The organism is Pseudomonas sp. GOM7 (genome assembly GCF_026723825.1).
Taxonomy (GTDB): domain Bacteria; phylum Pseudomonadota; class Gammaproteobacteria; order Pseudomonadales; family Pseudomonadaceae; genus Aquipseudomonas.
Map to the genome: position 1 here is coordinate 3181940 of NZ_CP113519.1, position 115343 is coordinate 3297282.

Below are 115343 nucleotides of genomic sequence, written 5' to 3' on the forward strand. Positions count from 1 at the left end.
CCGGGTTTCGATGACTTCGCGCCCCAGCTTGCCGCGCAGACGATTGACATGAACCTCGATCACGTTGGAATCACGCTCGGTTTCGCCATCGTAGAGGTGGTCGGCCAGGTGGCTCTTGGACAGGATCTGCCCAGGGTGCAGCATGAAATAGCGCAGCAGCCGGAATTCGGCGGCCGTCAGATCGATGCGCTGCCCGCCAGCGGTCACGCACTGGCGGCTTTCGTCCAGTTGCAGGCCGGCCGCCTCCAGTTGCGGCTGGTTAGCCAGGCCATGGGCACGGCGCAGCAGGGCCTGAATGCGCAAGGCCAGTTCTTCCGGGTGGAAGGGCTTGGTCAGGTAATCGTCGGCCCCTGCTTTCAGGCCCTCGATGCGCTCGGCCCAGGAACCGCGCGCGGTGAGCACCAGTACAGGGGTGGTTAGGCCGCCGGCACGCCACTCCTGCAACACCTCGAGCCCAGGTTTGCCCGGCAGACCGAGATCCAGAATGATCAGGTCATAGGGCTCGCTTGCGCCCTGGTATGCGGCATCGCGGCCGTCTGCCAGCCAATCCACGGCATACCCCTGGCGGGTCAGGCTCGCACTCAACTCATCGGCCAGGGGCACATGATCCTCAACCAGTAACAGGCGCATCAGTCATCTTCCTCGTCCTTCAGTACGCGTCCGTCACGCGCGTCCAGTTCCAGCTCGCGTACCACACCCTGCGGCGTGAGAATCTCCACTTCGTAGACCAGTACGCCGTCCTCCTCCTCGAGTTCGGCCTCCAGCAGCGTGGAGCCAGGATAATGCTGATCCACCCGTTTCATCATCTGCTCGAAGGGCAGGATGACCCCCTCCCGGCGCAGGCGCAGGGCCTCGTCCTGGTCGAGATCACGCGCCAGGCTCACGCCACTGAGCAGCACGCCACTCAGCAGCATGAGGATGGCAAAGGTACGCATGTTCATCAGTCATCCTGGTGATTTTTGAGAATGGCGCCGCTGCTGGCGTCGAGTTCCAGATCCCATTGCACGCCATTGGCATCGTGCAACTCGACCTGGTAGATGTAGCGACCATATTCGTCCTCGAGTTCGCTTTCCCTGATGCTGCCACCCGGGTGCTGGGCCAGCGCCAGTTCATTGAGCTGCTCGAAGGATTTGATGGTACCGGCATCCTGCAGTCGCTGCGCCTCATCCGGCGCCAGATCGCGCGCCTGGGCAATGGTAGCGGCGCCAGCAAGCGTGGCAAAGGCCAGAACACTGAGCAATCGATTCATGAGTAGACTCCAGTAAAGAAAACTGTACGGCCACCACTGTAAGTAATGGCACTTAATTCAAGCTGAATGCTGTCTCGCACAGGTGCGTCATTCAGCCACTGAAGTCGCTTGGCCGTGCTTCACAGGGCTCTATAATCGCCAGCTTGCATCGATGGAGATGATGATGAGCGCAATCCATATCAAAGCCCCCGCCCTGACCATCAAGGCCGGCAGCAAGGCCCTGGCCCGCATCCGCGAGCAAGGCCTGAGCCCAGCGGATGTCGGCATTCTGCCGGGCGCCGCAGGCGGGCCCAAAGGGCTGGGCATTCAGGGGCTGGATCTGGCGCTGTTCGGCGACTGGCTGGCCCGGGCGCCGCGTGAACGGGCGCTGATCGGCGCCTCCATCGGCTCCTGGCGTTTCGCCAGCGCCTGTCTGCCCGACCCAGCCGAGGGCATTCGCCGACTCGGTGAACTCTACACCTCGCAACGCTTCGCCAAGGGCGTGAGCATGGCCGAAGTGTCAAGCACTTGTCGGCGCATGCTGGATGAGCTACTGGCCGATCAGGATGCCGACATCATCGGCAATGCCCACTACCGCCTGCATGTCGTCGTGGTGAGAAGTCAGGGCCTCTTGCAACACGATCATCGTGGCAAGCTCAGCCTCGGGCTGTCCTCGGTGATAGGTAACAACCTGCTGGCCCGACAACGCTTGGCGCGCCATTTCGAGCGGGTGATTCTGCATGACGCCCGCCAGCTACCGCCCCTGGCACGACTTCAGGACTTTACCTCGCACTTTCACGTGTTGACGGCCGACAACCTGCGCCACGCCCTTATGGCTTCCGGGTCGATCCCCATGGTCATGGAAGCCATCCGTGAGATTCCCGGTCTGCAGCCGGGCGCCTACCGCGATGGCGGCCTGCTCGACTATCATCTCGACCTGCCCTACAGCGGTGACGACATCGTGCTCTACCCGCACTTCACCGACCGGGTGATTCCGGGCTGGTTCGACAAGGGCATTCCCTGGCGACGCAGCACGCCTGGGCATCTGCAGAACGTGGTGCTGCTTGCCCCCTCTGCGCAATACCTGGCGCGCCTGCCCCATGGCAAGCTGCCGGATCGTCGCGACTTCAAGCGCTATCTCGGTGACGATGCAGGTCGCGAACGTTACTGGCGGCAGGCCATGGCCGAAAGTGAACGCCTGGGTGACGAATTTCTCGAACTGGTGGAAAGCGGCCAGCTCGCGACTCGCTTGCAACCACTATGAGCTGAGGCGACTGTGTGCCTTCCTGAAGCTCACAGGCTGCCCGGCCGATGGGCAAGAACTGTTAAACTGCGCGCCCTAACGATCATGGCAAGCCGAGCGCAACACAGTGGAACTGTTCAAGGAATTCATCTTCGAGGCGGCCCATCGCCTCCCCCATGTCCCCGCAGGCCACAAATGCGGTCGCCTGCATGGCCACTCGTTCCGGGTGGCCCTGCATATCGAAGGCGAGATGGATCCCCATACCGGCTGGATACGCGACTTCTCCGAGATCAAGGCGATCTTCAAGCCCATCTACGAGCAACTTGATCACAACTACCTCAACGACATCCCTGGCCTGGAAAACCCCACCAGCGAGGTGCTGGCCAAGTGGATCTGGCAACAGGTCAAACCCCTGCTGCCCGAACTGTCACGCGTGCGAATCCACGAGACCTGCACCAGCGGCTGCGAATATCGCGGCGATTGATCAGCGCCCCAGCCACACCAAGGCCACCTTCTAGGTGGCCTTTTCATTGCGAAGTCAGCGTAGGGTGCGCTGCGCGCACCATGGCCATGAACCCGGAGCCTCGGTACGCACAGCGCATCTACAGGCTGCTCGGATCCCGTATGTATCGAGCCACCTTGAATCTGCGTAGGGTGCGCCGCGCGCACCATGGCCATAAACCCGGAGCATCGGTGCGCACAGCGCCCCCTACGCCAGGCTTCGACTTTTCCCGGCGCAAAGAAGAAACCCCAGACCGCGTTGGCGATCTGGGGTTTCGTATAGGAGCTTGACGATGATCTGGCCGGCACTCCGGGACTCTCACCGCCACCTGCCATTTTTCGCGCACATAGAAGAACGCCCTGACCAGTTACCTGATCAGGGCGTTCGTATAGGAGCTTGACGATGACCTACTCTCACATGGTGAAGCACCACACTACCATCGGCGATGCGTCGTTTCACTACTGAGTTCGGGATGGGATCAGGTGGTTCCAACGCTCTATGGTCGTCAAGCAATTCGGTTGGGATCTCGTCGTTAGACGCTATCCCCTGGATACGTGATAGAAGCTTTGTAGTTCTTGCAAATTTTCGGCTTTCTGTCGACTTCACCATCGACACCCTCTGCACGAGGGCAGATTGTTTGGGTGTTATATGGTCAAGCCTCACGGGCAATTAGTATTGGTTAGCTCAACGCCTCACAGCGCTTACACACCCAACCTATCAACGTCGTAGTCTCCGACGGCCCTTTAGGGAGCTCGAGGCTCCAGTGAGATCTCATCTTGAGGCAAGTTTCCCGCTTAGATGCTTTCAGCGGTTATCTCTTCCGAACATAGCTACCCGGCAGTGCCACTGGCGTGACAACCGGAACACCAGAGGTTCGTCCAACCCGGTCCTCTCGTACTAAGGTCAGCCCCTCTCAAATCTCAAACGTCCACGGCAGATAGGGACCGAACTGTCTCACGACGTTCTAAACCCAGCTCGCGTACCACTTTAAATGGCGAACAGCCATACCCTTGGGACCGGCTTCAGCCCCAGGATGTGATGAGCCGACATCGAGGTGCCAAACACCGCCGTCGATATGAACTCTTGGGCGGTATCAGCCTGTTATCCCCGGAGTACCTTTTATCCGTTGAGCGATGGCCCTTCCATACAGAACCACCGGATCACTAAGACCTACTTTCGTACCTGCTCGACGTGTCTGTCTCGCAGTCAAGCGCGCTTTTGCCTTTATACTCTACGACCGATTTCCGACCGGTCTGAGCGCACCTTCGTACTCCTCCGTTACTCTTTGGGAGGAGACCGCCCCAGTCAAACTACCCACCATACACTGTCCTCGACCCGGATGACGGGCCAGAGTTAGAACCTCAAGGTTGCCAGGGTGGTATTTCAAGGATGGCTCCATGAGAACTGGCGTCCCCACTTCAAAGCCTCCCACCTATCCTACACAAGCAAGCTCAAAGTCCAGTGCAAAGCTATAGTAAAGGTTCACGGGGTCTTTCCGTCTAGCCGCGGATACACTGCATCTTCACAGCGATTTCAATTTCACTGAGTCTCGGGTGGAGACAGCGCCGCCATCGTTACGCCATTCGTGCAGGTCGGAACTTACCCGACAAGGAATTTCGCTACCTTAGGACCGTTATAGTTACGGCCGCCGTTTACCGGGGCTTCGATCAAGAGCTTCGCTTGCGCTAACCCCATCAATTAACCTTCCGGCACCGGGCAGGCGTCACACCCTATACGTCCACTTTCGTGTTTGCAGAGTGCTGTGTTTTTAATAAACAGTCGCAGCGGCCTGGTATCTTCGACCGGCATGGGCTTACGCAGTAAATGCTTCACCCTCACCGGCGCACCTTCTCCCGAAGTTACGGTGCCATTTTGCCTAGTTCCTTCACCCGAGTTCTCTCAAGCGCCTTGGTATTCTCTACCTAACCACCTGTGTCGGTTTGGGGTACGGTTCCTAGTTACCTGAAGCTTAGAAGCTTTTCCTGGAAGCATGGCATCAACCACTTCGCATTCTAAAAGAACGCTCGTCATCAGCTCTCGGCCTTGATCTCCCGGATTTACCTAAGAAACCAGCCTACCGCCTTAAACACGGACAACCAACGCCGTGCTGGCCTAGCCTTCTCCGTCCCTCCATCGCAGTAACTAGAAGTACGGGAATATTAACCCGTTTCCCATCGACTACGCATTTCTGCCTCGCCTTAGGGGCCGACTCACCCTGCGTCGATTAACGTTGCGCAGGAAACCTTGGTCTTTCGGCGTGCGAGTTTTTCACTCGCATTGTCGTTACTCATGTCAGCATTCGCACTTCTGATACCTCCAGCAAGCTTCTCAACTCACCTTCACAGGCTTACAGAACGCTCCTCTACCGCTCATCCAAAGGATGAACCCGTAGCTTCGGTGTATGGTTTGAGCCCCGTTACATCTTCCGCGCAGGCCGACTCGACTAGTGAGCTATTACGCTTTCTTTAAAGGATGGCTGCTTCTAAGCCAACCTCCTAGCTGTCTAAGCCTTCCCACATCGTTTCCCACTTAACCATAACTTTGGGACCTTAGCTGACGGTCTGGGTTGTTTCCCTTTTCACGACGGACGTTAGCACCCGCCGTGTGTCTCCCGTGCTGACACTTGCTGGTATTCGGAGTTTGCATCGGTTTGGTAAGTCGGGATGACCCCCTAGCCGAAACAGTGCTCTACCCCCAGCAGTGATACACGAGGCGCTACCTAAATAGCTTTCGAGGAGAACCAGCTATCTCCGAGCTTGATTAGCCTTTCACTCCGATCCACAGGTCATCCGCTAACTTTTCAACGGTAGTCGGTTCGGTCCTCCAGTCAGTGTTACCTAACCTTCAACCTGCCCATGGATAGATCGCCCGGTTTCGGGTCTATACCCAGCGACTAAAGCGCCCTATTAAGACTCGCTTTCGCTACGCCTCCCCTATTCGGTTAAGCTCGCCACTGAATATAAGTCGCTGACCCATTATACAAAAGGTACGCAGTCACCCAACAAAGTAGGCTCCCACTGCTTGTACGCATACGGTTTCAGGTTCTATTTCACTCCCCTCTCCGGGGTTCTTTTCGCCTTTCCCTCACGGTACTGGTTCACTATCGGTCAGTCAGTAGTATTTAGCCTTGGAGGATGGTCCCCCCATGTTCAGACAAGGTTTCTCGTGCCCCGTCCTACTCGATTTCATTGATAAGAGCGTTTCGTGTACGGGGCTATCACCCACTACGGCGGCACTTTCCAGAGCCTTCCACTACACTCAAATCAACTTAAGGGCTAGTCCCCGTTCGCTCGCCACTACTTAGGGAATCTCGGTTGATTTCTTTTCCTCAGGGTACTTAGATGTTTCAGTTCCCCTGGTTCGCCTCTTGCACCTATGGATTCAGTACAAGATACCTAGGTTATCCTAGGTGGGTTCCCCCATTCAGACATCTCTGGATCACAGTCTGTTTGCCGACTCCCCAAAGCTTTTCGCAGGCTACCACGTCTTTCATCGCCTCTGACTGCCAAGGCATCCACCGTATGCGCTTCTTCACTTGACCATATAACCCCAAGCAATCTGGTTACTGTCTCAATCGTGAAGACGACATTCGCCGAAAATTTGCGTCTTGAGAACTACAAATTTTACCTTGACCAGATCAATTGCCAGTGAAAGCAATCAATCAGTCACTTCTATCACATATCCAAATTTTTAAAGAACGATGTTTCTACCGGTCAAAAGACCAGAAATCAGCACTCACCAGGTCTACCCTGAAGCGCTCATTTCTGAACTCTTTCCTTCTACCGCAACGCGCGAGAGTGGTGGAGCCAAGCGGGATCGAACCGCTGACCTCCTGCGTGCAAAGCAGGCGCTCTCCCAGCTGAGCTATGGCCCCGTAATCTTCTGCACCAAGCAATTGGTAGGTCTGGGCAGATTTGAACTGCCGACCTCACCCTTATCAGGGGTGCGCTCTAACCAACTGAGCTACAGACCTATAACAGGGTCGCGTTACAGCATCGTCTTCGACTATGAATCAAGCAATTCGTGTGGGAACTTATGAAGAAGCTGATGTCTTCGATTAAGGAGGTGATCCAGCCGCAGGTTCCCCTACGGCTACCTTGTTACGACTTCACCCCAGTCATGAATCACTCCGTGGTAACCGTCCCCCCGAAGGTTAGACTAGCTACTTCTGGAGCAACCCACTCCCATGGTGTGACGGGCGGTGTGTACAAGGCCCGGGAACGTATTCACCGTGACATTCTGATTCACGATTACTAGCGATTCCGACTTCACGCAGTCGAGTTGCAGACTGCGATCCGGACTACGATCGGTTTTATGGGATTAGCTCCACCTCGCGGCTTGGCAACCCTTTGTACCGACCATTGTAGCACGTGTGTAGCCCTGGCCGTAAGGGCCATGATGACTTGACGTCATCCCCACCTTCCTCCGGTTTGTCACCGGCAGTCTCCTTAGAGTGCCCACCATAACGTGCTGGTAACTAAGGACAAGGGTTGCGCTCGTTACGGGACTTAACCCAACATCTCACGACACGAGCTGACGACAGCCATGCAGCACCTGTGTCTGAGTTCCCGAAGGCACCAATCCATCTCTGGAAAGTTCTCAGCATGTCAAGGCCAGGTAAGGTTCTTCGCGTTGCTTCGAATTAAACCACATGCTCCACCGCTTGTGCGGGCCCCCGTCAATTCATTTGAGTTTTAACCTTGCGGCCGTACTCCCCAGGCGGTCAACTTAATGCGTTAGCTGCGCCACTAAAATCTCAAGGATTCCAACGGCTAGTTGACATCGTTTACGGCGTGGACTACCAGGGTATCTAATCCTGTTTGCTCCCCACGCTTTCGCACCTCAGTGTCAGTATCAGTCCAGGTGGTCGCCTTCGCCACTGGTGTTCCTTCCTATATCTACGCATTTCACCGCTACACAGGAAATTCCACCACCCTCTACCGTACTCTAGCTCGCCAGTTTTGGATGCAGTTCCCAGGTTGAGCCCGGGGCTTTCACATCCAACTTAACGAACCACCTACGCGCGCTTTACGCCCAGTAATTCCGATTAACGCTTGCACCCTTCGTATTACCGCGGCTGCTGGCACGAAGTTAGCCGGTGCTTATTCTGTCGGTAACGTCAAAATTGCACGGTATTAACGTACAACCCTTCCTCCCAACTTAAAGTGCTTTACAATCCGAAGACCTTCTTCACACACGCGGCATGGCTGGATCAGGCTTTCGCCCATTGTCCAATATTCCCCACTGCTGCCTCCCGTAGGAGTCTGGACCGTGTCTCAGTTCCAGTGTGACTGATCATCCTCTCAGACCAGTTACGGATCGTCGCCTTGGTGAGCCATTACCTCACCAACTAGCTAATCCGACCTAGGCTCATCTGATAGCGCAAGGCCCGAAGGTCCCCTGCTTTCTCCCGTAGGACGTATGCGGTATTAGCGTTCCTTTCGGAACGTTATCCCCCACTACCAGGCAGATTCCTAGGCATTACTCACCCGTCCGCCGCTAAATCAAGGAGCAAGCTCCTCTCATCCGCTCGACTTGCATGTGTTAGGCCTGCCGCCAGCGTTCAATCTGAGCCATGATCAAACTCTTCAGTTCAATACTGCTTGGGTTTTGAGAAAACCCTAAACTTGGCTCAGCAATCGCAAATCTCTTACTTAAAAGAGTAACTCTCGAATTCACGAGTGTTGCTTTGTGATGCTGATAATCTGTCGACTATCAGGCTTACCTCACAAGCACCCACACGAATTGCTTGATTCAGTTGTTAAAGAACAGTTGGTTAAGCCTCTCGCCTCAACCAGGCCGCGCATTCTACAGCAGCCTTTCTTTCTGTCAAGTCGTTTTCAAAAGAATTTTTTCTTTCTACTCAACCACTTGCGCCTTCGATCAGAACTTCTTCTCTCCAGCGGGAGGCGCATTCTACAGCGTTCAAAACCGCTGTCAACCACCTCTTTCAAACCGCTTTCGATCCATTCGATCGAACCACCAACAAGACTCAAACACCGCCCTGTCGACCGGCGCGCATTCTACACGCCAGATCCAGCTTTGCAAGCCCTTCATTTAACTTAACTTATTGATTAACAAGCAGTTTTTGAAGCGCTTCATCGCTGAAGTGGCGCGCATTCTACCGCCAGCAGAATGCGCGTCAAGCTTATTTTGCAGTTTTGTTACCTGGGTGACTCGAGCGCCTCGCGCAGACCGCTACGGCGCTCGACGCGACGCTGCAGCGCCTGCTCGAAGATGCCGGCACGGCTTTCGATCAGGCTGAACCAGTTTCTGGCGCGAGTGATACCGGTATAAAGCAGTTCCTTGGTCAACACAGGGTTGAGCGTGTCGGGCACCAGCAGTGCGCAATGCTCGAACTCCGAGCCCTGGGACTTGTGCACGGTCATGGCGAATACGGTTTCCACCGCGCTCAACCGGCTGGGCAGGATATGCCGCAGCTCGCCACTGCCATCGTTGCGCGGAAAGACCACACGCAGCACCAGGCGCCTTTGGCCGCCCTCCTCGTCCGGCAGCTTCAGCGCGATGCCGATATCCCCGTTCATCAGACCTAAGCTGTAGTCGTTGCGCGTCACCAGAACGGGGCGGCCTTCGTACCAACCCTGATCGGCGTCCAGCAAACCGGCAACGTGCAGCGCCTGGGCGATGCGCTGGTTCATCGCCTCGACGCCCCAGCGCCCCTTACGCACGGCGCAGAGCAACTGAAAGCGGTCGAAGGCCGCCAGCACCGCTGCCGCCCAGGTATCCCATTGCAGATTCGCTGCCTCGAGTGCCGGCCGCCGCGCATGCAGTACCTGCAGATAGTGTCGATAGCCCTGCGCCTGCTGGCCGATGCCGTCGAGCAGCAGAGACTCAAGCGCTCCATCCTGCTCGCCAGTCAGAAGCAGCCGGTGCAGATCGCCATAGTCCCCCGTCAGCACCGCTTTGCTCTGATCAGCCTCACCGGCATTGACTGCCAAGGCCAACTGGCCGATGCCCGAGCGACTGTCGAAGCGCCGGGAGTGGCGCAGCATGACGATATGCTGCGCCAATGGCTGCTCGCCTTGCCTCAGACTGCCTTCAGGCAAGGGCTCCTGCGTGCGCGACTCGAGCCAGGCCAACGTCTGCGCACTGTAGCCACCCTGCTCGGCATCCCGGCAGAGATCACCCAGCACAGCGCCGGCTTCCACCGAGGCGAGCTGATCCTTGTCCCCCAGCAGAATCAGGCGCGCATGCACCGGCAGTGCGTCGAGCAGATTGGCCATCATCTCCAGATCGATCATCGAGGCTTCGTCCACCACCAGCACGTCCAACGGCAGCGGGTTGCTGGCATCGTGACGGAAGTGGCGGCTGTCCGGCAGGCTGCCGAGCAGGCGGTGCAAGGTGGTCACTGCGGTGGGAATCTGCAGCTTGATCGCCTCGTCCAACGGCAAGGACGCCACCTGAGCGCCAATCGATTCGGTCAGGCGCGCCGCTGCCTTGCCGGTGGGCGCGGCCAGGCTCAGGCGCAGCGCAGCCCCCTCGGCCATGGCCGCTTCCTGTAACAGCGCCAGCAAGCGCACCACAGTGGTGGTCTTGCCGGTGCCCGGCCCGCCGGTTATCAGGGTGAAACACCCGCGTGCCGCCAGGGCGCAGGCCAGTTTCTGCCAGTCGGTCAGGCGCTCGCCCGCCACCATCAGGGGCTCGGGGAACAGCCGGGCCAGGCGCGCGGCCAGTTGCGCCGGCTCCTGCGCTGGCCTTTGCAGGCGCTCGCGAATCTGCCCGGCGACGCGCTGCTCATAATCCCAGTAACGCCGCAGGTACAGGCAACTGCCACGCAATACCAGCGGCGCCGCCGGTGCCAGCAGGGTGCTGGAGCGGCAGGCTTCGAGCCAGTGCTCTAGCGTCAGCCCCTGCAGCACCTGCGAGGGCAACAGCAACTGCTCGGCCTCTTCGCCCTCCGGTGGCAGCGAGAGCGCGAAGTCCGGGTCGTTCAAGGTGGCCGCCAGGTCCAGGCAGACGTGACCCTGCCCCAACTGATGACTGGCCAGAGCCGCAGCCAGCAGCAACAGCGGAGATGCGGACTCATCCAGTTCGGCCAGGAAGTGCGCCAGCGAGCGATCCAGCTCGCGCAGCCAGCCGCGTTCGCTCCAGCTCGCCAGCAAGGTGAAGAGCGCTTCGCGCGAATCCAGCGCCTTGTTCATCCGCGCACCTCCTCGGCAGCCCCGAGAAACAGCGCATCGAGTTGCTCGATCAACTCGCGTGCCGGGCGGGCCAGGTACTGCCCGCTGGCAGGAGCACGCAGAAACAGATAAAGCGCCCCCCCCAGATGCAGGTCATAGTCGTAATCCGGCAGGCGCAGGCGCAACTGCCGGTGCAGGGCCAGCACGTAGAGGACGTATTGCAGGTCGTAGCGATGCTCAAGCACGGAGCCGGTCATGGCCGCCTGGGTATAGGCCTGCTCGTCACCGCCCAGCCAGTTGGATTTGTAATCGAGCACGTAATAGCGCCCCCCGTACTCGAAAGCCAGATCGATGAAGCCCTTGAACATGCCATTGAGGCGATCTGCACGTAGTGGCTGCCGAGCCAGCCCTGGTAGCTCGAAGTGCTGCACCAGGGCATCCAGGCGCTGCACGTCGACCTGACGCGCCTCGAACCAGAATTCCAGCTCAGCCTGGTAGTCGTCCAGCCGTGCCAGGCTGGCCGCATCACCGCCGGCCAGCTTCAACGGCTGTTGCAGCAGGGTCAGCAGCCAGTCCTGCAGCGGTTCGATCCAGGCCTCGAGACCACGACGCTGGCAGCGCCGGGCCAGCAGGTCACGCAGCACCTCGGGCTTGCCGAGCAGATGCGCGAAGCCCTCGCTGGCCGCCAGTTCCAGCAAGCCGTGCAGGAAGGTTCCGGGATTCGGCCCACGCGGGAAACGATGCAGCCCATGCGCCGCCAGCGGCAGGGGCAGCGCTACCGGAGTGGCCGGTTCGTCATCGCTGGCATTCTGCATGGCGGCGCTATCAGGTGCGGCATCTTCATGCCGTTGCACGCCCGACGACTCCCCCTCCTCCAGGCGCAGCGCACTGTAGGAGGCGATCCACCAATGCTCGGCAGCGCGCCGCGATGGCGTGCGCCAGTGGGCCTGGAACGCCGATGCCGCCAGCGGCCGATAACGCTCGTCGCTCGCTTCGGGCAACGGTAGCAGCGCGCAGCCAGGAGCCTGCTCGAAGCGCTCCAGCCAGCGCCCGAGATCGGCGCTCTGCGCCAACGCCTCGCCGCCGCCTAGCAGATAACCGAGCGCGGATTGATGCAGCCGCGACTTCCTGGCGTTGCCGATTTTCAGATCCGCCACGCCGAGCCAGCAGGCATGTCGCGCACGGGTCAGCGCCACGTAGAGCAGGCGCAGATCCTCGCCGAGGCGCTCACGCTCGGCACGTTCGAGCGCCACTTCGTCGGCCTTGAGCAGCAGGCGTCGGCGCTCGCCGTCCTGCACCAGCAGGGGTTTCTTCTCATCCAGCGGGCGGAAGCCACAGATAAAGGGCAGGAATACCAGCGGGTACTCCAGGCCCTTGGACTTGTGGATGGTCACCACCCGCACCAGAGACTCGTCGCTTTCCAGGCGCAGCACCTGCTCATCGGCGCCCTGCCCTTCGCCTGCCAGCAGCTCGCCGAGATGGCGGATCAGCGCCTGTTCGCCATCCAGCTCGCTGGCGGCCTGTTGCAGCAGCTCGGCCAGGTGCAGCAGGTTGGTCAACACCCGCTCGCCATCGTCACGCCCCATCAGCCGTTGCGGCAGCTCGAAGTCCTGCAGCAACTGGCGCAGCATCGGCAGCACACCCTGGCGCTGCCAGCACTGGCGATAGGCGCGAAACTGCATGACACGCCGTTCCCAGGTGCGCTCGTCGAGGTTGAGCCCTTCCAGCTCCTGTAACTGCAGACCCAGGGTGGCGCTGGCAAGGGCGGCGCGCAGCGGACGATCCTGGTCCGGCTCGGCGCAGGCACGCAGCCACAGCAGCAGGTCACGTGCCTCCTGGGCGGCGAATACCGAGTCCTTGTCCGACAGATAGACGCTGCGCACACCGCGCGCCGCCAGCTCGCCACGGATCGCCAGGGCCTCACTGAAGTCGCGTACCAGCACGGCGATATCGCTGGGTTGCAGGGCTTTCAACTCAGCGCCGCGGAGGAAACCGGCCTGGTCACGTTGCCCCTGATTGAGCAACGCAGTGATTTCGCTGGCTGCGGAGGCCGCCATGGCCTCCACGTAGGCCTTCTTCGACAGCGGCTCGTCGCTGTGCAGGTGCCAGACCGTCAGTGCCGGTTGGCACTGGCCCTGCACCGTCCAGCTCTCCGGGCGGCCTTGCGCACCTACCTCGATAAATGGCAGATCGTCACGCAGCAGGAAGGCCCCCGCGCCACTCTCACGCCGCTCGGCCGCCAGGAACAGAGCATTGACCGCCTCCACCATGGCCTGGCTGGAGCGGAAGTTGGTTTCCAGGTTGTAGTGGCGCCCCTGGGTGGCGCGGCGCGCACGCAGATAGGTGTGGATGTCGGCGCCACGGAAGGCATAGATGGCCTGCTTGGGGTCGCCGATCATGAACAGGCCACAGTCGGCGCGGTTGGCTTCGACCTGATAGAGGGTATCGAAGATGCGGTACTGCAGCGGGTCGGTGTCCTGGAATTCGTCGATCATCGCCACTGGGAACTGGCGGCGGATCACCTCGGCCAGGCGCGGGCCGTTCTCCCCTTGCAGCGCGGCATCGAGACGGATGAGCATGTCGTCGAAGCCCATCTCGGCGCGCTGGCGTTTTTCCCAGTCGAAACGCGCCCGCACCCAGGCGGCCGCGTGTCGCAGCGCCGGTTCGGCAGGGTCACTGAGCGCCGCCAGGCGTGCTTCCAGCTCAGCCATCGCGGCCAGGGCCGGATGCTGTGGCGCCTCGCCCTTCCAGGCTTCGGCCAGACCATCTGGGGTCAGGCGCTTGAAGCCGCTGCCCAGATCGAGCGCAGCCTCGTCGCTGCCCGCCCATTCGCGCAGCTTGTGCAGCCAGGGGTTGTAGTAGCGCGCCTGGATCTTGCGCGCGTCCACCTGTTTGTCGGCAACGGCCTTGTCCAGCAGCAGTTGCAGTTCATCGGCCCACTTCGTCCAGGGCGCCTTGAGCGCAGCCAGTTCGGTTTCGCGCTCGGCAAGTGCCTGTTCGAGCAACTCACCCAGCGCTTGCCCCTGAGCCTGATCCGCCTCGCCCAGCAGCGGCCGTAGCCGCTCACCGAGCGCATCCGGCGTGCCCCACTGCTGCGCCACCCAGCTCAACGCGGCGCCCTGCAAGGGATAGCAATGCTGCCGCCAGTAATCGCGCACCACCTCGGCGAGCAGCTCGCTGTGGTCGGTTTCCAGGGTCTGGCTGAACAGGCTGCCGCTGTCGAAGGCATGTTCGCGCAGCATGCGCTGGCACCAGCCGTGGATGGTAGACACTGCCGCCTCGTCCATCCATTGCGCGGCCAGCTCGAGGCGCCGCGCGCAATCGGGCCACTGCGCCTCGGGGAAGTCATCGCGCAGCGTCGCCAGCAAGGCATCACCTTCGCGATCGCAGCGAAACACCGCTGCCGCCTCCACCAGACGGGCACGGATGCGATCACGCAGCTCGCGGGTGGCGGCATCGGTGAAGGTCACCACCAGTATCTGCGGCGGCAGCAGCGGCTCGGCGAAGGCCGCCTCGCCACCGTGGCGCAGGATCAGACGCAGATACAGCGCGGAAATGGTGTAGGTCTTGCCCGTGCCGGCGCTGGCCTCGATCAGGCGGCTGCCATGCAGGGGAAAACGCAGGGCCAGAGGGCGTTGCGCGGCACTCATGGCGTCACCTCCCCGAGCGAGCGCGGCACGCTGTCGAGCAAGGGTCTATACAGGCGCTCGCTCCATTCAGCAAAGCCGCCGTCAGCGGTCAAGGCGGCATAATCCGGGAACTGGCGGGCCAGGCAGGCATTGGCCTGAACCTCTCCAGTCTGTTTGAAGGCGCCCTCGTAGGCGCTGCGCGCCTTGTCCTCGTTGCCGTCGAGCAACCAGACCAGAGAAGTTTTCAGGGCCACCGGCAGCGGCGCGCACATGCCCTCGACCCAACCCTGCAGCCAGGTGCCGAGCACCTCACGGGCACGTTCGAGCGGCACCGGGTCGAAGGCCAGCGCCTGATCCTCGCCCACCAGCAGGGTGGTCAGCGGATGTTCGCAGGCCGAGGCGATCAGGTGCAGCACATAGGGTCGCAGCAGGCGGTGCCACTTCCAGGCGCCGTCCTTGGCCAGCGCCCCAGGCAGCATCTGCAAGCTGGCCAGCGTGCCATCGCGGCCTCGGCGCAGGCCACTGAGCCAGCCCTCGAGCAGCACTTCGCCCTGCACGTAATGCAACGCCAAGGGTGAGTCAATCACCTCTGGCCAAGCGTTACGCAGCATCCGGTAACGCTGAACCTGTGCTGGCAAGGGGGCCAGCAAGGCCTGGCGGTACTGTTCACCGAAGCCGGCCAGGGGCAGCACGCCGCTACGCCGCAGACGTTCGGCGGCACTGGTCAGTACCTGCTCGGGCGCTTCGTCATCCGCCAACAAGGCCGCCTTGAGCAGACGCTCTTGCAACTGGTAACGCGCCAGGCCGTCCAGGGCGAAGGGTTCGCTATCCAAGCGAAGCTGCGCCTGTTCATCCAGGTACACCTTGAGGCGGCGACTGAACAGGCAGCGGACGGGATCGCGCAGAAAGCTCTGCAGCAGCTCCGGGGTCAGGGTGCGCCCCTCCTCCCACACCGGTAACGCACTCTCGAGCAGTGCCGGCGATGCCTGGCCATGCAGGGCAGCCCACTCATGGGCATAGCTGAAGAGCTGCGGATCGGCGCCGAAGTAGCGCCGACTGAACGGCTGCAAGGGATGCTCGCAGGTCAACGCGTGCAGCAGGTCACCACCACCGACCAGGCGCCAGGCATTGGCCAGGTGATCGCGTAGTTGGCCGATCAGTACCGAGGGCGGCCGCTCGCTGTTGTCGCGCACACTGCGCCCGACCCAGCTTATGTAGAGATGATCGCGGGCGGCGAGCAGCGCCTCCAGTAGCAGGTAACGGTCGTCCTCACGCCGCGAGCGATCGCCTGGGCGGTAATCGCCGGCCATCAGGTCGAAGTCCAGCGGCGCCTGGCTGCGCGGGTAATCACCGTCGTTCATGCCCAGCAAGCAGACCTGGCGGAAGGGGATCGCGCGCATGGGCATCAGGGTGCAGAAGTTCACCGCACCAGCGAGAAAACGCTGGCTGAGGCGGCCCTGATCGAGACCGCCGAGCCAGGCTTCGCGCACCACCGCCAGCGGCAGAGCCTCCTCCAGCCCAGCGCCGTCGCAGAGTTCCAGCCAGGTATCGAGGGCTTCCAACAACTGGTTGCGCAGCACCTCGTCGCGCTCGTCCTGCGCGAGGAAGAAATCATCCAGCAAATCACGCAGACGCTGCCCCCAGAGCATCGGGGCAGCCGGTTCATGCAAGGCTTGCAGCAGACGCTCGAGGGCGTCGAGCAAGCGGTCGAGCGGGCCGATCAAGGCGGCATCGAGCCCGCCGATCTCGTCGAAGGGCTCGATATCCGCATAGGCTTCGCCGCGCCCCACCGCATAGCCCAGCAACATGCGGCGCAGACCGAAACGCCAAGTGTTCTGTTCCAGCCCCTGGCCGACACCAAGTGCCTCGCGCTGGTGGGCATCGAGCCCCCAGCGGATGCCGGCGCCCTCCAGCCAGCGGCGCAGGGTCGGCAGTTGTTCCTCGCTGATGGCGAAACAGGCGCGCAGCGCGGCGACATCCAGCAGGTCGAGAATCTCGCTGACGCTGAAACGGCTCTCCGGCAGGCGCAGCAGGTGCTCCAGGGCAATCACCAGCGGCTCCTTGCCGCGCAACCCCTGGTCGGCCAGGGTGAAGGGAATGAAGCGCGGATCATCGCTGGCGAACTGGCCGAACACCGCCTGGATGTGCGGCGCGTAGGCATTGACGTCCGGCACCATGACGATCACGTCACGCGGGCGCAGGCTCGAATCGGCACTGAAACGGGCCAGTAGCTGATCGTGCAGCACTTCCACCTCGCGTTGCGCGCTGTGCGCCACATGAAAACGCAGCGACTGATCCTGCTCTGGCTGTACCGGCGGCCAGGTGCTGCGGCTTTCCGCCAGCGTGCGCAGATCGAGGATGTCGTGCTGCAACTGGCCCAGCAGGCAGTCGTCCGCAGGCGGGCTGAACAGGTCGATGCGCTCGAACTGCTCACGGTAACGCTGCGGCTCGTCGTACTGATCCAGCAGATTGATGTAGTCGCGCCCCTGCTTGCCCCAGGCGGCCAGCAACGGCTGGGCATGCTGGTGCATTTCCACTTCGTCGAACAGGCCTATCTGCCCGCCAGGGTCGCCCTTGCGCCGCTGGCGGCGGTACTGGTGGCGCAGCAGATCCTTGTCTTCGACGATATCGCCCCAGTGGTGCTGACAGGGGTTGTGCACGAAGAGCATCACCTGGCTGAAGCGCGCCATGGCTGCCAGCGCCTCGAGCATCTGCGCTGGCAGCGAGGAAATACCGAACACCGTGATCCGCCGGGGCAGGCCGGCGGGCCGGCTATCCAGCGTGTCAAGGTGGGCGACGAAGCGCGGATGCACGCCGGCGCGGCTCTCAGCCAGGTGCTGCGGCCCGACATCGGCCAGCAGCGCCCGCCACAAGGCAGGCTGCCAGAGCGAGGCCTGATCCAGTGGGCGCTCACCGCCGCGCGAGGTGCGCAGGCGATCCTGCCCGTTGGCCCAATCCTCCAGCCAATCGGCGCGGTAGACCTGATACTGGTCGAACAGATCGGCCAGGCGCTCGGCCAACTGATAGCGCTTGCGCAAGTCCTGATCGTCGGCCAGGAAGCGACGCAACGGCGCGAAGGCCTCCTCGGCCAGCAGCCCCGGCAGCAGGCGCATCAGGCGCCAGGTCAGCGGTGCCTTGTCCAGCGGCGACTGCGCAGGAATCGCCTCCTTGCCCAGTACGCTGCGATAGGCCTGCCAGAGAAAACGCGCCGGCAGCTCCACCTGCTGTGCAGCGGCGATGCCACAGCCGTCGTTCTCGGCCAGGGCCAGCTTGAGCCACTGCGCGATGCCGTTGCTCTGCACCAGCAGCACCTCGTTCTCCAGCGGCCGCAAGGGATAGCGGCGCATCCAGGCCACCGAGAGCGCACGCAGCTCCTCCAGATGGTTGCCGTGGATGACGATGAGGCCGGGGGACAATTCCGGGCTGGCAGGCATCGACTGTCTGACTCCTGAGAAAACGAACCGCAAGTTTGCCAGCATTGCCCGCGTGATGCGCCATCGCGCGCAAAGGAACGCAGGGCGGCAGAAATGAAAAAGGGCGACCCGAGGGTCGCCCTTTTCTGCGATGAATCAGCCGAACTTAGTTCTGGCTTTCCATCTGAGCACGGATCAGATCACCAATGGTGGTCGGGCCGGTGCTTTCAACGTCCTGCTTGTTACGCAGTTCCTTCATCGCGTCCTTCTCGTCCTCGACGTCTTTCGACTTGATGGATAGGCTGATGACACGGGACTTGCGGTCGACGCTGATGATCTTGGCTTCTACTTCGTCGCCTTCTTTCAGCACGTTACGCGCGTCTTCGACGCGGTCACGGCTGATTTCGGAGGCTTTCAGAGTGGCTTCGATCTCGTTGCCCAGGTCGATGATGGCGCCCTTGGCGTCGACTTCCTTGACGGTGCCGCGCACGATGCTGCCTTTATCGTTCAGAGAAACGTAGTTACTGAACGGATCGTCTTCCAGTTGCTTGATACCCAGGGAGATACGCTCACGCTCCGGGTCAACCGACAGGATGACGGTTTCCAGCTCGTCGCCCTTCTTGAAACGACGCACGGCTTCTTCGCCAGGCTCGTTCCAGGAGATGTCGGACAGGTGAACCAGACCGTCGATGCCACCGTCCAGGCCGATGAAGATACCGAAATCGGTGATCGACTTGATGGTGCCGGAGATCTTGTCACCCTTGTTGAACTGACCGGAGAAGTCTTCCCACGGGTTGGTCTTGCACTGCTTGATACCCAGGGAGATACGACGACGCTCTTCGTCGATGTCCAGAACCATGACTTCCACTTCGTCGCCGACGTTGACGACTTTCGACGGGTGGATGTTCTTGTTGGTCCAGTCCATTTCGGACACGTGCACCAGACCTTCAACGCCTTCTTCCAGCTCAGCGAAGCAGCCGTAGTCGGTGAGGTTGGTGACGCGCGCCATGACGCGGGTGTTTTCCGGATAACGAGCCTTGATGGCAACCCACGGATCTTCGCCCAGTTGCTTCAGACCCAGGGAAACGCGGTTACGCTCGCGATCGTACTTCAGAACCTTGACGTCGATCTCGTCGCCAACGTTGACGATCTCGGACGGGTGCTTGATGCGCTTCCAAGCCATGTCGGTGATGTGCAGCAGGCCGTCTACGCCGCCCAGGTCAACGAACGCACCGTAGTCGGTGAGGTTCTTGACGATACCTTTGACCTGCTGGCCTTCCTGCAGGGATTCCAGCAGAGCTTCGCGCTCGGCGCTGTTCTCGGCTTCCAGGACGCTACGACGGGAAACGACAACGTTGTTGCGCTTCTGGTCCAGCTTGATGACCTTGAATTCCAGCTCTTTGCCTTCCAGGTGAGTGGTATCACGCACCGGACGGACATCGACCAGGGAACCCGGCAGGAACGCGCGGATGCCGTTGACGTCAACGGTGAAGCCGCCTTTGACCTTACCGTTGATGACACCCTTGACCACTTCTTCAGCGTTGAACGCAGCTTCCAGAACCAGCCAGGATTCAGCGCGCTTGGCTTTCTCGCGGGACAGCTTGGTTTCACCGAAGCCATCTTCAACCGCGTCCAGCGCGACGTGGACTTCGTCACCGACCTTGATGGTCAGCTCGCCTTGTTCGTTGAAGAACTGGTCGAGCGGGATGACGCCCTCGGACTTCAGGCCGGCGTGTACGGTAACCCAGTCACCGTCGATGTCGACCACGATGCCGGTGATGATGGCGCCCGGCTGCATGTCGAGGGATTTCAGGCTTTCTTCAAAAAGTTCTGCAAAGCTTTCGCTCATGTTGATTCCTGTTGATCAAGGGCGGGGATTCGCCCAAACCACACTCCAGACAATGTGGGTTCGTTCATGTAAAAAGAGGCCTGCGGGACTAGGACTGGTCTCCCGCATGCCTCCTTGCGAACCTGTCGGTTTAAGGCAACCGTGGCTCTGGTGAACCCCAGAGGGTTCTTTTACCCGGCGAGGTCGCGCGCGGCGACCTCGCTCAGAATTCGTTCCAGCACCTGCTCGATGGAAAGTTCGGTGGAATCCAGCACCAGCGCATCGGTTGCCGGCTTGAGCGGTGCCACCGCGCGCTGGGTATCACGCTCGTCGCGCGCCCGTATCTCATCAAGAAGACTCGCGAGATTAACATCATCGCCCTTACCCTTCAACTGCAGGTAGCGGCGACGGGCACGCTCCTCGGCGCTGGCGGTGAGGAAAACCTTGAGTGGCGCGTCGCTGAACACCACGGTACCCATATCCCGCCCATCGGCCACCAGACCCGGCATTTCCCGGAAAGCGCGCTGACGTTGCAGCAGCGCTTCGCGCACGGCCGGCAGGGAAGCGACCATGGAAGCCCCCGCCCCCACCTGCTCGTTGCGGATGGCGTCGGTCACCTCTTCGCCTTCGAGGACGATGCGCTTGTCGGTGAACTGCACGTCCAGGTGCGCCGCCAGTTGCTTGAGCGCCTCTTCGTTGGTCAGGTCGATGCCGTGGTTGCCGGCGGCGAAGGCCAGCAGGCGATAGAGCGCGCCGGAGTCCAGCAGATTCCAGCCCAGTTGCTTGGCCAGCAGGGCGCAGACCGTGCCCTTGCCAGATCCGCTCGGCCCGTCGACGGTGATTACCGGAGCGTTCATGACTTGCCCTCTACTGCCACATTGATGCCGACCTCGGCCGCCAGGGCGAGGAAGTTGGGGAAGGACGTGGCGACGTTGGCGCAATCGTGAATGCGGATCGGCGCACTGGCGCGCAGCGAGGCAACGCTGAAGGACATGGCGATACGGTGGTCGCCATGGGCCCAGACTTCGCCACCGCCAATGGCGCCGCCTTCGATGACGATGCCGTCCGGGGTTGGCTCGGCCTTGACGCCCAGGGCGACCAGGCCGTCGGCCATCACCTGGATGCGATCGGACTCCTTGACCCGCAGCTCTTCGGCGCCGCGCAGCACGGTACGGCCTTCGGCACAGGCGGCGGCAACGAACAGCACCGGGAACTCATCGATGGCCAGCGGCACCAAGTCCTCGGGAATGTCGATGCCCTTGAGCTTGGCGGCGCGCACACGGATGTCGGCCACCGGCTCACCGCCCACTTCGCGCTGATTTTCCAGGCTGATATCGCCACCCATCAGCTTGAGAATGTCGATCACACCGGTACGGGTCGGGTTGATGCCAACGTGCTCCAGCACCAGTTCGGAGCCTTCGGCAATACTGGCGGCAACCATAAAGAAGGCGGCGGAGGAGATATCGGCCGGCACTTCGATGCGCGTGGCGGTCAGCTTGTGGCCGGACTCGACGCTGGCCGTGCTGCCCTCGACGCTGACCGGGTAGCCGAAGCCACGCAGCATGCGCTCGGTGTGGTCACGGGTCGGCGCCGGCTCGGTCACCGAGGTGCGGCCAGCGGCATACAGCCCCGCCAGCAGCAGGCAGGATTTGACCTGAGCGCTGGCCATGGGCATTTCATAGGCCATGCCGGTCAGGCGCTGACCACCCTTGATGTTCAGCGGCGGGCGGCCTTCGGCGCCGGTCTCGATCACCGCGCCCATTTCCCGCAGCGGCTTGGCCACGCGGTTCATCGGGCGCTTGGACAGCGAGGCGTCGCCGGTCAGGGTGGTGTCGAACGGTTGCGCGGCCAGCAGGCCGGAGAGCAGACGCATGGACGTGCCGGAGTTGCCCATGTACAGCGGGCCGGCCGGGGCTTTCAGACCATGCAGACCGACGCCATGGATGGTCACACGGCCATGATGCGGGCCTTCGATGACCACGCCCATGTCACGAAACGCCTGCAGGGTAGCCAGGGCATCTTCGCCCTCGAGGAAGCCTTCGACCTCGGTGGTGCCCTCTGCCAGCGAACCCAGCATGATCGAGCGGTGCGAGATGGATTTGTCACCCGGTACGCGGATACGTCCAGCCAGCGAGCTACCAGGTTTTGCCAGGAAAATCAGATCGGTCGAATGCATAGCGTCCACATAGGCCCTGCGGGCCAGAATTTTGCTGAAATGTTCGCGGGCCACGCGAGCGCGGGTGAACACGCCCAGGAGTTGATGCCCGTCCCCGGCGTCGACCGCGTCGCGCAGGGCGTCGAGGTCGTCGCGAAAAGTGTCCAGGGTGCGCAGCACGGCCTCGCGGTTGGCGAGGAAGATATCGTGCCACATCACCGGGTCACTGCCGGCGATCCGCGTGAAGTCGCGAAAGCCGCCAGCGGCATAACGGAAGATTTCCAGATTCTCGCTGCGCTTGGCCAGCGAGTCGACCAGGGTGAAGGCCAGCAGGTGCGGCAGATGGCTGGTAGCCGCGAGTACCTGGTCGTGATGCTCCACGTCCATCTGCTCGACATCCGCGCCCAGCGCTTGCCACAGGCTCTGTACCAGCTCCAGCGCCGCATCGTCGCTGTGCTCGCTGGGGGTGAGGATGACCTTGTGCCGGCGGAACAGCTCGCCGTTGGAGGCCTCCACCCCGCTCTGTTCGGAGCCCGCAATGGGGTGCCCCGGCACGAAGCGCACCGCCCGCCCGAAGAAGGCCGTGCGCGCGGCGCGCACCACGTTGCCCTTGGCGCTACCGACATCGGTGAGAATCGCCTGGCCCAGCTCCAACTTGGCCAATTCGGCCAGCACCTTCTCCATGGCCAGGATCGGCACCGCAAGCTGGATCACCTCGGCGCCCTGACAGGCCTGAGCCAAATCGCTCTCGCAGCGATCGACCACACCCAACTCGACGGCCAGATGACGCGACTGCGGATCCAGATCGACACCCACCACCTCCCGACACAACCCGCGCTCACGTAGCCCCTTGGCGAACGAACCGCCGATCAGACCCAGACCGATCACCACCAGGCGGCCGATCTTAGGGGGGCTCGGTTGCACTGCCGTTACAGTCTCGGTCACGCCGACAGCACCTTGCCCAGGGCATCGAGGAAGCGCGCATTCTCCCGTGGCAAGCCAATCGACACGCGCAAGAAGCTCGGCATGCGATAACCCGCCATTGGTCGCACGATCACCCCTTCGCGCAGCAGCGCGAGATTGATCGAGGCGGCATCGCGGCCGAAGTCGACGGCGATGAAATTGCCCTTCGAGGGAATCCAGCCAAGGCCCAACGCGCGCAGGCCCTCTTCCAGTTGCCGCATGCCGGCATCGTTGAGACGACGACTCTCGGCCAGATAGTCGCTATCGGCCAGCGCGGCGCAGGCGGCCGCCAGGGCCAGGCTGTTGACGTTGAACGGCTGACGTACGCGGTTGAGCACGTCGGCGATGGCCGGTGAGCTGATGGCGTAACCGACGCGCAGCGCCGCCAGGCCATAGGCTTTGGAGAAGGTGCGCGAAACCAGCAGGTTGGGATAGCGCGCCAGGTAATCCAGGCCATCGGGCAGTTCATCGCCTTCGGCGTACTCGATATAGGCCTCGTCCAGCACCACCAGCACTGTCTCCGGCACCTTGGCCAGGAAGGCCTCCAAGGCCTGCGGACCGAACCAGGTACCGGTCGGGTTGTTGGGGTTGGCGATGAACACCACGCGAGTCTTGTCGTCGATGGCAGCCAGCATGGCGCCCAGATCGTGGCCGTAGTCCCTGGCCGGCACGATCTTGCCCTGGGCACCAACGGCCTGGGTGGCGATGGGATACACCGCGAAGGCGTAGTCGCTGAACACGGCATTGAGGCCAGGCGCCAGATAGGCCCGGGCAACCAGTTCGAGGATATCGTTGGAGCCATTGCCCAGCGTCACCTGCGCGGCATCGACGCCATAGCGGGTCGCCAGCGCGGTTTTCAGATTGAAACCGTTGCCGTCCGGATAACGGGTCAGCTCGTCCAGCTCGGCACGGATCGCCGCCAGCACCTTGTCACTGGGGCCGAGCGGGTTCTCGTTGCTGGCCAGTTTGACGATACCGGCCGGATCGAGATCCAGCTCGCGCGCCAACTCATCGACCGGCTTGCCGGGCACGTAAGGGGACAGTTTTTGCACGCCCGGCTGAGCCAAGGCAAGGAAATCACAGGGCATAGCTACAAGCCTCAAGCTACAAGCTTCAAGAAAAAGCGACTCACGGCAGCACCTCCGGCATCAGGCGACAAACTGCTTCCCTCTTGCAGCTTGCGGCTTGACGCTTGCGGCTCAAAGTACCGCCTTCGGATAGGAGCCCAGCACCTTCAGCGCCACAGCGTCTTGGGCAAGCTTCTCCAGCACGTCCTTGATCAACGGATCGCGATGGTGACCGACGAAGTCGATGAAGAACACGTAGGTCCACTTGCCGCTGCGCGACGGCCGAGTCTCGATGCGGGTCAGGTCGATACCGTTGTTGTGGAACGGTACCAGCAGCTCGTGCAGCGCGCCGGGCTTGTTGCGCATGGAGACGATGATCGAGGTCTTGTCGTCGCCGGTCGGCGGCACTTCCTGATTGCCGATGATGAGAAAGCGCGTGGAGTTGTCCGGACGATCTTCGATCTTCTCCGCCAGCTTGCTCAGGCCATACAGGTTGGCCGCCATGTCGCCGGCGATGGCCGCGCTGTTCCACTCGCTCTTGACCCGCTTGGCCGCGTCGGCGTTGCTGGACACCGCCACGCGCTCGACGTTCGGGTAATGCGCGTCCAGCCACTTGCGGCACTGCGCCAGGGACTGGGCATGGGAATAGATGCGAGTGATCTTGTCGGTCTTGGTGGTTTCGCCCACCAGCAAGTGATGGTGGATGCGCAGTTCGACTTCGCCGCAGATCACCAGGTCGTGTTCGAGGAAGCTGTCGAGTGTGTGGTTGATGGCACCCTCGGTGGAGTTCTCCACCGGCACCACACCGAAGTTCACCGCGCCGGCGGCCACTTCGCGGAACACTTCGTCGATGGCCGCCATCGGCACGCTGATCACGGCGTGACCGAAATGCTTCATCGCCGCGGCCTGGCTGAAGGTGCCTTCCGGGCCGAGGTAGGCCACCTTGAGCGGATTCTCCAGGGCCAGACAGGAGGACATGATCTCGCGGAACAGCCGCGCCATTTCCTCGTTACCCAGCGGCCCCTGGTTACGCTCCATCACGCGCTTGAGCACCTGGGCTTCGCGCTCGGGACGATAGAACACCGGGGACTCGCCTTCCTTGAGTTCCTTCATCTTCACCCGCGCGACTTCTTCGGCGCAGCGGGCGCGATCACTGATCAGTTCGAGGATGCGCTCGTCGAGGTTGTCGATGCGCACGCGCAGCGCCTGCAGCTCCTGCTCGGACATATCAACCGTGCTCCTTCTCGAACTCGGCCATGTAGGCCACCAGCGCCTCGACGGCATCCAGGCCGACGGCGTTGTAGATGGAAGCGCGCATGCCGCCGACCGAACGGTGTCCCTTGAGGTTGAGCAGGCCGCGCTCATCGGCACCGGCGAGGAAGACCTTGTCCAGCTTCTCGTCGGCCAGGCGGAACGGTACGTTCATCCAGGAGCGGGCGTTGTGGGCGATGGGATTACTGTAGAAATCGCTGCTGTCGATGGCTTTGTACAGCAGCTCCTTCTTGGCGCGGTTGACGCGCTCCATGGCCTCGACGCCACCCTGCTCCTTGAGCCACTGGAACACCAGGCCGGACAGGTACCAGGAATAGGTGGCCGGGGTGTTGTACATCGAGCCGTTGTCGGCCGAAACCTTGTAGTCGAGCATGGTCGGACAGGCGCTGCGGGCACGGCCGAGCAGGTCTTCTCGGACGATCACCACCACCAGGCCGCTGGGGCCGATGTTCTTCTGCGCACCGGCGTAGATCAGGCCGAACTGCGACACGTCGATGGGGCGCGAGAGGATGTCCGAGGACATGTCCACCACCAGCGGGGTATCGCCGGTCTGCGGTACCCAGTCGAACTGCAGGCCGCCGATGGTTTCGTTACTGCAGTAATGCACGTAGGCGGCATCTTTCGACAGTTGCCAGTCGTTCTGTCCGGGAATGGCGAAGTAGTCGTGCGCCTTGGCACTGGCGGCCACATTGATGGCGCCATAGCGACGCGCCTCTTCGATGGCCTTCTTCGACCAGATGCCGGTGTCGACGTAATCCGCCACGCCGTCTTCCGGCAGCAGGTTGAGCGGGATTTCGGCGAACTGCTGGCTGGCACCGCCCTGCAGGAACAACACCTTGTAGTCGTTGGGCACGGCGAGCAGGTCGCGCAGATCCTGCTCGGCCTGGCTGGCGATGGCCACGTACTCGTCGCTGCGATGACTCATCTCCATCACCGACAGGCCCTTGCCCTGCCAGTCGAGCATCTCGGCCTGGGCGCGTTGCAGTACAGCGGTCGGCAGCGCGGCCGGGCCGGCGCAGAAGTTAAAAGCTCGCTTGCTCACGTCTGTCTCTCTCAGATTCACAGAACGCCACCACCAGGCAGTGGCATGTCCAAACTGTCTGCCGCACCCGTGGGAGGCGCTTTAGCGGCGACAGTCGCGGCTAAAGCCCCTCCCACGGAGCTCGACCCTACTCCTCGCCGGCTTCCTCGGCGTCGGTGATCGGCGTCTCGGCACCCTCATTGGCAACCTCGACACTCTCTTCACCCTCGACCAGTTCGTCCTCTTCTACCGGCGTCGGCTCCTGCACGCGCTCCAGGCCCACCAGGGTCTCGTCCTTGGCCAGCTTGATCAGGGTCACGCCCTGGGTGTTACGGCCGGAACTGGACACCTCGTCGACACGGGTACGCACCAGGGTGCCCTGGTCGGAAATCAGCATGATTTCCTCGCCGTCCTGCACCTGGATGGCACCGACCAGCTTGCCATTACGCTCGCTGGTGACCATGGCGATCACACCCTGGCCGCCGCGACCGCGACGGGGGAACTTGCCCAGACTGGTACGCTTGCCGAAACCGCGCTCGGAGGCGGTCAGAATCTGTGCGCCGGACTCGGGAATCAGCATGGAGATCAGACGCTGATCCTTGCCCAGACGCATGCCACGCACGCCGCGGGCGGTACGACCCATGGTGCGCACCTTGCTCTCGGCGAAACGCAGCACCTTGCCGGCATCGGAGAACAGCATGACTTCCTTGGCGCCGTCGGTGATGGCAGCGGCGATCAGGGTGTCGCCCTCTTCCAGCTTCAGGGCGATCAGGCCGGCGCTGCGCGGACGGCTGAACTGCACCAGCGGGGTCTTTTTCACGGTACCGAAGGCAGTGGCCATGAAGATGTAGGCACCGGTCGGCTCGGCCACCAGCTCGGGAGTTTCGCCCTCGACCTCCTCGACCTCTTCAGCCTCGACCACCTCGGTGGCCTCACCTTCGATCACCAGGCCTTCGTCGTCCAGATCCTCGTCGGCACCCGCACTCTGCTGCAGGGCTTCAAGATCGATCTGCAGCATGGCAGTGATACGCTCGCCCTCGTCCAGCGGCAGCAGGTTGACCAGCGGGCGACCACGGGCGGTACGCGAGGCCTCGGGAATCTCGAAGGTACGCAGCCAGTACACCTTGCCCTTGCTGGAGAACAGCAGCAGGGTCGCGTGACTGTTGGCCACCAGCAGGTGTTCGACGTAGTCCTCGTCCTTCACCCCGGTGGCGGACTTGCCACGGCCACCGCGACGCTGCGCCTCATAGGCGGCCAGCGGCTGGCTCTTGGCATAGCCACCGTGGGAGATGGTGACGACGCGCTCTTCCTCGGTGATCAGATCGGCGATGGTCAGATCCTGACGCGAAGCGATGATCTCGGTACGGCGGGCATCGCCGAACTCGGCCTTGACCTTCTCCAGCTCCTCGCGAATGACTTCCATCAGCCGCTCGGGGCTGGTGAGAATGCGGATCAGCTCGCCGATCAGGTTGAGGATTTCCTGATACTCGGCCAGCAGCTTCTCGTGCTCCAGGCCGGTCAGGCGGTGCAGGCGCAGCTCGAGGATAGCCTGGGCCTGCTCCGGCGACAGGTAGTACTTGCCGTCACGCAGACCGTATTGTTCATCCAGCCCTTCCGGGCGGCAGGAATCAGCACCGGCGCGCTCGACCATGGCTTCCACCGCACTGGACTCCCAGGCGGTGGCGATCAAGCGTTCCTTGGCCTCGGCCGGGGTCGGCGAGCTCTTGATCAGCTCGATCACCGGGTCGATGTTGGACAGCGCGACGGCCTGGCCTTCGAGGATATGGCCACGCTCGCGCGCCTTGCGCAGTTCGTAGACGGTACGCCGGGTCACCACTTCGCGGCGGTGACGGACGAACACCTCGAGCATGTCCTTGAGGTTCATGGTCTTCGGCTGACCGTCGACCAGCGCCACCACGTTGATGCCGAACACGCTCTGCATCTGGGTCTGGGCGTACAGGTTGTTCAGCACCACGTCCGGCACTTCGCCGCGACGCAGTTCGATCACCACGCGCATGCCGTCCTTGTCGGACTCGTCACGCAGCTCGGTGATGCCTTCGATCTTCTTCTCTTTGACCAGCTCGGCGATCTTCTCGATCAGACGCGCCTTGTTGAGCTGGTACGGCAGCTCGGTCACCACCAGTTGCTGGCGACCGCCTACCTTGTCGATGTCCTCCACCTCGACCCGGGCGCGCACGTAGATGCGCCCACGGCCGGTGCGGTAGGCCTCGATGATGCCGGCGCGGCCGTTGATGATGCCGGCGGTGGGGAAATCCGGGCCGGGGATGTACTGCATCAGCTCATCGACGGTCAGCTCGGCGTTGTCCATCAGCGCCAGGCAGCCATCGATCACTTCGGAGAGGTTGTGCGGCGGGATGTTGGTGGCCATGCCCACGGCGATACCACTGGAGCCGTTGACCAGCAGGTTCGGTACCTTGGTCGGCATCACCGCCGGAATCTGCTCAGTGCCGTCGTAGTTGGGCACCCAATCGACGGTTTCCTTGTCCAGGTCGGCCAGCAGCTCATGAGCCAGCTTGGTCATGCGCACTTCGGTGTATCGCATGGCCGCGGCGTTGTCGCCGTCCACCGAACCGAAGTTGCCCTGGCCATCGACCAGCAGGTAGCGCAGAGAGAAATCCTGGGCCATGCGCACGATGGTGTCGTACACCGCGGTATCGCCGTGCGGGTGGTATTTACCGATCACGTCACCGACCACACGGGCGGATTTCTTGTAGGGCTTGTTCCAATCGTTGCCTAACTCGCTCATGGCATAGAGCACACGGCGGTGGACCGGCTTCAAGCCGTCGCGCGCATCCGGCAGCGCACGCCCGACGATTACGCTCATGGCGTAGTCGAGATAGGACTGTTTCAGCTCGTCTTCGATATTGACCGGGAGAATTTCTTTGGCCAGTTCGCCCATGAGAAGCCTGGTTCCTTTTTCTGGTGAAACTCCGCGTCATTCTTCCTGAACGCTACGAAGTTCGTCGGCATGGCGCCTGGCCATGACGACTCGCGATAAATCAACGGGTTATGCCGCGCTAAAGAGGCGCCGGGATCACTGCCGGCAGGCCCCATGAAAACTGCCGGAGCTTACCACAAAGCCCGCCCTGCACCTACCCCGCCACTGGCTGTGGCGGATGGCTCAGTGCAGGCGCTTGCGGCACATCAATTGCGCCAGTTTCTCGCTGTCCGGGCGCTCGACCACGCCCTTCTCGGTGACGATGTAGTCCACCAGATCCGCTGGCGTCACATCGAACACCGGGTTGCTCACCGCCACATCGGCGGCGATCGGCCGCCCGCCCAGCAGGCGCAGCTCATCGCCACTGCGCTCTTCGAGGGGGATGTCTTCGCCGCTTTCTAGCGCCATGTCGATGGTGGAGCTGGGCGCCACCACCATGAAGCGCACGCCGTGGTGCATGGCATTGACCGCAAGCTGATAGGTGCCGATCTTGTTGGCCACGTCGCCGTTGGCGGTGATGCGATCGGCGCCGACTATCACCCAGGACACGCCCTTGACCTTCATCAGGTGCGCGGCAGCGGCATCCACATTCAGGCTCACCGGCACGCCATCGCCGGCCAGCTCCCAGGCCGTCAGCCGCGCGCCCTGCAGCCAGGGCCGGGTTTCATCGACATAGACCCGTTCCACCAGCCCCTCCAGATGGGCCGCGCGAATCACCCCGAGCGCCGTGCCGAAGCCCCCTGTAGCCAGAGCGCCGGCATTGCAGTGGGTCATCAAGACCTGCTCGCTGCCCTGATGCTTGCGGATCAGCTCCATGCCCAGTTGCGCCATGGTCAGGTTGGCTTCGCGATCACTGGCGTGAATGCCCACCGCCTCGGCCTCGAGCTGCTCCAGTACACCCTGGTCGCCTTTCAGACGCTGCAGCCGCTCACGCATGCGCTGCAGCGCCCAGAACAGATTCACCGCCGTCGGGCGCGAAGCCGCCAGCCGCTGGAAGTCAGCCTCCAGCGCCTGACGCCAATCGCCACCCGCCGCCAGACAGGCCTGCGCACCGAGCACCACGCCATAGGCGGCGGCGATACCAATGGCCGGCGCACCACGCACCACCATGTCGCGGATGGCCTGTGCCACCTCGGCAGCCGAATCGAAACGCAACCAGACCTGCTCCTGCGGCAGCAGGCGCTGATCGAGCAAATGGAGCGCACCACCATGCCAATCGATTGCCTGAACCTTCTCTGCCGCCAGCAATTGCTCGCGCATCTGTTACCTCACCCTTGGCAATCGAAAACAGCTAAGTATACGCCGCCTGGCCAGCGCTCAGACAGCAAGCATCTGCATGCAGACGCTTCAAGCGCCTGATGTTCCTCTATAAACTGGCGCCCACCCCTGCCCTCGATCCAAACGGATAGCCTGATGCCCTCAGCTCCACTCGATCTGCTGCTTCTCCCCACCTGGCTGGTTCCGGTGGAGCCGGCTGGCGTCGTGCTGCGCGATCATGCCCTGGGCATCCGCGATGGCCAGATCGCCCTGCTCGCCCCACGCGAGGAAGCCCTGCGCCAGGGCGCTCGGGAAGTACGCGAGCTGCCACACTGCCTGCTCGCCCCCGGCCTGATCAACGCCCACGGCCACGCGGCCATGAGCCTGCTGCGCGGCATTGCCGACGACCTGCCGTTGATGACCTGGCTGCACGAGCACATCTGGCCGGCCGAAGGCCAATGGGTCGACGAGGACTTCGTTCGTGACGGCACCGAGCTGGCCATTGCCGAGCAGATCAAAGTCGGCATCACCTGTTTCTCCGACATGTACTTCTACCCGCAGGTGGCCTGCCAATGCGTGCACGATGCCGGCGTGCGTGCGCAGATCAGCGTTCCGGTGCTGGACTTTCCCGTGCCCGGCGCGCTCAACGCGGCAGAAGCGCTGCGCAAGGGCCTGCAACTGTTCGATGACCTCAAGCAACACCCACGCCTCCGCATCGCCTTCGGCCCACACGCCCCTTATACGGTCAGCGACGACAAGCTCGAGGAAATACGCGTGCTGGCCGACGAACTGGATGCTGGCATCCAGATGCACGTGCACGAAACCGCCCAGGAAGTGGCCGAAGCCATCGCCAAGCAGGGCGAACGGCCGCTGGCACGCCTGGCGCGCCTGGGCCTGCTCGGGCCACGTTTCCAGGCCGTGCACATGACCCAGATCGACGACGAGGATCTGGCGCTGCTGGTGGAGCATAACTGCAGCGTGATCCACTGCCCGGAATCCAACCTCAAGCTGGCCAGCGGCTTCTGCCCGGTCGAGCGCCTGTGGCAGGCGGGCGTCAATGTCGCCATCGGCACCGACGGCGCAGCGAGCAACAACGACCTCGACCTGCTCGGCGAAACCCGCACCGCAGCCCTGCTGGCCAAGGCGGTGGCCGGCTCGGCCACCGCCCTCAACGCCCACAGCGCCCTGCGCATGGCCACGCTCAATGGCGCCCGCGCCCTCGGCCTGGAGGCACAGGTCGGCTCACTGGAAGTGGGCAAGCTGGCCGACGTGGTAGCCTTCGACCTTTCCGGACTGGCCCAGCAACCAATCTACGACCCGGTGTCGCAACTGATCTATGCCAGTGGCCGCGACTGCGTGAGGCACCTGTGGGTCGGCGGCAAACAGCTCCTAGAAGACGGCCGCCTGACGCGCATGGACGAGGCCGAGCTGATCGCCAGGGCCAGGGCCTGGGGAAGCCGGATCAGCGGTGCCAGCCGGCAAGCACATGACACCGACCCTGCGACAAACTGACATACATTGAACGAATTCGCGCCGCTCCATGCACACGCCTAAACTGGCAACATAGCGGCGATACGCTTTCCATGCTTTGAAAAAAGAGATGCTTATGAGCAACGTCGACCGCGCCGAAATCGCCAAATTCGAGGCCCTGGCTCACCGCTGGTGGGACAGGGAAAGCGAGTTCAAACCCCTGCACGACATCAACCCCTTGCGCGTCAACTGGATCGACGAGCGCGTCGGCCTGGCCGGCAAGCGTGTGCTGGACGTCGGCTGCGGTGGCGGCATCCTCAGCGAAGCCATGGCTCAGCGCGGCGCCAGCGTCACCGGCATCGACATGGGCGAAGCGCCGCTGTCGGTGGCCCAGTTGCACCAGTTGGAGTCCGGCGTCGAAGTCGAGTACCGGCAGATCACCGCCGAAGCCCTGGCCGAAGAAATGCCCGGCCAGTTCGACGTGGTCACCTGCCTGGAAATGCTCGAGCACGTGCCCGATCCGTCTTCGGTGATCCGCGCCTGCCACAAGCTGGTCAAACCCGGCGGCCAGGTGTTCTTCTCCACCATCAACCGCAACCCCAAGTCCTACCTGTTCGCAGTGATCGGCGCCGAGTACATCCTGCGCTTGCTGCCACGCGGCACCCACGACTTCAAGAAATTCATCCGCCCCTCCGAGCTCGGCGCCTGGAGCCGTGCCGCCGGGCTGGAGGTCAAGGACATCATCGGCCTGACCTACAACCCGCTGACCAAGCATTACAAACTGGCCGCCGACGTCGACGTCAACTACATGATCCAGACGCTGCGCGAGGAGTGAGACGCATGCGTTTGCAAGCGGTTCTTTTCGATATGGACGGCACGCTGCTCGATTCAGCACCGGACTTCATCGCCATCACCCAGGCCATGCGTGTGGCCCGTGGCCTGCCGCCGCTGCCGGACAAGGCCATTCGCGACCAGGTTTCCGGCGGTGCCCGCGCCATGGTCGCCTGCGCCTTCGACGAAGCGCCGGACTCGCCCGCCTTCGAGGCCCTGCGCCTGGAATTCCTCGAACGCTACCAAGAACACTGCGCGGTGCTGACCCGCCCGTTCGACGGCATCGAAGCCCTGCTCGCCGACATCGAACACGCGCGCCTGCCATGGGGCGTGGCCACCAACAAACCGGTGCGCTACGCCGAGCCGATCATGCAGCGCCTGGGCCTGGCCGAGCGCTCGGCGGTGCTGGTCTGCCCGGATCACGTCGAGCAGAGCAAGCCGGCGCCGGACATGCTCCTGCTGGCCTGCCAGAAAATGGGCGTGAAACCCGAGGAAACCCTGTTCATCGGCGACGATGCCCGCGATATCGACTCAGGCCGCGCGGCCGGTTGCCGCACGGTGGCAGTCACCTACGGCTATATCCACCCTGAAGACAACCCCCGCAACTGGGGCGCCGACGTGGTGGTCGACCACCCCTCGGAGCTACGCGCCGTGCTCGACCGCGCCCTCTGTGGCTGCTAGCACAGCAGCGGCAGGCGGCCACCATTTCGTTTTCTGTTTTTTCTTGAAGCTTGCAGCTTGAGGCTTGCAGCTCTGCGAAGGAGATTTGTCCATGTACGACTACAGCGCCCGCCCCGACCTGCTCAAGGATCGGGTGATCCTGATCACCGGCGCCGGCCGCGGCATCGGTGCTGCGGCCGCGAAAAGCTTCGCGGCCCATGGCGCCACCGTGCTACTGCTGGGCAAGACCGAAGCCAACCTGAGCCAGGTCTATGACGAGATCGAAGCCGCCGGCCATCCGCAGCCGGTGGTGATCCCCTTCAACCTGGAAACCGCCCTGCCGCATCAATACGACGAACTGGCGGTGATGATCGAGAACGAATTCGGTCGCCTCGACGGCCTGCTGCACAACGCCTCCATCCTCGGCCCGCGCACGCCGCTGGAACAGCTTTCCGGCGACAACTTCATGCGGGTGATGCACGTCAACGTCAACGCCATGTTCATGCTCAGCAGCACCCTGCTGCCGCTGCTCAAGCTGTCGCAGGACGCCTCGGTGATCTTCACCTCCAGCAGCGTCGGTCGTAAGGGACGCGCCTACTGGGGTGCCTACGCGGTGTCCAAGTTCGCCACCGAAGGCCTGATGCAAGTGATGGCCGACGAGCTGGACGGCATCGCCAACGTACGCGCCAACAGCGTCAACCCCGGCGCCACGCGCACCTCCATGCGCGCCCAGGCCTACCCGGCGGAGAACCCGGCAAGCCGCCCCGAGCCGGAAGCGATCATGCCGCTCTATCTCTATCTGATGGGCCCGGACAGCCAGGGCGTCAATGGTCAGGCGCTGGATGCGCAATAGCTGCCAGCCCGGCCCAAGGCGGCGACAGCTTTCCGGCGCAAGCGGCATCAATTTGCCATCAACCTTTCTGCAAAGCCGGCAAATACTTGCCGGCAGGCCTCTTTAAAATCAAGCAAGCAACTGATTAATAAGGACTTTTAGATCACCACGAAACACCTGGCACGGAATTCGCTCTAACCTCTTCGTCGTCGCACTCTTGCGCCAGAGGTTCAGTCGTATGGCCCCCCCCCGCCGCCCCAACACCATTGATTTCGATGCAGCCAAACTGCAGCGTCTGGGCTTTTCCGGCAATCGCAACCTGCCGCTCAAACCCACCACGCTGGCCGAGCTGCGCCAGCAACTGAACCTGCAGCTACAAACCAGCCTGGAGATCGAGCGCATCCTCGAGCTGTTCTACCGTGAGGTGCAATCGCTGGTGCCAATCGACGCGATGGGGTTCCAGCATTCGTCGCACGATCTGCGCCTGGAGCTGGGCGAGCGTGCTCCGCATTCGGCGGGCTACCGCCTCAGCCATGACGGTGAGTACCTGGGCGAGCTGACCTTTCGCCGCCGTCAGCGCTTCGACGATGACGAACTGGCCCAGCTCGAGTCTTTGCTGGCCTGCCTGCTGTTCCCGCTGCGCAACGCCCTGCTCTACCGCACCGCCCTGCTCAGCGCCCTGCGCGACCCACTGACCAATACAGGCAACCGCATCGCCATGGATCAGGTGCTGCAACGCGAAGTCGACATGGCCAGGCGTAACCTGCATCCGCTGTCGCTACTGATGCTGGACATCGACCACTTCAAGATGATCAACGACACTCACGGTCACGCTCAGGGTGACGAGGTGCTCAAGGCCGTCGCGCAGACGCTCAAGCAGCAACTGCGCAATGTCGACATGGTGTTCCGCTATGGCGGTGAGGAGTTCCTCATCATCCTCTCCAACACTGGCCGCGAGGCAGCCGCTCAGGTCGGCGAACGCCTGCGCTTCGCCGTGCTGGAACTGCAATGCCTGAATGCCGGCCAACCCATCGAAGTGTCCATCAGCCTCGGTTGCGCCAGCCTGCTGCCGGGTGAGTCCAGCGAGAGCCTGCTGCGCCGCGCTGACAACGCGCTCTATATCGCCAAGCGCGAAGGGCGTAACCGCTTGAGTATGGCGGGATAAGAGCAGCCGCAAGCTACAAGCTACAAGCTACAAGCGATGACCCACTTGCAGCTTGTAGCTGCTCTATCGCTTACGCCCGAAGCCTGGACGCTGGCCATCACCACCCGACGGGCGCTTGCCCGGCGACGAAGGGCGCGGTTTGCGCGCGGGGCGATCGGCCAACTCCACCGCTGGGCGCGGCTGACGCTTCTTCACATCGCCCGGGCGCTCGGCCACAGGAGTGCCACGTTCACGACGCTCGCCACCCTCCTGACGCGGGCCGCGAGACCCCCGCTGTTCGCCATCACGCTGACGCGCCGGCCGGCTCGCACGCTCGCCCTCGCCAGCCTCGTCCTTGGCAGGACGCAGCACGCGCTTGCCGCGCACTTCGGCCGGCTTGGCCGACTTGCGCTGCAGGCGGTCGAGCTTGTCGCGCACCTTTTCCTTCATCACCGGCAGCGCTTGCGGCGTCAGCCCCACTTCGGCGCTGAGGATGTCCACTTCGCGCTGATCCATCTCGCGCCAGCGGCCCATGGTGATGTCGGAGGTAAGGAACACCGGACCGAAACGCACACGCTTCAGCCGGCTTACCACCAGGCCCTGGGATTCCCAGAGACGACGCACCTCGCGGTTGCGCCCTTCCATCACCACGCAGTGATACCAGTGGTTGAGGCCATCACCGCCCGGCGCTTCCTTGATGTCGGTGAACTTGGCCGGGCCGTCCTCGAGCATCACGCCCTTTTTCAGGTTTTCCAGCATTTCCTCGGTGACTTCGCCGCGCACGCGCACGGCGTACTCGCGATCCATCTGGTAGGAGGGGTGCATCAGGCGGTTGGCCAGTTCACCGTCGGTGGTGAACAGCAGCAGGCCCGTGGTGTTGATGTCGAGACGGCCAATATTGATCCAGCGCCCCTCACGCGGGCGCGGCAGACGCTCGAAAACCGTGGGACGGCCTTCCGGGTCGTCACGGGTGCAGATCTCGCCGTCGGGCTTGTTGTAGATCAGCACGCGGCGCACCGAGGTGGCAACTTCTTCGCGCTTGAGCAAGCGGCCATCGAGGACGATGGCATCGCTGATCTCGACGCGCTGCCCCAGCCCGGCCACGGCGCCATTGACCTTGACGCGGCCCTCGCTAATCCAGGTCTCGATCTCGCGGCGCGAGCCCAGGCCCATGCGCGCCAGCACCTTCTGCAGTTTTTCCCCAGCCGGACGCTGGGTTTCGAGTTCGTTCATCTAAGGCACCTCCCGGTGTAATGATGGATGATCAAAAGGGCGAGAATCATACGCCCTGCAGAGAACTTAGGGTAGACGAATATGGGCTGCCGGCAGCAACCCGACCAGCGGCGCCAAGCCGGCGGCAGGGCTGCGATGCCCCTGCCGACCAGCCCTGCCAGATCTCAGAACGTCTCGCCTCTGGCCGCCTTATCCAGCAGCAGCGCCGGCGGCAGGAAGCGCTCGCCATACTGCTCGGCCAGGTACTGCGCGCGAGCCACGAAGTCCTTGACCCCGTACTGGTTGATGAACTGCAGCGCACCTCCGGTCCAGGCGGCGAAACCAATGCCGAAGATCGAGCCGACGTTGGCATCGGCCACCGATTTCAGTACGCCCTCTTCCATGCAGCGCACCGTTTCAATGGCCTGGATGAACAGAATGCGGTCGCGCACATCCTCCTGAGCGATCTGCGCATCGGCCTTCTCGAAACGCGCCTTGAGCTCGGGCCACAGGTGTTTCTTGCCGCTGGCCGGATACTCATAGAAACCGGCCCCAGCCGCCTTGCCCGGACGCTTGTACTCACTCACCATCAGGTCGATGACGGCGAAGGCCGGGTGCTCAGGGATGGATTTGCCCTCGGCGGCCAGATCCGCGAGGGTTTGCTGACGGATATGGCTCATCAGGCTCATCGACACCTCGTCGCTGATCGCAAGCGGCCCGACCGGCATGCCGGCCTTGCGCGCCTCGTTCTCGATCAGCGCCGCACTGACACCCTCGCCGAGCATGGCCAGGCCTTCGTTGGTGAAGGTGGCGAATACCCGCGAGGTGAAGAAGCCGCGACTGTCGTTGACCACGATGGGCGTCTTCTTGATCTGCATGACGTAGTCGAAGCCCCGTGCCAGCGTCTCGTCGCTGGTCTGCTCGCCACGGATGATCTCCACCAGGGGCATCTTGTCCACCGGGCTGAAGAAATGCAGGCCAAGGAATTTCTCCGGTTTGGCCACGGCAGTCGCCAGGCCAGTAATCGGCAACGTCGAGGTGTTGGAAGCGATCACGGCATCGCTCAGCGCAGCGGCTTCGGCGGCAGCGGTGACCTTGCCCTTGAGCGCGCGATCCTCGAACACCGCTTCGATGATCAGGTCGCAGCCGGCGAAATCAGCCTCGTTGTCGGTGGCCTTGATCAGCGCGAGGAAGGCTTCGCGCTGCTCGGCGCTCATATGGCCCTTGCTGACCTTCTTGTCCAGCAGCTTGGCCGAGTAGCCCTTGCCCTTCTCCGCCGCTTCGAGGGATACATCCTTGAGCACCACCTCGATACCGGCAGCCGCGGACACGTAGGCGATGCCTGCCCCCATCATGCCGGCACCAAGCACGCCGACCTTCTTCGTCTGGGTTTTCGCATAGCCCTGAGGGCGCGAGCCGCCAGCGTTGATCTCGTTGAGCTGAAACCAGAAGGTGCCGATCATGTTCTTCGCCACCTGGCCGCAGGTCAGCTCGGTGAAGTAACGCGCCTCGATGATCTGTGCGGTGTCGAAGTCCACCTGCGCGCCCTCGACGGCGGCGCACATGATCTTTTCCGGCGCCGGGAAGCAGCCCTTGGTCTTGTCGCGCAGCACGCTCGGCGCGATGGCCAGCATCTGCGCCACGTTCGGCGAACTCGGCGTGCCGCCGGGGATCTTGTAGCCCTGCACATCCCACGGCTGCTTGGCCGCCGGGTTGGCGGCGATCCAGGCACGCGCTTTGGCCAGCATCTCCTCACGGTCGCCGGCCAGATCGTGGATCAGGCCGGCCTTGAGCGCAGCGTCCGGGCGTACCTTCTTACCCTCGGCCAGGTACGGCAGGGCCTTTTCCAGGCCAAGCAGGCGCACCATGCGCACCACTCCGCCCCCCCCTGGCAGCAGGCCGAGGGTGACTTCCGGCAAGCCGAGCTGGACGTGGCTCTCGTTCAGGGCAATGCGGTGGTGGCAGGCCAGAGCGATTTCCCAGCCGCCACCCAGCGCCGCACCGTTGATGGCGGCGACCATCGGCTTGCCGAGGGTTTCCAGGCGGCGTAGCTGGCCCTTGACCTTGAGGATCATCGCGTAGAAACCCTGGGCCTCGGCCTGGGTGACCTTGATCAGTTCATTGAGGTCGCCGCCGGCGAAGAAGGTCTTCTTCGCCGAGGTGATGATCACCCCGGCAAGCGAATCCTTCTCGGCTTCCAGACGGTCGACGATCTGGCCCATGGCCTCGCGATACGCCGCGTTCATGGTATTGGCGCTCTGGCCGGGCATGTCCATGGTCAGGACGACGATATTGTCCTGGCCTTTTTCGTAACGGATGGCGTCAGTCATTTTTGTATTCTCTTCCCAAAGCTGTGGGAGCTGCGTAGGGCGGGTGCAACCCGCCAGCACACGAATGGCGGGTTTCACCCTACCGATCAGATTCGTTCGATGATGGTGGCGATGCCCATGCCGCCGCCCACGCAGAGGGTGGCAAGGCCGTAGCGCAACTGGCGCTTCTCCAGTTCATCGAGCAGTGTGCCGAGGATTGCGCAGCCGGTGGCGCCCAGCGGGTGGCCCATGGCGATGGAACCGCCGTTGACGTTGACCTTGTCCTCGCTCACGCCCATGTCCTTCATGAACTTCATGACAACGGAGGCAAAAGCCTCGTTGACCTCGAACAGGTCGATGTCGTCGATGGAGAGTCCCGCCTTGGCCAGCGCCTTGCGCGTGGCCGGCGCCGGGCCGGTGAGCATGATGGTCGGGTCGGTGCTGGTCACCGCCGTGGCGACGATGCGCGCGCGCGGCTTCAGGCCCAGTTCCTTGCCCTTGGCCGCCGAGCCGATCAGCATCAACGCCGCGCCGTCGACGATGCCGGAGCTGTTGCCCGGCGTATGCACGTGCTCGATGCGCTCGACATGGCTGTAGACGCGCAGTGCAGTGGAGTCGAAGCCCATCTGCCCCATCATCTCGAAGCTCGGCTTGAGCTTGCCGAGGCCTTCCAGAGTCGAATCGCCACGGATGAATTCGTCATGGTCGAGCAGCACGATGCCGTTCTGGTCGATCACCGGCACCAGCGACCTGGCGAACGAGCCATCGGCGCTGGCGCGCGCCGCCTTCTGCTGCGAGCGCAGGGCGAAGGCATCGACATCGGCGCGGCTGAAACCCTCCAGGGTGGCGATCAGGTCGGCACCGATACCCTGCGGTACGAAATTGGTGTGGATGTTGGTTTCCGGGTCCATCACCCAGGCGCCGCCGTCCGAGCCCATGGGCACGCGCGACATGGACTCCACGCCACCGACCACCACCAGGTCCTCGAAGCCGGAGCGTACCTTCATCGCGCCCATGTTCACCGCCTCAAGCCCCGAGGCGCAGAAGCGGTTGAGCTGCACGCCGGCGACGCTGACGTCCCAGTCCGCGACCATGGCTGCGGTCTTGGCGATGTCGGCACCCTGATCACCCACGGGCGTCACGCAGCCCAACACGATGTCGTCGACCTGGCTGGTATCCAGATCGTTGCGCGTTTGCAGGGCATTGAGCAGGCCGGCAATTAGCTGAACCGGCTTGACGCTGTACAGCGCGCCGTCCTTCTTGCCCTTGCCACGCGGTGTGCGCACCGCATCGAAAATATATGCTTCGGTCATGGCGTCCTCGGATATGGTGTGGCGCTAGCAGGCCTGTTCTTGTCGAGCACCTCTACCATAGCGCCGCCACCTGCTGGCTCAATGACCTAAGCGCTCAGGGGCATTGACTACAAAGCTCAGACGAACGGTCATCCTGCCCCCGGAAGCTTCGTCTGATCGAGCAAGCCGTCTAGCGCAAGGTTCCTGTGCCAACGGTCAGGAACTGGCATAACGCGAAGGTACGATGACTGCGCTGCTTGCAACCAAGTTGTCTAAAAAACTGCCGGTACCCGGCCTAGAGTTGTTCGTGCACGCAGTCGTCAAGGTGCATGGGATCGTCGCCGGGTCATGCCGGGGCGAGTGACAGGATCAGGCCCAGAAGTCGCAGCAGCCAAGCGGTCGCGCAGCGGTGCCGAACACCAGCCAATAACAACAAAGGCACCGGCCATGTTCAAACAACCGAAACTCCGCCAGGCGGGCATCATTCTCTTCGCCACCACCGTCATCCTGATCATTCCCAACCTGACCCGGCTGGTCAGTTGAGGCGCAGCCCCTAGCAGGCCGTTGAGAAACGTAGGCGACGACTGCATGGATGCAGGAGGTAGAGCGACGCAGGAAGCCAAAGCCGAGGTAGTTTTTCAACAGCCTGCTAGACCCGGGCTTTCTGTCAGGCGATGCTGTACGCCTCTGCACAGGAGTTCGACATGCGCCCGTTACTGCTGCTTCTCACCTTGAGTGGTCTGGCCCAGGCCGGGGAGATCGACCAGGACGCAGCCCTGGCTGCATTGCGCCAGCCCGCTGCCGTGCTGATCGATGTACGCACCGAGCAGGAATTCGCCGACGGCGCCCTGCCCGGCGCCATTCGCATCGGCCATGAGCAGATCGCCTCGCACATCGCCGAGCTGGCCCCCGACAAGGATCGGTCGTTGGTGCTGTATTGCCGCAGCGGACGGCGCTCGTCACTGGCCCAGGAGAAACTGCAGGCACAGGGCTACAGCCAGGTGATCAACGCCGGCGCCTACGACGACCTGGCCCCGCTGCTCGAGTCGGCCCGATGAAAGCCCTGCTCGCCAGCCTGCTGCTCCTGGCCTGCAGCGTACAGAGTGCCGAACTGCAAGTGATCCAGGGCGATGCCAGGCGTACCTGGAGCAGCGCCGAGCTGCTGAATCACCCGCAGGCGCGCGATATCGAAATCCCCGACGATGCGGCCTACAAGCGCAGCATGTACTATCGCGCCGTGCCGATAAGCGTTCTGCTCGATCGCATCGCCCCTGGTGATCACCTGCAAGCGGTGGCGCTCGATGGTTTCGCCGCCGAATTGCCCGCCGCCACCCTACTGGCCACACAGGGGGCTCGCGCCTGGCTGGCCGTGGAGGACGAGCGACAGCCCTGGCCGGCGCTGGCCAAGGGCAAACCCAGCGCCGGGCCTTTCTACCTGGTCTGGAGCAATCCGGCGGCCAGTCAGATCGGCCCCGAACAATGGCCCTATCAGGTCGCGACGATCCGCCAGTTGGCCCCGGTCACCCAGCGCTTCCCCGCCCTGCTGCCAGCGGCGGATGCCAACGCTGACGTACAGGCCGGTTTCGCCGTCTACCAGAAGAACTGCATGGCCTGCCATCGCCTCAATGGCGCCGGCGATGCCGAGTTCGGCCCGGACTTGAACCTGCCGCACAACCCCACCGAATACTTCACGGGCGACTTCCTGCGCCAGTACATCCGCGACCCGCAGAGCCTGCGGCGTTGGCCACAGGGGCGTATGCCGGGTTTCAGCGAAACGGTATTGCCGAGCGCCGAACTAGAGCGCCTGATCGCCTATCTGCGGCACATGGCACAGCGCAAGGGCAGCACGAATCTGTAGTAGGGTGCGCCGTGCGCACCGATGTTTCGGTCGGAGGTGCGCACAGCGCACCCTACTCCCTCCCAACGCCTATCGACACTTCACTGCTGTCGTACCTGCAACAACGGCGCCACCTGCACCTGGGCGTGCATCTGCTCGCAACCGCCACCACGGCGCATGCCACGTACCGGGCAGGCGTCAAGGTAGTCCAGGCCTACCGCCAGCTTGAGATGGCGCTCCGGGCGTGCCAGGCAGTTGGTCACGTCGAAGCTGTACCAGGCGTCGCCCACCCAGGCCTCGGCCCAGGCGTGGCTGGCCAGGTGCTCGGCGTCGTCGGTGTACAGATAACCCGACACGTAGCGCGCCGGCACGCCGAGGCTGCGCGCGCAGGCGAGGAAGGCATGGGTGTGATCCTGGCAGACGCCACGGCGGCCCGCGAAAGCCTCAGCGGCGCTGGTGTCCACTGCGGTGATGCCCGGCTGGTAGGCGATATGGGCGTTGAGCGCGTGCATCAGGTCGATCAGCCCATTGCGATCGGTGCGTGACTTGCTCTGCTGAGCGGCGAATTCGCGGATGGCATCGTCGGCCTGGGTCAAACGAGTGAAGCGTAGGAAGGGCAAGGCCGACTGGCTCTCGTGCTCGGCTTCGCAGCTTTCGTCGATGTCCACCTGACCGCGAGCGCCGATGACGATGGACTCGTGCGGCTCGTCCAGGGTCAGTACGTGCAGGATATTGCCGTAGGGGTCGAGCTGGGCGTGCACCGGGCGCGGCAGGTCGAGCTGCCAACTGAGCACCTGCTGGCGTTCGCTGTCATGCGGAGTCAGGCGTAGGTACTGGATGCTCGCGCGCACCTGATCATCGTAATGGTAGGTGGTGTCATGGCTGATCGAGAGTCTCATGCGACCTCCAGATAGGACGTATGGATGGTGTTGCCTAGCTGGCGCACCAGCAGGATGAAGTCGGTCAGCCAGGCATGCAGGCCTTCGTCGAGCACTTCATCGATGCTGGTGTAGCGCAGGCGGGCATCCAGTTCGGCGGCCAGGCGTTGTGCCGGGCGACCGTTCTCTCCGGGTAGACCGGAAAGCATCAGGTTGAGTTCTTCCATGCAGGCACGCAGCGAGCGCGGCACGTCCGGGCGCAGCAAGAGCAGTTCGGCCACCTTGCGCGTACGCGGCGAGCCGCGGTAGCTCTCAGCGAAGGCCTCGAACGAGGACAGTGCCCGCAGCAAGGCACTCCATTGGTAATAGCTGCGGGCGGTGCGCTCTTCCAGTTCGTCGATTTCCTCGCCAAGCATTTCATAGCGGGCATCGAGCAGACGCAGGGTGTTGTCGGCGCGCTCGATGAAGGTGCCCAGGCGGATGAAGCGATAGGCCTCGCCACGCATGATGGTGCCGAAGGTGGCGCCACGGAACAGGTGCGAACGTTCCTTGACCCATTCGCAGAAACGGCTGATGCCATAGCGCCCCAGGCCTTGTTCGGCGATGCCGCGCATCTCCAGCCAGGTGGCGTTGATGTTCTCCCACATGTCGGCGGTAATCCGCCCGCGCACCGCATGGGCATTGCTGCGTGCGGCCTGCAGGCAGCAGTAGATGCTGCCGGGGTTGCTCGCATCGAGGGCGAAGAAGTGCAGCATGCGTTCGCCGTGCAGCGGGCCGTGGCGCTCCAGGTAGTCGTCCAGGGTGCCGGTGATCAGCAGCGGCATGGCCAGTTCATCGAGGCCGTCGCCACGGCCGTCCTGCGGCATCAGCGACAGCGAATAGCTGACGTCGAGCATGCGCGCCAGGTTCTCGGCACGCTCCAGGTAACGCGACATCCAGTACAGATCGGAGGCAGTTCTCGAAAGCATGGGTCAGTCCTCCACCACCCAAGTGTCCTTGGTACCGCCGCCCTGCGACGAGTTGACCACCAGCGAGCCTTCGCGCAGTGCCACGCGAGTCAGGCCGCCGGGCACCAGGCGGGTTTCGCGGCCGGTCAGGACGAACGGACGCAGGTCGATGTGGCGCGGAGCGATACCGCGTTCGACGAAGGTCGGACAGGTCGACAGGCACAGCGTCGGCTGGGCGATGTAGGCCTCCGGCTTGGCAATCAGCCGCGCGCGGAAGTTCTCGATCTCGGCCTTGCTCGCCGCCGGGCCGACCAGCATGCCGTAGCCGCCGGAACCTTGGGTTTCCTTGACCACCAGCTCCGGCAGATGAGCCAGCACGTGGGACAGCTCTTCCGGCTTGCGGCACTGCCAGGTGGGCACGTTCTTGAGAATCGGCTCCTCGTCGAGGTAGAAGCGGATCATGTCGCCAACGAAGGGGTAGACCGACTTGTCGTCGGCCACGCCGGTGCCGATGGCATTGGCCAGCACCACATTGCGCGAGCGGTAGGCCGACAGCAAACCGGCGACGCCGAGCATGGACTCGGGGTTGAAGGCCAGTGGGTCGAGGAAGGCGTCGTCGAGGCGGCGGTAGATCACGTCCACCTGACGGGCGCCGGCAGTGGTACGCATGTAAACCTTGTCGTCACGCACGAACAGGTCGGCGCCCTCCACCAGCTCTACGCCCATTTCGCGGGCGAGGAAGGCATGCTCGAAGTAGGCGCTGTTGAAACGCCCCGGCGTCAGCACCACCACCGTGGGATTGTCCAGCGGGCTGGAGCTCTTCAGCGCATCGAGCAGCAGGTTCGGGTAGTGATCCACCGGCGCCACGCGCTGCGCGGCGAATAGCTCAGGGAACAGGCGCATCATCATCTTGCGGTCTTCGAGCATGTAGCTGACGCCGCTGGGGGTGCGCAGGTTGTCTTCCAGCACGTAGTAGCTGCCGTCGCCGTCACGCACCAGGTCGACCCCGGCGATATGCGCGTAGATGTCACGGTGCAGGTCGAGGCCCTGCATGGCCATCTGGTAGCCCTCGTTGGCCAGCACCTGCTCGGCCGGGATGATCCCCGCCTTGATGATGCGCTGGTCGTGGTAGAGGTCGGCGAGGAACAGGTTGAGCGCCTGTACACGCTGAATGCAGCCGCGTTCGACGATGCGCCATTCGCTGGCGGGGATCGCACGCGGGATGATGTCGAAGGGAATCAGGCGCTCGGTGCCCTGGTCATCGCCATAAAGGGTGAAAGTGATACCGGCGCGATGAAACAGAAGGTCGGCTTCTCGGCGGCGCTGGGCCAGCAGATCGTCCGGCGTCTCAGCCAGCCAGCGGGAAAATTCGCGGTAATGCGGGCGGACAGCGCCGCTCGCGTCGTACATCTCGTCATAAAAGGTGCGGGCCATGCCGTACTCCTTGTCACCCGGACTTGCAGGTACCTTTGCAAGCCCCGAGCCAGAGCAGTTAATCCTTTAATTTCAAGTACATACCAGCAGCATCCGAACAAAACGCACCACAAAGGTGCGCCGCCATGTTTCCGTCATGAAGCGCCGCCCCATTGCGTGGCAGGCACGATGGCCATCACCCGGACATGCAACCGAAGAAGGCCAAAAACCTTTGTCAGCCGCCCTGCGCCGGGCCGGACACGCAGAGGTCACATTGCGTGACCCATCGGTCAAGCGCAACCGCTTTTGCAACACGCCGAGCACGAAAAGGTATCCGAATGAAAGTGCATAGCCGGGGTGCATAGCAGCGCTTGCTGATGGCATGGCACGAGCGGCCAGCGTCTGCGACGGTTATGAAACAGCCTAGGCTCTGTTGCCCTATCGCGCACGCCGCGACGAAGCGGCAACAGCCCCTAGCGTATCTGTGACCGAACAGCATCCGAAGCGAGGAACTCCACGATGCTTCTGGTCGCCGTGTCGAGGTGCTGTTCATGGCTGAAGCCGGACGCCTTGAGGGGTTTCAGATCATGATCGGCCGCCTGTAACCAGTGCAGCTCGATGGTCGGTGACAGATCGTAAGTGGCGACGGCCTCGCGACTGCCCAGCGCATCGCGTTCACCCTGCACGATCAGTGTCGGTGTGCGCAGCTCGGCCAGGTGCGCGACTCGCGGCTTTTCCGGTTTGCCGGCAGCATAGAAGGGATAGCCGAGGCAGACCAGCGCTGCCGCCCCCAGCTCATCGGCCAGCAGGCTGGCCATGCGCCCGCCCATGGACTTGCCGCCGATGGCCACCGGCCCTGCGACCCGTTGGCGCACCTGGGCATATACCTCGCGCCATTGCTGGAGCAGTTGCGCCTGCGGATTGGGTGGACGCTTACGCCCATCCATACGTCGTTGCGCCATATAGGCGAACTCGAAGCGCACCACCTGCACGCCGCGCGCGGCAAGGCCTCGAGCCATGCTCTGCATGAACGGGCTGTCCATGGGAGCGCCGGCGCCGTGGGCGAGGATCAGGGTAATCCCGTCGCCCTGCGGCGCTTCGTCCCACTGCCAGGGCAGCCCCGACTCACATTGACCGGCGTCAATAAACCCAGATGGCCCTTTGCTCATGCTTACCTCGCGTCGATATCCGTGGTGTTCGTGGCCTGCTCATGCCTAGGGGTGCCACGGGTATCGGCCGCTCTGCCATAACCGTGGATGGAAGCCCAGACATGAACACAACAACCCGTTCCGCCTACAACTACAGGGTGGTTCGCCAGTTCGCCATTATGACGGTGGTTTGGGGCATCGTCGGCATGGGACTCGGCGTATTCATCGCTGCCCAGCTGGCCTGGCCCGAACTGAACTTCAACCTACCCTGGACCAGCTTCGGCCGGCTCCGCCCGCTGCATACCAATGCGGTGATCTTCGCCTTCGGTGGCTGCGCTCTGTTCGCCACCAGCTACTACGCGGTGCAACGCACCAGTCAGACCACGCTGTTCGCGCCGAAACTGGCGGCCTTCACCTTCTGGGGCTGGCAACTGGTGATCCTGCTCGCAGCCATCAGCCTGCCACTGGGCTGGACCAGTTCCAAGGAATACGCCGAGCTGGAATGGCCCATCGACATCCTCATCACCATCGTCTGGGTGTCCTACGCCATCGTCTTCTTCGGTACGGTAATGCAGCGCAAGGTCAGCCACATCTATGTGGGCAACTGGTTCTTCGGTGGTTTCATCCTCACCGTGGCCATTCTCCATCTGGTCAACAACATGGAGATTCCGGTCACCCTGACCAAGTCCTACTCGCTGTATGCCGGCGCCACCGATGCGATGATCCAGTGGTGGTACGGGCACAACGCCGTGGGCTTCTTCCTCACCGCCGGTTTCCTGGGGATGATGTATTACTTCGTGCCCAAGCAGGCCGGTCGCCCGGTCTACTCCTACCGCCTGTCCATCGTCCACTTCTGGGCGCTGATCGCGGTGTACATCTGGGCCGGCCCGCACCACCTGCACTACACCGCGCTGCCTGACTGGGCCCAGTCCCTGGGCATGGTGATGTCGCTGATCCTTCTGGCCCCCTCCTGGGGCGGCATGATCAACGGCATGATGACCCTCTCCGGTGCCTGGCACAAACTGCGCACCGACCCGATCCTGCGCTTCCTCGTGGTCTCCCTGGCCTTCTACGGCATGAGCACCTTCGAGGGCCCGATGATGGCCATCAAGACCGTCAACGCCCTGTCCCACTACACCGACTGGACCATCGGCCACGTACACGCCGGCGCCCTCGGCTGGGTCGCCATGGTGTCCATCGGCTCGCTGTATCACCTGATTCCCAAGGTGTTCGGCCGTGAGCAGATGCACAGCATCGGTCTGATCAACGCCCACTTCTGGCTGGCCACCATCGGCACCGTGCTGTACATCGCCTCGATGTGGGTCAACGGCATCACCCAGGGCCTGATGTGGCGTGCGGTCAACGAGGACGGCACCCTCACCTACTCCTTCGTCGAGGCGCTGGAAGCCAGTCACCCCGGCTTCGTGGTGCGGGTGATCGGCGGCGCCATCTTCTTCAGCGGCATGCTGCTGATGGCCTGGAACGTCTGGCTGACCGTGCGTAGCGCCAAATCCGTGGAGATGGAAGCAGCCGCGCAGTTCTCGGTAGAAGGAGCCCACTGATGAAACACGAGATTCTCGAGAAGAACATCGGCCTGATGGCCCTGGTGATGATCCTGGCGGTCAGCATCGGTGGCCTGACCCAGATCGTCCCGCTGTTCTTCCAGGACGTCACCAACGAGCCGGTCGATGGCCTCAAGCCCTACACCGCCCTGCAACTGGAAGGCCGTGACATCTACATCCGTGAAGGCTGCGTCGGCTGCCACTCGCAGATGATCCGCCCGTTCCGCGCCGAGACCGAGCGCTACGGCCACTACTCGGTCGCCGGCGAAAGCGTCTGGGATCACCCCTTCCTGTGGGGCTCCAAGCGTACCGGCCCGGATCTGGCACGGGTCGGCGGCCGCTACTCGGACGAGTGGCACCGCGCCCACCTGTACAACCCACGCAACGTCGTGCCCGAGTCGAAGATGCCCGCCTACCCCTGGCTGGTGGAAGGCACCCTCGACGGCCAGGACACCGCCAAGAAGATGAGTGCCCTGCGCACCCTCGGCGTGCCCTACAGCGACGCCGACATTGCCGGTGCCAGCGACGCGGTCAAGGGCAAGACCGAGATGGAGGCGCTGGTCGCCTACCTGCAGGTGCTCGGCACCGCCGTGAAGAACAAGAGGTAAGCGCCATGTTCGAGTTCATCGATGTGGGTACGTTGCGCGGTCTGGGTACCGCACTGGTACTGATCGCCTTCACCGCAGTCACCTTCTGGGCCTATAGCGGCGAACGCCGCGACGAGTTCAACGCAGCGGCCAACCTGCCGTTCGCCGACGACAAGCCCGATGTCTGGAGTAATGAAGCATGACAGCCTTCTGGAGCATCTACGTCACCCTGCTCACCGTCGGCACGATGGTCGCGCTGTTCTGGCTGATCTTCGCTACCCGCAAGAGCGAAGTGCACAAGAACCCGACCGAGCAGACCATGGGCCATGCCTTCGATGGCATCGAGGAGTATGACAACCCGCTGCCCAAGTGGTGGTTCATGCTGTTCCTCGGCACCCTGGTGTTCGGCGCAGCCTACCTGCTGCTCTACCCGGGTCTGGGCAACTTCAAGGGCCTGCTGCCCGGCTACGAAGACGGCTGGACTCAGGTCAATCAGTGGCAGCGCGAGATGGATCGTGCCGATGAGCTGTACGGCCCGATCTTCGCCAAGTACGCCGCCATGCCCATCGCCGAAGTGGCCAAGGACGAGCAGGCGCAGAAGATGGGCGGTCGTCTGTTCGCCTCCAACTGTGCGGTGTGCCATGGTTCCGATGCCAAGGGCAGCTACGGTTTCCCCAACCTGACCGACGATAGCTGGCGCTGGGGCGGCGAGCCGGAAACCATCAAGACCACCATCCTCAAGGGGCGTCACGGCATGATGCCGCCGCAGGGTGCGGTGATCGGCGAGGACGGCGTACGCAACGCAGCCGCCTACGTGCTGACCAAACTGGGTGGCCGTGAACTGCCGGAAGGCGAAGTGGCGGATGTCGCCGCAGGCGAGAAGATTTTCTCCACTACATGCTTCGCCTGCCATGGCGCAGACGGCAAGGGCACACCTGCCCTGGGCGCACCGGATCTGACCCACCCGAGCGCATTCATCTACGGCAGCAGCTTCGCTCAACTGCAGCAGACCATTCGCTATGGTCGCAATGGCAACATGCCTGCTCAGGAAGATTTCCTCGGTAACGACAAGGCCCACCTGCTGGCCGCCTATGTCTACAAGCTGAGCCACGGTAAAGAGCAATAACCCCGCCTCTTGCCGGTGGTCGCAGCCGCGACCACCGGCCCCTCCCTTCATGCGACCCGATGTCGCACCATCCGACCAACAGCAACGCAGGCTCCTTCACCTGCGCTAAGCTCGTTGACAGTCGCCATCTGCATACAATTCCAAGGCGATCCATTCCTAGCGCCGCGCAAACTGCTTGCGCAACGAGGTGCAAGGCGCTTTTTCAGGCCTGACCAACAGGCCGATGAAAAGCCCTGAAACCCTGATCGTGTCGGTGGGTTGCGTTGCAATGGCTACCTGCTTTCTCCATACTTGCCGCCGATTTTTGCCCCATAAAAATCCATTAACCGTGGAACCCCTAGCATGAGCACAGCAATCAGTCAGACTGCTTATAACTATAAGGTGGTCCGCCAGTTCGCCATTATGACGGTGATCTGGGGGGTCATAGGGATGGGTCTAGGCGTGTTCATCGCCGCACAACTCGTGTGGCCGGAACTCAACCTAGGCCTGCCGTGGACCAGCTTCGGCCGTCTGCGTCCCTTGCATACCAATGCGGTGATCTTCGCCTTCGGCGGATGCGCACTGTTCGCGACTTCGTATTACGTGGTCCAGCGTACCTGCCAGACGCGTCTGGTTTCCGATGGTCTGGCTGCATTCACCTTCTGGGGCTGGCAAGCCGTGATCGTGCTCGCCGTGATCACCCTGCCCCTGGGCTACACCAGCTCCAAGGAATACGCCGAACTCGAGTGGCCGATCGACATCCTCCTGGGTGTGGTCTGGATCACCTACCTGCTGGTGTTCTTCGGCACCATCATGAAGCGCAAGACCAAGCACATCTATGTGGGCAACTGGTTCTTCGGCGCCTTCATCCTGGTCACCGCCATGCTGCACATCGTCAACAGCATGGAAATGCCGGTCAGTCTGACCAAGTCCTACTCCATGTACTCCGGCGCCACCGACGCGATGATCCAATGGTGGTACGGTCACAATGCCGTGGGCTTCTTCCTGACCACCGGCTTCCTGGGCATGATGTACTACTTCGTACCCAAGCAGGCCGAGCGTCCGATCTACTCCTACCGCCTGTCCATCGTCCACTTCTGGGCGCTGATCACCCTGTACATCTGGGCCGGCCCGCACCACCTGCACTACACCGCCCTGCCGGACTGGGCCCAGTCCCTCGGCATGGCCATGTCGGTGATCCTCCTGGCGCCGAGCTGGGGTGGCATGATCAACGGCATGATGAGCCTGTCCGGTGCCTGGCACAAACTGCGCACCGACCCGATCCTGCGCTTCCTCGTGGTCTCCCTGGCCTTCTACGGCATGAGCACCTTCGAGGGCCCGATGATGGCCATCAAGACCGTCAACGCCCTGTCCCACTACACCGACTGGACCATCGGCCACGTACACGCCGGTGCCCTCGGCTGGGTAGCGATGATCTCCATCGGCTCGCTGTACCACCTGATTCCGAAGGTGTTCGGCCGCGAGCAGATGCACAGCATCGGTCTGATCAACGCCCACTTCTGGCTGGCCACCATCGGCACCGTGCTGTACATCGCCTCGATGTGGGTCAACGGCATCACCCAGGGCCTGATGTGGCGCGCAGTCAACGAAGACGGCACCCTGACCTACTCCTTCGTCGAAGCGCTGGAAGCCAGCCATCCCGGCTTCGTGGTGCGCATGATCGGCGGCGCTTTCTTCGTCACCGGCATGCTGCTGATGGCTTACAACACCTACCGCACCGTGCGTGCCGCCAAGCCGGCTGAATACGATGCGGCTGCGCAGATTCCCGCCGGAGTAGCTCACTGATGAAACACGAAATCATCGAGAAGAATATCGGCCTGATGGCGCTGCTGATGGTGATTGCCGTCAGCATCGGCGGCCTGACCCAGATCGTTCCGCTGTTCTTCCAGGACGTCACCAACGAGCCGGTGGAAGGCCTCAAGCCCTATACCGCGCTGGAACTGGAAGGCCGTGACATCTACATCGCCAACGGCTGCGTCGGCTGCCACTCGCAGATGATCCGTCCGTTCCGTGCAGAAACCGAGCGCTACGGCCACTACTCCGTCGCCGGCGAAAGCGTCTGGGATCACCCCTTCCTGTGGGGCTCCAAGCGTACCGGCCCGGATCTGGCCCGCGTCGGCGGCCGCTACTCGGACGAGTGGCATCGCGCCCACCTTTATAACCCGCGCAACGTCGTGCCCGAGTCGAAGATGCCAGCCTACCCCTGGCTGGTGGAAAACAAGCTCGATGGCAAGGACACCGCGAAGAAGATGGAAGTCATGCGTGGCTTCGGCATCCCCTACACCGACGAGGACATCGCCGGTGCCCGTGATGCAGTGAAAGGCAAGACCGAAATGGACGCGCTGGTCGCGTACCTGCAGGTTCTCGGCACTTCCATCAAGAACAAACGGTAAGACGCCATGGATATCGGGACTATTCGCGGAATCGGCACGGCGGTGGTGTTCATCGCCTTCATCAGCGTGGTGCTCTGGGCCTACAGCAGCAAGCGCAAGTCCAGCTTCGACGAAGCCGCCAACCTGCCCTTCGCCGACGACCCCGAAACCAAGCCCGAGTCCAAGCGTGACCAAGACTCTTCCAGGAGCAATAACCAATGACCACGTTCTGGAGTTGGTACGTAACCATCCTCTCCCTGGGCACCATCTTCGCCCTGACCTGGCTGATCTTCGGCACCCGCAAGGGCCAGCGCCAGGAAGTGACCGACGAAACCGTCGGCCACAGCTTCGATGGCATCGAGGAGTATGACAACCCGCTGCCCAAGTGGTGGTTCATGCTGTTCGTCGCCACCATCGTCTTCGCTCTCGGCTACCTGGCCCTGTATCCGGGCCTGGGCAACTTCAAAGGCCTGCTGCCGGGGTACGACTACCTCGACAGCGAGAGCAAGACCCCCTTCGCAGAAGGTGTACAGATTGCTGATGGCTCCATGCGTCACTCCGGCTGGACCGGCGTGCACCAGTGGGAGAAGGAAATGGCGCGCGCCGATGCGCAATACGGCCCGCTGTTCGCCAAGTACGCCGCCATGCCGATCGAGGAAGTGGCCAAGGACGAGCAAGCCCTGAAAATGGGTGGTCGCCTGTTCGCCTCCAACTGCTCGGTCTGCCACGGCTCCGATGCCAAGGGCAGCTATGGTTTCCCCAACCTGACCGACAACGAATGGCGCTGGGGCGGCGAGCCGGAAACCATCAAGACCACCATCCTCAAAGGTCGTGAAGGCGCCATGCCCGCCCAAGGCCCGGCCATCGGCGAAGACGGTGTACGCAACGTCGCCGCCTACGTGCTGACCCAACTGGCTGGCCGTCAACTGCCGGAAGGCGTGGAAGCCGACATCGCTGCTGGCCAGAAGGTCTTCGCCGGCACCTGCTTCGCGTGCCACGGCGCCGACGGCAAGGGCACCCCCGCCATGGGCGCGCCGAACCTGACCAACCCGGCAGCGTTCATCTACGGCAGCAGCTATGCTCAGTTGCAACAGACCATCCGCTACGGTCGTCACGGCAAGATGCCGGCCCAGGAAGAATTCCTCGGCAACGACAAGGTGCACCTGCTGGCTGCCTACGTTTACAGCCTGTCGCATCAGAGCGAAGAGCAGTAAGCGCAGCACGACTCTTTTGACAAGGGTCAATGAACGCCCGGGTCGCGACTGCTCGTCGCACCCGGGCGTTGTCTTTCAGGCGTACCATATGGGTACCGTGAAACGACCCTGACCGGCACGTATCGGCCTGGGCTGCCAACCAACCGCTGTGGTGCGCATCGATGAGCAATCAGATACCTGTCCAGGACATCACCCCCCCTGCCAAGAATGCCGGCGTCGATCTCTACGCCAGCCGCGAGAAGATCTACACCCGCGCCTTCACCGGGCTGTTCCGCAATCTGCGACTCGCAGGCGGCGCCCTGCTCTTCCTGCTGTTCTTCGGCACCGTCTGGCTCAACTGGGATGGTCGCCAGGCCGTGTGGTGGAACCTGCCGGAGCGCAAGTTCCATATCTTCGGCGCCACCTACTGGCCGCAGGACTTCATGCTGCTGTCCTGGCTGCTGATCATCTGCGCCTTCGGTCTGTTCTTCATCACCGTCTTCGCCGGCCGCGTCTGGTGCGGCTATACCTGCCCGCAGAGCGTGTTCACCTGGGTATTCATGTGGGCGGAGAAAGTCACCGAGGGTGACCGCAACCAGCGCATGAAGCTGGACAAGCAACCCATCAGCGGCAACAAGCTGGGACGCAAGCTCGCCAAGCATGGCATCTGGGTCGGCGTATCGCTGCTGACCGCCATTACCTTCGTCGGCTACTTCACGCCGATTCGCGACCTGGTGGTGGAGATCTTCACCGGCCAGGCCAGCGGCTGGGCCTATTTCTGGATCGGCTTCTTCACCCTCGCCACCTACGGCAATGCGGGCTACCTGCGCGAGCAGGTGTGCATCTACATGTGCCCCTATGCGCGCTTCCAGAGCGTGATGTTCGACCAGGACACCCTGATCGTCTCCTACGATCCGCGCCGCGGCGAGAAGCGTGGCCCGCGCAAGAAGGACGCGGACTACAAGGCCCAGGGCCTGGGTGACTGCATCGACTGCAAGATGTGCGTGCACGTCTGCCCCACTGGCATCGACATCCGCGACGGCCTGCAAATCGAGTGCATCGGCTGCGCGGCCTGCATCGATGCCTGCGACAGCATCATGGAGAAGATGAACTATCCCAAGGGACTGATCAGCTACACCACTGAACACAACCTGTCCGGCCACAAGACCCACCTGCTGCGGCCACGCCTGATCGGCTACGCTGTCGCGCTGGTGGCGATGATGGGCCTGTTCGCCTGGGCCGTGGCCAACCGCCCGCTGGTGGAGCTGGACGTGCTCAAGGATCGCGTGCTATTTCGCGAGAACGAGCGTGGCTACATCGAGAACGTCTACACCCTGAAGATCATGAACAAGGCGCAGCACGACATGACCTACGTGATCAGCGCCGACGGCCTCGACGGCCTGGTCTACGAAGGCAAGCGCGAGGTGCGCGCCCTGGCCGGCGAGGTGTACTCCTTCCCGGTGGAGCTCTCCATCGCGCCGGAGAAGCTGCCCTCGAGCGCCAACAACATCGTCTTCCACGTACAATCGGCGGACGACCCCAGTATCAAGAACGACGCTGACAGCCGCTTCATCGGCCCAAGCGTCCGCTGACAACGGAAAGAGCATGACCGAGCACGCACCATCGCCAGCCAAACCCTGGTACAAGCAGTTCTGGCCCTGGTTCATCATCGCCCTGCTGGGCTATTCGGTGGTGCAGGGCGTTGCCCTGCTCACCCTGGCCACCAAAAACCCACCGGGGTTGATTTCCGACGATTACTACGACGTCGGCAAAGGCATCAACCAGTCGCTGGAGCGCGAGAAACTGGCCGAGCGCCTGCAACTACATGGCGAGCTGATATTGGACAACACCACCGGTACCGCCCTGCTCAGCCTGCAAGGTAACAGCCGCCCACAGCAGATCGTGCTCAACCTGATCTCGCCGACCCAGCCGGAGCGCGATCGCCGTGTCATCCTGCAACCGACGGCGGACGGCCAGTACCGTGGGCAGATGGTCGATCAGGTCAGCGGTCGCCGCTTCGTCGAACTGCTCGGCCAGGAAGGCAGCCAGAACTGGCGGCTGTTCGAGGAAGAGACCATCAGCGATGGCCAGAGCATCATGATCGGTGACAACCCCTCCTACTGACCCTGCCGATGCCCACCCCCACTCCCTGCTATCACTGTGGCCTGCCGGTGCCTGCCGGCAGCCAGTTCCATGCCGACGTGCTCGGCCAGACCCGCGAAATGTGCTGCCCCGGCTGTCAGGCCGTGGCCGAAGCCATCGTCGCCGGCGGCCTGGAGCATTACTACAGCCATCGCAGCGAGAACGCGGCCAACCCGCAGGCACTGCCCGCCGCCCTGCCGGATGAACTGGCGCTGTATGACCGCAGCGATGTGCAGCAGCCCTTCGTCCAGCACCAGGGCGAACTGAGCGAAACCCAGTTGCTGATCGAAGGTATTAGCTGCGCCGCCTGCGGCTGGCTGATCGAGAAGCACCTGCGCGGCGTGCCAGGCGTGGCCGAAGCGCACCTGAACCTGTCCAACCATCGCCTGCAGGTGCGCTGGCAGGACAGCCAGATCGCCCTGAGCAAGCTGCTCGCCGAACTGCGCCGCATCGGTTACGCCGCCCACCCCTGGCGCGCTGACGAGGCGGCCGAACGCATGGCCGCGGAAAACCGCCGGCGCATGCGCGAGCTGGGCGTGGCCGGGTTGTTGTGGATGCAGGTGATGATGGCGACCATGGCCACCTGGCCGGAATTCAACATCGACCTGTCGCCGGAGCTGGACAAGATCCTGCGCTGGACCAGCCTGTTTCTCACCACGCCTATCGTCTTCTACTGCTGCGGCCAGTTCTTCCGTGGCGCCCTGCGCGACCTGCGTACGCGTCACCTGACCATGGACGTCTCGGTCTCGCTGGCCATCGGCGGTGCCTACGTGGCCGGCATCTGGTCGACCATCACCGGCCAGGGCGAACTGTATTTCGACGCCGTGGGCATGTTTGCGCTGTTCTTGCTCGCCGGGCGCTACCTGGAGCGCCGTGCACGAGAACGGACGGCAGCCGCTACGGCGCAGTTGGTCAAGCTGCTACCGGCCTCCTGCCTGCGCTTGAACGCCGACGGCCAGAGCCAGCGCATCCTGCTCAGCGAGCTGCGCGAAGGTGAGCAAGTGCTGGTGCAACCCGGCTCGCTGATTCCCGCTGACGGGCGCATCCTCGCAGGCCAATCCAGTGTCGACGAATCGCTGCTCACTGGCGAATACCTGCCGCAGGCACGCGGCATCGGCGACCCCGTCACCGCCGGCACGTTGAACGTCGAAGGCCCGCTGACGGTGAGCGTGCAGGCCCTGGGCGACGCCACCCGGCTGTCGGCCATCGTGCGCCTGCTGGAGCGCGCGCAGAGCGAGAAGCCGCGCCTGGCAGAAATCGCCGACCGGGTTTCGCAGTGGTTTTTGCTGTTCATCCTCGTTGCCGCTGCCGTGGTCGGTCTCGCCTGGTGGGAAATCGACTCCAGCCGCGCCTTCTGGGTGGTGCTCGCCCTGCTCGTGGCCACCTGCCCCTGCGCATTGGCCCTGGCCACGCCGACCGCGCTGACCACCGCCACCGGCAGCCTGCACAAGCTGGGCCTGCTGCTGACCCGTGGCCATGTGCTCGAAGGCCTCAACCATATCGACACGCTGGTGCTGGACAAAACCGGCACCCTGACCGAAGGCCGCCTCGCCCTCAGCGCCGTCCATCCGCTGCGCGAACTCGATCAGGACGCCTGCCTGGCCCTGGCCGCCGCCCTGGAAAACCGCTCCGAACACCCCATTGCCCGCGCCTTTGGCCAGGCGCCACGCGCAGCCGACAGCGTCGACAGCTATCCCGGCCAGGGCCTGCAGGGCCGCGTCGACGGCCGCCTGCTGCGCATCGGCGAAGCCGGCTTCGTCTGCGCCTTGAGTGGCCAGACCGTGCCAGCGATTGCCAGCCAATATGGCCAGTGGCTGCTGCTGGGGGATGAGCAGGGCCCACTGGCGTGGTTCGTGCTCGACGACCGCCTGCGCGAGGATGCGCCCGAGCTGATCGCCGCCGCCCGCGCCCGTGGCTGGCACATCCACCTGCTGTCCGGCGACAGCTCGCCGATGGTGGGTGAAGTGGCGCGTCAGCTCGGCATCGAGGATGCCCGTGGCGGCCTGACCCCGGATGCCAAGCTGGCTGTACTCAAACAGTTGCATGCCGAAGGCCGTCGCGTACTGATGCTCGGCGATGGCGTCAATGACGTGCCGGTGCTGGCTGCAGCCGATATCAGCGTGGCCATGGGTTCGGCGTCCGACCTGGCCAAGACCAGTGCCGATGCCGTACTGCTGTCCAATCGCCTGAGCAGCCTGGTGCAGGGCCTGAGCATGGCCAAACGCACACGGCGTATCATCATCGAAAACCTGTGTTGGGCGACCCTGTACAATGGCCTGGTGCTGCCGTTCGCGGCGCTCGGCTGGATCACCCCCATCTGGGCAGCGGTGGGCATGTCGTTCAGCTCGCTGCTGGTGGTACTCAATGCCCTGCGTCTGAGCCGCTAAGCTGCAGCAAGCGTAGCCCGAACATCGAGGAGCGAGCCCTGCTCGCGAAGAAGCATTTCGCGAACAAGGCTCGCTCCTACCCAGACGCCACCCCGGAGAGCGTATGTCCGCCCTGTACATCCTGATTCCCGTCGCCATCGCCCTGGTCGCGTTCGCCATCTGGCTGTTCTTCTGGGCGGTGGACAGCGGCCAGTACGACGACCTCGACAGCCCCGCCCACAGCATTCTCTTCGACGACGAGGATCCGCTGCACAAGGCCGGCGTCGAGCAGGCCGAGGATCACAACAAGCCGGGCAAACCTGATGCTTGAGCTGGCTCCCCTGCTGGTGTCGGCGCTGATCCTCGGCCTGCTCGGCGGCGGTCATTGCCTGGGCATGTGTGGCGGCCTGATGGGCGCACTGACCCTGGCGATCCCTGCCGAGCAACGCGGCAGGCGCCTGCGTCTGCTGCTGGCCTACAACCTCGGGCGCATCCTCAGCTATGCCACCGCCGGCCTGTTGCTGGGATTGGCGGGCTGGGCGCTGGCCGGCAGCAGCGCCGAGCTGGTCATGCGCAGCCTTGCCGCCCTGCTGCTGATTGCCATGGGTCTGTACCTGGCTGGCTGGTGGAGTGGCCTGACGCGCATCGAAGCGCTGGGCCGTGGCCTGTGGCGGTACATCCAGCCCCTGACTCGGCGCTTCATGCCGGTCACCAGCATCCCGAAGGCCGTGGTGTTGGGCGGACTATGGGGCTGGCTGCCCTGCGGCCTGGTCTACAGCACCCTGCTGTGGGCCTCAAGCCAGGGCAATGCAGTGGACAGCGCCCTGCTGATGCTGGCGTTCGGCCTCGGCACCTGGCCAGTCTTACTGGCCACCGGGCTGGCCGCCGAGCGCCTCACCGCGCTGCTGCGCAAACGGGGCGTGCGCATGGCGGGTGGCCTGCTGGTTATCCTGTTCGGCCTCTGGACCCTGCCCGGCCCGCACCAGCATTGGCTGATGGGGCACTAGAGCAGCTACAAGCCTCAAGAGGCAAGTAAAAGCAGAAGCACGAGCACGCGCGTAGCCCGGATGCAATCCGGGAAAACCTGCCACCACTCCCCGGATTGCATCCGGGCTACGTCGCCAGAGCAGCTACAAGCTGCAAGCCTCAAGCGTCAAGTAAAAACAGAAGCACGGGCTACGCTCTCGGTCGCCCCTGCCTTTCTCCCCGTTGATTCAGGTCAAGGCCCCCACACACCCGCATCCCTAGACTGGCCGCACAGCCTGTACAGGATTATTTCCCATGCTCGACGCCATCCAGTGGGATGCCGACCTGATCCGCCGCTACGATCTCGCCGGCCCGCGCTACACCTCCTATCCGACCGCCGTGCAGTTCCACGACGACATCGGCCCCTTCGACCTGCTGCATGCGCTGCGCGACAGCCGCAAGGCAGGCCGCCCACTGTCGCTCTACGTGCACATCCCGTTCTGTTCGCACATCTGCTATTACTGCGCCTGCAACAAGGTGATCACCAAGGATCGCGGTCGCGCCCTGCCCTATCTGGAGAAACTGGAACGGGAAATCGAGATCGTCAGCCGCTACATCGGCAAGGAACAGGTGATCGAGCAACTGCACTTCGGCGGCGGCACACCCACCTTCCTCAGTCACGACGAACTGCGCCGTCTGATGCAGCACCTGCGCCAGCATTTCAACCTGCTGGATGACGACTCCGGCGACTACAGCATCGAGATCGACCCCCGCGAAGCGGATTGGTCGACCATGGGCCTGCTGCGCGAGCTGGGTTTCAACCGCGTCAGCCTCGGCGTGCAGGATCTCGACCCCGAGGTGCAGCGCGCGGTCAACCGCCTGCAGACCCTGGAAGAAACCCGCGCCATAGTCGAGGCGGCACGCACCCTGCAGTTTCGCTCGTTGAACATCGACCTGATCTACGGCCTGCCCAAGCAAACCCCGGAGCGCTTCGCTCGCACCGTGGCCGAAGTGATCGCCCTGCAACCCGATCGCCTGTCAGTGTTCAACTATGCGCACCTGCCGGAACGCTTCATGCCACAGCGGCGCATCAACGCCGAGGAGCTGCCGCCGGCAGCCGACAAGCTGGCCATGCTGCAGGCCAGCATCGAGCAACTGACCAAGGCCGGCTACCGTTACATCGGCATGGATCACTTCGCCCTGCCCGACGACGAGCTGGCGGTGGCGCAGGAGGAAGGCACCCTGCAGCGCAACTTCCAGGGCTATACCACCCACGGTCATTGCGACCTGATCGGCCTGGGGGTCTCGGCCATCAGTCAGATAGGTGACCTGTACAGCCAGAACGACAGCGACATCGGCAACTACCAGCAGAGCCTCGGCAATGGCCAACTGGCCACGCGCCGTGGCTTGCACTGCAACGCCGACGACCGCGTGCGGCGTGCCGTGATTCAGCAACTGATCTGCCACTTCGAGCTGGATTTCCGTGGCATCGAACAGGCTTACGCCATCGATTTCCGCTACTACTTCTCGGCGCTCTGGCCGGATCTGCAGCGCCTGCACGATGACGGCCTGATCGAACTTGGCGAACACGGCATCCGGGTACTGGCCGCCGGCCGCCTGCTGGTGCGCTCGCTGTGCATGCTGTTCGACCGTTACCTGACCGACCAGGTGCGTCAGCGCTTCTCACGGGTGATCTGAATAGCACGGCCTGTGTTTTGCGGCTTACAGAGTGTAGGAACGGATTTATCTGCGAAAGGGTTGCCGCCGTAGCCGCCAGAATCGCCAATGAATCCGCTCCCACGGTCGCGGACGATATCTGGCCGGCATCAGCCAGCACACCGTTTTCAGCCCATGGCCAGGGATGAGGCGGTCTGCATCTGTTCCTTGCTCAAGCCCTGCTCACGCATCTGCCTGATCAGGTTGGCATTGGCCGAGGTCAGTGCGCTGTTGAGGCTGCTCAGCTCCGTCTGCAAGGCATCGGCCTTGGCCCGCTTGGTTTCCGCATCCAGGCTCTGGTCGGCCATCAGCGCCTTGAGTTCGGCCTGCTTGGCGGCGATCTCAGCCTTCAGCTTGCGGATCATCTTCAGCAACTCCTTGATGCTGTCCGGCAAGCCGCTCTCGTCGACATCCTTGTTGTTCGCCTCGCCCCTGCTGGCCGACAGGCTCTTGCCCAATTCCGACAGGCTGACCCGCAAGCCATCGCGCACCTCTTCAGGCGTCTGCTCGACTGCGATATTTTGTCGCTGAGAAGCTATGCTCAGGTTGCTCAGCGGGGTATTAGCGTCGATGCGCATCTTCGCACCTCCCTTGCTTTCGATTGCAACTGCTATCGGCCGCACCAGGACAAACTTGAACGTCAGTTCAGCTTTCTTTCGACTGGCCGCAAGCCTTGCCCTGCTGTACTCTTTAACGTCATTGCGTGTTTATCAGGAAGCGGAACGATGTCCGAGAACATCAAGCTGCGGGCACAGCACCAAGCCCATTGCAAGGATTGCAGCCTGGCCAGCCTGTGTCTGCCGATCTCGCTGAACATGGAAGACATGGACGCGCTCGACGAAATCGTCAAACGCGGTCGCCCACTGAAGAAAGGCGAGTTTCTGTTCCGTCAGGGCGATGCCTTCGGCTCGGTATTCGCGGTGCGCTCCGGTGCGTTGAAGACCTTCGGTCTGAGCGACTCGGGTGAGGAACAGATCACCGGCTTCCACCTGCCCAGCGAGCTGGTCGGCCTGTCCGGCGTCGATGGCGAGCGCTACCCGGTGTCGGCCCAGGCCCTGGAAACCACTTCGGTGTGCGAGATCCCCTTCGAGCGCCTGGATGACCTGGCTCTGCAACTGCCGCAACTGCGTCGTCAGCTCATGCGCATCATGAGCCGCGAGATCCGTGACGATCAGCAGATGATGTTGCTGCTGTCGAAGAAGACCGCCGACGAGCGCATCGCCACCTTCCTGGTCAACCTCTCTGCCCGCTTCCGCGCCCGTGGCTTCTCCGCCAACCAGTTCCGCCTGGCCATGTCGCGCAACGAAATCGGTAACTACCTGGGTCTTGCCGTGGAGACGGTGTCCCGCGTGTTCACCCGCTTCCAGCAGAACAACTTGCTCGAGGCCGAAGGCAAGGAAGTGCACATTCTCGACCCCATCGAGCTGTGCGCCCTGGCCGGTGGCAATATCGACATCTGAAACCACCGCAGTCCCTGACACCAGCGGTTTCCCTCCAGCACGACAGCGCCGCGCATGCGCGGCGTTTTCGTCCGCGCGATTCCAGCAGGACACCCCATGATCTTCGACGAATTCAGCATCAAGACCCTGATCCGCCCGGTGGTGGACTTCCCCAAGCCCGGCGTGGTGTTCCGTGACATCACCCCGCTGTTCCAGTCGCCCCGCGCGTTGCGCATGGTCGCTGACAGCTTCATTCAGCGCTACGTCGAAGCCGAGTTCAGCCATATCGGCGCCATGGATGCCCGTGGTTTCCTGATCGGCTCGATCATCGCCTACGAACTGAACAAGCCACTGGTGCTATTTCGCAAGCAGGGCAAGCTGCCAGCCGACGTGCTCAGCGAGGGGTATCAGACCGAATACGGCGAAGCCTTCCTGGAAGTGCACGCCGACAGCCTGTGCGAAGGCGACTCGGTGCTGATCTTCGATGATCTGATCGCCACGGGTGGCACCCTGATCGCCGCCGCCAATCTGGTAAGGCGCATGGGTGCAACCATCCATGAGGCAGCCGCGATCATCGATCTGCCGGAACTGGGCGGCTCGCAGAAGCTGCAGGACGCCGGCATCGCCACCTTCACCCTGACCGCCTTCGCCCTCGACGAGCAGTAATCCCCAGGTCATCGCCACCTCCAGCCGCTCCGATCTGCACAAGGCTTCACCACTGCCGCAAAGGCTGTGAGCGAAGCCTGGCGACAAGGGCTCAGCAGCTCACGGAAACAATGGGTAACCCTTAATACCCAGGGCAAGCCCTCCAACACCTGATCAGCTTCGGTCTGGAAACCGTAGAATCATTCGCTCACTTCCCTGACCGAATCTCGATTGCCCCTTGACCATGAACGAACTCACTACGCATCCGAGTCCTGCTTGGCGTCAGCGCCTGGGCGCTGTCATGGACGGTACGTCCGTACAGCGTCTGATCACGGTATTGATCCTGATAAATGCCGCCATCCTCGGCATGCAGACCTCGCCGAACATCATGGCGCAATGGGGCAAACCACTGCTGATCCTCGACGCGCTGATCCTCGCCTGCTTCGTCATCGAGTTGCTCCTGCGCTTCACCGCACGCGGCCTGAAGCTGCTGCGCGACCCCTGGGCAGTGTTCGACTGCCTGGTGGTCGGCATCGCCCTGATTCCAGCCAGCGGCCCCTTCGCCGTGCTGCGCGCCCTGCGCGTATTGCGGGTGCTGCGCCTGGTGTCGATCAATCCGAGCATGCGCAAGGTGGTGCAAGCGCTGCTCGCCTCGCTGCCGGGCATGGGCAGCATCGTCATGCTCATGGGGCTGATCTTCTACGTCGCTGCGGTGATGGCCACGCAGTTGTTCGGCCAGAGCTTTCCCGAGTGGTTCGGCAACATCGGCGCCAGCCTCTATACCCTGTTCCAGGTGATGACCCTGGAAAGCTGGTCGATGGGCATCGTCCGCCCGGTGATGGAACAGCACCCACTGGCCTGGCTGTTCTTCGTGCCCTACATCCTCATCGCCACATTCATGATGCTCAATCTGTTCATCGCGGTGATCGTCAACGCCATGCAGAGCACCCACGAGCCCAATGCCGAAGAACAGGCTGCGGTGGCGCGCGAGCAGGCCATACTCGACGAGCTGCGCGCACTGCGCCAGGAACTGAGCGAGCTGCGGCAAAAGCCGTCCTGAACGGCTCACGAGTGCAAGACCCGCCTAAAGTTGGCGGCGTTGGGCCGCATGAAACCTGATAGTTACATCGTTCAATGGCAAAGTCGCCGCAGGAGGCATGCGGCCCTATCCGCGACTGGTGCCAATCAGAGCCGCATAACAATCGGGAGCACGACTCCCCAAGAGGACTCGAACGATGACTGCAAGCACCGCTCTGCCCCAAGCGAAAGCCAGCTTCCCGGTTCGGCGCATGGATTTCAGCTTCACCGCGACGCCCAAATACTGGTTCTACAACGACCCGTTCATGAGCCAGTTCATGAACAACCTGTCCTCGCTGTTCCCCTACGGCGAGAAGTTCTTCGTCGACAGCGTGCGCGCGGTGCGTGACGAGATCACCGACCCGCAGTTGAAGAAGGACATCAGTGCCTTCATCGGCCAGGAAGCCATGCATTCCAAGGAACACGCGGCCTACAACGATTATGCCAACGAGCACGGCATCGATCTGGAACGCCTGGAACTGCGCATCAAGGTGCTGCTGGAATGGACGACTCGCTTCAGCACCAAGAAGCATCGCCTGGCGGCCACCTGCGCGCTGGAACACTTCACCGCCACCATGGCCGAGCAACTGCTCAAGCGCGAAGACCTCACCACCCAGATGAACGACCCCAAGCTGTACCAGCTATGGATGTGGCACGCCATCGAGGAGAATGAGCACAAGGCAGTCTGCTACGACGTCTACCAGAATCTCTACGGCGGCTACTTCACCCGCGTATTCGTGATGATGATGACCACGGTGATGTTCGCCGGGGTGATCGGCTGGTTCCAGTTGCATCTGCTGCGCAAGGACGGCCAACTGTTCAACTGGCGTAGCTGGGCGCTGGGCCTGCGCAAGCTGTTCGGCCCGCGTGAAGGTTTCTTCACCAAGATGATCGGCCCTTACCTGGACTACTACCGCCCGGGCTTCCATCCCAAGGATCACGACACCACCGAGCTGGAAAACCGCTGGCGCGCGCGCCTGGGCTTCTCCAGCTAAGTCAGGCCTGCACGACGCCGCGTTCGAGCAGATGATTCATCGCGGCCTTGAGTTTCATCGGCCGCACCGGCTTGTGCAGCAGGCTGTGGCCAAGTTCGCGCATCTGCAGCTTGAGCTCGTTGCTGTAGTTGGCGGTGATCATCAGCGCCGGTAGTGGCGTGCTGCGCCGTGCGTTGATCTGCGCCACGGCATCGACGCCGTTGCGCTCATCGTCCAGGTGGTAGTCGGCTATCAGCAGGTCGGCCTCGGCGTGGTAGTTGTCCACCTGGCGCGCCAGATCCTGCTCCGATAGCGCAGTGATCACCCGGCAGCCCCAGCCTTCGAGCAGGGTGCGCATGCCGGCGCAGATCGCCGCGTCGTTATCCAGCACCCACACGCGCGCACCGCTCAGACGCTCGAGCGGATATTGCGGGCTGTCCTCCAGGGTGCGTGCCCGTGGCGCGCGCCGGGTCAACGGCACCTCCACGGCGAACATCGAACCCCTGCCCTGCTGCGAGGCCACGCGGATGCGATGGCCGAGCATGCGGGCGATCTTGTCGACGATGGCCAGGCCCAGACCGAGGCCACGATCCTGTTTGCGTTGCACGTTATCGCCGCGCTTGAACTCCTGGAAAATCTCACCGAGCTTGTCTGGCGCGATGCCGATGCCGCTGTCCCATACCTCGATGGACAGGCTGTTGCCGCGCCGCCGGCAACCCAGCAGGATGCGTCCGCTGGCGGTGTAGCGAATGGCGTTGCTGAGGAAATTGCGCAGAATCCGCGCCAGCAGTTGCACGTCGCTGCGCACCAGCGCCGTACTGGGCAGGTAATCCAGGCGCAGCCCCTCGCTGCTGGCGATCTGGTGGTATTCGGCGGCCAGGTTATGTAACAGCTCGCTGACGGCGAACGGCGCGATATCGGCCTTGATCACCCCAGCATCGAGCTTGGAAATGTCCACTAGGGTGCCGAGCAGACTCTCCACGTCCTCCAGGGAATTGCTGACGTTGCGTACCAGGGGTGCACAGCCGGACAGGTCATGCTTCTCAAGCAGCGCGCTGGTGAACAGGCGCGCTGCGTTGAGCGGTTGCAGCAGATCATGGCTGACCGCGGCGAGGAACTTGGTCTTGGACAGGTTGGCCTGCTCCGCCTCGCCCTTGGCCTCGCGCAGGCGCACCTCCATCTGCGTGCGCTCGTCGATTTCGCGGCGCAGTTGCTCGTTCACCGTGGTCAGCTCGGCAGTGCGTTCACGCACGCGCTGTTCCAGGTGCTGATAGGCCTGATGCAGGGCTTCGGCGGTACGACGGCGCTCGGTGATATCGCGGATCAGCACGAAGATGCCCACCACCTCGCCGCTGGCCTGCCGGTTGGGCACGTAGGAGCGCAGCATGTAGCGCTCCTGCCCGGCGTGATTGGTCTCGGCGAACTCGAAGGTCACGCTCTCGCCGGACAGTGCCCGCTCGACGTAAGGCTCCAAGCGCTGGCAGTGCTCATCGCTGTGCACTTCGCGCAGGCTCTGGCCGAGCATGGCGCCACGCGGCCAGCAGTACCATTCCTCGTAGACCTTGTTGGTGAATTCGTAGACCAGATCGGCAGACAGGTAGGCGATCAGTGCCGGCACGTGGTCAGTGATCAGGCGGATCCAGCGCTCGCTGTCGCTCAGTGCCTGGGCCTGGCGATGACGCTCGGTGATGTCGGTGAAGGTATTGACGAAGCCCCCGGTGGGCAGCGGGTGGGTGCGCACCTCGAGCATGCGCCCGTCGAACAACCGTACCTCCACCTGGCGCATCGGCCTGCCGGCGGCGTCGCGGCTGTCCGGGGTCAGCGGCTGTAGCTCGCTTTCCGCCATCACCTCGGCGAAGGGCCTGTGCGCGTTGATCGGCGCCAGGCCGCAGAGTTCGAGGAAACGGTGGTTCCACAGCTCCAGCGCGCCCTCGGCATTGACCATGGCCATGCCCTGGGACAGGTTGTCCACCGCGCGCTGCAACAGCCGCGACTTCTGCGCCAGGGCCTGCTCGCGGCGCAGCGCCTCGCTCTGCTTGACCTCGGTGATGTCGGTGTAGAGGATCACCAGCCCACCTTCGCGGGTCGGCCGCTCGCTGACCTGTACCCAGCGGCCATCCTGCAGGCGGAACAGGCTCGGCTCGCCTTCCTTGCCCAGTTGCGCCTCCACCACCAGCCCGGTGCTGCGGCTCAGGCGCTTGATCTCCTCCAGCCGCGTGCCCGTGCCGATACGCGCCCGGCTGCGTGCCCACAGCGCCTTGAAACGGCTGTTGAAGAGGACGATGCGCTGACGGTCGTCGAACAGCACGAAGGCATCGGAAATGCTCTCGATGGCGTCGATCAGGTGCTGGTGTGCGGTCTCGGCACGCAGGCGCGCATCGCTGAGCAACTGGTTGCTCGACTTGAGTTCGGCCATGGCCTGGTTCAGCGCATCGGTGCGCTCACGCACCTGCTCGGCCAGCACCACCGAGTGCTGGAAAGCGGCATAGGCATCGTCACCCCGCGAGTGGATCGATTCCACCCGCTCGATCAGCGCGGCGTTGATGCGCTTGAGCTTGGCGTTCTCCAGCTCCAGCGCGGCGCAGCGTGCCTGTAGCTCAGCGTTCGCAGCGTCCAGCGGGGCGACCAATGGCGACCCCGGTGAAGGTCTGGTTGATGTGCATGCCATTGAACTGCTCTCCGTAGGTGTTGAAGCCGATCACCCGCTGCTGACGCAGTAGGTCGGCGACCGGCTCGACGCCAGCGTCGTTCTCGATTTCCAGGCGGCGCAGGAAGCAGTCGCAACCGATGGTCAGCAGCAACGGGCCGAGGCGCTGCTGCAGACCGGCGAATAGCTGTTGCAGATTGGGCAGCAAGGGGCCAGGGCGCATGCCGGTAAGGACGATGCCGTTCTCCACTGCGCAGTAGAAGGTCAGGCTGAGGTCGTCATGCACCTGCTGGATCGAACGCACGTAGTAGTGATCGCTGATGCGCACCGCCAGCGGATAGGCGGCGAATATGCGGTGATCCAGAGCCTCGAGTGGTACGCCGATCAGTTCGGCATACTCCTGCGCCGCCGGTGCGGCGTTGAGTTCGTACACCCGACGGCTGGCGCTGTCGGCACGGGTAACCACCAGTTTGTCGGCGCTGGGCAGGATGTGGTGGGTGCTGAACACCTCGAAATCCAGCCAGGTGTTGAACAACACCACCACCGCGGCACCACTGTGAAAGCGCCCGTCGTGATAGACATGGGTATGGGTCAGGTGGTTGTCGTCGCCGGCCGAACCGCCGAAATGCGGGATGCTGCCCAGTGCCGCGCTGAGCGCGCCGAGCACCAGCTCCTCGCGGCTGGAGAGGCCGTCGAGCAGGGTCAGGGCAAAGCTATGGCCCTTGATCGAGGCCAGCTCGTTACTGCGGCAATCCTTGACCAGGCCATCGACCAGGTGCTGCGCATCGAGCAGGTTGAAGCGCTCCATCTCGTCGATCAGCACGCTGGCGATGGAGAAGCAGCGCAGGTCGAAGCCCAGCGCCACCACGCACCCCCGGCCATAGCCCTGCGGGGTGATCTCGCCGGCACTGGTGCAGCCAACCAGGCTGACGCCGCCAAAGTGCGCCTCCAGCGCCTGACCAAGGCCATCGAGGTCATACTCGGCCGAGCAGAAAAACAGCACGAAACCGAGATAGGGATGGATCAGCTGGCGTGCCAGTTCCTGCGCGGCCAATTCCACGTCCTTCGTGCTGGAAACGGCGCTGACGACGCCCTCCGACTGATCCAAGGCCATATCACGCCCCAATACACCTGCTGGTCTTGGGGAAATTCTACGAAGCAGCCGGCGCTTCCCCCATGCTACTTGAGTACTGGGTAGTCGATCCGTATGGCGTACTCGCGAAGCAGTATGCCGCCTGATTCAGGCTCTGCACCCCAGGATGACCGATCCAGACGCACTCGCCAGACCAGCGCATTTGCCGATCTGCCCGCCGAAGCGCGCGCCAGGGCCATGGCTGGCGGAGCGCGCCTTGAATAGAGTCAGGTATCGCCTCTAATTCATAACAGTTCAAAGTGCGAGCCCCATGAGCCAAGCCGATCTGATTTCGCCCATTCGCTTTCTGGCCCACCTGCCGCAACACCTGCCACGCGTGCCACGCATGTTGCGCGGGCTCTACTACGCGGGTATCCGCAATCGCGAGAAGAGCCTGTCGCTGGCCTGGGCCCTGCAACTCGCCACCGAGCGCTACCCCGAGCGCCCGGCCATGATGGATGAGAACCGCCAGCTCAGCTATCGCGCGTTCAATGCCTGGGCCAACCGTCTGGCCTGGGCCTTCAAGGCCGAAGGGGTCGGCCATGGCGACGTGGTCGCGGTGATGCTGGAAAACCGCCTGGAACAGTTGGCTATCCTCGCCGGCTTGAGCAAACTCGGTGCGGTCGGCGCCTTGATCAACACCACCCAACGCGGCAAGGTGCTGGCGCACAGCTTCAACCTGGTCAAACCCCGCTTTCTGGTGATCGGCGACGAACTGCTCGGCGCCTTCGACGAAATCGCCACGCAACTGCAGAACCAGCAGGCCAAACGCTACTGGGTTGCCGACCAGGATTGCCTGCGCGATCCCGGCCAGGCACCGGACGGCTGGAGCAACCTGATGCAACTGGCCGTCGGCCAGGCTGAAGACAACCCGCCGGACAGCCTGCGCGTGCGCATGAAGGATCCCTGCTTCCTGATCTACACCTCGGGCACCACCGGCCTGCCCAAGGCCTCGATCATGAGCCATGGCAAGTGGATCAAGGCCTATGGCGGCTTCGGTCACTCCGGCCTGACGCTGAACGAACGTGACGTGCTCTACCTCACGCTGCCCTGTTACCACAACAACGCCGTTACCGTGTGCTGGAGCGCGGCGCTGGCCGGCGGCGCCGCCATCGCCCTGCGCCGGCGCTTCTCCGCCAGCGCCTTCTGGAGCGACGTGGCGCGCTACCAGGCCACCTGCTTCGGCTATATCGGCGAGCTGTGCCGCTACCTGCTCAACCAGCCGGTGCACCCGGCGGAACAGGGCAACAGCCTGCGCTGCATGATCGGCAATGGCCTGCGCCCATCGATCTGGGCCGAGTTCAAGGAGCGCTTCGGCATCGAGCAGATCACCGAATTCTATGCCTCCAGCGAAGGCAACATCGGCTTCACCAACGTCTTCAACTTCGACAACACCGTCGGCTACACCCCGGCCACCTACGCCATCGTCCGCTACGACCTGGAGAACGACCGCCCGGTCCGCAGCAGCAACGGTTTCCTGCAGAAGGCCGACAAGGGCGAAGCCGGTCTGCTGATCAGCGAGATCAGCGCCAAATGGCCCTTCGACGGCTACACCGACCCGGCCAAGAGCGAGTCGGTGATCCTGCGCAACGTGTTCAAGAAAGGCGATGCCTGGTTCAACACCGGCGACCTGATGCGCGACATCGGCTGCAAGCACGCACAGTTCGTCGACCGTCTCGGCGATACCTTCCGCTGGAAGGGCGAGAACGTCTCGACAACCGAAGTGGAAAACGTGCTCGGCGCCTTCCCCGGCGTGGAGGATGCTGTGGTCTATGGCGTGGAGATACCCGGCACCAACGGCCGCTGCGGCATGGCCGCGTTGCGCCTGGCACAAGGCTGCGAGCTGGACGGCGCCGCACTGGCCGCCTATCTCGATGCCGAGCTGCCAGCTTATGCCGCCCCGCTGTTCATCCGCCTGCTCGGCGAGGTGGAGACCACCGGCACCTTCAAGTACAAGAAGACCGATCTGAAACAGGCCGGCTACGATCCGAAAAAGGTAGACGAGCCACTCTACGTGCGCCTACCGGGCTCGACGAGCTTCCAGCCACTGGATGCCGATGTGCATACGGCTATCGAGCTGCAGGTGCATCGGTTCTGAAAGACGTTACGCGGCGCCAGACAGTTGGCGCTGCGCTCCTGCCTGCCCCTACTGCTTGAACTCGAACTGCACCTCGGCGCCTTCGATAGAATCCCAGTAGTCGTCGACCCGTGCATTGTTGATCAGCTTGCCGCTGATCTGGAACGGGCCGCTGCTTTCGGGCTTCTCGCCGAACAGGGGCGGCAGCAGCGGTTTGAGCTCCTGCTCGGTTTTGCTTTGCAGTGCCTGCTCGAACAGCTCATGAGGCACGCTCAGATCCAGCGCCTGCGCCGCAGCCGGCTCTACCGGCTTGGGTTGAGCAGGTGCGGGCTGGGGCTTGACGGCAACCGGCGCTTTGCCGGGCGCCACCACCGACTTGGCCTCGATCGCTTTGACCGGTACCGGCGCAACGGGTTTGGGCTTGGCAGGTGCTTCGACAGGCGTAGGGACGGGGGCGACCTGGGCAGGCTCGGGCTGTTGCGCCACGGGCTGCGGCGCCCGTTCGCAGGCACTCAGCCAAGCCAGGCACAGCAATAACAGCAAGAACTTAGGTTTCATGGGGTACAACTGACTCGTTCGCTAACCCGCCCATGCTCCCCTGCCCGAACCTGTCTGGCAAGACGACTTACACGACTTTTACGTCGCACCTCATTCACGAGGTTTTTCCTTGGCCAGATGGCTCAGTTCGGCCTCGATATCCAGTTGCGGATAATCGGCCTTGAGCTGCTCCAGCAGGTGCTGCGCCTCCTCCTGCTTATTGCTCTCACGCAGTTCCAGCAAACGCAGCAGCGCCTCGCGCGGTTCGCTCTGGATTACCAGCTCGGCCATGGGTGCGACTGCGGCGGCGCTGGTCACGGGTATATCCGCCATCGCCGCCGGCGGCGCTGGGCGTGCCATGGCCTCGGCCTTGAGGCGCTCCTGTGGTACGGCCATACGCGCCATCGACTCGCTCTGCGCGGCACGCTTGGCGGCCATCGGCGCGGGTGCTGGCGCGGCGGGGCTCATGGCCACGCTGGGCGGCACGCTGTCGAAGGCTTCCGGCACCTGCTCCAGCGTGCGCCAGGTCAGGCTGACACCGATGCCGACACAGGCCAGCCCGGCCACGGCCACCGACCAGCGCTGGCGAGCTCTGCCGAACAGCCATTGATGCAGACGCTGTGCCCAGCCAGCCTTGGCCTCATCGGCCCGGAGTGTCTCAGATGCAGCCACGCTGGCAGCGGCGAGGATACGCGCATCCAGCTCGGCCGAAGGTTCACCGCTGCCATGAGCACGGAAATGCGCCAGCAGCGCCTGTTCGTGATCCAACGGTTCTCGTTCATGGGTCATGCGGACAACTCCTCGGTGGCCAACAGCCGGCGCAGTTTCTGCAATGCATAGCGCAAACGGCTCTTGACCGTCTCCGCCGGCGTGCGGGTCAACTCGGCAATCTCGTTCAGTTCCAGGTCGCCGTGAGCGCGCAGCAGGAACACCTCGCGCTGCTCTTCCGGCAGGTCAGCCAGCGCAGCCTGCAGCCGCTCACTGTCGCGACTCAGGCCCCACTGCTGCTCCGGGCCGGGTTGCGGGTCGGCCTGGGCGTGCTGGTCCTCATCGTATTCGTCATGCCCGGTCTGATGTCGGCCCGTCTTGCGCCAGTGATCGATCAGGCGATTACGCGCGATCTGGTACAGCCAGGTCTTGAACAGCACGGCCTCGCGCTGCTCGCTCTGGCTGCGGATCAGGCTCATCCAGGTGTCCTGAAACACTTCCTCGGCCAGGGCATGATCGCCGCACAGGCCAAGCAGAAAGCGGAACAGGCCCAGCCGATGGCGCTGGTACAGCGCATTGAAGGCCGTGGCATCGCCGCGGCGGTAACGCCGCAGCAAAGCGGCGTCGTCATCCGTGAGAGGTGCGTTCACTGCTGAACTCGTGCGGGGGTGGAGGCGGAAGTGTGCAGGCTCTGGGCGATTTCGGCCAGTTGGATGAACTCGCCGCGCAGGCCGAAGCGATCCTCGCCCTTGGCCGAGCGCGCCAGCTCAATGCTCTGCGCCAGGCCGAAGTCGCCGATGTAGCGCCCATCCTTGAGTTGCTGGGCGAAGGCAGCGACTGCAGCGGCGAAGCGCAGATCCTCGCTGGCGGCGTTCATCTGCTTGGCCTCGGCACGCGCGATGGGGCGCTCCAGCAAGCGACTGCTCACCTCTCCCGGCGCCTTGTAGCGAATCCGCAACCAGGCCAGTTCGCCACTCTTGCTCGCGGTCTGGGCAGTGGCCTTATAGCGCAGCGGCTCCAGCCAACCCTTGCTACCTGTCGGAACGATCTCGTACAGCGCAGTGACGGTGTGCCCGGCGCCAATATCACCGGCGTCGACCTTGTCATTGCTGAAATCCTCGCGCTTGAGTGCGCGGTTCTCGTAGCCCAGCAAGCGGTACTCGCTAACCTCGCTCGGGTTGAATTCCAGTTGCAGTTTCACGTCGCTGGCCACGGTGGCCAGGGTCGAGCCAAGCTGATCCACCAGCACCTTGCGTGCTTCACGCAGGTTGTCGATATAGGCGTAATTGCCGTTGCCGGCATCGGCCAGTTGCTCCATCAGACGCTCATTGTAGTTGTCCACGCCAAAACCCAGGGTGGTCAGCGAAATGCCGCTCTTGCGCTTGTCGGCGGCCAGTTGCTTGAGGCTGTCGAAGTCGCTGATGCCCACATTGAAATCACCATCGGTGGCCAGGAGGATGCGATTGATACCGCCGTCGATCAGGTGCTTGCTCGCCTGCTGATAGGCCAACTGGATACCGGACTCCCCTGCCGTCGAGCCACCGGCGCTGAGTTGATCGATGGCCGCACGGATCTTCGCCTTGTCGCTACCGGGCGTGGAGTCGAGCACCACCTGGCTGTCACCGGCATAGGTGACCAGCGAGACACGATCCTGCGGGCGCAGTTGCTCGACCAGCAGCTTCAGGGTGCCCTGCACCATCGGCAGCCCTTCGCGGCGCTGCATCGAGCCGGACACATCGACCAGAAACACCAGATTGGCCGGTGGCAGCTCATCGACGCTGCGATCAGAGGCCTTGATGGCGATGCGCAGCAGGCGGGTCTGTGGGTTCCAGGGCGTCACTGCCAGCTCGCTGCTGACACCGAAAGGCACATCACCCTGCGGCAACGGATAGTCATAAGGGAAGTAGTTGACCAGCTCCTCCAGGCGCACCGCATCCTTAGGAGGCAGTTGTCCATCGTTGAGAAAGCGCCGCACATTGGCGTAGCTGCCGGTGTCGACGTCGATGCTGAAGGTGGACACCGGCGTCTCGGCGACGGCGTGCACCGGGTTGTCGGCATAGGCCTGATACTGCTCCCGCGGCTGGTCACGGTAGCCTGGCGGCAAAGCGTCGGCCATCGGGGCCGGCGCGTAGGCCAGGTTCGCCATGCGTTTGTGGCTGGCCTCGGCAGCCATCTCGACTGTTGCAGGTGCTGCCAGGCGCCCAGGTGTCAGCAACGCCGCCGGCTCCGTACTGGACTGGGCCTCTGGCTCCGGGCCAGAGGCGCTGCAGGCGGCGAGCAGCAACAAGGTGCTCACAGAAAAACCGATGGACAACGGATGAACGAGCAACCGGAAATGAATGGGCATGATGCAGCTCCTGAGCAATGGCACGAGACCTTCGCTCAGGTAGACGCAGTTGCTTGATGAATCGGGTTAAAGCTCGAACAGGCTTTTCAACCTTCCCATGAGCCACCCGCCTCCTGGCACAACTGCGTGGCCAGCATGCCCAGGGTCATCAGCGCCCTTTCCGCCTCGCGATTCCACGGGATGCCGCAATTGAGTCGCACGCAGTGGTTGAACTGCTCGGTGTTGCTGAAGATCAGCCCCGGCGCGATGGAAATACCCTGCTGCAAGGCGCGCACGTGCAGATCCTTGGTATTGACCCGCGCTGGCAGGCTGACCCAGAGGATGAAGCCGCCCTTGGGCCGGGTCATCTGCGTGCCGGCCGGAAAATACTGCTGCACGGCCAGTTGGAAGGCGCTGAGGTTCTTGCGGTACTCCTGGCGGATATGCCGCAGATGGCGGTCATAACCACCGTTCTCCAGGTAAGCCGCTACCGCCATCTGGGTAACGCTGCACGCCGAATGGGTGGAAAAGGTCTGCAACCGCTGAATCTCGTCCTGATACTTGCCGGCGACGATCCAGCCGATGCGCACACCGGGCGAAAGCGTCTTAGAGAAGCTCGAGCAATAGATCACCCGGCTGTCGCGATCATGGGACTTGAGCGCCTTGGTCGGCCCCTGCTCGAACATCAGCTCGCCGTAGATATCGTCCTCGACGATCTGGAAATCGTAATCGCCGGCTAGGCGCAGCAATTGGCGCTGGCGCTCCTCGGGGATGGTTCCGCCCAGCGGGTTGGACAGCCGCGCAGTCAGCACCAGTGCCTTGATCGGCCACTGGTTGGCCGCCAGTTGCAGCGCTTCGAGGCTGATGCCAGTGGTGGGGTCGCAGGGAATCTCGATGACCTTGAGGCCGAGCAGGTCAGCCAGTTGCAGCAGGCCATAGTAGGTCGGCGATTCCACGGCAATCAGATCGCCTGGCTTGGTCAGCACGCGCAGGCTCATCTGCAGTGCATCGACGCAACCATGGGTGATCACCACCTCGGACGGGTCGACCACCACCCCCGCATCGCGCATGCGGATCGCCACCTGGCGGCGCAGCGGCTCGAAGCCGGGGCTGAACATGTAGCTGAAGGCACGCGGGCTATGAAAGCGGGTGACCTTAGCCAGTTGCTGGTGCAACGCACGCACCGGCAGGTAATCGACATGGGGCACCGCAGCACCCAGCGGGAACACCCCTTCGCGGCGCGACTCGGTGAGTACCTGATTGATGATGCTGGCGCGGGTGACCAGGCCAGGCCGCTCCACCTTGGCGATATCCGGGGTCGGCGCGGTCAGCGCGGGCGTCTGATGCACGTAGAAGCCCGATTGCGGCCGTGCACGGATCAGGCCCTGGTCTTCCAGATTGGCGTAGGCCTGTAGCACCGTGGCGTGGCTGACGTTGAGTTGCGCGCTCATCTTGCGCACCGAGGGCACACGTTCCCCCGGCTGGTAGACGCCGCGACGGATATCGTCGGCCAACTGCTGGGCGATACGTTGATAGAGCAACAGATTGGTCACGGCGAGCTCCTCCTGGCTACTGAACCATAACAGTAGCTGATAAGCGCAGAATTGTACCGGGACAGTTCAACATTGTTTTACTCGTACAACCAGGCCTCATGAAAAAGGTTGTTCGCGCTTTAGGGGGATGCTTGCTTGACACTGGACTGGCAAGTTTGTGTGTGGTCTTGTTGGTTGTTCGGGTGCTTGTTCCGGCTTGCCGCGTTTTTGTTGATGTTTTTGGTTTCGCCCTCCCGGGCGAGTCACTTTTGTAGGGCAAGCCCACCAAAACCCTCCGCCCGGTCATCCGGCCCTGGCTGCGCCAGGGTTCGCTCACTCCATCGTCGCTCCAGAGGCCCGCCTTAGGGCTGACCGGGAAGCCGGCAAGCAATCCAGGCGAATGAAACTATTGGTTTAATTCGACAACCACGTCGTGATTCCACTGCTACCAGAACACGCCGAGCAGACCTTGGAATGCCGGTTCGTTCAGGCGCGCGAATGTCCCCCTTCAGGAGGGTGAGTGGAATCGTTGTGTAGAGGGTTGAGCGGCATGGATGCCGCGAGAGCCGCGACTGGCCAGGGATGGCCCTTCGCGGCGGGCCCTCGGAGCAATGATGGAACGAACGAACCCCGGCGCAGCCGGGGCCGGATGGCGGGGGTGCGTTTCTTTTGCTTACTTTTCTTTGCGCATTTCAAAGAAAAGTGAGTCGCCCGAGGGGGCGAAACAAGGAGTTTCTGAATACACCGAAGCGGCGTCCAGAACACATACCGCACACAAACTTGCCAGTCCGGCGTCAAGACTGACTTTCCTGAGACTCCACGAAGAACCATGAAAAACGCCGCGTCCCATACGGGGCGCGGCGTTGTTCGGAGCCTACACAAAGGCCTAGCGTTCGCTACCCAGTTGCCCGCGCTCATCGGAGAAGACGATCTCCACCCGGCGGTTCTGCGCCCGCCCGCGTGCCGAGGCGTTTTCCGCCACCGGGAAGTCGACGCCATAGCCCACCACCTGGATGCGCTTGGCGTCTATACCCAGGTCGATCAGCAGATCAGCCACCGTCTGCGCCCGGGCCCGTGACAGCTCCAGGTTCTCCTCGACGCTGCCAGTGTTGTCGGTATAGCCCTCGATGCGCACACGGCGCTGCGGGTTGATCTGCAGGAACTGCACGAGCTTGAGCAAGGTGCGATTGGCCGCTGGCTGCAGCTCGGCACGCCCGGCGTCGAAGAGCATGTCACCCAGGGTCATCACCAGGCCACGATCCGTCTCGCTGGCGGCGAGGCTGACCATCTGCTCCTCGAGCCAGCCATTGTGCTGCTGCACGCTGAGCAACTTGGCCTCGCGCAGAGTCAGTTGCAGGCGCTGCAACTCCAGCTCCAGCTTGGCCACGCGCTCCTGGTTCAAGCGGGTTTCGCTGTGCTGGCGGGCGATGGCAGCATAGCGTTCGCTGAGGTAGGCATAGTGGGCCACGTCCGCCCCACTGCCCCAGTAACTGGACAGGCGCTCGGCGCGAGCCAGGGATTCACCGGCGCGGATCACGTCCTTGGGGGCGGCACGCAGCACGTCCGGGTCTTCCTTGACCGACTGGAAGCTGGCGCGGGCGGCGTCGAGGGCCTCTTCGTTCGACGGCGATAGCGCACAGCCCGTGAGCGAAACGAGCAGCACTGCGAGCATCGGCAAGCCTTTCATCACATCGCCCCCAGTTGCTGGCGCAGTCGAGCAATACGGCGATTGAGCTCGGTCAGTTGCTCGCGGCTCCTGACGTTGAGGTGCTCGGCTTCGGCCAGGCGCGCATCCAGCTCGGCCTGCTCGGCCAGCAGGCGTGCCTCCTTGTTGTCCTCGTCCGCAGCAGCGATCCGAGCGCGCGCGTACTTGTCCTCGGCCTGGGCCAGCAACGGCGCCTGCTCGGCGCCAACAGCCAGCGCCTGCACCTGGCTCAGGGCCTGTTCGGTCAGGCGCAACTGCTCGGTCGGTGCCGGATCACTGGCACAGCCAGCGAGCGCCAGGGGTAGTATGAGTCTGCAAAGGTATCGATCGATCACGAAAACGTCCTACTGATTGGCATCGCCAACGGGGTCGGGTTGCATCTGCTGCGCTTGCCACAACGCCAGATTGCGCTGCAGGAACTGCTCGGGCACGCCTGCGGCAACCATTTCTGTCATCTTGCGCGCAAGCTGTCCGCGCAGCCAGGGCTCGTTACAGGCCGAATTGTGCGACAGCGCGAGGTACAAACCCTCGCTGGAAATCGGCGGTTCCAGTACCTCGAGGTCGCTGTCCACACCCAGGGTTTCCGCCAGCGCCAGGCCGGGGTAATGCTCAGAAAGCACATAGTCGGTACGCCCGAGCAAGAGCTTCTGGAACGCCTGGGTGAGACTGGCGACACCTTCCAGGGTCAGGTTCTGCTTGGCGAAAGCATCGAACTGCTGGCCGAAGCTGTTGCCCACCAGGGTGTCACCCTTGTGCCCTTGCAGATCGACCCAACTGCCATACGGGAAACCTTCACCCTTGCGCACCCAGACCACGCTTGGCGTGATGAAGAACGCGGGGTGTACATAATCCATGCTCTCTAGCCGTGGCAGGGTGATGAAGGCGCCGACCAGCAGGTCGACACGCCCGCTGCGCACCTCTTCCTGCGCCTGCGACCAGGGGCCAGTGTGGATCATCTCGATGGTCACGCCCAGCTCCTTGCCCAGTTGCTTGAGCAGGTCGGCATTGGCCCCGATCAGCTGCTTGGGGTTCTGCGGATCACGCCACAGATAAGGCGGGTACTCGGGATTCCCCGTGGCCACCAGACGCTCGCACTTGCCAGCCGCGAGCAATGAGCCCGGCAAGATCAGCAGGCCCAGCCACAACAGCAGAGACTTCGATGCAAAGCACTTGAGCATTGGCTACTCTCGGTTCAGATGAGAATCGACGGCGAAAGCCTGCCGACGACTCGATGAAATGGGACTTCATGCTAGTTTAACCAAGCCGCCACGATAATCCCTGATAAGGATGGTCATGAAAAAATGCCTGCTTGGCCTCGTACTGCTTCTCGCCCTTGCCGCAACGACGCTCTACCTCTTCCCCGCAACTCAACTGGCCAGCCTGCGTCTGATCGAACAGTACCGCGCCGGCATGAGCCACGAGCGAACGCGCGTCGGCGATCTTAACATTCATTATTACCAGGGCGGGCCAGCAGAGGGCGAAGTGGTGGTGCTGATCCATGGCTTCGCCGCCGACAAGGACAACTGGCTGCGTTTCTCCCGTTACCTGACGGATCGCTATCGGGTCATCGCACTCGACCTGCCCGGCTTCGGCGAAAGCGACCGCCCGGCCGGCAGTTACGATGTCGGCACTCAGGCCGAACGCCTGGCCAACATCCTCGACGCCCTGGGCCTGCAGCATGTCCACCTGCTGGGCAACTCCATGGGCGGCCACATCGCCGCGCTGTATGCGGCGCGTTACCCTGAGCATGTGCGCTCCCTGGCATTGTTCGATAACGCTGGCGTCACCGCCCCGCACCTGAGCGAGCTTTACCAGCGCCTGCTGCAAGGCCAGCCCAACCCATTGATCGTTCATCAGCCAAAGGACTTCCAGGCCCTGTTGGACTTCGTCTTCGTCGAGCCTCCCTACCTGCCCGAGTCGCTCGAGCATTACCTGGCCGAACGCGCCATGGCCAACGCGGCGTATTACGAGCAGGTCTTCGCGCAACTGGTGGAGCGCTACGTTCCGCTGGAGCCACAACTGGCGAAGATCAGCGCGCCAACCCTGCTGCTCTGGGGCCGGCAAGATCGGGTGCTGGACGTGTCCAGTATCGAGGTGATGCAGCCGCTGCTGCAGAAGCCGAGCGTGGCTATCATGGAGGGTGTCGGTCACGTGCCCATGCTCGAACGCCCCGAGCAGAGCGCCCTGCTCTATCGGCAGTTTCTACAAGGTGTGCAGTGAGTGCAGCCAGTACCTGGAAGAGGGTTCTGCGCATTCTATGGGGTGATGGTTGCTTGATACCGGACTGGCAATTCGGTGTTGGTTTTTTCTGGTGTCTGTTCCGAATTGCCGCGTTTTTGCTGATGTTTCTGGTTTCGCCCTCCCGGGCGAGTCACTTTGCGGGCAAAGTAACCAAAACCTCCGCCCTTTCATCCGGCCCTGGCTGCGCCAGGGTTCGCTCATTCCATCGCCGCTCCAGAGGCCCGCCGCGGTGGGCCATCCATGGCCCATCGCGGCTTTCGCGGCATCCATGCCGCTCAACCTCTTCCACGACGATTCCGTTCGCCCTCCTGGGCGGGCTCTGCACGCGCCTGAACCTGCGGTAACCCAGAATTAGCGTGGAGTGCTTGAACATGGGTCAGCCCTAGGGCTTACCAGAATGCCGGCTGCAAGCCGGCAAGCTATCCAGGCGAATGAAACTGCGCGAATGAAACTATTGGTTGAATTCGACAGCCAAATCGCGGCTCCACAGCGACCAGAACACGCCGGGTATGCCCGGAACCGATGTACGTTCAGGCGCGCTAACTCCCCCTTCAGGAGGCCGAACGTAGGCATTGCGCAGGGGGCGAGTGGCATGGATGCCACGAGAGGCGTAATGGGCCAGGGATGGCCCATGTACGCTGACCCCGGAGCGATGCCGGAGTGAGGGGAGTCGAGCGCAGCGAGACCCGGATGGCGGGGGTGCGTTTCTTTTGCTTACTTTTCTTTGCGCATTTCAAAGAAAAGTGAGTCGCCCGAGGGGGCGAAACAAGGAGTTTCTGAACACACCGAAGCGGCGTTTAGAACACCAGCAATCCAACACACAAACTTGCCAGTCCGGTATCAACCGAAAATCCACAAAAAACCAAAAAGAAAACCCGCTCATGGGAGCGGGTTTCTCTCGTAGCAGGAAAGCCAGCTTAAACCAGCTTTTCCAGCTCCGGTACGGCCTCGAACAGATCGGCCACCAGACCGTAGTCAGCCACCTGGAAGATCGGCGCTTCTTCGTCCTTGTTGATCGCCACGATCACCTTCGAGTCCTTCATACCGGCCAGGTGCTGGATGGCACCAGAGATGCCGACGGCGATGTATAGCTGCGGCGCGACGATCTTGCCGGTCTGGCCGACCTGCATGTCGTTCGGTACGAAGCCGGCGTCCACGGCGGCACGGGAAGCACCGACGGCAGCGCCGAGCTTGTCGGCCAGGGCGTAGAGGTGCTTGAAGTTGTCGCCATTGCCCATGCCACGGCCGCCGGAGACGACGATCTTGGCAGCGGTCAGCTCCGGACGGTCGGACTTGGCCAGCTCTTCACCGACGAAGGCGGACTTGCCGGCATCGGCCGGACCGGATACCGCTTCGACGGCAGCGGAGCCACCTTCGGCAGCGGCGGCGTCGAAACCGGTGGTACGCACGGTGATCACCTTGACGGCAGCCGAGGACTGCACAGTGGCGATGGCGTTACCGGCGTAGATCGGACGCTTGAAGGTGTCGGCGCTCTCGACGGCGATGATCTCGGAGATCTGGTCAACGTCCAGTTGCGCGGCCACGCGCGGCAGGTAGTTCTTGCCGTTGGTGGTGGCAGCAGCCAGGATGTGGCTGTAGTTCTTGCCCAGCTCGGCGATCAGCGGCGCGACGTTCTCCGGCAGTTGATGCGCGTAGGCGGCGTCGTCAGCCAGCAGTACCTTGGCCACGCCAGCAACCTTGGCAGCGGCTTCGGCTGCGGCAGAAGCGTTGCTGCCGGCAACCAGCACGTGGATATCGCCACCGATCTTCTGCGCGGCAGTGACGACGTTGAGGGTGGCGGGCGCCAGAGCGGCGTTGCTGTGTTCAGCGATAACCAGAATAGCCATTTAGATTACCTTCGCCTCGTTCTTCAGTTTCTCGACCAGTTCAGCCACGGACTTGACCTTGATGCCGGCGCTGCGGGCAGCCGGCGCTTCGACTTTCAGGGTCTTGACGGTGGACGCGGTGGAAACGCCCAGAGCGTCCGGGGTAACGGTTTCCAGCGGCTTCTTCTTGGCCTTCATGATGTTCGGCAGCGACGCGTAGCGCGGCTCGTTCAGGCGCAGGTCGGTGGTGACGATGGCCGGCAGGTTGAGGGCCACGGTCTGCAGACCGCCATCGATCTCGCGGGTGACGTTGACCTTGTCGCCGGCGACTTCCACCTTGGAGGCGAAGGTGCCCTGGGCGTAGCCGCTCAGCGCGGCCAGCATCTGGCCGGTCTGGTTGTTGTCACTGTCGATGGCCTGCTTGCCGAGAATCACCAGCTTCGGTTGCTCCTTGTCGACCACGGCCTTGAGCAGCTTGGCCACGGCCAGGGAGTTCAGCTCGTCGCTGGACTCGACCAGGATGGCACGGTCGGCGCCGAGTGCCAGGGCGGTACGCAGTTGTTCCTGAGCGGTGGTCGGGCCGATGGAGACGACGACGATCTCGCTCGCCACGCCCTTCTCCTTCAGGCGTACGGCTTCTTCCACGGCGATTTCGCAGAAGGGGTTCATGGACATCTTGACGTTGGCGAGGTCGACGCCGCTGTTGTCCGCCTTGACGCGGACCTTGACGTTGTAGTCGACCACTCGTTTGACAGCTACAAGAACCTTCATGGATTCCTCGTTACTCTCCGGTGAATAAGAATGTCGCCAAGGCGAGCCTGGCCAGTGATGCAGATCGGCCAGAATCAGCCTTCAGCCCAGACGGCGAGCGCAAAACCGCCCGTATCTTGACCCCGCGACCTGACTCGGTCAATACAGCGAACTGGCCGGTCATCCGCGATGTAGTAGGATTCTAGCAGGCCTACAGAAAATTCAAACAAACGTTTGTATTGGCCCGCTGGGAGGGTGTAGATATAATGCCGCAGCACTCAGGGAGACGAGTTGCGCCCTCCAATATAAAACATCGAAGAGCCTTGAGTAGGAGATAGCCTGTGGAACGCGAATTTATGGAGTTCGACGTCGTCATCGTCGGCGCCGGCCCGTCTGGCCTTTCCGCCGCCTGCCGACTGAAACAGAAAGCCGCTGAAGCGGGCCAGGAGATCAGCGTCTGCGTGGTCGAGAAAGGCTCCGAAGTCGGCGCTCACATCCTCTCCGGCGCGGTCTTCGAGCCTCGCGCTTTGAACGAACTGTTCCCTGACTGGAAAGAACTGGGCGCCCCACTCAACACCCCGGTCAAGGGTGACGACATCTACCTGCTCAAGGACGCCGAGAGCGCCGTCAAGCTGCCCGGCTTCTTCGTGCCCAAGACCATGCACAACGAGGGCAACTATATCATCTCCCTCGGCAATCTGTGCCGCTGGCTGGCCCAGCAGGCCGAGAACCTGGGCGTGGAAATCTACCCCGGCTTCGCCGCTCAGGAAGCGCTGATCGACGACAACGGCGTGGTGCGTGGCATCGTCACCGGCGACCTGGGCGTCGACCGCGAAGGCAACCCGAAGGAAGGCTACTACACCCCGGGCATGGAACTGCGCGCCAAGTACACCCTGTTCGCCGAGGGCTGCCGTGGCCATATCGGCAAGCAACTGATCAAGAAGTACAAACTCGACAGCGAAGCCGACGCCCAGCACTACGGCATCGGCATCAAGGAAATCTGGGACATCGACCCGGCCAAGCACCAGCAGGGCCTGGTGGTGCATACCGCCGGCTGGCCGCTGGACATCATGGGCAAGGAAAACACCGGCGGTTCCTTCCTCTATCACCTGGAGAACAACCAGGTAGTGGTCGGACTGATCGTCGACCTGTCCTACGCCAACCCTCACCTGTCGCCTTTCGACGAGTTCCAGCGCTATAAGCACCACCCGGTGGTCAAGCAGTATCTGGAAGGTGGCAAGCGTGTCGCCTACGGTGCCCGCGCCATCTGCAAGGGCGGCCTGAACTCGCTGCCGAAGATGGTCTTCCCCGGTGGCGCGCTGATCGGCTGCGACCTCGGCACCCTGAACTTCGCCAAGATCAAGGGCAGCCATACCGCGATGAAGTCGGGCATGCTGGCTGCCGATGCCATCGCCGAAGCCCTGGCCGCAGGCCGTGAGGGCGGCGACGAGCTGACCAACTACGTCGACGGCTTCAAGGCCAGCTGGCTGTACGACGAACTGTTCCGCAGCCGTAACTTCGGCGCGGCCATCCACAAGTACGGCACCCTGATCGGCGGCGGCATCAACTGGCTGGATCAGAACGTCTTCGGCGGCAAGGCGCCCTTCACCCTGCACGACAACAAGCCGGACTATGCCTGCCTCAAGCCGGCAGCCGAGTGCGCCAAGATCGACTATCCCAAGCCGGACGGCAAACTGAGCTTCGACAAGCTGAGTTCGGTGTTCCTCTCCAACACCAACCATGAAGAAGAGCAGCCCTGCCACCTCAAGCTCGCCGACCCGAGCATTCCGCTGGCGAAGAACCTGCCGCTGTACGACGAACCGGCGCAGCGCTACTGCCCGGCCGGCGTGTACGAGGTAGTGACGCAGGAAGACGGCGAGAAGAAGTTCCAGATCAACGCGCAGAACTGCGTGCACTGCAAGACCTGCGACATCAAGGATCCGGCGCAGAACATCACCTGGGTGGCACCGGAAGGCACCGGCGGGCCGAACTACCCCAACATGTAATCCGGCCATCGCAACGAAAAGCCCGACTCGAAAGAGTCGGGCTTTTTCATTGCTTTTACTCGAAGCTTGTCGCTTGCAGCTTGCCGCTGCTACTCCTGGTAAATCATCTTGCGGCTCATGCCGCCGTCGATGACGAACTCCTGCCCGGTGACGAAACCGGCATCATCGGAGAGCAGCCAGGCCACTTGCGCTGCAATATCCTCCACGGTGCCGACACGGCCGACCGGATGCTGCGCATGGTCGAACACCGAGAGCGGCTCGCGCCGTTGCTGTACGGGGTCACGGGCATCGATCCAGCCCGGGCTGACGCAATTGACTCGCACCTCCGGCCCCAGGCTGATGGCCAGCGCATGGGTCAGCGCCAGCAGGCCACCCTTGCTCGCGGCATAGGCCTCGCAGTTGGCCTCGGACTGGCTGGCGCGGGTCGAGGCAATATTGACGATGGCGCCGCGATGACCACGCAAATATGGCGCACAGTGCTTGGCCAGCAGCATGGCGCCGGTGAGGTTCACCGCCAGTATGCGGTTCCAGCGCCTGAGGTCGAGCGATTCCAGCGGCGGCGTATGCGGGTCGGCGATGGCGGCGTTGCACACCAGCGCATCGAGGCGACCGAACTGGCCAAGCACTTCGGCGACGCCGACACTGACCTGATCTTCCTTGGCCACGTCCATGGCCACGAACCAGGCATTGGCACCCAGCGCTCGTGCCACCTTGGAGCCGCGTTCGCGGTCGACGTCCGTCAGCACCACCTGCCAGCCTTCGCAGATCAGCCAGGCGGCGATGCCCAGGCCGATACCGCGAGCCGCGCCGGTCACCAGCACGACTCGCCCGGTATTGGACGCGGCCTCACTGCCCCACTCGAACATGCTCAGAGCGCGGCCAGGCCGCGTGCCAGATCGGCCTTCAGATCACCCAGGTCTTCCAGGCCGACCGCGACGCGGATCAGGCTGTCGCGGATACCGGCATTGGCACGCTCCTGCGGGGTCAGACGCCCGTGTGAGGTGGTGGCCGGATGGGCGATGGTGGTCTTGGTGTCGCCGAGGTTGGTGGTGATGGAAATGACGCGGGTGGCGTCGATCACCTTCCAGGCGGCGTCACGCCCGCCCTTGACCTCGAAGCTGACCACCGCACCGAAGGCACTCTGCTGCCGCTTCGCCAGCTCGTGCTGCGGATGGCTGGGCAGCCCGGCGTAATACACCCGCTCCACCTGCGGCTGTTGTTCCAGCCACAGCGCCAGTTGCAGGGCGCTGTCGCTCTGCGCCTGCATGCGGATGCGCAGGGTCTCCAGCCCCTTGAGGAACAGCCAGGCGTTGAACGGGCTCAGGGTCGGGCCGGCGGTACGCAGAAAGCCGACCACCTCCTTCATCTGCTCGCGGCGCCCTGCAACCACGCCCCCCAGGCCACGGCCCTGACCGTCGATGTACTTGGTGGCCGAATGCATGACGATATCGGCGCCCAGCTTCAACGGCTGCTGCAGCGCCGGCGTGCAGAAGCAGTTGTCCACCGCCAGCAGCGCACCACGGGCATGGGCGATGTCGGCCAGCGCGGCGATATCCACCAGCTCGGCCAGCGGGTTGGAGGGCGACTCGACGAACAACAGCCGGGTGTTGGGCTTGAACGCTTCCTTCCAGGCGTCGAGATCGGCCAGCGGCACGTAATCCACCTCGACACCGAAGCGCTTGAGGTACTTCTCGAACAGGCTGATGGTGGAGCCGAACACGCTGCGCGACACCAGCACGTGGTCGCCGCCGCTGCACAGGCTCATGACGATGGCGAGGATGGCCGACATGCCGGAAGCCGTGGCCACCGCCTGTTCGGCGCCCTCCAGGGCGGCGATGCGCTCCTCGAAGGTGCGCACCGTAGGGTTGGTATAACGCGAATAAACGTTGCCCGGCACCTCGCCAGCGAAACGCGAAGCAGCATCGGCCGCCGTGCGGAACACGTAGCTGGAGGTGAGGAACAGTGCCTCGCCGTGCTCGCCTTCCGGCGAACGGCGCTGGCCGGCACGCACCGCCAGGGTATCGAAGCCTGCGCCATCCAGATCGCTGTCGAGCCGACCGGCTTCCCATTCCAGTGTCATATCGCTACCTCACGCAAGTAGCCCGGATGCAATCCGGGAAATTCAATCTGCGATGGCCCCGGATTGCATCCGGGCCATGCCTGAAGCCCGTCAGTTGTTATGCAGATCGATGATCGCACTGACCGCCTGCGATTTGGCCTTGCTGGCATCGTTGCGCGCCTGCTCGATGCGATCCAGATACGCCGCATCGACATCGCCGGTCACGTACTTGCCATCGAAGACCGCGCAGTCGAAGTTGTCGATCTTGATCTTCTTGCTGCCACTGACCGCCTCGATCAGGTCGGACAGGTCCTGGTAGACCAGCCAGTCGGCACCGATCAGCTCGCACACCTGTTCGGTAGTGCGGCCATGGGCGATCAGTTCGTGGGCACTGGGCATGTCGATGCCATAGACGTTCGGGTAGCGCACCGCCGGCGCCGCCGAGCAGAAGTAGACGTTCTTCGCCCCGGCCTCGCGGGCCATCTGAATGATCTGCTTGCAGGTGGTTCCGCGCACGATGGAGTCGTCCACCAGCATCACGTTCTTGCCGCGGAATTCCAATTCGATGGCGTTGAGCTTCTGCCGCACGGATTTCTTGCGCGCTGCCTGGCCGGGCATGATGAAGGTGCGGCCGATATAACGGTTCTTGACGAAGCCTTCGCGGAACTTCACGCCCAGGTGGTTGGCCAGCTCCAGCGCTGCAGTGCGGCTGGTATCGGGGATCGGAATGACCACGTCGATATCGTGATCCGGACGCTCGCGGAGGATCTTGTCGGCCAGCTTCTCGCCCATGCGCAGGCGCGCCTTGTACACCGAGATGCCATCCATGATCGAGTCCGGGCGCGCCAGATAGACATGCTCGAAGATGCACGGGGCGTACTTGGGATTGGTCGCGCACTGGCGGGTGAAGAGCTGGCCTTCCTCAGTGATGTACACCGCTTCGCCCGGCGCCAGGTCGCGGATCAGGGTGAAGCCGAGCACGTCCAGCGACACGCTTTCGGAGGCGATCATGTACTCCACGCCCTCGTCGGTGTGACGCTGGCCGAAGACGATGGGGCGAATGCCGTTGGGATCACGGAAGCCGACGATGCCGTAGCCGGTGATCATCGCCACCACCGCGTAGCCACCCACGCAGCGCTCGTGCACATGGCTGACGGCGGCGAACACGTCTTCCTCGGTGGGTTGCAGCTTGCCGCGCTGGGCCAGCTCGTGGGCAAACACGTTGAGCAGCACTTCCGAGTCGGAGTTGGTGTTGACGTGACGCAGATCGGACTCGTAGATCTCCTTGGCCAACTGCTCGACGTTGGTCAGGTTGCCGTTGTGCGCCAGGGTGATGCCATAGGGCGAGTTGACGTAGAACGGCTGCGCCTCGGCCGAGCTGGAGCTGCCGGCGGTGGGGTAACGCACGTGGCCGATACCCATGTGCCCGACCAGGCGCTGCATGTGGCGCTGCTGGAACACGTCGCGCACCAGGCCATTGTCCTTGCGCAGGAACAGCCGGCCTTCATGGCTGGTCACGATGCCGGCAGCGTCCTGGCCGCGATGCTGAAGGACGGTTAGCGCGTCATACAGCGCCTGATTGACGTTCGACTTGCCGACGATACCGACGATGCCACACATGTGCCACGACCCCTGCTATGTAGTTCAGGCTAATTCAGCGACCAGCGCAGCGGTTATCCGCGTAGGCCACTCTTTTCAAAGCGCGGCGGCTGGGTGAGCCGCTGCACCATTAATCCACTGGCCGGACCAGCCCAGAATCAGATTCTTCGACCAGTCTGCGACCATCAGAAAATGCGGCACCAGTTGCGACTGTTGCCACCAGGTATCCTGCTCCACCGGCGCCAGGCTGATCAGCCCCACCAGCAACACCACCAGCAAGCCGCCGCGTGCCGCACCGAAGACCATGCCCAGAAAGCGATCGGTCCCGGACAACCCGGTGACACGAATCAACTCGCCAATGAGGAAATTCACCAGCGCCCCGACCAGCAGCGTGGCGACGAACAGAATGGCACAAGCGGCGATGACCCGGGCAGAAGGCGTTTCGATGTATTCGACGAGATGCTGGGACAGCGCGCCACCGAACATCCAGGCAACCACGCCCGCGATGATCCAGGTGAGCAGCGACAAGGCTTCCTTGACGAAGCCACGCTTGAGACTGATCAAGCTCGAGATGGCGATGACGGCGATGATCGCCCAATCGACCCAGGTAAATGCCACGGTGCAATCTGCCAGCGGAAAAGGCCGGCATTCTAACAGAGCACGGCGCGCGGAGTAACCGGGCGCCGCACCCGAGCCTTAACCCGCTTCCGGCTGGAAGCGCACGACGAAACCGTTGAGCTTGTGCTGACGCTTGAGCTGGTCACGCAAGCGCTCGGCCTCGGCGCGCTCGATCAGTGGGCCGACGAACACCCGGTTCATGCCATCGAAGGTGCGGATATAGGCGTTGTAGCCCTGGCTGCGCAGGGTTTTCTGCAGGGTTTCAGCCCCCGAACGACTGGACAGGCTGGCCAGTTGCACCGACCAACTGATCGGCAGGCTGCTGGCATCCAGGTGGCTTTCCGGCTTGGCCGCTGCTGCCACGGCCGGTTCGGCTGCCGGGGCAGGTTGGCTCGCCTGGCTGCTGGGCGCAGGCTTCTGCTCGGGCTGCGGCGCAGGAGCTGGCGCCTCGGTCTCAGCCGTCAAAGGCGCCTGCGGATCGACCGGCACCGGCTCTTGCGGCAGCACCTCGGGCTCGACCACTTCGGCCGGTTCGACCACGATCTCAGGCGTGTCGGGGGTCTGCGGCATCTGCGGTGCATCCACCACCACACGGCGCATCTCGTCTTCGCGCGACAGCAGCATCGGCAGAAAGATGACCGCCAACGCCACCAGCACCAATGCGCCGACCATGCGCTGCTTGAGCCCCTTTTCCAACAAAGCCATGCCCTACTCCACGGTTGAAAAGCCACAAGCTGCGATACTGCCATCCCGACGCCGTGCAGCGCCAGCCTGTCAGCCGTGCTCGGCCAACCATTGCAGCGCTTCGGCCACGCAGAAGAATGAACCAAAGAGGAGAATCTCGTCCCCCTCAGCAGCCAGTTGGCATTGCGCCACCAAGGCCTCAGCGACGCTGCCATGCTGGCTGACCTGGGCACCGCGCATGCGCAACTGCTCGGCCAGTTCCGCCGCAGGCCGCGAACGCGGCGTGGCCAGAGGTGCCACAGCCCAGCTCGCAACCAGGCCTTGCAAGGGGGCCACGACTCCGGGCAGATCCTTGTCGGCCAACAGGCCGAACACGGCCAGGCGCCGCCCCACCGGCGGACGGGCTTCTAGTCGCTGCGCCAGGTAGTCGGCGGCATGCGGGTTGTGCCCGACATCCAGGAGCAGGGTCAGGTGCTTGCCCTGCCAGGTCAGCGCACGCCGATCCAGGCGCCCCACCACTCGGGTGGCGAGCAAGGCACGGGTAATGGCTGCCTGATCCCAGGCCAGGCCGAGCAAGGCATAGGCCTGCACGGCCAGGGCAGCGTTCTCCATGGGCAGGTCGAGCAGAGGCAGATCATTCAGGCGCAGGACACGGCCCTGCTCATCCAGACCGAACCAGTCCCAGCCCGTCTCGCCGACACTCAGCCCGTAATCGCGCCCACGCAGGAAGAACGGCGTATCCAGGCGCACCACGGCATCGATCAGCGGCTGCGGTGGATCCAGATCACCACAGAGCGCCGGCTTGCCAGCGCGCATGATGCCGGCCTTCTCGAAGGCCACCGACTCGCGGCTGTCGCCCAGCCAGTCGGCATGGTCGAGACCGATACTGGTGATCAGCGCCAGGTCGGCATCCACCAGATTCACCGCATCCAGACGTCCGCCCAGGCCGACCTCGAGCACCACGGCATCCAGCGCCGCGCGCTCGAACAGCCAGAAGGCCGCCAGGGTGCCCACCTCGAAATAGGTCAGGGAAATCTCGCCACGCGCCGCCTCGACGGCAGCGAAGGCCTGGCACAGCTCGTCGTCGCTGGCCTCGCGGCCCTCGATCAGCACGCGCTCGTTGTAGCGCAGCAGGTGCGGCGAGCTATAGACCCCGACGCGCTGCCCCTGCTCGCGCAGCAGGCTGGCGATGAAGGCGCAGGTGGAACCCTTGCCATTGGTACCGGTGACGGTGATCACCCGTGGCGCCGGCTGGCCCAAGCCCAGGCGCCGCGCCACCTCGCGCGAGCGCTCCAGGCCCATATCGATGGCCGAGGGGTGCAGTTGCTCGAGGTAGGCGAGCCATTCGCCCAGGCTGCGTTCGGTCATGTCATGCCGTGGCCGGCAGGGCCACAGGGGACGGACGATTCATCAGTTGCGCGAGCAGGCGCGCCAGGCGTGGGCGCAGTTCGTCACGCGAAATGATCATGTCGATGGCGCCGTGCTCAAGGAGGAACTCGCTGCGCTGGAAGCCTTCCGGCAGCTTCTCGCGCACGGTCTGCTCGATCACCCGCGGGCCGGCGAAGCCGATCAGCGCTTTCGGCTCAGCGACGATCACGTCACCGAGCATGGCCAGGCTGGCGGAAACGCCGCCGTAGACCGGGTCAGTCAGCACGGAGATGAACGGCAGGCCTTCCTCGCGCAGGCGCGCCAGGGCCGCCGAGGTCTTGGCCATCTGCATCAGCGAGATCAGCGCCTCCTGCATGCGCGCACCACCGGAAGCGGAGAAGCACACCAGCGGGCAACGCTTTTCCAGAGCGACGTTGGCGGCCTGGACGAAACGCTCGCCGACGATGGCGCCCATGGAGCCGCCCATGAAGGAGAACTCGAAGGCGCAGACCGCGATCGGCATGCCTTCGAGGGTGCCGCTCATGGAGATCAGCGCATCCTTCTCGCCGGTCTGCTTCTGCGCGGCGGCCAGGCGATCCTTGTACTTCTTGCTGTCACGGAACTTCAGACGATCGACCGGCTCCAGATCGGCACCGATTTCCTCGCGGCCATCGGCATCGAGGAACAGATCGAGGCGACGACGCGCGCCGATACGCATGTGGTGGTTGCACTTGGGGCAGACATCCAGGGTCTTTTCCAGCTCGGGGCGATAGAGCACGGCCTCACAGGACGGGCACTTGTGCCAGAGCCCCTCGGGCACGGAACTCTTCTTCACCTCGGAACGCATGATCGAGGGGATGAGTTTGTCTACCAACCAGTTGCTCATGCTGTTATCTCTCCATAACCGATGGTCGGAGCGGGCGGCCACACAGCTACCCGCCTCCAGCAATTCGTTTGCGCCGCGTTCAGGCGGCACGACAGCTTAGTGGACGGCACCAGGCGCGCCGCCGTCACATCAGGCTGACGCGACCGCCTGCAGGAATGCGTGAATCTTGCCTGCATCCTTTATGCCTTTTGCCGCCTCCACCCCACCACTGACATCAACGGCGTAAGGGCGAACCTGGGCAATGGCCTGCGCAACGTTGTCCGCCGTCAGCCCGCCGGCAAGAATGATCGGCTTGCCGGCCTCGCACGGTACCAGCGACCAGTCGAACGCCGCCCCCGTGCCACCGGGCACACCTTCGACGAAGGTATCCAGAAGGATGCCGCGCGCACCGGCATAGGGCGCCAGCAGGGCTGCAACGTCCCCGCCGGAACGCACGCGCAGGGCCTTGATGTAGGGGCGGCCATGGCCTTCGCAGTCAGCCGGCGACTCCTCGCCATGGAACTGCAGCAGGTCGAGCGGCACCTGCGCCAGCACCGCCTGCAACTCCTCACGCGGCATGTCGACGAACAGCCCCACGCTGGTGACAAAAGGCGGCAAGGCGGCAACGATGGCCTGCGCCTGCTCGACACTGACCGCACGCGGGCTCTTGGCGTAGAACACCAGGCCAATGGCATCCGCCCCGGCCTCCACGGCGGCCAGCGCATCCTCCACGCGGGTAATGCCGCAAATCTTGCTGCGCACGCGCATTGGCTTCATACCTGTTGGCTGTCGGACGCAGGATGTTAGCAAAGGCCTAGCTCTGCCGCACATCCACCAGGCCGGAAAGAAAGTGTGGCCCCAGGTAGCGCGACGGCAGCTCGAACTTCTCGGGGTATTCGACCTCGACCAGATAGAGACCGTGAGGATGGGCGGTGACGCCGCCACTGCGCCGCTCGCCCCGCTCCAGCACCTCGCGCGCCCACTCCACGGGGCGCTCGCCAGCGCCAATGGTCATCAGCACACCGGCGATGTTGCGCACCATGTGATGAAGGAAGGCGTTGGCACGGATATCCAGCACGATGAAGCGACCATGCTCGATCAGCGCCAGATGATGGATGGTCTTGATCGGCGACTTGGCCTGGCACTGACTGGCGCGGAAGGCGCTGAAATCATGGGTGCCGACCAGAGCCTCGGCCGCCTGGCGCATGCGCTGCAAATCCAGCGGGCGGTGATTCCAGGTGACTTCCTCGGCCATGTGCGCGGGGCGGATCGGATCGTTGTAGATGACATAGCGATAACGCCGCGCCATGGCACTGAAACGAGCATGGAAATGCGCCGGCATGACCTTGGCCCAGGTCACGCTGATGTCCTTGGGCAGGTTCATGTTGGCGCCCATGATCCAGGCATGCAGCGGGCGCTCGACAGCGGTATCGAAGTGCACCACCTGGCCACTGGCATGCACCGAAGCATCGGTGCGACCGGCGCAAATGATGTTCACTGGCGCGCCCCCCGCCACTTTCGACAGCGCCGACTCCAGGCAACCCTGAATGGAAGCGACCTTGCCACTCTGACGCTGGAAGCCGCGATAACGGGCGCCCTTGTACTCGACACCCAGGGCGATTCGGGAAAAGCCAGCGGCCGCCATTTCGGCGGCCGCTACAGGTACTGCATCGGACATGGATCTCAAACCAGCTTGGCAATCATCTCGCGGGCTTCCTGTTGCTGGGCTTCGCTACCCTCGGCAACCACTTCATCGAGAATGTCGCGCGCACCTTCGGCATCACCCATGTCGATATAGGCACGGGCCAGATCCAGCTTGGTCGCGGTCTCGTCGGTGCCGGCGAGGAAGTCGAAATCATCGTCGCCTTCGAGACCCTCGCTCAGGCCATCGCTGGCCGGCAGATCGAAGGTATCGGCCGGCTCGCTGGCCGCTTCGTTCTCGGCGGAAAGCTGTTCCAGCTCGGCACTGACCTCGTCGAGTTGCGCGGCGAAGCTGCCGACATCGGCGGGCTTGGCCGGCTCGTCGTCGGCCAGCGACAGGTCGAAATCGGACGGCAGATTCACTTCGTCAGCCGGGTTTTCCTCGGGCAGATCCAGACTCAGATCGGCCAGCGGATCGAGCTCTTCGGGTGCGGCAGGCTGCTCATCCAGGCTCGCCAGGAAATCATCCGCCTCGTCACTTGTAGCGGGAGCAGCAGGCTCGTCCAGATCGAGGCTGAAGTCAGCCAGCTCGTCGGCCAGCGGCTTGCTCTCGGCAGGCCCGTCATCGAGCGACAGGTCGAAATCCAGGTCATCCACGGCCTTGCTGGCCGGCTGCTCGTCGAGCAGACCGAAATCCAGATCCTCATCCAGCGCCGGGCTCGGCTCGGCCGGCTGCGCGCTGGCCTGCACGTCACGCCCCAGATCGCTCTCCAGGTCATCCAGGCTCAGGTCGAAGGCGTCGTCCAGGTCATCCGTCGCGGTAGCGGTTTCATTGCCGCCATCAGCCAGGCCAATGTCATCGAGGCTGAAATCCAGATCATCCGCTGCCGCACCAGCGGCAACGCCAGCACCGACGAATGCGGCCATGGCCGGATACTTGCTCTTGAGCTGCTCGGCTTCGGCAGTGGCGCCACCGATTTCCCGCAGTTCGTTGTCCTGGCGGGCGAAGCCTTCGCGGTCACCCAGTTCGGCATAGACCTCCATCAGCTTCAAGCGCAGATCAGTACGATGCGGCTCGTCGTTGATGGCGTTGTGCAGCAGCTCGGCGGCCTGATTGAAGCGACCGTAGGCAATATAGATGTCGGCCTCGCCCAGCACGTCGCCGGTTTGCGCGGTCACACGATCCTCTGCAGCCGCCTTGGCCGGCTCATCGTCGAGACCGGCGAAGCTGTCTTCCGGCATGTCCAGCTCTTCGGCGAAGGCGCTGTCCTGAGCGAGCGCCTCGGCCTGCGCCTCATGCTGCTCCGACTCCTTCATGGCATTGCGCCGCGACAGGGCCATCAGACCGACCAGCAGCAGCAACAACGCACCGCCGCCGGCCAGCCCCAGGGTCATTGGATTGCCCAGCAGCTCATCGACAAAGCTGGGCTGCTCCACGGCTGGAGCCGCCGGCTGCGCAGGCTTGGCCGGTTCTGCGGCTGGCGCCTCGCTGGCCGCTGGCGGCGTTTCGACAGCAGGCTCCTGCACGGGCTCGGCAGGCTCTTCGCTGTAGTTGTAATCCGGTGCTGCAGCCGGTTCGGCCGGTGCTGGCTCGGTTGCCGCTGGCGCTTCTGCGGCGGCATTCTCGGCAGGCGCCGGGGCCTGCTCGGCGGCCGGCGCTGCTGGCGCCTCGGGCGTGGCAGCCGGTGTCTGGCCTGCCTGGGCGCTCTCGGCCTGCAGTTTTGCCAGTTGGCTGTCCTTGAGCTCGATCAGGCGTTGCAGCTTGTCCAACTGGCTCTGCAGATCACCGATGCGGCTCTGCAGCTCGGCATTTTCGCGTCGCGTCGAATCCAGGCTCTCCTGAGTCACGGCCAGCTTGTCGGCCAGGGCCTTGCTGTCGGCGGAGCCGGTATCGCTGCCCTGCGTCGCCTTGCCAGTCTCACCCGAAACCAGTTTCAGGCTATCGCCGCGCTCGGCCACGGCCGGAGCGGAGCCCGCTTCGGTGCGGCGCGTAGCGTCGAGCTGGCGCGAAGCAACGTCACGCCCTGCGCGCCAGGCGGCGTTCTGCTCGGCGACCTGAGCGATGGCTTCGGCGTTACTGCGGCTGCGAACCTGCTGCTCGTCGGGCAGACGCAGCACCTGGCCACTCTTCATGCGGTTGATGTTGCCACCGATGAAGGCATCCGGGTTCAGATCCTGAATGGCCAGCATGGCCTGGTGAACGCTACCACCCTCGACGCGCTGAGCGATTTCCCACAGCGTGTCGTTCTTCGCCGTGCGGTATTCATTGCCGGCAATGGCGCGCGACGGTGCAGCAGGCGCGGTGTTCGACCGCGGCGCAGCGCTGCCTGCCACGGGAGCTCGCGGCGCCGCACTCGGGCGTGGCGCGGGCGCAGGTGCGGCGACTGGAGCCTGCGGAGCAGCAGCGGCGGTTTGCGGGGAATACAGAGGCGGGTCAAGCAACAGGGTGTATTCACGCAACAACCGACCATTCGGCCAGAGCACTTCCACCAGGAAGTTCAGATAAGGTTCACGCACCGCCTTGCTGGATGTCACACGAATGACACTCTTACCGTTCGGCTTGAGTATCGGCGTGAACTTCAGGTCGGTGAGGAAGAACTGGCGGTCGACACCCGCTTTGGTGAACTCTTCAGGAGAAGCCAGTTTCGGCACGAGTTCGTCGGAGGTCAGATCGCGCACCTCCAACAATTCGATTTCCGCCACCAGAGGCTGGTTCAGCGAGGATTGCAGGGTCACTTCACCCAACCCCAGCGCATGCGCCATACCGGAAGACAGGGCGGAAGCCGCTGCGATTGCCAGCACCAGTTTGCGAACCCGAACCATAGCGTTATCCCTTGTTTTAACTTCTTTCTCGAAGACGAGAGGGGTTTAGATGAACACCGCCTGCATCCGCTGAATCAGCGGCTCCCCATTCGGTATTCATCCAAACCAGTATTGCCAAGCTAGAAAAATTCTTCAAATTTCTAGGTAAGTATCTTTTACAGATAGTGTTTTATCAACAACTCTGCTATTTGCACGGCATTCAGAGCAGCACCTTTTCGCACATTATCAGACGCAATCCACAAATTGAGCTGAGTCGGATCGGCAACGGCCTGGCGAATACGGCCCACCTGGATCACATCCTGCCCCAGCGCATCCCCCACAACCGTGGGGTAATCCCCCTCCTCTGCCAGCTCGAGTCCGGGCGCCTCGGCCAGGCAAGCAGTAATGGCCGCCACGTCCACCGGAGTATCACTCTCGAGAGTGACCGCCAGGCTATCCCCGAAGAATACCGGCACCTGGGCACAGGTCGCGGCAATGGGCAGGTGCGCATCGCCCAGCAATTGCTGCAACTCCGCTGCCAACCGTGCCTCCAGCCGCGCATGCCCCTGCTCGTCCGGCGTACCGATCTGAGCCAGTACGTTGAAGGCAATCTGCCGATCCACGCCCTGCGGCTCGAACGAACGGCCATTGAGCAACTCGGCGGTCTGCCGTGCCAGCTCCCGCACCCCGGCACGGCCCAGCGTGGAAGCCGACAACATGGCCGTCACCCCGATACGACGGGGCCGCAACAGAGAGCGTAGCGCCTGTGTCACCAGCGCGACAGCGACGGCAGCCGGCGTCGGGCTGCTGAGCAGGAAGGGTGGCCGCTGCGTCGCCAGCCACAGCTCACCTGCCTCGGGCAGCAGGCAGGGCGCCTGGGTCAAGGGCAATGCGGCGGACAGATCGATCAGTGAGCAGTTGGCCGCGACGATCCGCTCCAGGTACTCACGGGTGACCTCGGCACTGGCCGCACAGAACACCAGTTGCGCGGCATTGAAATCGAACGCATCGAGTGCCCTGACCCGCACCTGGCGGTCACGAAACGACAGACTTTTCCCGGCGGATTCATCACTGGCCAGCAGATACAGATCCTTGACCGGAAAATCGCGCTCTTCGAGCAGACTGACCAGCGCTTCACCGATGTTCCCGGTGGCGCCCACGATGGCAATGGAAAGTGACTGGCTCATGAGGAAAACCTGTGACGCGAAGGGAGCGGCACTGTAACCGCGCCCTCGCGCCCAGGCAATCGGCTATCGGCGAGCCCACCGACAGCCGGGACGAATCAACGCTCCAGGAGGATACGCAGCATGCGTCGCAGCGGCTCGGCAGCGCCCCATAGCAACTGGTCGCCCACGGTGAAGGCACCGAGATACTGCGAGCCCATGTTGAGCTTGCGCAGACGCCCGACCGGAACGCTCAGGGTGCCGGTCACGGCAGTCGGGCCGAGGTCGCGGATGGAATCTTCGCGATGGTTCGGCACCAGCTTGACCCAGGGATTGTGCTGGCTGATCAGGCCTTCGATGTCGGCCATCGGCACATCCTTGTTCAGCTTGATGGTCAGTGCCTGGCTGTGGCAACGCATGGCGCCGATGCGCACGCAGATGCCATCCACCGGGATCGGGCTCTTGAAGCGACCGAGGATCTTGTTGGTTTCGGCCTGGGCCTTCCACTCTTCACGGCTCTGCCCGTTCGGCAGTTCCTTGTCGATGTAGGGGATCAGGCTGCCGGCCAGCGGTACGCCAAAGTTGTCCACCGGGAAGGCCTCGCCACGCATGGCCTCGGCCACCTTGCGGTCGATATCGAGAATGGCGCTGGCCGGGTCAGCCAGTTCATCGGCGACGGCACCGTTGATCGCGCCCATCTGCTTGATCAGCTCGCGCATGTTCTGCGCACCGGCACCCGAGGCCGCCTGGTAGGTCATCGCGCTCATCCACTCGACCAGACCGGCTTCGTAGAGGCCGCCCAAGGCCATCAGCATCAGGCTGACGGTGCAATTGCCGCCGATGTAGTTCTTGCTGCCGGCGTCCAGCGCCTGGTCAATCACCTTGCGGTTGACCGGGTCGAGCACGATCACCGCGCTGTCGTCCATGCGCAGCGACGAGGCCGCATCGATCCAGTAGCCCTGCCAACCGGCTTCGCGCAGCTTGGGGAAGACTTCGTTGGTGTAGTCGCCGCCCTGGCAGGTCAGGATCACGTCCAAGCCTTTCAGGTCGTCGATGCTGTAGGCGTCCTTCAGCGGGGCAATGTCCTTGCCAATGGCGGGGCCCTGGCCACCGACATTGGAGGTGGTGAAGAACACCGGCTCGATCAGGTCGAAGTCCCGCTCTTCCAGCATGCGCTGCATGAGCACGGAACCGACCATGCCACGCCAACCGATCAGACCTACACGTTTCATAACGACTACACCTATATGAACAGCCCGCCGGAACCACCCCGGCGGGGCCGAGAAGATTACAGACTACGCAGCGCTTCGACTACTGCATCACCCATGGCAGCAGTACCGACCTTGGTCTTGCCTTCAGACCAGATGTCGCCAGTACGCAGGCCCTGATCCAGCACCAGGCTCACCGCTTTTTCGATGGCGTCGGCAGCGGTCACCTGGCCGAAGCTGTAACGTAGCATCATGGACACCGAGAGAATGGTGGCCAGCGGGTTGGCGATGCCCTGCCCAGCGATGTCCGGCGCAGAGCCATGGCACGGCTCGTACATGCCCTTGTTGTTGGCATCCAGGGATGCCGACGGCAGCATGCCGATGGAACCGGTGAGCATCGAAGCCTCGTCGGACAAAATGTCACCAAACATGTTGTCGGTGACCATCACGTCGAATTGCTTGGGGGCACGCACCAGTTGCATGGCGGCGTTGTCGACGTACATGTGGCTCAATTCGACGTCCGGGTAATCCCTGGCCACTTCCTCGACTACGGCGCGCCACAGCTGGCTGGAGGCCAGGACGTTGGCCTTGTCCACCGAGCACAGCTTCTTGTTGCGCACCATGGCCATGTCGAAACCGACCTTGGCGATACGGCGAATTTCACTCTCACTGTACGGCAGCGTGTCGTAAGCCATGCGCTCGCCGTTTTCCAGCACCTTGCTCTCGCGCGGCTGGCCGAAGTAGATGCCGCCGGTCAGCTCACGGACGATAAGGATGTCCAGGCCGGCGACCACTTCCGGCTTGAGGCTGGAGGCCTCGGCCAGTTGCGGGTAGAGGATGGCCGGACGCAGGTTGCCGAACAGGCCCAGTTGCGAACGGATCTTCAGCAGGCCGCGCTCCGGGCGGATGGCCGGGTCGATGGCGTCCCACTTGGGCCCACCAACGGCGCCGAGCAGCACGGCATCGGCGGCCTTGGCGCGCGCCAAGGTCTCGTCGGCCAGCGGCACGCCATAACGGTCGATGGCCGCGCCGCCCAGGTCATCGAAGCTCAGCTCGAAACCCAGGGCGTACTTGTCGTTGGCCAGGTTCAATACCTTGACCGCCTCGGCCATGATTTCCGGGCCGATACCGTCGCCAGGGAGAACCAGAATCTGCTTGCTCATCTTTTTTCCTTCGGAAATAGCTTCAAGCTGCCAGCCACAAGCACAAGCCGCTTTTACTTGCAGCTTGAAGCGTGCGGCTTGCAGCTCCTGTCATTTGATCGCGCCGAACAACCAGGGGCTGTTCTGCTGGTGTTTGGCCTCGAAGGCCTTGATCGCCTCCTGATCCTGCAGGGTCAGGCCGATGTCGTCCAGACCGTTGAGCAGGCAGTGCTTGCGGAAGGCGTCGACCTCGAAGGCGTACTGCACGCCATCGGGGCGAGTGACGGTCTGCGCCGCCAGATCGATGGTCAACTGATAACCCTCGGTGGCCTCGGCCTGCTCGAACAGCGCGTCCACCTCTTCATCCTTGAGGATGATCGGCAGCAGACCGTTCTTGAAGCTGTTGTTGTAGAAGATGTCGGCGAAGCTCGGCGCGATCACGGTGCGGAAACCGTACTCGTCCAGCGCCCAGGGCGCGTGCTCGCGCGAGGAGCCGCAGCCGAAGTTCTCACGGGCCAGCAGCACGCTGGCCCCCTGATAACGCGGGAAGTTGAGCACGAAATCCGGGTTGATCGGGCGCTTGCTGTTGTCCTGGTTCGGCTGACCGACATCCAGGTAGCGCCACTCGTCGAACAGGTTGGGGCCGAAACCGGTGCGCTTGATCGACTTGAGGAATTGCTTGGGAATGATCTGGTCGGTGTCGACGTTGGCGCGATCGAGCGGGCAGACCAGGCCGGTGTGTTGGGTGAAGGCTTTCATCAAAACTCTCCTCAGGCCTGGATCAATTCGCGCACGTCGATGAAGCGACCGGTCACCGCAGCCGCAGCCGCCATGGCCGGACTCACCAGGTGGGTACGACCACCGGCGCCCTGACGCCCCTCGAAGTTGCGGTTGGAGGTGGAGGCGCAATGCTCACCGCTGCCCAGTTTGTCCGGGTTCATCGCCAGGCACATGGAGCAGCCTGGCTCACGCCACTCGAAGCCGGCCTCGATGAAGATCTTGTCCAGCCCCTCGGCTTCGGCCTGCGCCTTGACCAGGCCGGAACCCGGCACCACCAGCGCCTGCTTGACGGTAGCGGCCACCTTGCGCCCCTTGGCCACCTCGGCGGCGGCGCGCAGGTCTTCGATGCGTGAGTTGGTGCAGGAGCCGATGAACACGCGATCGAGCTGGATAGCGGTGATCGGCTGATTGGCGGTCAGGCCCATGTACTTGAGCGCGCGGGTGATGGAGTCCTTCTTCACCGGGTCGCTTTCGCGCGCCGGATCCGGCACGTTCTGATCCACCGCCAACACCATCTCGGGCGAGGTGCCCCAGCTAACCTGTGGCTTGATGTCCTCGGCTTTCAACTCGACCACGGTATCGAACACCGCATCGGCGTCGGACACCAGGTTCTGCCACTGCGCCACGGCCTTGTCCCAGTCGCTGCCCTTGGGCGCGAACGGGCGATCCTTGACATAGGCGATGGTCTTCTCGTCCACCGCCACCAGGCCCACACGGGCACCGGCCTCGATGGACATGTTGCAGATGGTCATGCGCCCTTCCAGGGACAGGTCGCGAATGGCGCTACCGGCGAACTCCAGGGCATGGCCATTGCCGCCGGCGGTGCCGATCTTGCCAATCACGGCGAGTACGATGTCCTTGGCGGTGACGCCGAACGGCAGCTTGCCCTCGACACGCACCTGCATGTTCTTCATCTTCTTGGCCACCAGGCACTGGGTGGCAAGCACGTGCTCGACCTCGGAAGTGCCGATGCCGTGGGCCAGCGCGCCGAAAGCGCCGTGGGTGGAGGTGTGCGAGTCGCCGCAGACCACGGTCATGCCGGGCAAGGTGGCGCCCTGCTCCGGGCCGACCACGTGAACGATGCCCTGGCGCACGTCGTTCATCTTGAATTCGAGGATGCCGAAGTCATCGCAGTTCTCGTCCAGGGTCTGTACCTGGATGCGCGAGACCTCGTCGGCAATGGCTTCGAGGCCGCCCTGGCGCTCGGCCTTGGTGGTCGGCACGTTGTGATCCGGCGTGGCGATGTTGGCGTCGATGCGCCACGGCTTGCGCCCAGCCAGGCGCAGCCCCTCGAAAGCCTGCGGCGAGGTCACTTCGTGGAGGATGTGACGATCGATGTAGATCAACGAGGAACCGTCGTCGCGACGTTTCACTTCGTGCATTTCCCAGAGCTTGTCGTAGAGCGTCTTGCCGGCCATCAGCCTATACCTCATCAGCGTCTTTCTATACCCGGGCGAAATGGCCCTGCGGCTTATGGGGTGAAATGCTATGATCACGAGACGAATAACTCAAATTCATATTTTTCATCCAGAGGATTCCAGAAAGGAATCCATTTCAAGCTGCAAGCGTCAAGCTACAAGCCGGAAGCAAAGACCGAGCGGCCCAGCTTGTGCCTTGCAGCTTGCCGCTTGGAGCTGCTTCTATGGATCTGGCCAACCTCAACGCCTTCATCGCCATCGCCGAAACCGGCAGTTTCTCCGAAGCCGGCGAGCGCCTGCATCTGACACAACCAGCCGTGAGCAAGCGCATCGCCGGCCTGGAACAGCAACTGGGCGTGCGCCTGTTCGACCGCCTGGGCCGCGAGATCGGCCTGACCCAGGCCGGCCGCGCCCTGTTGCCACGCGCCTACCAGATACTCAACGTGCTGGACGATACGCGTCGCGCATTGACCAACCTGTCCGGTGAGGTCAGCGGCCGCCTCACCCTGGCCACCAGTCACCACATCGGCCTGCATCGCCTGCCCGCCCTGCTGCGCGCCTTCACCCGCGCCCACCCGCAGGTGGCACTGGACATCCAGTTCCTTGACTCGGAGGTGGCGTATGAAGAAGTGCTGCATGGCCGTGCCGAACTGGCGGTGATCACCCTCGCCCCGGAAACCCGCGAGCCGATCCGTGCCGTCGCCGTATGGGACGACCCACTGGACTTCGTCGCCGCGCCAGAGCACCCGCTGGCGCGCAGCCAGGTGATCAGCCTGGCCGACGTGGCCCAGCACCCGGCGGTATTTCCCGGCGGCAACACCTTTACCCATCACATCGTCCAGCGCCTGTTCGAGGCCCAAGGCCTGACCCCCAATATCGCCATGAGCACCAACTACCTGGAAACCATCAAGATGATGGTCTCCATCGGCCTGGCCTGGAGCGTGCTGCCGCGCACCATGCTTGACGACCAGGTCACCCGCCTGCCCATCCCCGGCATTCAGCTAAGCCGGCAACTGGGCTACATCCTGCATACCGAGCGCACCCTGTCGAACGCCGCCCGCGCCTTCATGGACCTGCTCGACAGCCAGCGCGACGACCTTGCACAAGCAGCCATGCACCGTCTAACGTGAGGGCACAATACCAAGAACACATATTCATCATGCGCACCGCGCACCATCGGAGGACGGCTCGGCCATGGCCAGATCGACTGACCAGACTCCGCCCTTGCCTTACATTCCGGCGATGGATCCCGCCGAATTCGAGCAAACCTGGCAAGACGCGCAGCGCCTGCTGGCCGCTCTCAATGGCGCCCATCTCGGCACCTGGTACTGGGACATTCGCAGCGGCCAGGTGAGCTGGTCACGCGGCGCTCAGGCACTGTTCGGCCTGGATCCCAACCGGCCGGTCACGCAACCACTGAACTACTTCGAGCTGATTCCGGAAGAAGAACGCCCCGCGATTCTGGCGAAGTTCGACGCCATCGTCAGGGGCGAACAGATCTTCGATGTCCTGCGCCATCGCATTCGCTGGCCCGATGGCAGCCTGCACTGGCTGGAAATCACCGGCAGCCTGCGACAAGAGGCAGACGGCAGCCAACGCATGTTCGGCGTGATCCGTGACATCAGCGCGCAACAGGAACGCGCCGCCGCCCTGCGTGCGTCGGAACAGCGCTTCGCCAGCCTGTTTCGTCTGAGCCCGGACATCATGATGCTGGTGCGCTACGAAACCAGCGAGATCCTCGAGGTCAATCAGCACTTTTCCCAGGCCTTCGGCTGGGCCAGCGATGAGGTGCTGGGCCGTAGCACCCATGAACTGAACATCTGGGTGCACAGCGAACAACGCGAGCAACTGCGCCAGCAAGCCCCGCTCAGCCGTGACCCGCTGATCCAGGAAGTGCAACTGCGCACACGCAACGGCACCATCCTCGACGGCGTGCTCTCCAGTCAGTACATCGAGTTGCAAGGCGATAACATGTTGCTCTGCACCTTCCTCGACACCAGCGCGCGCAAACGGGCGGACAATGCCCTGCGGGCCAGTGAGGAGAAGTTCGCCAAAGCCTTCATGCACACCCCCGATGCCGTCTCCATTTCCGATATCGCGAGCGGGCGCTTCATCGAGATCAATCCCAGCTTCGAGCGGCAATTTGGCTGGACGAATACCGAGGCCATCGGCCGCACCTCACTGGAGCTGGGCATCTGGGGCTCGGCCAGCGAGCGCCAGCGCATGCTCGACGCCCTGCACGATGGCCAGCTGAACAACCTCGAAGTGCGCCTGCACAGCCGCGATGGCAGCACCAGCAGCAACCTGCTGTTCGGCGGCCCCATCGAGCTGGACGGCAATACTTATCTGATCCTGACCATTCGCAACATCACCGAGCAACGCTTACAGGAACGGGCCCTGAAAGAAAGCCAGGAGCGTCTCAAACTGGCCCTGGATTCGGCCGAGCTGGGTACCTGGGACTGGCACATTCCAACGCAACGCCTGTACGCCAGTGCCCGCGCGGCAGAACTGCAAGGGCTGCCGGCCACCCCCTTCGACGGCGACTTTCTGAGCTTCTTCAACCACGTACCGATGAGTGATCGCCAAAACCTGCGCCAGAGCTATCTGCAATTGGTGGAGCAACGGCAGACGCACTATCAGGTGACCTATCGGGTCAATCTGGACAAAGGCAATCTGCGCTTTCTGGAAAGCACCGCCAAACTGCAGCTCGACGAAGCCGGCCAGCCACTGCGCATGGTCGGCACCCTGCTCGATATCAGCGAGCGCGTGCAGCGCGAGCAACGCCTAAAAGCCTCGGAGGAGAAGTTCGCCAGGGCTTTTTATTCCAGCCCCGACGCCATCATCATCAGCGAGCGCGACAGCGGGCGCTATATCGAGGTCAACCAGGGCTTTACCCGTATCACCGGTTACGAAGACTGGGAGGCAGTCGGCAAGACTGTCTACGAGCTGAACATCTGGGCCTGCCCGGAAGAGCGCAGGCAGATGATCGAGGATCTGCTGCTACACGGCCAGGTACTACACCGGGAAATGCACGGCAGGCACCGCAACGGCGAAGTGTTGTTGGTGGATGTCTCCGTGCAGCCCATCGAAATCGAGGGCACCCCCTGCCTGCTGCTCACCGCCCGTGATATCAGCGAACTGAAGCAGGCGCAGGCACAGGTGCAACACCTGGCCTATCACGATGCCCTGACCAACCTGCCCAACCGCGCCCTGCTGATGGAGCGCCTGACCCAGCAGATCGCCCTGCACAAACGCCTGGCCATGCATGGTGCCCTGCTGTTCATTGATCTCGACCACTTCAAGCACATCAACGACTCGCTCGGCCACCCGGTGGGCGACGCCGTACTGCGCCTGATCACCGCACGCCTCGAGGCTAGCGTGCGCGAAGAGGACACCGTCGCCCGCCTGGGCGGTGACGAATTCGTCGTGCTGATCTCCGGCCTGGAAAGCAAACGCTCGGAAGCCACCCGGCAGGTGCGCCAGGTGGCGGAAAAGCTGCGCCATCTGCTGGCCCAGCCGATGCTGCTCGACGGCCACCAACTGCAGGTCACGCCCAGCATCGGCATCGCCCTGATTCCCGATCATGGTGACAACCCGGCAGATCTGCTCAAACGCGCCGATATCGCCCTGTATCGCGCCAAGGACTCCGGGCGCAACACCATCCAGTTATTCCGCAGCACCATGCAGGACGCCGCCAGTGCACGCCTGCGCCTGGAGAGCGAGCTGCACCTGGCCCTGGCCCGCGGCGAATTCGAGCTGTACTTCCAGCCACAGGTGGACGCCAGCAGCGACCGCATCGCCGGGGCGGAGGTTCTGCTGCGCTGGCGCCACCCGGAACAGGGCATCCTCTCGCCGCTGCACTTCATCGAAGTGCTCGAGGAAAGCGGCCTGATCATCGAGGTGGGCGGCTGGGTGCTGGCAGAAGCCTGCCACGTCTGCGCCCGCCTGCTGGCAGATGAGCTGATCAGCGCCGGCCAGTTCAGCCTGTGCGTCAACATCAGCCCCCGGCAATTTCGCCAGCACGAGCTGGTCGAACGGATCGCCAACTGCCTGCGCGAAAGCCAGTTGCCCAATGCCATGCTCAAGCTGGAAATCACCGAAGGCATCGTCATCCAGAACATCGAGGACACCATCGGCAAGATGCTGCGCCTGAAGAAGCATGGTGTCAGCTTCGCCATGGACGACTTCGGCACCGGCTACAGCTCGCTGACCTACCTCAAGCGCCTGCCGGTGGACATGCTGAAGATCGACCAGTCTTTCGTGCGCGAAGCCAACCACGATACCAACGATGCCGAGATCGTTCGCGCCATCATCGCCATGGCGCGCAGCCTCAACCTGGAAATGATCGCCGAGGGCGTGGAAAAGCAGGAGCAACTGGACTTTCTGCGCGCGCAAGGCTGCCATCACTACCAGGGTTACCTGTTCAGCAAGCCCCTGCCGGAGGGCGAATTCCGCGCCCTGCTGAGCCGGCAGCGCGGCTGAAATGCAGAAGGCGCCCCGTGGGGCGCCTTCCGTTCATGCATCCGACCGGATCAGTTGTCCTCCAGCGCCGGACGCTGGTTGCTGCCGATGGGGATGCGCTTGGGCTTGGCCTCTTCCGGCACGATGCGCTCCAGCTCGACACTCAGCAGGCCGTTGGCCAGGTTGGCGCCCTTGACCTCGATATGGTCGGCGAGGCGGAACGACAGCTTGAAGGCGCGCTGGGCGATGCCCTGGTGCAGGTAGCTGATGCTCTCGGCGCTACGGTCACGCTTGTTGCCCACCACGCTCAGCACACCGTTCTCGACCTGCAGCTCCAGGTCTTCTTCCTGGAAACCAGCAGCCGCGACCACAATGCGATAGTGGTCATCGCCATGCTTCTCGACGTTATAGGGCGGGTAGGAGCTGCCGGCATCGTTGCTGCGCAGGGCAGACTCAAACAGATCATTGAAACGGTCGAAACCGACGGATTGGCGGAACAGAGGGGCCAAAGAAAGTACGTTGCTCATGAGTATTCTCCTGATTTCAGCAAGTTTCACGATGCGGAACCCGACTTCGGCATCCCGCAGTGACTTATCTAGGGGCGGCCAGAAGAATTTCAAGGCATGCACGATCACCGCGCGCAAGGTTGTGGATGGCGTAGGGTGCGCCGTGCGCACCAAGAGCCGAACCGTAGCCCGGATGTAATCCGGGAAAATGCGCCTCCCTGGATTTCATCCAGGCTACGAGACCTTAGCTGGAGGGCATCAGCAGCCGGTCGATGCGCTCGCAATCTTGCTCACGGCGTATCTCGGCAAACAAGGCCACGGCTTCCGGGTAGGTACGGGTGAGCATCGCCAGCCATTGTTTCAGTCGGCCTGGCGCATAGCGCGGCGCCAGTTTGCGCCGCGCCTGCTGCCAGAAGTCCTGCAACAGCGGCTGCAACTCGGCCCAGCTCATTTCCTCCGGCGCCTGCCCCGCCCTGACCGCCGCGATCTGCCGTGCCAGGCCAGGGCGGGACACCAGGCCGCGCCCCAGCATGATGTCCTCCACACCACTGATCTCCCGGCAGCGACGCCAGTCCTCCAGCGTCCACACCTCGCCGTTGGCGAACACCGGCACCGCTACCACCTCCTGCACCCGCGCCACCCATTCCCAGTGCGCTGGCGGCTTGTAGCCCTCGACCTTGGTGCGCGCATGCACCACGATCTGACTCGCACCACCCTCGGCGAGCGCACGGGCGCAATCCAGCGCCCCACTCTTGTCCTCGAAGCCCAGCCGCATCTTCGCCGTCACCGGAATCTCGGCCGGCAGCGTGCGCCGTACCTCGCGGACGATGGCGTGGAGCAGCTCCGGCTCCTTGAGCAGCACGGCGCCGCCGCGCGACTTGTTCACCGTCTTGGCCGGGCAGCCGAAGTTGAGGTCGATCACCGGTGCCCCGAGGGTGCAGGCGAAGGCGGCATTGTCAGCCAGGCATTGCGGGTCGGAGCCAAGGAACTGCACGCGCATCGGCGTACCGGCCCGAGTGCGCGCACCGTCGAACAGCTCGGGCGCCAGCTTGTGGTAGGTGGCCGCAGGCAACAGCCGCTCACTGACACGAATGAACTCGGTGACGCACCAGTCGATTCCGCCGATGCGGGTGAGGAGGTCGCGCAGGATCTCGTCGACCAGCCCTTCCATGGGCGCCAGGGCAATTTGCATGAGGTGATCCGGAAAAAGGGGGCGCACAGTTTAAGGGGTCGCGCGCGCCACGCAAGATGGGCGAAACTGGCCACATTGCAAACGGAGAGCCCCCATGCGCCCTGTCATATGCGCCCTGCTCGGCCTGCTCTGCATGACGACTCAGGCCAGCGAAAATCTGCCCCCGCCATCGGATCCGGTGGCCGATGCCCCGGCCCGGCTGATCGTCAGCCGCGACGAGCAGGCACCGAACGCCTGTGACGTGGAGCTGTACGTCAACCAGCAAGTGGTGGCCACGCTCGGCCCGGGGGAACGTACCAGCCTGGACTTGCCCAGCGGGGAACAGAGTCTGGCCGTGGCGATTTCACCGGAAGGCTATTGCGGCGGTACTGGCCCGCAGACCATGCAGTCGATACTGCTGAACCCGGGGGAAACCCGCCAGTTCGAGGTAAAGGTGGAACCCGATCAGGTGTTTCTCGCACCACGACTCGAATGAATGACATTACGCCTGCGGCACAGAAACTGGCAGCAAGGCCCTGCCATAACCCTCGATGAACTCCGCCGGCATGCGCTTGGGTCGACCGCTGGACAACTCGATGCAGACGAAGGTGGTCTTGGCTCTTAGCAGGGTCATGCCATCTTCCGGGCGCAGCAACTGGAAACGCCGATCCATCTTCAGGCGCTGGTCGGATTCGACGATCCAGGTGGCCATCTGCAAGTGCTGCCCTTCGTAGGCACTGGCCAGGTAATCGATCTCGTGGCGCACCACGGCCATGGCCCGATCCAGGCGGCGATATTCGACCAGGTCCAGTCCCAGGAACTGCGAATGACGCCAGGCGCAGCGTTCCAGCCAGGTGACATAGACCGCGTTGTTGGCATGGCCAAGGCCATCGATGTCCTCGGCAGTCACCTCGATGTCGATGACGAAGGGGCTGGGCAACTCCCACTGCATGGCTATACCTCCAGTTTTGCCGGTCGCGCGCCGAGCTGAGTGGTACTGCGCACGGGGCCGCCATGATACGACGCACAGCCAATCCCTGCAGCGCCAGAGCTTTCTCCCCATGATCTCATCGCGCCATAATGCGCGATGCACTTGCCTGAGAGCCCGAGAACGAGCAATTGACTGCCACCCTGCGCCTATTGATGCTGCTGTTGCTACCTGCACTGACCTGGGCCAAGAGCCTGCCGCTGCCGGCCGATCACACCCAGATGCTACCTGGCCCCTACATGTTCGTCTGGAAGGATCCGAACGGCCAGGCCGACTTCAAGCAGGTCAGCACCCTGCCCGACTCCGCCTGGCAAGCCGTGGGCCGGCGCGATGCCAGCTTCGGCTACGGCGGCAATGCCTACTGGCTGCGTCTGGACGTGCATAATCCGCACGACCGTTCGCTGGATTGGATACTGGTGATCGGCAATCCGCTGCTCGACCAATTGGATGCCTATGGCCTGGACGGTGAGCGCATCTACCGCGCCGGCGACCAGCGCCCCTTTGCCTGGCGCTGGCTCGAACACCGCCAGTTGCTGTTGCCGCTGCGAGTGGAGCCTGGCGAGCAGCAGCGTATTTGGCTGCGCATGCAGACCGCAGGCTCGGCCAACCTCAGCGCCAGCCTGATGACACACGCAACCTTCAACCACCAGGAACAACTCAACCTGTTGCTGCAAGGCCTGTTCTTCGGTGCCTTGATTGCGATGCTCATCTACAACCTGAGCATCTTCTGCATCACCCGCGACCGCAATTACCTCTGGTACAGCCTGTTCGTCGCCAGCTTCAGCCTCTACCAGTTCATCCAGCTCGGTTTCGCCCAGCAATGGTTGTGGCCTAACGCCCTGGCCTGGCAGCAGTTGAGCTTCCCGTTCATGTCGGCACTGGCGACGCTCTTCGGCATCCATTTCACCTATGGGGTACTGGAACTGGACAAGGCCCCCAAGGCCTATCGCTGGACAACCCAGGCGCTCAAGGCCTGTTGTTGGCTGGTGTTGGGCATGGCCTTGTTCGGCCCTTACACACCGGCCCTGTTCGGCAGTTTCGCGCTGCTGATCGCCTGCGCCCCCGTGGCTTTCATCATCACCCTGCTGCGCTGGCGCGAAGGCTATACAGCGGCACGCCTGTTCGCCCTCGGCTGGTTCGTGCTGATCACCGCCAGCCTCGCCAGCATCCTCACTGGCACGGGCCTGCTGCCCTACTCGCTACTGACCCTGCACGCCCAGCAGATGGGTGGGCTGATCGAGATGACGGTGTTCTCCATCGCTCTCGCCGCGCGCATCCGCCAGGCGCAACAGGCCAAACGCCAGGCCCAGGCCAAGCTGATCGAGCAGGAACGCCGCCTCGGCCTCGAACAGGCCAAACGCCTGGAGCTGCAGCAACAGATCAGCGAAAACCTGGAGCAACGCGTCCAGGAGCGCACCGCAACCCTGCAGGACACTCTGCAGCAGTTATCCCAGGCCAACCAGCGTTTGGCGGAGTTGAATCGTCATGACGGTCTCACCGGCTTGCTCAACCGGCAGACACTGAGCGAGGAGCTGACACGTGCCTGCTTCCGCGCCATGCGCAGCCAGCAACCATTGGCCGTGCTGATGCTGGATCTGGATCATTTCAAACAGGTCAATGACCGGCATGGCCACCTGGCTGGTGACGCCTGCCTGCGCCATGCCGCCCAGCGCATCCGCCAGCGTCTGCGCAGCAGCGACTGGCTAGCGCGCTTCGGCGGCGAAGAGTTCGTCGCCCTGCTCGACAGTACGGATATGACCGGCGCGCTCGACCTGGCCGAACAATTGCGCGAAGACCTGGCCAGCAATCCCTGCCCCTATCAACAGCAGTCGATCCCGCTGAGCCTGAGCATCGGCCTGCATGCCGGAACGCCGAGCACCCCCGCTTGCGGCGAACACTGGCTCGACCTCGCTGACCGCGCGCTTTATCGCGCCAAGGCAGGCGGCCGTAACCGTGTGGCCTGTTACGAAGAGCAAGCGCTCGACAACGCCTGAGCAGTGCCCACAAACAAAAAGGGGCCGCTTCCGAAGAAGCAGCCCCTGGTTCCGCAAACGCGGCAAAAAATGATGTTCCTGCGCCCCTGCGAGCACCACGAAAAACCAGTGCGAAGGGGCGAAATGACGAGGCCAGCACTAGGCTGGCCTCGTTTGCGATTGGTGGAGCTAAACGGGATCGAACCGTTGACCTCTTGCATGCCATGCAAGCGCTCTCCCAGCTGAGCTATAGCCCCGAAACCTTGCGGTCGGCTCGCAACGCCTGCGCGCTGCGACTGGAAAATGGCGTCCCCTAGGGGACTCGAACCCCTGTTACCGCCGTGAAAGGGCGGTGTCCTAGGCCACTAGACGAAGGGGACGGAACCTTCGATGAACAAGGCCAGCACTTGGCTGGCCTGGTCAGTGTTTGGTGGAGCTAAACGGGATCGAACCGTTGACCTCTTGCATGCCATGCAAGCGCTCTCCCAGCTGAGCTATAGCCCCGAAACCTTGCGGTCGGCTGCAACGCCTGAGCGTTGCGGCTGGAATAAGTGGCGTCCCCTAGGGGACTCGAACCCCTGTTACCGCCGTGAAAGGGCGGTGTCCTAGGCCACTAGACGAAGGGGACGCAAGACCCTGATCGTGAACCGACTCACATCGATTCTGGCACTCCCGAAGGAGCCGAGATTGGTGGAGCTAAACGGGATCGAACCGTTGACCTCTTGCATGCCATGCAAGCGCTCTCCCAGCTGAGCTATAGCCCCATCTCGAGGACGGGGCGCATGTTAAGAGCGCCCCGAGTGCCTGTCAACAACATTTTTCCTGACGGGCAAAATTTTTTGCCACTAGAACAACTACTTACAGCCAACCCTGTGCTCGAACGCCTGGGCTGTTGAGCATCGGTGCGCATGGCGCCCCCCCTACGCAGCCTTCAACCGATGCTGGCCAGCAGCTTCTCCCACTCCTTGGTTTCTTTCTTCGAGGTACCGCCAAGCAGCTCCAGCGCCTGGCGCAAGCGGAAACGGGTCAGATCCGGGCCGAGGATTTCCATGGCATCGAGCACGGACACCGAGCTGGCCTGGCCGGTGATGGCGGCGAACATCAGCGGCATGGCATCACGCAGCTTCAGCTCCAGGTGTTCCACCACCGCTTGAATGCAGCCGGTGATACGGTCCTTCTCCCACTGGCGCAACGCTTCGAGCTTCCACAGGATCAGTTGCATCAACTGGCGCACCTGATCCGGCGACAGCTTCTTGTGCTCGAACAGCTTGGCGTCCAGGTTCAGCGCGCCGGAGAAGAAGAAGCCGGCCAGCGGTGCGATCTGGCTGAAGGTCTCCACCCTGCCCTGCACGTGCGGCGCGATCCTCATCAGATACTCGGGGTTGAGCGCCCACTTCTGCACTTCGGCGGCAAAGGTTTCCACCGGCAGCTCACGCAGCCACTGGCCGTTGAGCCAGGAGAGCTTCTCCAGGTCGAAGATCGGCCCGCCCAGCGATACCCGGTTGATGTCGAAGTGCTCGATCATCTCGGCCAGGGAGAACTTTTCGCGCTCGTCCGGCATCGACCAGCCCATACGACCGAGGTAGTTGAGCATGGCCTGCGGTAGATAGCCCATGCGCTCGTAGAAGGTGATGCTGGTGGGGTTTTTGCGTTTGGACAGCTTGCTCTTGTCCGGATTACGCAGCAGCGGCATGTAGCACAGTGCTGGCTGCTCCCAGCCGAAGTATTCGTAGAGCTTGATCAGCTTGGGTGCCGACGGCAGCCACTCTTCACCGCGCAGCACGTGGGTGATGCCCATCAGGTGATCGTCGACCACGTTGGCCAGGAAGTAGGTGGGCAGGCCATCGGCCTTCATCAGCACCTGCATGTCCATGCGATCCCAGGGGATCTCGACATCGCCACGGAGCATGTCCGGCACCACGCAGACGCCCTCGCTGGGCACCTTCATGCGCACCACGTGGGACTCGCCCGCGGCGATACGGCGCTGCGCCTCGGCCGGGTCAAGATGCATGCAGTGACCGTCGTAACGCGGGGTTTCCTTGTTGGCCATCTGCTGCGCGCGTACTTCATCGAGGCGCTCGGCGGAGCAGAAGCACGGGAAGGCATGGCCCTTGGCGACCAATTCGTCCGAGTACTTCTGGTAGATCTCGCCACGCTCGCTCTGCCGGTACGGGCCATGCGGGCCACCAACGTCCGGGCCCTCGTCCCATTCGATACCCAGCCAGCGCAGCGCATCGAAGATCTGCTGCTCAGACTCACGGGTCGAGCGCAACTGGTCGGTGTCTTCGATACGCAGGATGAACTGGCCACCGTGCTGACGAGCGAAGCACAGGTTGAACAGCGCGATATAGGCAGTGCCGACATGGGGATCGCCAGTCGGCGATGGCGCGATACGGGTACGAACGGTGGTCATGAATGCTCTCGGAAGGAAGACACGAGGGTGAATCAAGCGGGCGATGTTAGCAGGCTGACCGGCCCCGGCTCCAGCAACCCGCCACGGGTGATGGGCAAGGCAGCGATGAGGAAGTCGAGAAAGGCCTTGACCTTCATCGCCTGGAAACGCCGTGACGGATAGATCGCGTAGATCTCCCCCACCGGCAACCGCGCATCGGGCAGCAGCTCGATCAGGCGTCCGCTGCGCACCGCGTCTTCACTGATCATCACCGGCAGGCCGGCGATGCCCGCCCCAGCCACCGCCGCCTCACGGGCGAACGTGATGTTGTTGCAGGTCAATACCCGCTGGCAGGGCACGCTTGCATCCAGCAGCGGCCAGTAACGCGGCGCGTCGTGCTGCAAGAGGATGGCCCGATGCCCCTCCAGCTCCGCCACGCTGCGCGGCGTACCATGGGCAGCAAGGTAGGCCGGGCTGGCGCAGAGACGCCGACCGCTCTCGAACAGCTTGCGTGCGATCAGGCTGGAGTCCTGTGGCTGACCGACCAGAATGGCGATGTCTACCCCCTCCTCCAGCGGATCCACCAGGCGCGAGGTCAGTTCCACTTCGGCATTGATCTGCGGGTACTGGCGCATGAACTCGCCCAGCACGCGGCCGAGGAACAACTGGCCAAACTCGATGGGCGCACTGATGCGCAACAGGCCCGATGGCTCGTGCTGTAGCTGCATCACCGCCTGCTCGGCCTCGGCGAAATCGAGCATGATCTGCCGACACCGCTCGTAATAGGCCTGGCCCACTTCGGTCAGGCGCAGCTTGCGTGTGGTGCGATTGAGCAGGCGTACACCGAGGCGCTCCTCGAGCAGGACGATGCGCCGACTCACGGTGGATTTCTGCATGCCCAGGCTGACGGCAGCCTGGGTGAAGCTGTGGCACTCCACCACGCGGGTGAAGATCAATGCGTCATCCAGCCCCATGATTGTTCCTCATAAGCAACAAAGCATGCCCAGTCTAGCCTCTACTAGCGCCAGCGGAACACTGTTAAATTTGCTTACATTCACTCCGTTTCCCCTCGAGCCTCATGCATGCCCGTCCAACTGCAACGCCGTCTTCTCATCTTCGTGACCCTGCTGGTTCTGATAATCGCCGCCCTGTTCGGCCACTGGCTGCTGGTCGGGCGCTACCACGAGAGTACCGACAACGCTTACGTTCAGGGCGAGATCACGCGCATTTCCAGCCAGTTGAATGCACGCATCGAACAAGTGCTGGTGCACGATAACCAGCACGTGGAAGCCGGCGAACTGCTGGTCACCCTGGAGGATGCCGACTTTCGTCTGGCGCACCAGCGCGCCGTCGCCGCTCTGGACACCCATCGGGCCGAACGCGCCCAGGCGCAGAGCAAGCTCGACCAGCAGGCCAGCCTGATCGCCGCCAGCCAGGCCGATGTCGCCGCCAGTCAGGCGACCCTGGAGCGCGCGCAGTTGGATCTGAACCGTGCCCAGACCCTGCGCAAGCCCGGTTATGTCTCCGAAGAGCGCGTCACCACCCTGGCTGCCGACAACCGGGTGGCCCGTTCGCAAGTCTCCAAGGCGCAGGCCGATCTGCAGGCGCAGCGTCAGCAGGTGGCCAGCCTGGAGGCCGAGATCAAGCGCCTGGACGCCCAGATTCTCTCCGCTCAGGCTGACCTGGAACAGGCCGATCTCAACCTCTCGCGCACGCAGATTCATGCGCCGATCAGCGGCTTCGTCGGCCAGCGCTCGGCGCGTGAAGGCCAGGTGGTGCAGAGCGGTGCCTACCTGCTATCGCTGGTACCGGACCAGGACATCTGGGTGCAGGCCAACTTCAAGGAAACCCAGATCGGCCAGATGCGCCCGGGGCAGAAAGCCGAGCTGCGCTTCGACAGCTACCCCGACACCCCCATCGAGGGCCGCATCGACAGCCTGTTCGCCGCCTCCGGCGCGCAGTTCAGCCTGCTGCCGCCGGACAACGCCACCGGCAACTTCACCAAGGTGGTGCAGCGCATTCCGGTGAAGCTGACCTTCGCCGCCGACAACCCGCTGCACGGTCTGATCCGCCCCGGCATGTCGGTGGAAGTCAGCGTCGACCTGCGCAGCGACCAACACCATGGCGGGTGATGCCCTGATCCGCGCGACGGTTGAACCCAGCCGACGCGACTGGATTGCCGTGATGAGCGCCATGCTCGGC

General features: G+C 63.1%; 90 protein-coding genes, 7 tRNA genes and 3 rRNA genes (2 of these 100 running past the window's edge). 36 read left to right on the forward strand and 64 right to left on the reverse strand.

Annotated features, from left to right (window positions below):
• The 3 genes in view from OU800_RS13950 to OU800_RS13960 are tightly spaced (at most 5 nt apart) and all read right to left on the reverse strand, a layout consistent with a single transcriptional unit that may run on beyond the window.
• A protein-coding gene (locus tag OU800_RS13950) for a response regulator transcription factor (protein ID WP_268177893.1) crosses the window boundary here: on the reverse strand, window positions 1-630 show its 5' portion. The gene continues 39 nt to the left of window position 1, outside the view; only the first 630 of its 669 coding nucleotides appear in the window; the start codon lies at window positions 628-630; the stop codon falls past the left edge of the window.
• Window positions 630-935 (reverse strand): PepSY domain-containing protein, encoded by a 306-nt coding sequence (locus OU800_RS13955; protein WP_268184327.1) that lies wholly within the window; start codon window positions 933-935, stop codon window positions 630-632. The genes OU800_RS13950 and OU800_RS13955 overlap by 1 nt, the downstream gene beginning before the upstream one ends.
• A gap of 5 nt (window positions 936-940) precedes the next feature.
• Window positions 941-1249 (reverse strand): PepSY domain-containing protein, encoded by a 309-nt coding sequence (locus OU800_RS13960; protein ID WP_268177894.1) that lies wholly within the window; start codon window positions 1247-1249, stop codon window positions 941-943.
• A gap of 163 nt (window positions 1250-1412) precedes the next feature.
• Here OU800_RS13960 and OU800_RS13965 point away from each other — a divergent pair, with 163 nt between their 5' ends.
• Together OU800_RS13965 and queD are read left to right on the forward strand one after the other, a co-directional pair.
• Entirely contained in the window at window positions 1413-2492 is a 1080-nt protein-coding gene (locus OU800_RS13965) for a patatin-like phospholipase family protein (RefSeq protein ID WP_268177895.1), read from the forward strand.
• Window positions 2493-2598: 106 nt separating this feature from the next.
• Complete coding sequence (gene queD, locus OU800_RS13970) at window positions 2599-2955, forward strand: 6-carboxytetrahydropterin synthase QueD (RefSeq protein WP_268177896.1); 357 nt, start codon at window positions 2599-2601, stop codon at window positions 2953-2955.
• 412 nt (window positions 2956-3367) lie between these two features.
• Here the strand turns inward: queD and rrf are convergent.
• The 16 genes from rrf to mtnA all read right to left on the reverse strand — a co-directional run bounded on the left by rrf (window position 3368) and on the right by mtnA (window position 30681).
• Window positions 3368-3483 (reverse strand): 5S ribosomal RNA (gene rrf, locus OU800_RS13975).
• Window positions 3484-3621: 138 nt separating this feature from the next.
• Window positions 3622-6514: ribosomal RNA gene (locus OU800_RS13980) — 23S ribosomal RNA — on the reverse strand.
• A 257-nt stretch (window positions 6515-6771) separates the two neighbouring features.
• Window positions 6772-6847, reverse strand: a tRNA-Ala gene (locus tag OU800_RS13985).
• Window positions 6848-6869: 22 nt separating this feature from the next.
• Window positions 6870-6946, reverse strand: a tRNA-Ile gene (locus OU800_RS13990).
• Window positions 6947-7031: 85 nt separating this feature from the next.
• A 16S ribosomal RNA gene (locus OU800_RS13995) occupies window positions 7032-8568 on the reverse strand.
• Together the 16S, 23S and 5S rRNA genes with 2 tRNA genes alongside form the textbook arrangement of a ribosomal RNA operon.
• Before the next feature lie 569 nt (window positions 8569-9137).
• Window positions 9138-11135, reverse strand: a complete 1998-nt coding sequence (gene recD, locus OU800_RS14000) for an exodeoxyribonuclease V subunit alpha (protein WP_268177897.1) — start codon at window positions 11133-11135, stop codon at window positions 9138-9140.
• Window positions 11132-14764, reverse strand: coding sequence for an exodeoxyribonuclease V subunit beta (recB, locus tag OU800_RS14005; protein WP_268177898.1), 3633 nt, complete (start codon window positions 14762-14764; stop codon window positions 11132-11134). Before recB ends, recD begins: the two co-directional genes overlap by 4 nt.
• A complete protein-coding gene (recC, locus tag OU800_RS14010) occupies window positions 14761-18177 on the reverse strand; it encodes an exodeoxyribonuclease V subunit gamma (RefSeq protein WP_268177899.1) in 3417 nt (1138 codons plus the stop codon). The genes recB and recC overlap by 4 nt, the downstream gene beginning before the upstream one ends.
• A 145-nt stretch (window positions 18178-18322) precedes the next feature.
• Window positions 18323-20005, reverse strand: coding sequence for a 30S ribosomal protein S1 (gene rpsA / locus OU800_RS14015; protein ID WP_268177900.1), 1683 nt, complete (start codon window positions 20003-20005; stop codon window positions 18323-18325).
• A 170-nt stretch (window positions 20006-20175) separates the two neighbouring features.
• Window positions 20176-20841, reverse strand: a complete 666-nt coding sequence (cmk, locus tag OU800_RS14020; protein WP_268177902.1) for a (d)CMP kinase — start codon at window positions 20839-20841, stop codon at window positions 20176-20178.
• Complete coding sequence (locus OU800_RS14025; protein ID WP_268177903.1) at window positions 20838-23084, reverse strand: bifunctional prephenate dehydrogenase/3-phosphoshikimate 1-carboxyvinyltransferase; 2247 nt, start codon at window positions 23082-23084, stop codon at window positions 20838-20840. Before OU800_RS14025 ends, cmk begins: the two co-directional genes overlap by 4 nt.
• Window positions 23081-24190, reverse strand: coding sequence for a histidinol-phosphate transaminase (gene hisC / locus OU800_RS14030; RefSeq protein ID WP_268177904.1), 1110 nt, complete (start codon window positions 24188-24190; stop codon window positions 23081-23083). Before hisC ends, OU800_RS14025 begins: the two co-directional genes overlap by 4 nt.
• Before the next feature lie 111 nt (window positions 24191-24301).
• Window positions 24302-25396, reverse strand: a complete 1095-nt coding sequence (gene pheA / locus OU800_RS14035) for a prephenate dehydratase (RefSeq protein WP_268177905.1) — start codon at window positions 25394-25396, stop codon at window positions 24302-24304.
• A gap of 1 nt (window position 25397) precedes the next feature.
• Window positions 25398-26483 (reverse strand): 3-phosphoserine/phosphohydroxythreonine transaminase, encoded by a 1086-nt coding sequence (serC, locus tag OU800_RS14040; RefSeq protein WP_268177906.1) that lies wholly within the window; start codon window positions 26481-26483, stop codon window positions 25398-25400.
• A gap of 127 nt (window positions 26484-26610) precedes the next feature.
• On the reverse strand, window positions 26611-29382 hold the full coding sequence (gene gyrA / locus OU800_RS14045; protein WP_268177907.1) for a DNA gyrase subunit A: 2772 nt from the start codon (window positions 29380-29382) through the stop codon (window positions 26611-26613).
• 222 nt (window positions 29383-29604) lie between these two features.
• A complete protein-coding gene (gene mtnA, locus OU800_RS14050) occupies window positions 29605-30681 on the reverse strand; it encodes an S-methyl-5-thioribose-1-phosphate isomerase (protein ID WP_268177908.1) in 1077 nt (358 codons plus the stop codon).
• A 153-nt stretch (window positions 30682-30834) separates the two neighbouring features.
• Between mtnA and OU800_RS14055 the strand changes: the two genes are divergently transcribed.
• The 5 genes from OU800_RS14055 to OU800_RS14075 all read left to right on the forward strand — a co-directional run bounded on the left by OU800_RS14055 (window position 30835) and on the right by OU800_RS14075 (window position 35636).
• A complete protein-coding gene (locus OU800_RS14055) occupies window positions 30835-32190 on the forward strand; it encodes a TRZ/ATZ family hydrolase (RefSeq protein ID WP_268177909.1) in 1356 nt (451 codons plus the stop codon).
• Between the two features lie 94 nt (window positions 32191-32284).
• Window positions 32285-32983 (forward strand): bifunctional 2-polyprenyl-6-hydroxyphenol methylase/3-demethylubiquinol 3-O-methyltransferase UbiG, encoded by a 699-nt coding sequence (gene ubiG, locus OU800_RS14060; RefSeq protein WP_268177910.1) that lies wholly within the window; start codon window positions 32285-32287, stop codon window positions 32981-32983.
• Window positions 32984-32988: 5 nt separating this feature from the next.
• Window positions 32989-33660 carry an N-acetylmuramic acid 6-phosphate phosphatase MupP gene (gene mupP / locus OU800_RS14065; protein WP_268177911.1) on the forward strand — a complete coding sequence of 224 codons (672 nt, stop codon included), beginning with the start codon at window positions 32989-32991 and terminating at the stop codon, window positions 33658-33660.
• A 91-nt stretch (window positions 33661-33751) separates the two neighbouring features.
• Window positions 33752-34492 carry a YciK family oxidoreductase gene (locus OU800_RS14070; RefSeq protein WP_268177912.1) on the forward strand — a complete coding sequence of 247 codons (741 nt, stop codon included), beginning with the start codon at window positions 33752-33754 and terminating at the stop codon, window positions 34490-34492.
• A 217-nt stretch (window positions 34493-34709) separates the two neighbouring features.
• Entirely contained in the window at window positions 34710-35636 is a 927-nt protein-coding gene (locus tag OU800_RS14075; RefSeq protein WP_268177913.1) for a GGDEF domain-containing protein, read from the forward strand.
• Window positions 35637-35699: 63 nt separating this feature from the next.
• Here OU800_RS14075 and rluB read toward each other — a convergent pair whose 3' ends face one another.
• From rluB to OU800_RS14090, 3 genes are all read right to left on the reverse strand, one after another.
• Window positions 35700-36848 carry a 23S rRNA pseudouridine(2605) synthase RluB gene (rluB, locus tag OU800_RS14080; RefSeq protein WP_268177914.1) on the reverse strand — a complete coding sequence of 383 codons (1149 nt, stop codon included), beginning with the start codon at window positions 36846-36848 and terminating at the stop codon, window positions 35700-35702.
• A gap of 164 nt (window positions 36849-37012) precedes the next feature.
• The gene (locus OU800_RS14085; protein ID WP_268177915.1) at window positions 37013-39157 is read right to left on the reverse strand and encodes a 3-hydroxyacyl-CoA dehydrogenase NAD-binding domain-containing protein; all 2145 of its coding nucleotides are present in this window, start codon (window positions 39155-39157) and stop codon (window positions 37013-37015) included.
• An 86-nt stretch (window positions 39158-39243) separates the two neighbouring features.
• Window positions 39244-40449: an acetyl-CoA C-acetyltransferase gene (locus OU800_RS14090; RefSeq protein WP_268177916.1), complete on the reverse strand. Its 1206-nt coding sequence runs from the start codon at window positions 40447-40449 to the stop codon at window positions 39244-39246.
• A 683-nt stretch (window positions 40450-41132) separates the two neighbouring features.
• Here OU800_RS14090 and OU800_RS14095 point away from each other — a divergent pair.
• Together OU800_RS14095 and OU800_RS14100 are read left to right on the forward strand one after the other, a co-directional pair.
• Window positions 41133-41486, forward strand: coding sequence for a rhodanese-like domain-containing protein (locus OU800_RS14095; RefSeq protein ID WP_268177917.1), 354 nt, complete (start codon window positions 41133-41135; stop codon window positions 41484-41486).
• The gene (locus OU800_RS14100) at window positions 41483-42286 is read left to right on the forward strand and encodes a cytochrome c (protein ID WP_268177918.1); all 804 of its coding nucleotides are present in this window, start codon (window positions 41483-41485) and stop codon (window positions 42284-42286) included. The genes OU800_RS14095 and OU800_RS14100 overlap by 4 nt, the downstream gene beginning before the upstream one ends.
• A gap of 80 nt (window positions 42287-42366) precedes the next feature.
• Here the strand turns inward: OU800_RS14100 and OU800_RS14105 are convergent, their stop codons facing one another.
• The 4 genes from OU800_RS14105 to OU800_RS14120 form a co-directional block, all read right to left on the reverse strand.
• Window positions 42367-43164, reverse strand: a complete 798-nt coding sequence (locus tag OU800_RS14105) for a transglutaminase family protein (RefSeq protein ID WP_268177919.1) — start codon at window positions 43162-43164, stop codon at window positions 42367-42369.
• Complete coding sequence (locus OU800_RS14110; RefSeq protein WP_017677196.1) at window positions 43161-44111, reverse strand: alpha-E domain-containing protein; 951 nt, start codon at window positions 44109-44111, stop codon at window positions 43161-43163. The genes OU800_RS14105 and OU800_RS14110 overlap by 4 nt, the downstream gene beginning before the upstream one ends.
• A 3-nt stretch (window positions 44112-44114) precedes the next feature.
• On the reverse strand, window positions 44115-45524 hold the full coding sequence (locus OU800_RS14115; protein ID WP_268177920.1) for a circularly permuted type 2 ATP-grasp protein: 1410 nt from the start codon (window positions 45522-45524) through the stop codon (window positions 44115-44117).
• Window positions 45525-45976: 452 nt separating this feature from the next.
• Window positions 45977-46672, reverse strand: coding sequence for an alpha/beta fold hydrolase (locus OU800_RS14120; protein WP_268177921.1), 696 nt, complete (start codon window positions 46670-46672; stop codon window positions 45977-45979).
• A gap of 101 nt (window positions 46673-46773) precedes the next feature.
• Here OU800_RS14120 and ccoN (OU800_RS14125) point away from each other — a divergent pair, with 101 nt between their 5' ends.
• The 14 genes from ccoN (OU800_RS14125) (at window position 46774) to hemN (ending at window position 60663) form a co-directional block, all read left to right on the forward strand.
• Complete coding sequence (gene ccoN / locus OU800_RS14125; protein ID WP_268177922.1) at window positions 46774-48213, forward strand: cytochrome-c oxidase, cbb3-type subunit I; 1440 nt, start codon at window positions 46774-46776, stop codon at window positions 48211-48213.
• Window positions 48213-48821: a cytochrome-c oxidase, cbb3-type subunit II gene (ccoO, locus tag OU800_RS14130; protein WP_268177923.1), complete on the forward strand. Its 609-nt coding sequence runs from the start codon at window positions 48213-48215 to the stop codon at window positions 48819-48821. The genes ccoN (OU800_RS14125) and ccoO (OU800_RS14130) overlap by 1 nt, the downstream gene beginning before the upstream one ends.
• Before the next feature lie 5 nt (window positions 48822-48826).
• Entirely contained in the window at window positions 48827-49003 is a 177-nt protein-coding gene (locus OU800_RS14135; RefSeq protein WP_268177924.1) for a cbb3-type cytochrome oxidase subunit 3, read from the forward strand.
• Window positions 49000-49926, forward strand: coding sequence for a cytochrome-c oxidase, cbb3-type subunit III (gene ccoP / locus OU800_RS14140; protein ID WP_268177926.1), 927 nt, complete (start codon window positions 49000-49002; stop codon window positions 49924-49926). Before OU800_RS14135 ends, ccoP (OU800_RS14140) begins: the two co-directional genes overlap by 4 nt.
• Window positions 49927-50268: 342 nt before the next feature.
• The gene (gene ccoN, locus OU800_RS14145; RefSeq protein WP_268177927.1) at window positions 50269-51711 is read left to right on the forward strand and encodes a cytochrome-c oxidase, cbb3-type subunit I; all 1443 of its coding nucleotides are present in this window, start codon (window positions 50269-50271) and stop codon (window positions 51709-51711) included.
• Entirely contained in the window at window positions 51711-52319 is a 609-nt protein-coding gene (gene ccoO / locus OU800_RS14150; protein WP_134675985.1) for a cytochrome-c oxidase, cbb3-type subunit II, read from the forward strand. Before ccoN (OU800_RS14145) ends, ccoO (OU800_RS14150) begins: the two co-directional genes overlap by 1 nt.
• Window positions 52320-52325: 6 nt before the next feature.
• The gene (locus OU800_RS14155) at window positions 52326-52520 is read left to right on the forward strand and encodes a cbb3-type cytochrome oxidase subunit 3 (protein ID WP_268177928.1); all 195 of its coding nucleotides are present in this window, start codon (window positions 52326-52328) and stop codon (window positions 52518-52520) included.
• Window positions 52517-53512 carry a cytochrome-c oxidase, cbb3-type subunit III gene (gene ccoP, locus OU800_RS14160; protein WP_268177929.1) on the forward strand — a complete coding sequence of 332 codons (996 nt, stop codon included), beginning with the start codon at window positions 52517-52519 and terminating at the stop codon, window positions 53510-53512. The genes OU800_RS14155 and ccoP (OU800_RS14160) overlap by 4 nt, the downstream gene beginning before the upstream one ends.
• Window positions 53513-53673: 161 nt before the next feature.
• The gene (gene ccoG / locus OU800_RS14165; protein WP_268177930.1) at window positions 53674-55083 is read left to right on the forward strand and encodes a cytochrome c oxidase accessory protein CcoG; all 1410 of its coding nucleotides are present in this window, start codon (window positions 53674-53676) and stop codon (window positions 55081-55083) included.
• A 13-nt stretch (window positions 55084-55096) separates the two neighbouring features.
• Window positions 55097-55615 (forward strand): FixH family protein, encoded by a 519-nt coding sequence (locus OU800_RS14170; RefSeq protein ID WP_268177931.1) that lies wholly within the window; start codon window positions 55097-55099, stop codon window positions 55613-55615.
• Between the two features lie 8 nt (window positions 55616-55623).
• A complete protein-coding gene (locus OU800_RS14175; protein ID WP_268177932.1) occupies window positions 55624-58020 on the forward strand; it encodes a heavy metal translocating P-type ATPase in 2397 nt (798 codons plus the stop codon).
• Window positions 58021-58123: 103 nt separating this feature from the next.
• On the forward strand, window positions 58124-58330 hold the full coding sequence (ccoS, locus tag OU800_RS14180; protein ID WP_268177934.1) for a cbb3-type cytochrome oxidase assembly protein CcoS: 207 nt from the start codon (window positions 58124-58126) through the stop codon (window positions 58328-58330).
• Complete coding sequence (locus OU800_RS14185; protein WP_268177935.1) at window positions 58323-59006, forward strand: sulfite exporter TauE/SafE family protein; 684 nt, start codon at window positions 58323-58325, stop codon at window positions 59004-59006. Before ccoS ends, OU800_RS14185 begins: the two co-directional genes overlap by 8 nt.
• Before the next feature lie 274 nt (window positions 59007-59280).
• Entirely contained in the window at window positions 59281-60663 is a 1383-nt protein-coding gene (hemN, locus tag OU800_RS14190; protein ID WP_268177936.1) for an oxygen-independent coproporphyrinogen III oxidase, read from the forward strand.
• A gap of 146 nt (window positions 60664-60809) precedes the next feature.
• On the opposite strand, the gene OU800_RS14195 is transcribed toward hemN, so the two are convergent.
• A complete protein-coding gene (locus tag OU800_RS14195; protein WP_268177937.1) occupies window positions 60810-61259 on the reverse strand; it encodes a hypothetical protein in 450 nt (149 codons plus the stop codon).
• 147 nt (window positions 61260-61406) lie between these two features.
• On the opposite strand from OU800_RS14195, the gene fnr reads away from it, so the two are divergent.
• From fnr to OU800_RS14215, 4 genes are all read left to right on the forward strand, one after another.
• The gene (fnr, locus tag OU800_RS14200; protein ID WP_268177938.1) at window positions 61407-62141 is read left to right on the forward strand and encodes a fumarate/nitrate reduction transcriptional regulator Fnr; all 735 of its coding nucleotides are present in this window, start codon (window positions 61407-61409) and stop codon (window positions 62139-62141) included.
• 96 nt (window positions 62142-62237) lie between these two features.
• A complete protein-coding gene (locus OU800_RS14205; RefSeq protein WP_268177939.1) occupies window positions 62238-62786 on the forward strand; it encodes an adenine phosphoribosyltransferase in 549 nt (182 codons plus the stop codon).
• Window positions 62787-63009: 223 nt separating this feature from the next.
• Window positions 63010-63825, forward strand: coding sequence for an ion transporter (locus OU800_RS14210; protein ID WP_268177940.1), 816 nt, complete (start codon window positions 63010-63012; stop codon window positions 63823-63825).
• Between the two features lie 175 nt (window positions 63826-64000).
• Window positions 64001-64837: a metal-dependent hydrolase gene (locus OU800_RS14215; protein ID WP_268177941.1), complete on the forward strand. Its 837-nt coding sequence runs from the start codon at window positions 64001-64003 to the stop codon at window positions 64835-64837.
• 1 nt (window position 64838) lies between these two features.
• On the opposite strand, the gene nahK is transcribed toward OU800_RS14215, so the two are convergent.
• Window positions 64839-67484 (reverse strand): hybrid sensor histidine kinase/response regulator NahK/ErcS', encoded by a 2646-nt coding sequence (gene nahK / locus OU800_RS14220; protein ID WP_268177942.1) that lies wholly within the window; start codon window positions 67482-67484, stop codon window positions 64839-64841.
• Window positions 67414-68577 (reverse strand): nitric oxide-sensing protein NosP, encoded by a 1164-nt coding sequence (nosP, locus tag OU800_RS14225; RefSeq protein WP_268177943.1) that lies wholly within the window; start codon window positions 68575-68577, stop codon window positions 67414-67416. Before nosP ends, nahK begins: the two co-directional genes overlap by 71 nt.
• A gap of 289 nt (window positions 68578-68866) precedes the next feature.
• On the opposite strand from nosP, the gene OU800_RS14230 reads away from it, so the two are divergent.
• Complete coding sequence (locus OU800_RS14230) at window positions 68867-70693, forward strand: long-chain-acyl-CoA synthetase (protein WP_268177944.1); 1827 nt, start codon at window positions 68867-68869, stop codon at window positions 70691-70693.
• A 48-nt stretch (window positions 70694-70741) separates the two neighbouring features.
• On the opposite strand, the gene OU800_RS14235 is transcribed toward OU800_RS14230, so the two are convergent.
• The 8 genes from OU800_RS14235 to OU800_RS14270 all read right to left on the reverse strand — a co-directional run bounded on the left by OU800_RS14235 (window position 70742) and on the right by OU800_RS14270 (window position 78658).
• Window positions 70742-71230 (reverse strand): hypothetical protein, encoded by a 489-nt coding sequence (locus OU800_RS14235; RefSeq protein ID WP_268177947.1) that lies wholly within the window; start codon window positions 71228-71230, stop codon window positions 70742-70744.
• A 90-nt stretch (window positions 71231-71320) separates the two neighbouring features.
• Window positions 71321-71998: a hypothetical protein gene (locus OU800_RS14240; protein ID WP_268177948.1), complete on the reverse strand. Its 678-nt coding sequence runs from the start codon at window positions 71996-71998 to the stop codon at window positions 71321-71323.
• Window positions 71995-72567 carry an RNA polymerase sigma factor gene (locus OU800_RS14245; protein WP_268177949.1) on the reverse strand — a complete coding sequence of 191 codons (573 nt, stop codon included), beginning with the start codon at window positions 72565-72567 and terminating at the stop codon, window positions 71995-71997. Before OU800_RS14245 ends, OU800_RS14240 begins: the two co-directional genes overlap by 4 nt.
• Window positions 72564-74264 carry a vWA domain-containing protein gene (locus OU800_RS14250; RefSeq protein ID WP_268177950.1) on the reverse strand — a complete coding sequence of 567 codons (1701 nt, stop codon included), beginning with the start codon at window positions 74262-74264 and terminating at the stop codon, window positions 72564-72566. Before OU800_RS14250 ends, OU800_RS14245 begins: the two co-directional genes overlap by 4 nt.
• A gap of 86 nt (window positions 74265-74350) precedes the next feature.
• Window positions 74351-75796, reverse strand: coding sequence for an aminotransferase-like domain-containing protein (locus tag OU800_RS14255; RefSeq protein WP_268177951.1), 1446 nt, complete (start codon window positions 75794-75796; stop codon window positions 74351-74353).
• An 865-nt stretch (window positions 75797-76661) separates the two neighbouring features.
• Entirely contained in the window at window positions 76662-77462 is an 801-nt protein-coding gene (locus OU800_RS14260; protein ID WP_268177952.1) for an OmpA family protein, read from the reverse strand.
• Window positions 77462-77815: a DUF4398 domain-containing protein gene (locus tag OU800_RS14265; protein WP_268177953.1), complete on the reverse strand. Its 354-nt coding sequence runs from the start codon at window positions 77813-77815 to the stop codon at window positions 77462-77464. The genes OU800_RS14260 and OU800_RS14265 overlap by 1 nt, the downstream gene beginning before the upstream one ends.
• 9 nt (window positions 77816-77824) lie before the next feature.
• On the reverse strand, window positions 77825-78658 hold the full coding sequence (locus tag OU800_RS14270) for a substrate-binding periplasmic protein (RefSeq protein WP_268177954.1): 834 nt from the start codon (window positions 78656-78658) through the stop codon (window positions 77825-77827).
• 115 nt (window positions 78659-78773) lie between these two features.
• On the opposite strand from OU800_RS14270, the gene OU800_RS14275 reads away from it, so the two are divergent.
• On the forward strand, window positions 78774-79700 hold the full coding sequence (locus tag OU800_RS14275) for an alpha/beta fold hydrolase (protein ID WP_268177955.1): 927 nt from the start codon (window positions 78774-78776) through the stop codon (window positions 79698-79700).
• Window positions 79701-80638: 938 nt separating this feature from the next.
• On the opposite strand, the gene OU800_RS14280 is transcribed toward OU800_RS14275, so the two are convergent.
• Together OU800_RS14280 and OU800_RS14285 are read right to left on the reverse strand one after the other, a co-directional pair.
• Window positions 80639-81568, reverse strand: a complete 930-nt coding sequence (locus OU800_RS14280; RefSeq protein ID WP_268177956.1) for an electron transfer flavoprotein subunit alpha/FixB family protein — start codon at window positions 81566-81568, stop codon at window positions 80639-80641.
• The gene (locus OU800_RS14285) at window positions 81569-82318 is read right to left on the reverse strand and encodes an electron transfer flavoprotein subunit beta/FixA family protein (protein WP_268177957.1); all 750 of its coding nucleotides are present in this window, start codon (window positions 82316-82318) and stop codon (window positions 81569-81571) included.
• A gap of 320 nt (window positions 82319-82638) precedes the next feature.
• On the opposite strand from OU800_RS14285, the gene OU800_RS14290 reads away from it, so the two are divergent.
• Window positions 82639-84303, forward strand: a complete 1665-nt coding sequence (locus OU800_RS14290; RefSeq protein WP_268177958.1) for an electron transfer flavoprotein-ubiquinone oxidoreductase — start codon at window positions 82639-82641, stop codon at window positions 84301-84303.
• An 89-nt stretch (window positions 84304-84392) separates the two neighbouring features.
• Here OU800_RS14290 and OU800_RS14295 read toward each other — a convergent pair whose 3' ends face one another.
• The 15 genes from OU800_RS14295 to leuC all read right to left on the reverse strand — a co-directional run bounded on the left by OU800_RS14295 (window position 84393) and on the right by leuC (window position 101650).
• Window positions 84393-85169 (reverse strand): SDR family oxidoreductase, encoded by a 777-nt coding sequence (locus OU800_RS14295; RefSeq protein ID WP_268177959.1) that lies wholly within the window; start codon window positions 85167-85169, stop codon window positions 84393-84395.
• Between the two features lie 2 nt (window positions 85170-85171).
• Window positions 85172-86383: an O-succinylhomoserine sulfhydrylase gene (locus OU800_RS14300; protein ID WP_268177960.1), complete on the reverse strand. Its 1212-nt coding sequence runs from the start codon at window positions 86381-86383 to the stop codon at window positions 85172-85174.
• A gap of 90 nt (window positions 86384-86473) precedes the next feature.
• Window positions 86474-87982 carry an amidophosphoribosyltransferase gene (gene purF, locus OU800_RS14305; protein ID WP_268177961.1) on the reverse strand — a complete coding sequence of 503 codons (1509 nt, stop codon included), beginning with the start codon at window positions 87980-87982 and terminating at the stop codon, window positions 86474-86476.
• A 75-nt stretch (window positions 87983-88057) separates the two neighbouring features.
• Window positions 88058-88579: a CvpA family protein gene (locus OU800_RS14310; protein WP_268177962.1), complete on the reverse strand. Its 522-nt coding sequence runs from the start codon at window positions 88577-88579 to the stop codon at window positions 88058-88060.
• A gap of 78 nt (window positions 88580-88657) precedes the next feature.
• Window positions 88658-89284 carry an SPOR domain-containing protein gene (locus OU800_RS14315; protein ID WP_268177963.1) on the reverse strand — a complete coding sequence of 209 codons (627 nt, stop codon included), beginning with the start codon at window positions 89282-89284 and terminating at the stop codon, window positions 88658-88660.
• A gap of 69 nt (window positions 89285-89353) precedes the next feature.
• Window positions 89354-90631: a bifunctional tetrahydrofolate synthase/dihydrofolate synthase gene (folC, locus tag OU800_RS14320; RefSeq protein ID WP_268177964.1), complete on the reverse strand. Its 1278-nt coding sequence runs from the start codon at window positions 90629-90631 to the stop codon at window positions 89354-89356.
• Window position 90632: 1 nt separating this feature from the next.
• Window positions 90633-91517, reverse strand: a complete 885-nt coding sequence (gene accD / locus OU800_RS14325; protein ID WP_268177966.1) for an acetyl-CoA carboxylase, carboxyltransferase subunit beta — start codon at window positions 91515-91517, stop codon at window positions 90633-90635.
• 129 nt (window positions 91518-91646) lie between these two features.
• Complete coding sequence (locus OU800_RS14330) at window positions 91647-92264, reverse strand: phosphoribosylanthranilate isomerase (RefSeq protein WP_268177967.1); 618 nt, start codon at window positions 92262-92264, stop codon at window positions 91647-91649.
• 46 nt (window positions 92265-92310) lie between these two features.
• Entirely contained in the window at window positions 92311-93174 is an 864-nt protein-coding gene (truA, locus tag OU800_RS14335; RefSeq protein WP_268177968.1) for a tRNA pseudouridine(38-40) synthase TruA, read from the reverse strand.
• A gap of 5 nt (window positions 93175-93179) precedes the next feature.
• The gene (locus OU800_RS14340) at window positions 93180-95960 is read right to left on the reverse strand and encodes a FimV/HubP family polar landmark protein (RefSeq protein ID WP_268177969.1); all 2781 of its coding nucleotides are present in this window, start codon (window positions 95958-95960) and stop codon (window positions 93180-93182) included.
• 155 nt (window positions 95961-96115) lie between these two features.
• Complete coding sequence (locus tag OU800_RS14345; protein ID WP_268177970.1) at window positions 96116-97126, reverse strand: aspartate-semialdehyde dehydrogenase; 1011 nt, start codon at window positions 97124-97126, stop codon at window positions 96116-96118.
• A 95-nt stretch (window positions 97127-97221) separates the two neighbouring features.
• On the reverse strand, window positions 97222-98334 hold the full coding sequence (asd, locus tag OU800_RS14350) for an aspartate-semialdehyde dehydrogenase (protein ID WP_268177971.1): 1113 nt from the start codon (window positions 98332-98334) through the stop codon (window positions 97222-97224).
• Between the two features lie 56 nt (window positions 98335-98390).
• On the reverse strand, window positions 98391-99473 hold the full coding sequence (gene leuB / locus OU800_RS14355; RefSeq protein ID WP_268177972.1) for a 3-isopropylmalate dehydrogenase: 1083 nt from the start codon (window positions 99471-99473) through the stop codon (window positions 98391-98393).
• A 90-nt stretch (window positions 99474-99563) separates the two neighbouring features.
• Entirely contained in the window at window positions 99564-100211 is a 648-nt protein-coding gene (gene leuD, locus OU800_RS14360) for a 3-isopropylmalate dehydratase small subunit (RefSeq protein ID WP_268177975.1), read from the reverse strand.
• Window positions 100212-100222: 11 nt separating this feature from the next.
• Window positions 100223-101650 carry a 3-isopropylmalate dehydratase large subunit gene (gene leuC, locus OU800_RS14365; protein WP_268184329.1) on the reverse strand — a complete coding sequence of 476 codons (1428 nt, stop codon included), beginning with the start codon at window positions 101648-101650 and terminating at the stop codon, window positions 100223-100225.
• 224 nt (window positions 101651-101874) lie between these two features.
• On the opposite strand from leuC, the gene OU800_RS14370 reads away from it, so the two are divergent.
• Together OU800_RS14370 and OU800_RS14375 are read left to right on the forward strand one after the other, a co-directional pair.
• Window positions 101875-102780, forward strand: coding sequence for a LysR family transcriptional regulator (locus OU800_RS14370; protein WP_268177976.1), 906 nt, complete (start codon window positions 101875-101877; stop codon window positions 102778-102780).
• 64 nt (window positions 102781-102844) lie between these two features.
• Window positions 102845-106132 (forward strand): sensor domain-containing protein, encoded by a 3288-nt coding sequence (locus OU800_RS14375; RefSeq protein WP_268177977.1) that lies wholly within the window; start codon window positions 102845-102847, stop codon window positions 106130-106132.
• 50 nt (window positions 106133-106182) lie between these two features.
• Here OU800_RS14375 and OU800_RS14380 read toward each other — a convergent pair whose 3' ends face one another.
• Window positions 106183-106638: an Hsp20 family protein gene (locus OU800_RS14380; protein ID WP_268177978.1), complete on the reverse strand. Its 456-nt coding sequence runs from the start codon at window positions 106636-106638 to the stop codon at window positions 106183-106185.
• Between the two features lie 223 nt (window positions 106639-106861).
• The gene (locus tag OU800_RS14385; RefSeq protein ID WP_268177979.1) at window positions 106862-107809 is read right to left on the reverse strand and encodes a tRNA dihydrouridine synthase; all 948 of its coding nucleotides are present in this window, start codon (window positions 107807-107809) and stop codon (window positions 106862-106864) included.
• Window positions 107810-107903: 94 nt separating this feature from the next.
• Between OU800_RS14385 and OU800_RS14390 the strand changes: the two genes are divergently transcribed.
• Complete coding sequence (locus OU800_RS14390) at window positions 107904-108284, forward strand: hypothetical protein (RefSeq protein WP_268177980.1); 381 nt, start codon at window positions 107904-107906, stop codon at window positions 108282-108284.
• Between the two features lie 6 nt (window positions 108285-108290).
• On the opposite strand, the gene OU800_RS14395 is transcribed toward OU800_RS14390, so the two are convergent.
• Window positions 108291-108740 (reverse strand): acyl-CoA thioesterase, encoded by a 450-nt coding sequence (locus OU800_RS14395; RefSeq protein ID WP_268177981.1) that lies wholly within the window; start codon window positions 108738-108740, stop codon window positions 108291-108293.
• 167 nt (window positions 108741-108907) lie between these two features.
• Between OU800_RS14395 and OU800_RS14400 the strand changes: the two genes are divergently transcribed.
• The gene (locus OU800_RS14400; RefSeq protein ID WP_268177982.1) at window positions 108908-110770 is read left to right on the forward strand and encodes a sensor domain-containing diguanylate cyclase; all 1863 of its coding nucleotides are present in this window, start codon (window positions 108908-108910) and stop codon (window positions 110768-110770) included.
• A 160-nt stretch (window positions 110771-110930) separates the two neighbouring features.
• Here OU800_RS14400 and OU800_RS14405 read toward each other — a convergent pair.
• The 7 genes from OU800_RS14405 to OU800_RS14435 form a co-directional block, all read right to left on the reverse strand.
• Window positions 110931-111006: transfer RNA gene (locus OU800_RS14405), tRNA-Ala, on the reverse strand.
• Between the two features lie 47 nt (window positions 111007-111053).
• Window positions 111054-111129, reverse strand: a tRNA-Glu gene (locus tag OU800_RS14410).
• A gap of 48 nt (window positions 111130-111177) precedes the next feature.
• Window positions 111178-111253: transfer RNA gene (locus OU800_RS14415), tRNA-Ala, on the reverse strand.
• Window positions 111254-111301: 48 nt separating this feature from the next.
• A tRNA-Glu gene (locus OU800_RS14420) sits at window positions 111302-111377 on the reverse strand.
• A gap of 60 nt (window positions 111378-111437) precedes the next feature.
• Window positions 111438-111513, reverse strand: a tRNA-Ala gene (locus OU800_RS14425).
• 167 nt (window positions 111514-111680) lie between these two features.
• Window positions 111681-113162, reverse strand: a complete 1482-nt coding sequence (gene gltX, locus OU800_RS14430) for a glutamate--tRNA ligase (protein ID WP_268177983.1) — start codon at window positions 113160-113162, stop codon at window positions 111681-111683.
• 32 nt (window positions 113163-113194) lie between these two features.
• On the reverse strand, window positions 113195-114115 hold the full coding sequence (locus OU800_RS14435; protein ID WP_268177984.1) for a LysR family transcriptional regulator: 921 nt from the start codon (window positions 114113-114115) through the stop codon (window positions 113195-113197).
• Between the two features lie 108 nt (window positions 114116-114223).
• Between OU800_RS14435 and OU800_RS14440 the strand changes: the two genes are divergently transcribed.
• Window positions 114224-115273 (forward strand): HlyD family secretion protein, encoded by a 1050-nt coding sequence (locus OU800_RS14440; protein WP_268177985.1) that lies wholly within the window; start codon window positions 114224-114226, stop codon window positions 115271-115273.
• Between the two features lie 49 nt (window positions 115274-115322).
• Window positions 115323-115343, forward strand: partial view of an MDR family MFS transporter gene (locus OU800_RS14445; RefSeq protein WP_268184331.1) — the 5' end (the start) only. 1473 nt of this gene lie beyond the right edge of the window; only the first 21 of its 1494 coding nucleotides appear in the window; it begins with the start codon at window positions 115323-115325; the stop codon falls past the right edge of the window.

Excerpts from the sequence above, each read along its gene's own strand:
- OU800_RS14215 (WP_268177941.1), top strand. The coding sequence starts at position 64,001 with ATGACTGCAAGCACCGCTCTGCCCCAAGCGAAAGCCAGCTTCCCGGTT.
- gyrA (WP_268177907.1), bottom strand. The coding sequence starts at position 29,382 with ATGGGCGAACTGGCCAAAGAAATTCTCCCGGTCAATATCGAAGACGAG.
- OU800_RS13960 (WP_268177894.1), bottom strand. The coding sequence starts at position 1,249 with ATGAATCGATTGCTCAGTGTTCTGGCCTTTGCCACGCTTGCTGGCGCC.
- OU800_RS14330 (WP_268177967.1), bottom strand. The coding sequence starts at position 92,264 with ATGCGCGTGCGCAGCAAGATTTGCGGCATTACCCGCGTGGAGGATGCG.
- OU800_RS14085 (WP_268177915.1), bottom strand. The coding sequence starts at position 39,157 with ATGACTGACGCCATCCGTTACGAAAAAGGCCAGGACAATATCGTCGTC.
- OU800_RS14390 (WP_268177980.1), top strand. The coding sequence starts at position 107,904 with ATGCGCCCTGTCATATGCGCCCTGCTCGGCCTGCTCTGCATGACGACT.
- OU800_RS14280 (WP_268177956.1), bottom strand. The coding sequence starts at position 81,568 with ATGGCTATTCTGGTTATCGCTGAACACAGCAACGCCGCTCTGGCGCCC.
- OU800_RS14300 (WP_268177960.1), bottom strand. The coding sequence starts at position 86,383 with ATGACACTGGAATGGGAAGCCGGTCGGCTCGACAGCGATCTGGATGGC.
- ubiG (WP_268177910.1), top strand. The coding sequence starts at position 32,285 with ATGAGCAACGTCGACCGCGCCGAAATCGCCAAATTCGAGGCCCTGGCT.
- OU800_RS14370 (WP_268177976.1), top strand. The coding sequence starts at position 101,875 with ATGGATCTGGCCAACCTCAACGCCTTCATCGCCATCGCCGAAACCGGC.
- OU800_RS14195 (WP_268177937.1), bottom strand. The coding sequence starts at position 61,259 with ATGCGCATCGACGCTAATACCCCGCTGAGCAACCTGAGCATAGCTTCT.
- OU800_RS14070 (WP_268177912.1), top strand. The coding sequence starts at position 33,752 with ATGTACGACTACAGCGCCCGCCCCGACCTGCTCAAGGATCGGGTGATC.
- folC (WP_268177964.1), bottom strand. The coding sequence starts at position 90,631 with ATGACCGAACGCAGCCTGGGCGAATGGCTCGCCTACCTCGAGCAACTG.
- OU800_RS14270 (WP_268177954.1), bottom strand. The coding sequence starts at position 78,658 with ATGCTCAAGTGCTTTGCATCGAAGTCTCTGCTGTTGTGGCTGGGCCTG.
- ccoO (WP_268177923.1), top strand. The coding sequence starts at position 48,213 with ATGAAACACGAGATTCTCGAGAAGAACATCGGCCTGATGGCCCTGGTG.
- OU800_RS14095 (WP_268177917.1), top strand. The coding sequence starts at position 41,133 with ATGCGCCCGTTACTGCTGCTTCTCACCTTGAGTGGTCTGGCCCAGGCC.
- OU800_RS14185 (WP_268177935.1), top strand. The coding sequence starts at position 58,323 with ATGCTTGAGCTGGCTCCCCTGCTGGTGTCGGCGCTGATCCTCGGCCTG.
- OU800_RS14395 (WP_268177981.1), bottom strand. The coding sequence starts at position 108,740 with ATGCAGTGGGAGTTGCCCAGCCCCTTCGTCATCGACATCGAGGTGACT.
- mupP (WP_268177911.1), top strand. The coding sequence starts at position 32,989 with ATGCGTTTGCAAGCGGTTCTTTTCGATATGGACGGCACGCTGCTCGAT.
- OU800_RS14295 (WP_268177959.1), bottom strand. The coding sequence starts at position 85,169 with ATGTTCGAGTGGGGCAGTGAGGCCGCGTCCAATACCGGGCGAGTCGTG.
- leuD (WP_268177975.1), bottom strand. The coding sequence starts at position 100,211 with ATGAAAGCCTTCACCCAACACACCGGCCTGGTCTGCCCGCTCGATCGC.
- recC (WP_268177899.1), bottom strand. The coding sequence starts at position 18,177 with ATGCCTGCCAGCCCGGAATTGTCCCCCGGCCTCATCGTCATCCACGGC.
- OU800_RS14440 (WP_268177985.1), top strand. The coding sequence starts at position 114,224 with ATGCCCGTCCAACTGCAACGCCGTCTTCTCATCTTCGTGACCCTGCTG.
- OU800_RS13955 (WP_268184327.1), bottom strand. The coding sequence starts at position 935 with ATGCGTACCTTTGCCATCCTCATGCTGCTGAGTGGCGTGCTGCTCAGT.
- OU800_RS14100 (WP_268177918.1), top strand. The coding sequence starts at position 41,483 with ATGAAAGCCCTGCTCGCCAGCCTGCTGCTCCTGGCCTGCAGCGTACAG.
- mtnA (WP_268177908.1), bottom strand. The coding sequence starts at position 30,681 with ATGCGCGAGCAATTGCTGGCGGCAGAGAAGGTTCAGGCAATCGATTGG.
- OU800_RS14250 (WP_268177950.1), bottom strand. The coding sequence starts at position 74,264 with ATGCCCATTCATTTCCGGTTGCTCGTTCATCCGTTGTCCATCGGTTTT.
- ccoN (WP_268177927.1), top strand. The coding sequence starts at position 50,269 with ATGAGCACAGCAATCAGTCAGACTGCTTATAACTATAAGGTGGTCCGC.
- OU800_RS14175 (WP_268177932.1), top strand. The coding sequence starts at position 55,624 with ATGCCCACCCCCACTCCCTGCTATCACTGTGGCCTGCCGGTGCCTGCC.
- hemN (WP_268177936.1), top strand. The coding sequence starts at position 59,281 with ATGCTCGACGCCATCCAGTGGGATGCCGACCTGATCCGCCGCTACGAT.
- nosP (WP_268177943.1), bottom strand. The coding sequence starts at position 68,577 with ATGGCCTTGGATCAGTCGGAGGGCGTCGTCAGCGCCGTTTCCAGCACG.
- ccoG (WP_268177930.1), top strand. The coding sequence starts at position 53,674 with ATGAGCAATCAGATACCTGTCCAGGACATCACCCCCCCTGCCAAGAAT.
- recB (WP_268177898.1), bottom strand. The coding sequence starts at position 14,764 with ATGAGTGCCGCGCAACGCCCTCTGGCCCTGCGTTTTCCCCTGCATGGC.
- OU800_RS14435 (WP_268177984.1), bottom strand. The coding sequence starts at position 114,115 with ATGGGGCTGGATGACGCATTGATCTTCACCCGCGTGGTGGAGTGCCAC.
- rpsA (WP_268177900.1), bottom strand. The coding sequence starts at position 20,005 with ATGAGCGAAAGCTTTGCAGAACTTTTTGAAGAAAGCCTGAAATCCCTC.
- OU800_RS14055 (WP_268177909.1), top strand. The coding sequence starts at position 30,835 with ATGCCCTCAGCTCCACTCGATCTGCTGCTTCTCCCCACCTGGCTGGTT.
- OU800_RS14285 (WP_268177957.1), bottom strand. The coding sequence starts at position 82,318 with ATGAAGGTTCTTGTAGCTGTCAAACGAGTGGTCGACTACAACGTCAAG.
- OU800_RS14375 (WP_268177977.1), top strand. The coding sequence starts at position 102,845 with ATGGCCAGATCGACTGACCAGACTCCGCCCTTGCCTTACATTCCGGCG.
- hisC (WP_268177904.1), bottom strand. The coding sequence starts at position 24,190 with ATGCCCTGTGATTTCCTTGCCTTGGCTCAGCCGGGCGTGCAAAAACTG.
- accD (WP_268177966.1), bottom strand. The coding sequence starts at position 91,517 with ATGAGCAACTGGTTGGTAGACAAACTCATCCCCTCGATCATGCGTTCC.
- OU800_RS14315 (WP_268177963.1), bottom strand. The coding sequence starts at position 89,284 with ATGGCTTTGTTGGAAAAGGGGCTCAAGCAGCGCATGGTCGGCGCATTG.
- ccoN (WP_268177922.1), top strand. The coding sequence starts at position 46,774 with ATGAACACAACAACCCGTTCCGCCTACAACTACAGGGTGGTTCGCCAG.
- gltX (WP_268177983.1), bottom strand. The coding sequence starts at position 113,162 with ATGACCACCGTTCGTACCCGTATCGCGCCATCGCCGACTGGCGATCCC.
- nahK (WP_268177942.1), bottom strand. The coding sequence starts at position 67,484 with ATGGCATGCACATCAACCAGACCTTCACCGGGGTCGCCATTGGTCGCC.
- asd (WP_268177971.1), bottom strand. The coding sequence starts at position 98,334 with ATGAAACGTGTAGGTCTGATCGGTTGGCGTGGCATGGTCGGTTCCGTG.
- OU800_RS14240 (WP_268177948.1), bottom strand. The coding sequence starts at position 71,998 with ATGACCCATGAACGAGAACCGTTGGATCACGAACAGGCGCTGCTGGCG.
- ccoP (WP_268177926.1), top strand. The coding sequence starts at position 49,000 with ATGACAGCCTTCTGGAGCATCTACGTCACCCTGCTCACCGTCGGCACG.
- cmk (WP_268177902.1), bottom strand. The coding sequence starts at position 20,841 with ATGAACGCTCCGGTAATCACCGTCGACGGGCCGAGCGGATCTGGCAAG.
- OU800_RS14170 (WP_268177931.1), top strand. The coding sequence starts at position 55,097 with ATGACCGAGCACGCACCATCGCCAGCCAAACCCTGGTACAAGCAGTTC.
- ccoS (WP_268177934.1), top strand. The coding sequence starts at position 58,124 with ATGTCCGCCCTGTACATCCTGATTCCCGTCGCCATCGCCCTGGTCGCG.
- OU800_RS13965 (WP_268177895.1), top strand. The coding sequence starts at position 1,413 with ATGAGCGCAATCCATATCAAAGCCCCCGCCCTGACCATCAAGGCCGGC.
- OU800_RS14235 (WP_268177947.1), bottom strand. The coding sequence starts at position 71,230 with ATGAAACCTAAGTTCTTGCTGTTATTGCTGTGCCTGGCTTGGCTGAGT.
- OU800_RS14135 (WP_268177924.1), top strand. The coding sequence starts at position 48,827 with ATGTTCGAGTTCATCGATGTGGGTACGTTGCGCGGTCTGGGTACCGCA.
- OU800_RS14385 (WP_268177979.1), bottom strand. The coding sequence starts at position 107,809 with ATGCAAATTGCCCTGGCGCCCATGGAAGGGCTGGTCGACGAGATCCTG.
- OU800_RS14115 (WP_268177920.1), bottom strand. The coding sequence starts at position 45,524 with ATGGCCCGCACCTTTTATGACGAGATGTACGACGCGAGCGGCGCTGTC.
- OU800_RS14345 (WP_268177970.1), bottom strand. The coding sequence starts at position 97,126 with ATGAGCCAGTCACTTTCCATTGCCATCGTGGGCGCCACCGGGAACATC.
- ccoO (WP_134675985.1), top strand. The coding sequence starts at position 51,711 with ATGAAACACGAAATCATCGAGAAGAATATCGGCCTGATGGCGCTGCTG.
- OU800_RS14275 (WP_268177955.1), top strand. The coding sequence starts at position 78,774 with ATGAAAAAATGCCTGCTTGGCCTCGTACTGCTTCTCGCCCTTGCCGCA.
- OU800_RS14090 (WP_268177916.1), bottom strand. The coding sequence starts at position 40,449 with ATGACCGAAGCATATATTTTCGATGCGGTGCGCACACCGCGTGGCAAG.
- recD (WP_268177897.1), bottom strand. The coding sequence starts at position 11,135 with ATGAACAAGGCGCTGGATTCGCGCGAAGCGCTCTTCACCTTGCTGGCG.
- fnr (WP_268177938.1), top strand. The coding sequence starts at position 61,407 with ATGTCCGAGAACATCAAGCTGCGGGCACAGCACCAAGCCCATTGCAAG.
- OU800_RS14340 (WP_268177969.1), bottom strand. The coding sequence starts at position 95,960 with ATGGTTCGGGTTCGCAAACTGGTGCTGGCAATCGCAGCGGCTTCCGCC.
- truA (WP_268177968.1), bottom strand. The coding sequence starts at position 93,174 with ATGTCCGATGCAGTACCTGTAGCGGCCGCCGAAATGGCGGCCGCTGGC.
- OU800_RS14155 (WP_268177928.1), top strand. The coding sequence starts at position 52,326 with ATGGATATCGGGACTATTCGCGGAATCGGCACGGCGGTGGTGTTCATC.
- purF (WP_268177961.1), bottom strand. The coding sequence starts at position 87,982 with ATGTGTGGCATCGTCGGTATCGTCGGCAAGTCGAACGTCAATCAGGCG.
- OU800_RS14120 (WP_268177921.1), bottom strand. The coding sequence starts at position 46,672 with ATGAGCAAAGGGCCATCTGGGTTTATTGACGCCGGTCAATGTGAGTCG.
- pheA (WP_268177905.1), bottom strand. The coding sequence starts at position 25,396 with ATGTCCGAGCAGGAGCTGCAGGCGCTGCGCGTGCGCATCGACAACCTC.
- OU800_RS14380 (WP_268177978.1), bottom strand. The coding sequence starts at position 106,638 with ATGAGCAACGTACTTTCTTTGGCCCCTCTGTTCCGCCAATCCGTCGGT.
- OU800_RS14110 (WP_017677196.1), bottom strand. The coding sequence starts at position 44,111 with ATGCTTTCGAGAACTGCCTCCGATCTGTACTGGATGTCGCGTTACCTG.
- rluB (WP_268177914.1), bottom strand. The coding sequence starts at position 36,848 with ATGAACGAACTCGAAACCCAGCGTCCGGCTGGGGAAAAACTGCAGAAG.
- OU800_RS14260 (WP_268177952.1), bottom strand. The coding sequence starts at position 77,462 with ATGAAAGGCTTGCCGATGCTCGCAGTGCTGCTCGTTTCGCTCACGGGC.
- OU800_RS14205 (WP_268177939.1), top strand. The coding sequence starts at position 62,238 with ATGATCTTCGACGAATTCAGCATCAAGACCCTGATCCGCCCGGTGGTG.
- OU800_RS14075 (WP_268177913.1), top strand. The coding sequence starts at position 34,710 with ATGGCCCCCCCCCGCCGCCCCAACACCATTGATTTCGATGCAGCCAAA.
- OU800_RS14230 (WP_268177944.1), top strand. The coding sequence starts at position 68,867 with ATGAGCCAAGCCGATCTGATTTCGCCCATTCGCTTTCTGGCCCACCTG.
- ccoP (WP_268177929.1), top strand. The coding sequence starts at position 52,517 with ATGACCACGTTCTGGAGTTGGTACGTAACCATCCTCTCCCTGGGCACC.
- leuC (WP_268184329.1), bottom strand. The coding sequence starts at position 101,650 with ATGGCCGGCAAGACGCTCTACGACAAGCTCTGGGAAATGCACGAAGTG.
- OU800_RS14105 (WP_268177919.1), bottom strand. The coding sequence starts at position 43,164 with ATGAGACTCTCGATCAGCCATGACACCACCTACCATTACGATGATCAG.
- OU800_RS14210 (WP_268177940.1), top strand. The coding sequence starts at position 63,010 with ATGAACGAACTCACTACGCATCCGAGTCCTGCTTGGCGTCAGCGCCTG.
- leuB (WP_268177972.1), bottom strand. The coding sequence starts at position 99,473 with ATGAGCAAGCAGATTCTGGTTCTCCCTGGCGACGGTATCGGCCCGGAA.